The following is a 115,343-nucleotide window of genomic DNA, read 5'->3' on the forward strand; positions in this document are numbered from 1 at the left end:
ATCGCGACGTTCGGCAAATCGGTTTGAAACGATTCCCTTACGTTGTCAGTTTTATTGTTCGCGACGATTCGCTCTTCGTGATCGCAATCCTTCACGGACGACGGGATGAGACGACATGGCAAGACCGCATTGATTAGGCGATGGCCTTTCGTGAACACGGCATGATTCAACATCCACATAGGATAACCTCACCGTTGTGTCGCTTCACGCCGCGTTGCGATTGCAGCCATGCTTCGCAGTTCCCCGCGTAGCGAGCGTTCAATTTGTGACATTTCCGACAGATACGATTGCCCGGACCTTGGCTGTCGAATTTCTTGTCACACTTCAGACAAACCCTATTTGCGGGGCGATAGTTGTGGGCAAAGGCGACCATCGGTTTCCTCAATTCGGACGATTGCTTTGCCGCCCTTAATCGGACAGCGTTTGTGGATGGAGAGATCGACGATTTGGTTGTCGTCTTCGTACGCACCGCCGTGTTGGAGTGCATCGAGCAGTGCTTTGAGCACGTTGTCGATGTCACGCCGGCGACGATCGGGCGGGTGAATCAACACATCGACCGACAGCGAGCCGGTGATGGGGCGGACCTCCATGTCACGAAGCAAACGGCAAACGTCACGACGAAAATCGCGACCACCTTTGCTGATCAACGTCCGCGGCCCCACCCGCCGCCAGTAATGATTGATACTGGGAGGGTGCTGTCGTCCAGGTCGATGTGGTAGCCTCGTTCTTCCATGTCGGCAATCAGATTATCGGCACCAAAAATCGTGTAAGGATTCTGACTTCCACCACTTTGCAAACGAACCTCCGTTAGCGTGATATCTTCGATCGCATCGAGGTCGCCAGGTGTAATCATTTCGTAGCCATGTTCAACGAAGGCGTCGAAGCTGTATCGAGGCAACTCGACGAAGTGATCCGGAGAACCAAACATCAGATCGCCAAAACACCGCCGATAGACTTCACGAGCACTCTTCAACTGCGAGTTGATCTGAAAAATGTTCTCTCGACGACAAAGCGTCATCGTGTCTTTCGCTGCCGGGCGAAGATGCACCGCGTGAATGCCGCGACTGTCGATCGTTTCGACTCGTTTGAACGGGTCGCCACGACGAACGGTCGCGATTATCGTGTCGGTCGATTCTCGCAACGAAAGCTGAGCGGCCGAACTTCGGTTGTGGTCGTCCATCCAGTCACCAATGTTGACACGGCACGTTTCGATTCAATTGCTGGTCAGCTTCAATAGTGGCGAATGATTGTCGACTGCTAGTGAAAAGCACTCCATTCGGCGGGGCATCTTGAAGGTGTGCCAAGTGTGTTGGGCTTCTAGCATCGCGGGATTGGCAAGCCAAACTTGAACCGCGACGTCGGCTGGCGAAGTTTCGCCAGACAATCGCAGACCGATGTTCACTTGGCGGGCAGCAGATAGCAGGGCATCCATTCCCTGCTCCGTGGCCATATCGTTGATCATGCCCAGGGCATTCAGCAAATCTTGTGGCGTGTCCATCGACGGTGTGGCGAGAATGTGAATGAGTTTTTCGTAGTCGAGTTTGGATGCGGAGGGTCTGGCCGGCAGCTTGAACCCTCGCGTGGTCAGATACTTTTGGTACGGTGACAGCAATTCCAGCAGATGGGGTGGGTCGATGGTACGGACGACTTCGGGGTTCGTAAGGTGCTTTAGAAGGCGAGACATTTCGGGCGTAACTTTCCGCTTGTTAGGTTCGGCGTCCTTGACCTCTTTGGCAACCGCTGTCAAAGATCGGAATCGCTGGCCTTCGTATTCAAAACCTTCTTGCAATACGACCACGCGGATCATCTTGCAAGTTGTATTGCCGAGCCATGTTTATTGCTGGGACATTTGGCCGGGCGGCGGCAACCGAGGATCCCAATCGACAAATGCATTGGGTGGGTTCGTCGTCACCAGAACATTGCGAATGTCCCGCGGCGCGGTCACTCGGGTTTGCGCATCGGCCGCCAATCCCTCAGCTTTGCCGATCGTCTCAGGCGACAATCCGCCTTCGTCATTCGCTTGCAGCTTCCAAGCGATGCGTCGAATCAGATACTGCTTGTTCCGGCTTCGACATTCTTCGCGATGAACCTGCTCGTATCGCTCAATCAAATCGTTCACGGTCATGTCCGGCAGCCGAGCGACTTCAGCGGCAATCTTTGGCGTCATCGTTCACCTCCGGTGATCTCGGTGGTATCGGATGCCTCGGCTCGCGTTGTATCACCCGGCCGCTCTCGGTCAGGCGTCTCGTTATCGGGATTCTCCGCCGATCGAGACTGCCGCCGCAGCGAATTGGCCAGCAGCGTGGCGATCATTTGGTATCGAATTTCGTTTTTCAATGTGTCTCTCCATGTTCCGGGGATTCGGGACTCGACTCTCGACCGGCGTGGTCGGAGAGGTCGTGAGACACAGAGAGCGATGGTTCGCGAGCGATCTCAAGGGGCTTGGGTAGAGAGTCCGCCAGAATTGCGGAAACAGGCTGTTCGCTGGCCGACACATCCGACGATTGCCGGACACGTCCTACGCCACGGGCCAGAATGGCGGCGATCCCACGAAACCGAACCGTCGCCGGATCGGCGTGTGTCGCCAGTGAAGAAACCAAATCAGAAATAGCGTCACCTCTCGAATCGAAGCTCGAAATGGAGCCGCCAACACCAGCGGACTCCCTTTCTTAGCTATGCGATTCGGATCGACGGCAGCACATCACCCAAAAGCTGAATTTTCTAAAACCATGTCTCTCCACCGGGCCGGAACAGGTGAAAAAAAAGAAACCCGAGTGAGTCGGATAGCGAATAACCCCAGGCTCAAAACCCGGCCAAGCCCATCACCCAGAGAGTGGCGAGAGTCTCGGCCGATATTCTCGCCCAAATCGCTCCAAAACCGCCCATCCCCGGCGAGAACGAATCCGACCAGAGAGTCAGAGAAAGGACTAAATCACCGCAAAACCACGAAAAAAGCCGGCGTTTTGCGATCTGCAAAACGTCGGCCTTTGGAGTTTACCCCTGGAGGTCAGTTTCCTAACCAAACAGAGAAGTTGCGGGAGCCGGATTCGAACCGACGACCTCGAGGTTATGAGCCTCGCGAGCTACCGGGCTGCTCCATCCCGCGGTATGATGATCTCCGGAATGCTTTCCGGCGACACAGAGACTATCGTAAACTCGTGCCAAACTGTCAACCTCGTTTGTGATCGCTTGATGATGTTTTCAGGCATTTTCGATGCTACGACCAGAACGATCGCATTAAATGCACCATTAAGGGTGACAGGAACACGCTAGCACTTTGTCACAACCAAGAATTGGGGGGTAAGAATGATAAGAATGATACGTGGCTGTGGCTTCCAGTCGCAGCTTACTGGGGCAAGATGCCCCAGCCACTCTTTGGCCGATTCGAAAAATCAAGATGTGACGCAGTGCTCGTGACTTATCTAAACACATAGACCTGGGGGCAGGTTGCACCTGCAGAGACTGGGTTGGCGAAATGCATGCCGCCCAAAGTCGGGCGGCTTCGGCAATGGCCAACCATAAAAGCAAGTATTGACAGAGCACTCCGTTGTGTTGCGTTCGCATTTTTCTGACGAAAAACTAGAAAAGCTGCTGGTTTCGCTGCCTCCATTCGCCCTTTCTTTAGTTTTAAGGTAAAGTTACGTTAGGATTGCCGTCCATTTGATTTTTGAGCGCTAGCGAATATGCCACACGCGGATTCTCATTCTGATTCAGCCGCCACCGATGCGGGAAGTGAATCCGTGCCAAGTCGCCCTGCCCCGCCGCCGGTATCTCGTCCGGCTGTCGTCAAATCGGCTGCCGTTCGTCCAGACGCGTCCGCAGCGGTGCCTCCGCCCCCCCCACCTCGGCCGACCTTGCCTCCGGTTCGGCGACCAGCCGATTCGACGAATTCCGAATTGAGCGGATCGGCGATTGCCGTTCCCTCTGGGGTTGGATCCGCCAAAATGGATCGTTGGCGAGACGAATTGCCGAACGATCTTAGTGGTTCTGCGGCGAAGCAGCGCGGGGCGAAGCAGGCAGTGGGATCCCCAGCCACCCTATCTCGCAAGCCAGCCCCGACTTCGAATACCGATGCGGATCACGAGCCGACCACGGAAGAACGAATCAAGCGTTCGGCGCCGCCGTGGTTAGTCAGTACCGTATTCCATCTGATTCTGCTACTCGTGCTGGCCCTGATTTCGACCCCTACGGGTGGCCGACTCGGACGCTTGATATTCGAGATTGGTAGCAGCGAAGGGACCGACGATACAGCGTTTGACGATTTTGCGATCGACGTCAGCGAGATGCCGTTTGACGATTCGAAAGATCTGACCGACTCAGAGAGCGAAGTCGATGTGATGTCCGCGTTCGAAGCACTCAATGACGCCAGTGCGGAACAGATGGTGCCGGTTGAGATTGGTTCGGCAGCGATGGCCGAGATCGCTAAGCCGATGTTCAACGGTCGTAGCGGGGCGATGAAGAAAGCTCTGCTGACGATATTCGGTGGGACTCAGCAAACGCAAGACGCGGTAGAACTCGGACTCGACTGGCTCCGGCGAAACCAATTGCCTGACGGTTCCTGGAGTATGCAGGGGCCGTACGAAGATGCTTCGACATTGGAAAACAAGACGGCAGCAACGGCAATGGCGTTATTGGCTTTCTTAGGCGACGGGAATACGCATCGAGAGGGTCCCTATGCGGCGCAGGTCGATCGGGGAGTCAAGTATCTGATCAAGCGCCAATCACGCAACGGTTTGATGGCCGAGAAGGTTGGCGGCCATAATCAACAAACGTACGCTCAAGCTCAGGCGACGATTGTATTGTGTGAGCTTTACGGAATGAGCCAAGACTCACGGCTTCGTGATAACGCACAGTTGGCGGTCGAGTACGCACAAGAATCGCAAAGCCCTCAAGGCGGTTGGCGTTACTTTCCCAAAACCGATTCCGATACTTCAGTAACGGGTTGGTATGTCATGGCTTTGCAAAGTGCAATATCGGCTGGCTTGAGCGTCGATCGAAATGTTTTTTACAGCGTCGAAAGATACCTGGATTCGGCTCAAAGTTTCGAGGGGGCCGCCTACGGTTATCTGCCGCGCAGCCGTCCTTCGGCACCGATGACAGCCGAAGGATTGTTATGCCGACAATATATCGGTTGGCCTCAGAGCCATCCAAAGTTGATCGAGGGAATCGATCGTCTTTGGGAAACGGATCCGTTCGAAATCAGGGACAAAGACGTTTATTATTGGTATTATGCCACGCAAGTGCTGCACCACTTTGGCGGTGAACCGTGGCAGCGGTGGAATCGGCGGATGCGAGTCGATTTGCCGAATGCACAAGTCAAGAGTGGTCACGAACGAGGCAGTTGGCGACCTCAAGGCGATGCGAATCGCGCCTCGGGTAGGCTGTTTACGACCTGTCTATCGATCTATTGTTTGGAAGTCTATTATCGGCACATGCCGTTATATAAGCATTGATGGGCTGCGGGACAACGAAGTAGCCAGCAAGGAAAGATGCCCCCAGATGCCCAGCCAAAGAACTCATGCGCGCGGGAAACCCCATTGAGTGTCTTCTGAAGGTAGGAAGCATCGAGATGACGTCCCCTGGTTGCTGGTACGAGTCTGACAAAATCTCTTCGGATGATTCTTCTTGGCTCCGTCTTCGAGTTCTCCTTGACGCAGTTTGTGACAGTTCCTCCCCAATCGAGCGCATTTGAGAGCGCATCGTCGAATGTACTCTGGTAGCATTAGTACATTGCAGCCGAGAAGAATGAGTGTCTTCGGTTACCTGAGTAGGTTCCTGGGGAACAAAATCGCCAAGAGAGTCATTAAACAATGGTATAGGTTGTCACGACGTGAGTAGCTCATCAAACGAACCGTTCGACTTCCACTCCATACGAAAAAGTTTGCAGGAAGGCGAGTCAGTTGCCGCTAGGAAACTCTTTGACGAATACTCATGCAAGCTGATTCACTTGGCGAGTCAGAATATTCACCCCGCGTTGCTGAAGCGATTCGATGGAGAGGATGTGGTCCAATCGGTTTTTCGCACGTTCTTTCGACGACAAGAAGAAGGCAGTTTCCAAATCGAGCACTCACAGCAGCTGTGGCAGCTGTTGGTAACATTAACTTTGTGCAAGACACGATCCCACGCGCGGAAACACACGGCCGAAAAACGCAACGCGGCAACCGAGCAGCTGCTGTCAGCCAGTGATCAAATACAGAGTAATCAGGCGTCGCCTGAGGATGCCTTGGCGCTATGGGAGGAAATCGATATCGTCTTGACTGGATTGCCCACTCGCACGGCTGAGATCATTTCGATGCGTCTGGAAGGCCGGAATCGATCAGAAATTGCCAAGCGACTTAGCCTCTCGCGGCAAACCGTCCATCGAATCCTTAAACTTGTGCAGGATCGTTTGGAGCAACGTTTCGGCGAGCTATTCTGAACGGCACCAACAGAATCTTGAATTTTCACGAAATCTGGTTGACACTTTTTGCTGCCACCGCGATTTATCAAATAGAGCGAAATCAATCCTTCTCAACCACGCACCAAAATCAGGACTGGAACAGCAATGTCATCAGCCGACCCAAATGCGATTCTGGAGGTTGCTGAGCGTAACGAGCTAGAAGCAATTTTGATGGAATTCGATGCGACATGGGAGCCCAAGTCGTTACCTAGTTTGTGGCAACGTTTAGCATCGTATCCCAACCCAACGTTTCGTCATCTTGCCCTGCGTGAATTGATCAAAGTCGATTTCCAACGCAGCTGGTCTGCGGGAAACGGTCGTCTTTTAAACGAATATCTGACAAGTTTTCCCGAGCTGGGCAATAACGAATCGGTTGCCCCTGACTTGATCCTTGCTGAGTACGAAGCGAGAAAATCGGTCGACCCAACACTCGATCTGGCAAGCTACGAATCCAGATTCCCCGTCCAATTTGCAGCGGTCAAAGACCGGGTTGGAAAACTGCTGGACTCCGCAGTGGATGACTCATCGAATCCCAAGCGTACCGAGCAGGAGGTGGGGCAAGCGTCAATTGACACCAGTCGCGTCGATCAACTACGCGACACTCCATCTATTTCATTTTACTTCACCTTGTCGTCGTGCTGCCAATCTCGATTGTCGTCGTCGCAGTACTTGGGTGGCGGATGCGCAGAACAGCGCAAAATTTCTCGATGATCGTATCGAGTGCCGATGATTGAAACGCTGATTACGGGGCGACCGAAATTACAATGAGACAGAATACCGAAAGCGAGGCGAGTACAAGAACGAGTACACTCGCACAACCGACCGTCGATTGTGTCGAGAATCGCTCCGGCGAGGCGGCTTTCAATTCCTCGGTCAATGCTTCGATAAAGTTCTTCGCGTCAAGGAGCGAGGTGCCACGGAGCTCTTTATAGCGTTTGACTGCCTCAAGTTTGCGTCCCTGATAGATTGACTCGCTAATTTCATCCATCAACTCGGGAGGTATTTCTTTCATGTTCAAACCGTTCAATCTCTGCAATCCCTTCGATACCTTCTTGTTCAAGAGTGCGGCACTCTAGCACACGGAGGCTCTTGTCGGTAGGGAAGACCGTGTCATCGGCGGACGCTTAAGATGCTGTTTGGGCATGATCAAAAAGTAAGCTTTGCGATTAGTCCAGCTACAATAACCTGCCAGAATGTGCTGCGACGCCCTTCGGGGTCGGCTGCCCTACTATATTTCCAACCCCGGATGCGCTCGCGCGATCCGGGGCTAATCGCTTCAATGCCTTCGGCATGAGTGACGACACCGATCACGCAGTAATTAATGCGACGTCCCTCAGGATCAGGGCGATTGCTGGCAAATCTGCGTAGATCACTCGCCCGGATGATTCATTAGCCGTTTTGGCGATAGCGGCCTGCTGATTTAGTCGTTTAACGCTTAGCCGAAGGCGTCAGCTTTTCCGTAAGCGGTCGCCTATGGCTTGGCGTTAAACAATCAGTCGAGTCAAACCGATTAAATTGACAGGCCGCTAACGCCAAAACGGCTAATACGCAGACTGTTTTTCGAGCAATGAACGTAAACGCTTGAAGGCGTAGACGTTAGCAAAACAATTTCCAAGCCCATGAATCATCCGGGCTAGGGCTAAAGTCTGGACTCCAACTCAGTTCAAGCTCTTGATGAGTGGCCGTGCCAGCGCAGGGAACATCGTTAGCGTGCGGGCCGCGAAAGTTCTGGCTAATGGACTTCGTAGGGCAGACGTGACCCAGCGGCAATTGCGTTTTTTGCGGGCTAATAGTGTCGCTTGCTTTTCGTTCCAGCGGTCGCCTATCGATTGCAGATCGCCGGGCGCGTCGGCGATCAAATCCGCAGCCGCGATCGAGGTTTGCATGGCCCAGGTCATCCCTTCGCCCGTAAACGGTTCGACGTAGCCTGCGGCATCACCAACCGCCAACAATCGTCCGCAACCCGCTTTGCGAGTCCGCCGTAGTGGTGGCGTCGTCAACGCAGGCGAGAGGTTGACCAGATCAAGCCGTGCGAATTGGCTGCGGCTCAAGATCGCTTTGACGCGAGTCAATGGATCGCCTTTTGACGCCGATGTTCCACCACTTTGCAGCGCCGCGGCGACATCGACCCGGCCATCACCGAGTCTTACTAGACCCACGTAGCCATCATCATCGCACGCCATGTAGATCCGCTGAGGTTGGATAGCTTCCGAGTCGGCGGTAAATGAAATACCAAACGGTCCATGCGGCGTTTCGGTCCAAGGCAAGGTTTCTTGAATACCGCCCGATCGAAGTCCTGACGCCACGATGACGCAGTCGTATTCGGCCCTGCGAGCTTTGCCATCACGAACCATTTTTACTTCAACTTGATCTTGCCGTACGGACGTTACGGTTGCAGCGCAAGGGGTGAAAATGTTTGTGCCGCCCACCTGCGCTGCACTCAGGAGTAGCGGATCGAGCACTTCGCGGCTGATCGCGATGCCGTCGGGTAGATCGATTTCGAGCAAACGGTTGCCGATCGAAGCACACCACTGATTGGTTGCCATCGAAACTGACCGCGCCGCATCGAGAACGCCCAAACTCCGCAGCGACGCGAGCCCCGCAACACCGATACAGCAACCGCAAACCTTCGGCCTCGGAAAGACCTCCTTTTCCGCCAAGTCGACATCGATACCAAGTTGTCGAAGACGGATTGCCAAACTACATCCGGCAACACCGCCGCCAATAATCAGGATTGTCATTGGTTATTCATTGCTATGAACCGGCAGGGGAAAGCGGATTGTAACTTCATAGGGGATCCAAGGGCATGTTGGGCGAGGCTGGCAAATTCTGACTTGGTGTAGGCTGCTCGGACACTTTGCGGCCCATCAAAGTGGACGACTTTGGATCGTGTAACAAGATGTGAACCGATTGTCACGATGGCTAGATTGAATCGTGATCTTTCCAAGTCGCAAATCAGTATTTTGTCGTTCGTCGCTTTCCGCATCGATCGAAGGACATGAATCACCTGATCGTCATCAAGGTGGTGCATGAACAAGGAACTCGTCACGACATCGTAGCCCGTTGGCAAATCCGAATGGAGGCAATCACACTGAATGGATTCAAGTTCCACGTTGGCTGCTGTTGCCCGTCTTTGCTGCTCGGCAATCGCTGTGGGACTAATATCGAGAGTGGTGATATCAAGCGCGAGCCCATCGCGTTTTGCACGTTTCGCCCAGTTGATCGGAACATCCCCTGCGCCACTCGCAACGTCTAATACATTCAGCGACCTCGATCGATCCGATATCGCATATTGGTACAAATACCTGTACATCGCGTCTGCCACACCACTAATGCGGTTTAAGCGGGTGAGCCCACGAAGTGCCCGGCGGTGCTCGGCAGGCGTCAAGTTGGGATCGTCCATCTGTTCGGGGCGTAAGGATCGTCGCAATTGTCAAGGTCCAATCGAAGTAGTGGGGCTCTGTGCCCCTTGCGTCGGAGATCGCTACAAGCGTTTTGTCACCGCTTGATTATAGTCTTGGCACAAGAGTAGCTGGGGGGGGGGGGAATCTTGCTGCAGTAACTTGCTGCGGTAAGCTGTGGCTAGAAGCCACAGACACGAAAGATGCTAACTTGCTGCGGTAAGCTGTGGCTAGAAGCCACAGACACGAAAGATGCTTACTTGCTGCAGTAACTTGCTGCAGTAAGCTGTGGCTGGAAGCCACAGACACGAAAGATGCTTACCTTCATTCTTCGTTGTGACGAAGCAGGAGCACGACTCATTCGCGGAGTGTTTTTCAACGATTCACACGTACGGTTAAGCTCGAACGAGTTCCTGAAAATGTGCCCAATCACACAAAGATTCGGAATCAACCGCGTGCCCAGACCACCACAAGTGCTGCAACGACAAGTCCGGCTTGAGCGATCGCGCGGAAGCGGACCGACCAGGGTTGTCGAACCTTGATCCAATTCGCCGGGAATGCCAAGATCATGAGATCGGTGTTCGGTGATCGAGATCCGTTCTCAGATAAGCGACTTGGCTCGGTCACTTGCGGTATTCGATCGAGCTTGATCTTCGGGGACATCCACGCCCAGACGAGGAAGACAAACGCGGTAAACAGGCCACTTGAAACGGCAATGATGTAATGCGAAAAAGGCGGAGCCATCCTGTGCGGCGAGGGGGATGTGGGAACCGAACTCAGCTGGTCTGCGGCTCCCTTATTTCCAACCGATGCGTCTTCCAGCGAGGACTCGAAGGAAACCGGTTTGACCGACGCATCCGATCGTGAGGAGTTGACGTAGAGCAAATGGGTCTCGTTTTGCCAACGACGAAATAACTCATCATGGCTTGGCATCGGTTCGTTCGTTCTTATCAAACCGGTCGCACCGTTGTCAATTTTGTGCCGAGTGGCCGAGATTTTTTCGAGATTCGTTTGTTGCGGTAGAACGCCAAACAAGACAACCACGGTCATCGCCAAAGCAACGAGCGTCAGATCGGACAACGCAATTCGCGACTTAACACAGTTTCTCATTCGTTTTTTTCGACTCGAGAACCGATGGGGGTTGGTAAAAAGTGGTTGACTTTCCGCACACGACGCCTTCTGTTTATCGGTTTGCGATCACGTTAAAGTTTACCGATTATTCCGTTTACGGCTATTTGATTCAAGCGGTTTCGGAAGATCAGAGTCGCCTTTCGCGGAAAGGCAGTGAATCGAAACAAGTAGCCGCGTCTCTCCGAGACGCGAAATTCCCTATCTTGGTCTCTCCGAGATGCGAAATTCTGTATTTTGGAGAGACACGGCTACCTGTACTGGTAAGAAAATTTATTCACACCTTTTCCATCCCTATTGAAGGTTCGTTGACCGTGTTTCGAGTGAAGATTTGTGGCATTAAACTTAAGTCGGACGTCGACTGCGTTCGAGCGGCAGGCGGCGACGCGGTCGGTTTGAATTTTTTTTCAAAAAGTGTCCGCTATGTTGATCCCGAATCCGTCTCGACGATGGAATTGTCGATCCACGCTCAAAATTCGGGTCTAAAACGGGTCGGCGTGTTTGCGAACGCGTCGGCCGAAGCAATCGAAAAAGCCATCCGACCGACTTCGGGGCACCCCAATTTGATTGATATCATCCAATTGCATGGTGACGAAACGCTCGCCGAAGCCCGTCAAGTCGAGTCGATTGGGCTACCGATTTTGCGAGCCATCAAGCTACCGACTTCGCCAATGGATATCGGTAAAATCGAGCGATCGGTACGTCCTTGGATCGATGCGGGGTATGCCGTTTTACTCGATGCCGACGGGGGAGCGATGCATGGCGGCAGCGGCAAAACGTTGGACTGGGCATCCATTCGAACTTGGGCCGAATCGGATCAGCAACGATCGACATGGATTCTAGCGGGCGGTTTGCATCCCGAAAACGTCAGCGAAGCGATCCGTTTGTCGGGGGCGGCTCGCGTCGATGTGGCCAGCGGCGTCGAAGAGATCCGGGGACAAAAGTCGTACGCAAAGATCCAGGCTTTCTGCCAAGCCGCGCTCAAATAGCGGAGTCCAGGGCTCTACAGGGCGGCCAGATGGTTTGCTGGGCCGATGGTTGGATGGGCCGATGGTTGGATGGGCACGCGGATCAACAAGAAAATCTCTCACAACGGTTTCACGACAGCGTCGGTGGGCGAATTGGTTCAAACGTACGCCGCGGAACGCGGGACGCGACCATCGTTCCCCCTTAGACCGCCCTTATGCTTTCAAAATAAACGTCAAGAATTGCCCCCATGCAAAAATAGTCCTGAGCGTTTATCATGCTGTGACAAATGTGGCCACTCCTACGGTGGGGTGTTGTACAACGCCGCATTTGTCCATTGAAAGCAAGCACGTTTGTGGGGTTGCGAACCAGCGGGAGTCCCTGTGTTGGGTCCGTGCCCCCTCTGGCGTGACTTGCTCCATTCATTCCCTTTCTCCTTTGGAGTACCCAACCGAATGTCACAAGTTCAAACCGAGCGAGTTCCCTACAAAGTCAAAGACATCAATCTAGCGGAATATGGCCGCAAAGAGATTGGAATTGCTGAAAACGAGATGCCAGGATTGATGGCACTTCGTGAGAAATACGGTGATTCGAAACCACTAGCGGGTGCTCGGATCGCGGGCTGCTTGCACATGACGATCCAAACAGCCGTCTTGATCGAAACCCTCGTCGCGCTCGGCGCGGAAGTCACCTGGAGCAGCTGTAACATCTTCAGCACACAGGATCACGCCGCGGCAGCCATCGCTGCGACAGGCGTCCCCGTTTATGCCTGGAAAGGCATGAACGAGCAGGAATTTGATTGGTGTATCGAGCAAACATTGAATTTTCCATCGGGCAAACCACTCAACATGATTTTGGACGATGGCGGTGACTTGACCGCAATGGTTCACGATAAATTCCCAGAACTATTGAAAGATATTAAGGGTATCAGCGAAGAGACCACAGCCGGTATCCATCGCTTGGAAGTCTTGAACCGAACCGGCCGATTGCAGGTGCCTGCATTCAACGTGAACGATTCCGCGACCAAGAGTAAGTTTGACAACTTGTACGGATGCCGCGAATCGCTAGCCGACGGTGTCAAGCGCGCTACCGACGTCATGCTTGCTGGTAAAGTCGCCGTCGTCTGCGGCTACGGCGATGTGGGCAAGGGCTGTGCTCACAGCCTGCAACGGTATGGTTGCCGCGTCATCGTTACGGAAATTGATCCGATCAATGCACTGCAAGCGGCGATGGAAGGCTTCGAAGTGACGACGATGGAAGAGGCTGCGAAAGAGGGCCGCTTGTTCGTTACCACGACGGGCAACAAGGACATCATCTTGGGAAGTCATATGGTCGAGATGGCTGACGACGCAATCCTTTGCAACATCGGTCACTTTGATACCGAAATCGATATCGCTTGGTTGGAATCCGAAGTCGAAGCGGGACGCGTGACCAAGGTCGAAATCAAGCCCTCCGATGTCGGCGCCGTCGATCGTTACACATTCAAGGAAACCGGACGCAGTATTCTGATTTTGGCAAAGGGACGTTTGGTCAATTTGGGTTGTGCGACGGGCCATCCAAGCTTTGTCATGAGCACCTCGTTCACCAACCAAGTGTTGGCTCAGATGGAACTTTGGAACAACGATGGCCAATACGAAACCAAGGTCTACATGTTGCCGAAGCGATTGGATGAAGAAGTGGCCCGTTTGCACCTCGGCAAGCTTGGGGTGAAGTTGACGAAGTTGACCGAAGATCAAGCGAAATACATTGGTGTGCCTATCGACGGACCTTACAAGTCCGATCATTACCGCTACTAGAGAAGCGGTAGGTAGAGCATCTTTCATACGTATCCCAGGCCTGACCTGGGATACGTATGCTTTTTCGATTTTTCGTAGCCTAGGCTACGTCGCTTTTCATTTCCCAATCCCACATTGACCGATACAAAATGCCTCAAATCGCTCCTTTTGCTGCTGTCCGCTACAACCTAGACCATGTCGGATCGATTTCAGATGTGATCGCGCCCCCCTACGACGTGATCGATCCAGAACTGCAAGACCAACTTTACAAGCGTCATGCAGCGAACGTGATTCGAATCATTCTAAACCGTCAAGAGCCTGGCGATTCGGGCGACGAGAAATATGAGCGGGCGGCAAAGTTTGTCGAGCAATGGAAGAGTGAGGGGGTGCTTAAACGGGACCCCTCGCCCGCCTACTATGTCTATCACCAAGAGTTCACAATTGACGGACAAACCTTCAATCGCCGTGGTTTCATGGGTCGCGTGCGCATTCAACCGTTTGGCGAAGGCAACGTCTATCCGCACGAAGAAACGCATCCGAAGGCGAAAGTCGACCGTCTGAAACTAACCAAAGCGACGAAGCAGAACAACAGTCAAATCTTTGGTCTCTACCCTGACCCTGAAAACGAAATCATCACACTTCTCGATACTGCGACGGCGGGAGCCGAATGTATCGAGGCGACCGATCATTTGGGGGTCATCCATAAACTGTGGCCTGTTACCGACGAATCGGTGATTTCGAAAGTGAGTGCATTGATGGCCGACAAGCCAATGTTTGTTGCCGATGGTCATCATCGCTACGAGACCGCTGCGAATTACCGCGATTATCAAACCGAAATGCTCGGAACGCTTCCTGAGGACCATCCCGCCAACTTTGTCATGACGATGCTTGTTGGGATGAGTGACCCTGGGATGATTGTTTTGCCTACGCATCGGCTGGTCCGTGGAACGAAGGCGTTTTCCTCTGCGAATCTTGTCGCTCGGCTAACGGGTCCCTTCGATTGCGAAGTCGTTGGCGGCGGCATCGATGCGGCTTCCGCCGTATGGTCGAACATGGAATCGGCCGACGACCAAGGTTGGATCGGTCTATACGCCGCGGAAGATCAGACATGGGTATTGTGCAAAGCGACCGATGCTGCTCACGAAAAGATGAAAGAGATTGCACCAGAACGAAGTGACGATTGGCAGCATTTGGGAGTTAGTTTGCTACATCGACTTGTTATTGATAACCTGTTGGAATCGGCGGGTCATCCAAAGCCGACTTATGTTCACGACGTCAGCGAATTGATTGAAGGGATCAAGGGCGAAGGCAGCCAGGCGGAAAGCGATTCAGACGAACCGTACACATTGGCTGCGTTGGTGATGCCAGCGAAATTGGCTCATGTGGAGGCGATCAGTTTGCACAAGGAACGGATGCCAGCGAAGAGTACTTATTTCTATCCTAAACTACTGAGTGGGCTGACCTTCAATCCACTCGATTGAGTGGCTCGAAAATGGCCGACATTGAACAATTCGACGGCGCGAGTGATGATGAGCAGGCCAACAAGCAAATGGTGGGCGATGTTGACAAACGCCCCTTGCTGACCGATTTGCACGGCGCAAAACTGCCCATCCATTCGACGATCGAAGAGTTGGAGTTTTTGCAACGTGGTGGTCTTGGGGCGGTCTATGTCGGCGAGGACATGCTGGTTCATCGTCGTGTCGCCGTCAAGTTTCTGCATCAACATTTAGCGTCCGAGCCAATGTGTCTCGAACGCTTCGCCCTGGAAGCCGAGGTCACTGCGAGACTCGAACACCCAGGTGTGATCCCACTTTATGGTGTCGGTCAGACCGATGAGGGCACTCCATTCTATGCGATGCGTTTCATCGACGGCCAGTCGATGGACGACTTGGTGATGACGCTGCACAATCCAGTGCCGGAGAATCCCGCCAAGCATGGCTCGGCAACGGGACGGTCTGGCGGAGCGATTGAAAACGATCCTCGTTACCGTCTTTTACTCAATCACTTTGTTTCGGTTTGCAAGACGATCGCGTATGCACACAATCGTGGGATTGTGCATCGCGATATTAAACCTGCGAACGTTATGCTGGGAAAATATGGCGAAACAATCGTTGTCGATTGGGGATTGGCGATCCCCGTTGTGCGTGATGAACCGTTCCGGCAAAGTGGCGAAAACACGTTGATGCCAGTGCCGGCGGGCGAAAGCAGCACATCGGGGCACGGAGCGGGGACTCCGCTTTACATGAGTCCCGAGCAAGCATCGATGTTGGCCCCAACACCGGCGAGCGATATCTATAGTCTTGGGGCGACCCTCTACAAAATTCTTTGTGGACGCGCCCCCGTGGATGGCTCCTCGCTCGTCGAAGTCAAACAACGGGTGATTGACGGCCAAATCACTCCGCTACGTGACATTCGCACGCATGTCCCCCCCGCCTTGGCATCGATCGCCTACAAGGCGCTATCCTTGAAGCCGTCTCATCGCTATTCGACCGCGTTGAAGATGGCGGAGGATGTCGAAGCCTTTTTGGCTGACCAGCCAGTCGCCGCACACAAAGAATCGTGGCTGGCTCGATCGATGCGTGTCGCCCGACACAATCGTTCAGCAACACAGACGGCGTTGGTGGCATTGGCTATCGGATCTATCTTGACCGTGTTTGCCTTGCTAACGCTCGGTGCCTATGCAACCCGCGAAAGGTACTTGCGAAAGGATGCACAAGCCGCTCAAACGGAAGCCGCTGAGGCGCAACAGCGAGCCGAACGACTTCGTAGCGAGTCGATGGCGATGTCGGCAAAGTTCCTAGCCAACTCAATTGCCAATGAGATTGATCTGAGATGGCGGATCTTGGAAGCGGAAGCATCGTCGCCCGTTCTCCGGCAATTGATTGTCGAACTGAACAAGAAAGTACCAACGGCATCGGTTGACCCCGACCGCGATGACGGCGGTCTGGTACTCGAGCAATTGGAGCCTGCAAGAAGTCAGCTGCAGAATTGGCTACAAGCTCGTTACATCGACAATCAACGCGCGGTGAAGTCCGTATCGTGGTTCGTGCAAGGAGTCGATGGTACCCAATTGGCTCGCGTTCGCCCTTCGGAAAGTATTGGACGCAACTACCGTCACCGTGATTATTTCCATGGTCTTGGACGCGACTTCGACCTAGCGGAAATGCTGGCTGCCAATGAGCAACCCAAACCATTGGTGGGCAAACTCGTCTATATGTCGGTTGCGTACCAAAGCACCAACACCCATGCGCTTCAAGTTTCCTTTTCGGTGCCGATCTACGACGCAGAAGTGGAACAATATGCCCGAAAGAAGATCGGTGTCATGGCGATGTCGGTTGAGTTGGGGGATTTTGCGATGGACCCAAATACGTGGTTGATCGACACCCGACCCGACCAATTCGCAGGCCAGCGAGGCATGTTGCTCCAGCATCCCAAACTAGGACAGCGTAGCGAAACCGACGAACCGCCTCATCTCGATGAAGCTTGGGTTGGTCAGATGCTTGAACGGCGTCGCCAACGGATGCGTCGCAGTGACCCAATAGGCAGCGAGGACACCGCTGAAAACGTGTCGATGATCCAAGATCCGATCGAGCAAACAATGACGATGGCAGCCACCGAACCGATCATTGTCCACGGGCGCCCCGCGGAGATTGCCGATACCGGTTGGATCGTCGTTGTCACCGAAACGGATTAAAAAGGGATTAAGATTAAAAGGGGGCACCCTAACCGAAGGCGCTTTCCGCTCGGGGGAGGGCAGAGCGACAATCGCTAGCCAATCTCTCAAACGGCTGACTATCGACCACGCGGATACGACCCAAGGATCTCAAGCTGCTGAGTTTGCTTGTACAGTTCTGCGAACGCCGCCGCAACGTTTTTCTCGTCACGGTGTCCTGTCAATTCGATGAAAAAGTGATACTCGTTCGGCGTTTCTGATGACGGAAACGATTCGATCCATGTCAAGTTCAGTTCGTGATGCTTAAAGATAGTCATCACATCGGCCAAGGCGCCCGGTTGATGATTGACTTGGAACAAGAGCGATGTTTTGTCATCACCCGTAGGTGCAGGTAGGTCTTTCCCGAGCACCGCAAAGCGGGTCACATTATTTGGATTGTCTTCGATATTTGCTGCAATCACGTCAAGTTTGTACTGGCGTCCTGCCTCAAGACTGGCAACCGCCGCGATTCCACATTCGCTTGCCGCCAACTCTGCGGCTGCGGTGGTACTGCCGCTCTCCACAATACTTACCGAGGGGAAGTGGATCGACAACCATTGACGGCATTGCGACAACGCTTGCGGTTTACTATGGATTTCGGTGATCGCTTCGCGCGGTGATCGTGAAAGCAAGTTGTGATGAATGGGGAGCACCACTTCGCCACATATCGGTAATTTTTGTCGGACGAACATGCCGAGCGTATCGACGACCCTCCCATCGGTACTATTTTCGATCGGCACCAAACCGGCGGCAACATCGCCCCGGAGGACAGCTTCGAAGACGCCTGCGATCGAGCCAACGGGAGCAAAGTCGGCACCTTCCCCAAAATACTTGAGTGACGCCAAATGACTATAACTGTACTTTGGCCCTAAGAAGGCGACGCGAAGTTCCTGCACGGACGCCAAACAAACGCTTGCGACATGTTGCAGAACCTCTCGGCGAGACGCATCGTCGATCGATGAATTTTGATCATCGTATTTAGAGATAACCCGCTCAATCTGCTTCGCTGCCGACGCAATGCCTCCGCACACGGATTGCGAATCCGCGTTTGACAACATCCATTCGACCATCAGCGCCCGTCGGTCGAGAAGTTTAAGAAGCTGGGCGTCGAGCCGATTGATTTCGTCTTGAGAGGTATGCATGTTGACCTGCTTTATTGAGGGAGACGGCCTGCAACTGTCATATTGACATGCTGCCATCTCGAGGGAATCAGCGATTTTTCCGGACTGCCAAAAAAGCATTTCCGAACGCAAAATAAATTTACTGTGATTGCTTTGAGTATAGGAAAAACTGTGTTTTTCTGCGACTGCCACAAAAAATACGGACTTGACAAGCGATTCGGCACGGGCTTTGCCAATATCCACCTTCGCTGCTAAGAAACTGACGATTCGACACGCCGGTAAGAACTTAGCTGGCATCAAACGAAAGACGAAAACCGAAACGGTTTTGACAAACGTTGCAGGTTAGAACAAACGGATGTTTTATTCTAGCCAGCATTCACAGCGAACGATTCGAAACAGAGATTTGGAGAACCAAAATGGCTCAAGGCGAAAAAATTATCGGGATTGACCTCGGCACGACCAACAGCGTCGTGGCGGTAATGGAAGGCAGTGAGCCTAAGGTTATCCCCAACCCGGAAGGCAACCGTTTGACCCCGAGTGTGGTTGCGTTCACGGACAAAGAAGACACGATCGTCGGCGAACCAGCCCGGCGTCAAGCGGTCACCAACCCGACACGCACCGTTTACTCGGTCAAGCGTTTCATGGGTCGTCGGCACAACGAGGTTGAATCCGAAGAAAAGATGGTTCCCTATGGTGTCACCGGGGCTGCGGATGAGTACGTCAAGATCAAGGTCGGTGATAAAGAGTATTCGCCAGAAGAGATTTCAGCCAAGGTTCTGCGCAAGTTGAAGGAAGCGGCTGAGTCGTACTTGGGCCATAAAGTCAGCAAAGCGGTTATCACCGTCCCGGCATACTTTAACGATGCTCAACGACAAGCGACGAAGAACGCGGGCCAAATCGCGGGCTTGGAAGTCGCTCGGATCATCAACGAACCAACGGCTGCTGCACTCGCTTACGGCCTCGACAAGAAGAAAGACGAGAAGATCATCGTCTTTGACCTTGGTGGTGGTACGTTCGACGTTTCGGTATTGGAAGTTGCCGACAGCGGGGATGAAGATCAGGAAAGTCGAGTGTTCCAAGTTATCAGTACCGCAGGGAACACACACCTCGGTGGTGACGACTTTGACGAAGCTCTGATTCATTATGTCGCAAGCGATTTCAAGAAGGAAAGTGGAATCGATCTTCGAAACGACGCAATGGCGTTACAGCGATTGCAGGAAGCTTGCGAAAAGGCCAAGAAAGAACTCAGTACCCTGCCTGAAACCGACATCAATTTGCCGTTTATCACGATGGATCAATCAGGTCCGAAGCACCTGACGATGAAAATCACCCGAAGCAAATTCGAAGAGTTGATCGATTCGCTCGTCGAAAAGGTCCGTGAACCTGTGTTGCAAGCGTTGAAGGACGCAGGAATGAAGCCTAGCGACATCGATGAGGTCGTCTTGGTTGGTGGTAGCACGCGGGTCCCCAAGGTTCGCGAAACGGTCAAGGCAATTTTCGGCGGCAAAGAACCTCATCAAGGGGTCAACCCCGATGAAGTGGTTGCCATCGGTGCTGCGATTCAAGGTAGCGTTTTGGCGGGTGAACGAACCGACGTTCTCCTGCTCGACGTAGCGCCACTGACCTTGGGAATTGAAACCGAAGGCGGCGTGATGACTTCCCTTGTCGAACGCAACACGACGATCCCCGTCGAAAAGAAGAATGTCTTCAGTACGGCTGCCGATAACCAATCGGCGGTAACGGTGCGAGTCTTCCAAGGCGAACGCAAAATAGCCGCACACAACCGGTTGCTGGGCGAATTCAATCTCGAGGGCATTCCACCGCAGCCACGAGGCGTCCCGCAAATCGAAGTCAAGTTCGACATCGACCAAAACGGTATCCTCAGCGTTTCGGCCAAGGAACTCAAAACGGGGAAAGAAGCTTCGGTAACGATCAAGGAAGCGGGTGGTTTGAGCGAGGACGAGATCGAACAAATGCGGAAAGACGCTGAAGTCAATGCGGATGAAGATAAACGTCAATTCGAACTGGTCGAAGCTCGCAACAAGGCCAGCCAACAGGTTTATCAACTCGAAAAGTTGATGACGGATAACAAGGACAAGCTTTCCGATTCGGATACCGAGCCGATGAACAAGGCGATTGAAAAGGTCAAAACGGCTGCCGAGGGAGAAGATGTTGCTGCGATCAAGCAAGCGACGGACGAGCTCGATGCCGCCTCTCAGGCCTTTAGCAAGGTACTTTACGAAAAGACCGAGGCAGCCGGAGATAGCACAGCCGGTGGTGGAGCGTCCGAAGCAGCCGCCGCCGCCAGCCAAGATGACGACGCAATCGACGCCGATTTCGAAGTCAAAGACTAACGCCTGAGCAAACGGTTGTCAGTCATCAAGTCCTGCGGCGTCGTCGCAGGACTTTTTTGTTGGAATCCAGGCACATCACAATAGGAACCTTATCATGGCATTTCGATTTGACAAATTAACGACAAAGGCTCAATCGCTCGTTGCCGAATCGCAGGCTCGAGCCGCCTCGGCTGGGAATCCAGAGATCACTCCGCTGCAATTACTTGCCGCCATGTTGGACGAATCTGATGGAATCACTCGCCCGCTGATGAAGAAGATGAACGCGGACGCGGAAGAGCTAAAAGCACTCGTCGACAGTGAGCTAAAGAAATTGCCGTCGGTCTCAGGAGGACGCCAGCCGCAAATTGCACCTACACTTCAAAAGACCTTCGATGCAGCGGCTGACGCGGCAGAACAGCTAAAGGATGAATTCGTTAGCACCGAGCATTTGCTCCTGGGACTTGCCCGCGCCGAAAGCAAAGCGAAGAACCTGCTCAAACTGGTTGGAATCGACGACGGTGACGTACTCAAAGCGATGAGCGAAGTTCGCGGATCGGCTCGTGTGACCGATCAAAACGCCGAAGACACGTATCAAGCTTTGGAAAAGTATGGCATCGATTTGACCCAGCTTGCTGAGCAGGGCAAACTTGATCCGGTCATCGGTCGTGACAACGAAATCCGTCGGGTGATCCAAGTTTTGTCGAGGAGAACCAAAAACAACCCTGTCTTGATCGGGCAACCTGGCGTTGGAAAAACGGCGATCGCCGAAGGGTTGGCATTGCGGATTTTCGAAGGCGATGTGCCGCAAAGTCTCAAGAACAAACGAGTCGTCTCGCTCGACATGGGGGCTCTCGTTGCCGGTGCTAAGTTCCGAGGTGATTTCGAAGAACGACTGAAGGCCGTTTTGCGTGAAGTCAAAGATTCAGGTGGTCGCGTCGTATTGTTTATCGATGAGCTGCACCTTGTCGTCGGGGCCGGAAAAGCAGAGGGTAGCGCCGATGCAGCGAACCTGCTGAAACCCGAATTGGCTCGTGGTTCGCTTCGCTGTATCGGAGCGACGACACTCGACGAGTATCGGCAAAACATTGAAAAAGATGCGGCGCTCGAACGACGGTTCCAACCTGTCTATGTCGGCGAACCCAATGTGGAAGACACGATCGCAATACTGCGTGGACTAAAGTCTCGCTACGAATCGCATCACGGAGTGCGCATTACCGATAGCGCTATCGTCGCGGCAGCCACGCTGTCGAATCGCTATATCGCTGACCGCTTCTTGCCCGACAAGGCAATCGATTTGATCGATGAAGCGGCTAGCCGATTGGCAATGGAAAAGGAAAGTGTTCCTGAGCCAATCGACCGCTTACAACGCAGACTACGGCAATTGGAATTGGCTCATCGCCAACTCGTTGATGAACAAGAAGAATCGGCAGTCGAAAAGCGAGAAGAGATTGAAACCGAAATGGATTCGATCAATCAAGAACTCGCTAGTCTGCGTGAACAATGGGAAGCGGAAAAGCTTGGACTCGATGACGTACAATCCGTTCGCAAAGAAATCGAGCAATTGGAACACCGCTTCGCAACGCTCGACACGGAAGCGAAACAGAAACAGCTCCGTGGCGAAAGCCCCGAGGATGTCTATCGAGAAATGCTTGATGTGCGCAGCCAATTGACGAAGTTGCAAGAGCGTTTGGATGACGTCGAACAACGTGAAGCAGCCAGCAAACGGGACGAAGACGACAAGCACGAAGAAAAGCGGCGACTGCTAAGGCATGACGTTACCGAAGACGAAATCGCGGAGGTCGTCAGCTCGTGGACCGGGGTTCCACTGAGCCGGATGTTGGAAACTGAGCGTGCCAAATTGTTGGTGATGGAGGAGCGATTGCACCTGCGGGTGATTGGCCAAGACGAAGCGGTCACCGCCGTTTCTAACGCGGTCCGCCGTAGCCGCAGTGGTCTTCAAGATCCGCAGCGTCCGATTGGTTCGTTCTTGTTTCTCGGACCAACGGGCGTTGGAAAAACCGAACTCTGCAAGGCCTTGGCGGAAGTGATGTTCGACGACGAACATGCGATGCTAAGAATCGACATGAGCGAGTTTATGGAACGGCATAGTGTCGCTCGGCTAATCGGTGCCCCTCCTGGATATGTCGGTTACGAAGAAGGTGGCAAGTTGACCGAAGCGGTGCGGAGACGCCCCTATTCCGTGCTGTTACTCGATGAGATAGAGAAAGCGCATTCGGACGTTTTCAATATTTTGTTGCAGGTGCTCGACGATGGACGATTGACTGACGGACATGGACGAACCGTCGACTTTACCAATACAGTCATCGTCATGACCAGTAACGCGGGCAGCCAAGCGATTCAGCGGGTCACTGAAGAGGGCGGTAGCGAAGACGAGATGCGTGAAGCCGTTCAAGAGTCACTCAAGGCAAGGTTCTTGCCTGAGTTTTTGAACCGCATTGACGACATTGTTATCTTCCATCCGCTCAACCGGAAAGAGATTCGGCAAATTGTGATGATCCAGTTGCAAACATTATCCACTCGGTTGCAACAAAATGGCTTGCGACTGGATGTGACCGATCGAGCCGTGGATGAGATTGCCTCGGTTGGCTACGACCCGACGTATGGGGCAAGGCCGCTCAAACGAGTGATACAGAGCGAAATTCAAAATCCGTTGGCTGCTTCACTATTGAAAAATTCATATAGTGAAGGCACGTCGGTCGAAGTCGACTACGACGGAAACGAATTTACGTTTGCAGGCCGCTAAGGTTACCTTCAGTAGCCGAGTCTCTCCGAGACACGTGATTCACCCGTGGCATAGGCTTCCAGCCTGTGATGACCCGAGTTCAAATTCAAGTAACCGTTCATGACTGAAGGCCGTGAACGATTACGAATTCGATAGTCAACTCGTGCTCGGACATAGAAAGCACGGTGAGCGGTCGCGATGTCGTGGAAGGCTCCGTCGTTCTCAGTCCAACCATGTTTTTTGATTTTATGGTTTCGTGGTTTCGTGGTTGCAGCGCCGTTTACAGCTCCGACCTCTCTGCTACGCTACCCGATGACCGTCTCCAAAGCGAGACAATCTCGCTCGTCAAGCTTTTGGCGATCGTTTGATGATAGATCGAGTCGGGCGGAAGTCCTGCGACCAAACGCCGATGCGCTTTGCCTAGATTGTGGTAAGGTAATCGCGGGAATAGATGGTGCAGGGCATGATAGCGGGTTCCGATTGGTCCCCAGAGCTCGGTGATCCAGGGACGGTATGGATAATTGAGGGTATCGAGAAACTGTTCCTCGAACGACATCTCACCCCCTTCATTCGTCCATCGGTGAGCCCCTAAAGTGCGCAGTTCGTTTAGGATCAACAGTCCTACCGCGACGGCATAGGCAATCAACCAAATCGGATCGAGCGACTCGCCGCGCATAATGCCGCCACGGACGAAAAACCACAATAACCATACAAAGCAAAAGAACTCTTGGATCACAACGGTTCGCATCAACTTAGGTGAACGATCCGTTCGCTCATAGAACGGATCGACCAGCATGGTGGACGCGTGGCGGTGAACCCAATGGCGAGCGCCGGGAAGGAACCAGCAGATCGGGCTAATAATCAGAAACCGAGCGACGGCCAAAAAGGGGATCAACAATGCTTGGACAATGAATCCCACGATCAACCAGGGACTACGATGACTTAGCGATAGGTACTCACCGTCATGCTCCGTCCCGTAATGTTTTCGTCGATGATGGTCCACATGAGGATAATACAAAAACGACGGAACAAGAAAGAAGATCCCACAAAGGGCGTTCCACACAAACCGAAACCCGAGGTACTTTCCCTTCGGCAAATGCACCAGTTCATGAATGAACATTAGCGCCCGCATGTACGCAGTGACCGTAATGACATAGCATAGGGAAACGGCAAGTATCATCCCCGTAGAAGTAGCATACCACTTTGGCAAATAGTACATCAAATGAAATGTAATGTGGCCGATGATGATAGAGACAAGAAAGTCGGACCAGTAGATCCACGGGTTAGGCTGATTCAAATCGCCGATCAATGTGCGGGCTTCACGAAAGCCGAAAGGTTTTGTTGACGCTTGTTGGGTTTCCATATTGAGCATCACTTCGTGTTAGAGTTCTTGACTCACTAAACTTTAACGTCTCCTTTTCGTTTTTCAAGAATCAAATCGCAGGTCCGTTTTGACACAAACACGAATCGTCATCATCGGGGCTGGTGCCGCTGGTTTGATCGCTGCTGCGGAAGCGGCTCAACGGGCAGCAAACGTCGTTCTACTTGAAAAGAACACAAAAACCGGCGTCAAGATTTTGATGTCTGGTGGCACTCGGTGTAACATGACCCACGATACCGATGCCAAGGGAATCTTACCTGGGTATGGTCACGCAAGCCGCTTTCTTCGCCATAGTGTGGGGGCATTTTCACCCCAAGATGTCGTGCATATGTTCAACCGTCTAGGCGTCGCAACAAAAGTCGAATCGACCGGAAAAGTCTTTCCGCAAAGCGACCGTGCGATTCAAGTGCGTGATGCGTTGCAAGCCCAAGCGGTGGAGGCCGGAGTCAAGATCCAGCGAACGCAGCCAGTGATTGGTTTATCGCGCGACGATCATGGTTGGCAAGTCAAAACAGAGCACGAAATCTTCGAAGCGGACCGCGTGATTGTGGCTGCAGGCGGACGTAGCTGGCCTGGCTGCGGTACGACGGGTGACGCCTACCGGTGGCTAGAGACACTTGGGCACACGATCGTCGAAACACGGCCTGCATTGGTGCCACTAACGGGCGGCTACGGTTGGATGAACGAACTATCAGGCGTCACGCTTGAGGATTGCGTCATCACGGCAACGAACCGGACGTCCGATGGTCAAGTGACAACCAAACATAAAATGATACGGCGATCGTCGTGTTTGTTCACCCACTTTGGTTTCTCGGGGCCTGCGGCGATGGATGTTAGCCGCATCGTGACACTCGATGAGCACCGCAAGGATTTAAGGGTGACACTCGATTTGGTTCCGGATCGATCCGCGGAGGAGATTGAATTGCGATTGCTCAACACGGCTGCCAAAAATGGCCGCCGACGCGTTTCCGCGGTCCTATCCGACTGGCTTCCCAATCGTTTGGCATCTTCGATCGCAATGGAAATGTGTAACGACACGACGATTGCCGAACTATCAAAATCAGCTCGGCAGAAAATATTGGTGGGATTGAAATCGCTGGGATTACCGATCCATGGGACGCGCGGTTTCAACAAGGCAGAGGTTACGGCGGGCGGCGTCTCCCTCGACGAAGTGGATCCACGCACGATGGAAAGCCGAATCGCCCAGGGACTCTTCATCGCTGGTGAAGTGTTGGACGTGGACGGATGGATCGGCGGCTATAACTTTCAAGCGGCCTTCAGTACCGGTCGTGCGGCCGGAATCGCCGCAGCCCGTGCTGAAGATTAGGCTATTTCCCCGTCGCTTTGCCGACGAGAGCCATGAAGCTGGGGACGAGAATCGTGCGAACGTAGAACGTGTCGATCAGGACGCCGAGACCGAGGGCGAACCCAAGTTCAACGATTCCACGCAGTGCGACGCCGCTTTCGGATGCAAATCCAAACGTCCGAGCAATCGGCGGGAACCAAACCACGGCGGTCATACTGAAGAAGGTTGCAGCCATGACCAAACCGCATGCTGTGATGATTCCTCCGGTGCGTGAGACGGCACGCCGTAGGGCCGCGATTGCCCCGAGATGCCGCTGTTCTTCCAAGACTCGCGTAACCAAATAAACGTTGTAGTCTTGTCCGACCGCTACCAAGATGACAAACAGGAACAGAGGCAGTTTCCAATCCAAGCCGACATAATCGTTTCCGTACGCGAGCTTGAAAAACCATACCGTCAAACCGAGTGTGGCATAGTAACTAAGGAGGACGGTCAAGATTAAGTACAACGACAAAAAGAAGCGTCGGAGAACCAAAATCAAGATGAGCAGTACCGCAACGACAACCGCTACTTTGATTCTGCGGTTATCGGAAAGGGTGACGCTTCGCAAATCGATGATGGATGGCGTCGTCCCAGCGAGCAAGACTTTTGTGTCGATTCCAGAGGTTTTCCAATTGGAACCTTCGGAATTCAGATGTTGTTTGAGGAACTGTTCTAGCTTTATGACGCGATTAGCGGTCTCGACCGAAAACGGGTCACCATCAAGCATCACGTCGAGCCGCACCAAACGGTTTTCATATTTCGGCACATCACTGAAAAAGTAGCGTTGTGCAACACGGTGGTTCTGTAGGATGCGGCGTCGCGCAGCATCACTACCAAACAGACTCATGTCTCGGCTCGGTGGAAAATCACCGAGTGGGTCGTCGGCGGTTCGGACGGTGGTTACGCCTTCTTGTTGATAGAGCTCGGCAGCCAATTTCCGAACGTCTTTTTTTAAATCCGCTCGAGCGGAATCCTCGGCGCGACAGATAAGGACGGTAACCGGGTTGATCTCTCCGATGTTGAAGTGCTGGGCGAACAAGCGGAGCCCCCGCCGGCTTTCCGCTTGATGGTTGAGTTGGCTGCTAAGATCATAGGTGACCGAACCTTCGTTCTTGAACCCATAGGTGGCAGGCAAGATCAATAGAGCACCGCCGATCAGCATTGCTGTGGCTGGATAGCGAGTCAACAGGATAGCGATCCGTCCCCAAAATCCACTGTGCTCTTGGCTGGCCAATTGGCTACCGGATGGACCGAGCAGCGACCTTGGTTTCCGCTTTTGCTGCTGGACTTTCGACGGCCAGAAAACAGCGGGTCCACACACTCGCAGTAGTGCTGGCGTGAGCGTCGTGCAGACAAGCAAGCCGACGAGTAAACAGATCGCGATAACAGGACCGGTGTAATGAAACTTTCCAAATGCCGCAATCCATAGCATCCCTAGTCCGACCACCGTGGTCATCGCGCTACCGATCAAAGCCCCCAGAACCCCTGAGATCGCTCGGCGGCATGCGGCGGGCCAAGCCGATACCCTTGCCTCTTCTCGCAAACGGGAAATCAGAAATAAGCAGTAGTCCGTTCCGGCGCCAAACAGAATCACAATCACAAAGATGCGACTGGTCGTAAAAACGCGAATATCCAATCCGGGAACAATTCCCTGCATCGACCATCGAGTCAATAACGCCACCAAACTCATCGAGACGACGACCGCAAAACCGATGGAGATCATCGGGATTGCAACCAGTAGCGGTGCTCGGTAAACCGCCGTCAGGATGAATAAGATCATTCCGACGGTGAATAACTCCGTATAGCGAATGGCATCTCGCGCCCCCATCAACGTTTCACCACCGATAGCGGCGGACCCCGTCATTCGCAGCTCCAACCCAGGCTCGGTAAATGGCATGCTGTAACGAGTCACCTGATCGATCAACTCGTTCACCGCATCGATTGTTTTGATGTTGCCGGTGGCGGCTAATTCACTGGAAAGTTTGAGGACGGCTAAACGAACACCATCTTTTCGTAACCGCGGTCCGACGACAGGATCTTCCCAAGCCAAAACGTCCAGCAAACTATCCCAACCACTTAGATCTCGCTCGGTGATAGGAATGACTTGCGACGGCAAATCGGGAATCAAGAGGAGCGCAGCCTCGTAATCCCCCTCCACCATCTCGTCTTCTCCCCCCCACGCCTCGAGCAGTCGTCCACGGTCCCAGTAGGCGATTGCCATGCGTGGTTCGGTGTGCGTCGACTTCACATCGGGCAATTGCTCAGCTACCCGCTCATAGAACCGCTGATCCAACCGAATCGATTGGTCCAGCGCTTCGCGCGATAAAGTTATCCACGAAGCCCATGCCGCATTGGGCGTATCCTCAGGATTGCCGCTGGTGTATCCATGTTCCAATCCTCGCCGCCAACTGACGACACCAAGCCGGTGGTAAAGTCGGCGAAGCAGATCAAGGCCGACAATGTCGTCCGTTTTCAACAACTCGACCTTTGAACTCCGACTTGCTTTCTCGCGTCCGAGAACCAAGACGATTTGACTTCGACTTTGGATACCCGGAAAAGCGTCATCTAAAAGTCGGTCCCCTTGAACACTCGTCATTTCCGACGGCAGATACTCAAAGTCCCCATCGTAAGCAATGTCATTCCAAGAGGGTGCTGCGGTGCGAAGCACGATCGCCAACACGACCCAAACGGATAAAATCCACCAAGAACGCCGCGTCACAAACTCTGCAAAGCGATACGAAAGTGGTCGGTTCATGAAGCAGAAAAACGGCAAAGTTTTGAAGCAAGGAAAGAAGCGATAAGTACGCTCATTCAAATGGCTTAGAGTTCAGCGATAACATACCGTGTAATCGCTAAGATGTCGACAAGCCACGATCGCCTAAGGCATTGCCGATAGCCAGCGACTGGTTCCCCATCAGAAGCAAGCAATGAACATCACCTTTTTTTGCTCAAAAATTGGGAACCCAGGTAAATTAGCAATTATAGAATCTTTCTATGCTGGCCAAAGACGTATTTTCGCAAATGCCATGCCATCTAGAAGAGAGGATTGCCGACGGTTTTCAATCCTGCGTAAGCCGTTAAGCTTTGTTTTCTAACAACCTAAAAAGTTTGGAACACGCTACTCCATTCCACCCAAGGAAGCCCATGCAACGTGAAAACAACTCAACCGTTCAACACACTCGAATGTCTCCCGAAAGACAAGGTTTCGGTGCCAATCCCGTCAAACAGCGTGAAACCGGAAACTATGCACAAGAGTATATCAAAGGATTTGTGGACAAGTGGGATGAGTTGATCGATTGGGATAGTCGCGCGGACGCGGAAGGCGACTTTTTCATCCAATCGCTCCGGCAACATGGCGTCAAGAATGTGCTCGATGTCGCGACGGGAACCGGTTTTCATAGCGTTCGACTTCTCGAGGCTGGGTTTGACGTCGTTAGTGCCGATGGCAGCCCTGAAATGCTAGTCAAAGCTTTTGAAAACGGGCGCAAACGGGGGCACATTCTTAGGACCGTGCAAGCGGATTGGCGTTGGCTCAATCGCGACGTGCATGGCGAATATGATGCAATTATCTGTCTCGGCAATTCCTTCACTCATATGTTCGAAGAACGAGACCGCCGAAAAGCGCTCGCGGAATACTATGCGATGCTGAAGCATGATGGCATCTTGGTGCTCGACCAACGGAACTACGATAACATTCTCGACAACGGCTTTTCAACGAAACACACCTACTACTACTGCGGCGACAACGTTCGCGCCGAGCCAGAGCATATCGATGACGGGTTGGCAAGGTTCCGCTACGACTTCCCCGACGACTCTTCCTACCATTTGAATATGTTTCCACTACGCAAAGAGTACATGCGTCGCTTGCTGCGAGAGGTCGGTTTTCAAAACATTGAAACCTTTGGCGACTTTCAGGAAACCTATCACGATGAAGAACCGGACTTCTTTATTCATGTGGCTGAAAAATCCTACGATTCAATAAGCAGTTAAACCGCGTGCCCAACAGGCCTCGCGTCATCCACATGCTTGGTCAAACGACCCTTTTTAATCCACCAAACGTTGACACCCTCCATGCAAAACTATTCCACCGCTGTTGAGACGGCACGGGACTACTACAACAGCGAAGATGCCGACAATTTCTACTCCTTGATTTGGGGTGGCGAAGACATTCATATCGGTTGGTACAAATCCGAATGCGAAGCGATTGAAGTCGCCAGCCGGCGGACGGTCCATCAGATGGCCAATCGAATCGACCATCGAATTGACAAGAACTCGCGAGTCGTGGATCTCGGTTCCGGCTACGGCGGAGCGGCGCGTTATTTGGCGAAAACATACGGTTGCCATGTTACCGCGTTGAACTTGAGCGAAACCGAAAACGCACGAAATCGCTCGCTCAACTCAGAACAATCGCTCGACCATTTGATCGATGTCGTCGACGGCAGCTTCGAGGACATCCCGCTTGGTGACAACTCGTACGATGCCGTTTGGAGCCAAGATGCTATTCTTCATAGCGGGAACCGGACCAAAGTCATTCAAGAGGTCTCGCGAGTCCTCAAGTCATCAGGGGATTTCGTTTTTACGGATCCGATGCAAGCCGTTGACTGTCCTGATGGGGTGCTAGATGACATCCTCAGCCGAATCCATTTGTCGACACTTGCTTCACCCGATTTCTATAAGGCTGAGTGCGATGCCGTTGGGCTCAAGTTTGTCGAATTTGACGAAGCCACCGAGCATCTGATACGCCATTACGAACGAGTCCTTCAAGAGACCGAACTTCGAGAGGAAGAAATACGCGACTCCATCTCAGTGGACTACCTGCGGCGGATGAAGACAGGTCTCGGCTATTGGGTCGAAGGTGGCAAACAGGGGCATTTGGCGTGGGGGATCTTCCATTTCTCTAAAACGTAAATCGGCGAGATCGCGAAAGCAACAGGACCAACAATTGCCGTGAAACCCCCCATCCCATACCGAATGTCCCAAATGACGATTCGACGACGCATTTTCGGTGTCGAAATCGAAGCTCACCCCGTCGTGTTTCCTGCTTCGGCGATTTTAGTGATTGCATTCGTCGCCATTGCTGCGTCTGCGCCTCGGCGAGCACTCATGTTTTTCGATTACCTGCAATCGACGATCACTCATTATTTTGGCTGGTTGTACTTGGCGTCGATGACCGGATTCTTGCTGTTCGCATTGTATCTCTGCTTTAGCCGCTACGGAGATATCAAGCTGGGCCGGGACGAGGACAAGCCCGAGTTCTCGACCGTGACTTGGTTCGCGATGTTGTTTAGCGCAGGGATGGGGATCGGGATGCTGTTCTTTGGTGTTGCCGAGCCGATGTTCCACTTTCTGGCTCCACCGAATACTCGTGGAACATTTATTACCAGCAGCGAAAGTCTACAAGCAGCACGCAGTGCGATGGGGATGACGTTTTTCCATTGGTGCTTGCACCCCTGGGCACTCTATTCGATTGTCGGTGCGTCAATCGCTTTTTTCGGGTTCCGGCGTGGACTACCGCTCAGTTTTCGCTCCTTGTTCGAGCCGCTACTCGGTGACCGGATCCATGGTCGAATTGGCGACAGTATCGATGTTTTGGCGGTCGTTGCGACGCTGTTTGGTTTGGCGACTTCGCTTGGATTTGGGGCAAAGCAGGTCAATGCCGGATTGGCCTACGTGTTCGGTCTGCCGCAAACCACGGGCACTCAAATCGTATTGATCATTTGCATTACGGGGTTAGCCGTTGCCTCACTATTGTCCGGTTTGCATGTCGGAGTTCGCCGGCTCAGTGAAATCAACATGATGTTGGCGGGATTGCTGCTATTGTTTCTCTTTGTTGCAGGCCCAACCGTTTATTTGCTGGGGGCACTCGTCGAGAATGTCGGTGCCTATGCCGAACGTTTGCCGCACGCCTCGTTTTGGACCGCCAGTTACTCCGACTCCTCTCGGTCACAGTGGCTTGGCAATTGGACATTGTTCTATTGGGGTTGGTGGATATCGTGGTCGCCTTTTGTCGGGATGTTTATCGCGAGAGTCTCGAAGGGTCGGACACTCCGCGAGTTTATCTCTGGTGTGCTACTCGTTCCATCAACCGTCGCGATGGTTTGGTTAACCGGTTTTGGCAATACAGCAATCCACCAAGAAATCTACAAGGAATTGCATGCCGAAGCGCCGCAGGTCAGTGGCTACTACGACTACACCCCCCAATCATACCGAGTGATGGACTTGGATGCCGAGTCAGGCTTACCGCAGTCGGAAACGGGCGATTGGTTGGTCGGGCCGACCGCGAAAGGCATTGCCAATCCTCAAGGCGTGCTGATGCAACAGACTGATGATGGACTGATAACAAAGTCAGGAAACGCCGTCCGCTATCACCGTGGCATTTTGGTTCACGAAAACGGGACAATCCCCTACTATCCAAGCACAGAGGAACATTTCGATGGGAGATATAAGGCCAAGGACGCATCGCTATCGCTTAGCGGCTATCTATCCGAACCCGTCTTAACCGGTTCGGAGAAAGCTCAAGTCGACACCACATCGACGGCCATGTTTGTGATGCTAAGGGCCTACCCTTTGCCGACCGTCACAGCACTGATAGGGACGTTGTGCGTGGTTTTGTTTTTCGTCACGTCCTCCGATTCCGCGTCGCTTGTCGCTGACATGATCGCGTCAGGCGGCAATCAAAACCCCTCCAAAGGCACACGTTTGTTTTGGGGAATATTGGAGGGGGTCTTAGCATCGGTCCTGTTGGTTGCGGGCGGCTTGAAGGCACTCCAAACGGCCGCAATCGCGATCGGTCTGCCTTTTTGCATCCTGATCATTCTGATGTGCGTGAGTCTTATGAAAGCCCTTCGCGAGGAACGAAGACTGTCCGCTGCAACGTCTCGAAAATAGTTAGAATCATCGCTATCAATGATGGATGATTGCGCTATTGTAAATTAGAAACGTCGAGAAACCAAAATCAATGGTGTCGGTTTCTCCGCCCTAGGTTGATAGCTACCTTCGAGCAATTTGAATTTTGATGTGGCTGGGGGGTTTTCAGTTCTGGTTGAAAAGAACGCTGCGGCTGGAAGCCCCAGCCACGCAACACGCGGCCAGCCCACGGCATTCTGCCAAATGCTCTAGCAATGCTAGATAAGCGGTTCACCGGCACTGCGACGGTTGATCACCGAATCATTTAACTCTTGAAGCACGACCACGGTTTCATCCCATCCAATGCAAGCGTCGGTAACACTTTTGCCATGCACCAATTCTTTGCTGTCCAAATCTTGGCGGCCTGCGACAAGATTGCTTTCGACCATCACGCCCATGATTCGGTGATCACCATCACTCACTTGGCTGCAAATATCACGACAAACGTAGTGTTGGCGGGTGTGCTTTTTGCGGCTATTCGCATGGCTGGTGTCGATCATGATTCGAGGCGACAAATTCGCCTTCTCAAGAAGCGCCGAGGCCTCGTCCATACTGGCCGCATCGTAATTGGTATGCGCTCCGCCTCGCAGGATAATATGACAATCTGCGTTCCCCTTGGTCGCAAAAATTGCCGATCGTCCTTCCTTGGTAACGGATAGAAAACGATGTGGGTTTTTGGCACTGCAGATTGCGTCAACCGCGATTTGGACATTACCGCTCGTACCATTCTTAAACCCAACGGGGCACGATAGCCCCGACGCCAACTCGCGGTGACCTTGGCTTTCGGTCGTCCGTGCACCAATCGCTCCCCAACCGACGAGATCGGCAACATATTGAGGACTAATCAAGTCAAGGAACTCGGTACCAGTCGGTAACCCAAGTGAGTTGATGTCTCGCAATAATCCTCGAGCGGTGCGAAGACCACGGTTGATTTCAAAACTACCATCAAGCCCAGGATCATTGATAAGTCCTTTCCAACCCACCGTGGTACGTGGCTTTTCGAAATAGACTCGCATCACGATTAACAATTGATCGCGATATTTTTGCTGTTGTTCGACCAATAACCGAGCGTACTCCATCGCTGCTTCGGGGTCATGGATGGAGCATGGACCGACGACGACCACCAACCGATCGTCCTCCTCTTCCAAAATTCGTTTAATTCCATCGCGAGCGTTGGCAACGATCGCGGCGACTTCCCTTTCAACTGGAAACTCCTTCATCAATTCGTTGGGCGGCATTAACGTCATCATCGCCGCGATCCGCAAATCGTCGGTCGCAGGCATTTGATTGTTGGCCATTTCGTTGTGAGGGGAAGCGGTATCTTCGGGCATCAGTTTTTCAGGCATGTATTTTTGTTTTGATTCGTTTATCCACGAGCAATGCGGGAGCGACATTGACTATCGTTTATGAGTAAAAAATATCAACCGGGGTTCTGCCATTTGAGGAAAATGGACCATGATTTGCAAAGAATGATCCTCATAAAACGAATAGACAAATTGTCATAGCGATCCAACAACCGGAATTTTTCCAATCATCAGCAGGGGCCAGCAACGATGCAATCAACCAGTTTCTCCGATTCAAGCTCTTCGCCATCACAACGAGGGGAAGACTACCTAAATCGCACCGCTAGCGCCTATAACGCTGAAATTTCGCACCCTGCATTGGTGGGATACCTGTTTTGGATTCTCGGATTCGTCGGAGCTCACCGATTTTACTTTGGTAAACCCTTGACTGGAATCCTGTGGTTTTTCACTGGCGGGTTGTTTCTGGTGGGCTGGATTATTGACCTGTTCCTAATTCCCAACATGGCGGACGAGGCGAATGCCCGATACCGAAACGGATCGATCGATTACACCGTCGCCTGGATTTTGCTCACGTTTTTAGGCCTTTTTGGTGTTCACCGACTCTACATGGGAAAAATTGTGACCGGTGTTATTTATTTGTTGACTGGCGGACTACTAGGAATTGGGTTCATATATGACACATGTACACTCAACGAGCAAGTCGAAGAAATTAATCTCCGACGCATGTAACCGCGTCATTGTCCGATGCGACACGACCCGTTGTCGCAGGATTTCCCAGCCAATTGGTAGCGGCGTTTAGCCACCTGGCGATACAGCCATCGCCAAAGACCCGCGGTTCCCGGCGTATGTAACAACGGAGCGACGACCCAAAGCAGCGGCAGCCGACGCGATAGATAACGAACAGCATCCGCTCCACCATGCGGCGTCCCACGACTGTCAATCACGTACATTTGCCGCATCAGATCCACTTTTGATAATTCGGGATACCGCTTGGCGACGCGTTCGTCGTGCAGCGACAGAAAGCTCAAGCGAGGCCCTATTCGATCCAATCGACGTAGATTCTTGACCTGCGAGCGGCAAAAATTGCATTCTCCGTCATAGATAACAACGTCCGAACCGGTCGCCGAATCGGGATCCGGCAGGTCTGCGGAGATGGAAGGCATACAGTAATTTCTTTTTGTTCGTTTGAAAATTGTCGGTTTGAGTACGATTGCCGGTCGCTGGCAATTGCTATACTAACAATAGGTGTGCGAACATTGTGCCGCACAGGGATCGATAACACGATCCATTATCTCCACCCTCAGCTACCCGGTGGCGTGCCAAAACAACGGATTCGGAAAAACGATTATGAACCAAATTGAATCTCGCGTCCGCAGCGCTCGTCGAAGACTCGTTTTCGCCCAATTTGGCCGCACTTTGTGTTGGACGTTTTTCGCAGCTGCAATTCTCAGTATTATCGCAATTGCGATTCCAGCAATCCGTCCGCTCGATATCGATTTTCAATCGTGGATCGTCGGCTGGCTTGCCGGTACCGCAATCACAGCCCTGTTGGTCGCGATTGGGCATGCCTTTTGGACGGCCCCCTCGATTGCCTCGGTCGCTGCCGAGGTCGATCGCCGCTACGGACTTCGCGAGCGGCTGAGCAGTTCACTGAGTCTTTCATCGTCGTCTCGACAAAGTGATTTCGGAATCGCGTTGCTCAATGATGCGGAAACACGCGCAGCGAAGCTAGAGGTTGCCGAAAAATTTGCCCTTCGTCCGAGCAGGTTGGGTTGGCTACCGGTCACGATGATCCCCATCGTCGCAATCTTTTTGATGCTGGTCGAACCATCGGAAAAATCGAATGCCGAAAGTACAACCCAAGCGGACATCGTGGAGCTGAAGCAGGTAAAAACCGCTGCGTCGCAGCTAAAGAAACGAATCGATCAGCAAAAGCGTAAAGCGGAAGCAGCTGGCTTAAAGGACGCCGAAGCCCTTTTCGAAAAAATCGGAGCCGACCTCGATAAGATCAGTAAACGGGAGGACATGGACCGAAAACAGGCGATGCTCGCACTCAATGATCTAAAGAAGGAACTTGAAGAACGCCGCAAGGAACTCGGGTCGCCCGATAGCATGAAACGAGCGATGTCACAAATGAAAGGACTCGAGTCGGGACCAGCGGAAAAAGTGGCCAAGTCAATCGAAAGGGGAGATTTCGGAAAAGCAGAGGAAATGGTCAAAGAGTTGGCTGATAAAATTCGCGACGGCAAACTGTCGGATCAAGAGAAAGAACAGCTGAAGAAACAAGTCGAGCAGATGAAAAGACAACTCGATAAAGCGGTCAAAGAACACGAAGAAAAAAAGAAAGAACTCGAGCAAAAAATCGAACAAGCACGCAAGGAAGGCCGTGGCGAAGAAGCAGCAAAAATGCAGCAGCAGCTGAATGAGATGGGGCAAAAGGATGCTCAGATGCAAAAGATGAAACAAATGGCCGAAGCAATGGGCGATTGCCAAAATGCGATGCAGCAAGGGGATGCATCGGCAGCAGCCGATGCACTCGAACAAATGGCCGACGAACTCGGCGAGATGCAGCAGGAGATGTCGCAACTCGAAGACCTGCAATCAGCACTCGATGATCTCTCCCAATCCAAGAACCAGATGCGCTGCGAGAAGTGTGGCGGGGCAGGATGTGAAAGCTGCCAAGGTAACGGTTTGGGTAGCGGGAATGGATTCGGACAAGGGGATGGACTCGGCCAAGGATCTGGAAAAGGTGATCGGCCCGAATCAGAAACAGATACGAATTCCTATGACACCCAAGTCCGCGGCCAAGTGAAGAAGGGCAAAGCAATCATTGCAGGATTTGCAGATGGACCTAACCGAAAAGGGATCACGCAAGAAGACGTGAAGCAGTCGATCGAATCGGCATTGAACGAACAAAGTGACCCAACCGAAAACCAAACCTTGCCGCGGACCGAACGCGAGCATGCACAACAGTATTTTGATCGATTGCGAGAAGGAACGAATGATTGACCCGCCTACAAGTGCCCCGCCCCAAAGTGAATCGCTTGAACTGCTTTCGGCCGAGGTTAGCGATCGATTTCGATGGCAATGGGACGATTTGTCGATTGCAAATCAGCCATTCAGGTTAGCGGTTGCGTCGGATCCCGAAGGAATGTTGATCGAAGCCTGCGAACGCCAAGATGCAGGCGAAAAGGGCGTGATCGATCCGTTTTGGGCAACGACATGGCGAGCCGCAGCAGGTTTGGATCGCTACATGGACCAGATCGATCTCGGCGGCGTTCCCGTGCTCGAACTCGGATGTGGAACAGGGCATGCTGGTATCGCGGCAATGCTGCGCGGAGCCGATGTCACGCTAACCGACGGTGTCGATGATCCGCTTATGTTGGTGCGAATGAGCGTGTGGGAACTCCGCGATCGATGCACGGTCCAGCGGCTGCGTTTCGGGCTCGATAGGATTGACGCAAAGTTTCCAGTCGTCCTCGGTAGCGATGTTACCTACCTGCGATCACTATGGCCCGAGCTTGATAAATGCCTTCGAGACCATTTGGCCGATGGGGGACAAGCACTACTAAGTGACCCGTACCGGATCATCGCCAACGAGTTTCGCGGCTGGATCCAAGAACATGGCTGGAACTACACCGAGCACAAAATCGACCTCGCCGATGCCCCAGAACATCCCATCCGAGTGATGTGCCTGAAACTCCCGTAGCCGCGTCTCTCCGAGATGCGAAATCGTTCCTAGCGGAACTCGCCAAGACGTTCCTCTTGCAACGATCACGTTTACTCTCGACGCTTTTTCGGTATTTTTAATACTCAAATCGAGTCTCGGGGAGACTCGGCTGCTGGGTTACGAGTCTCGGAGAGACTCGGCTACTGGGTTGCGAGGCTCGGGGAGACTCGGCGCTGGGTTACGAGTCTCGGAGAGACTCGGCTACTGGGTTACGAGTCTCGGAGAGACTCGGCTGCTGGGTTGCGAGGCTCGGGGAGACTCGGCGCTGGGTTGCGAGGCTCGGGGAGACTCGGCTGCTGGATTACGAGTCTCGGAGAGACTCGGCTACTGGGTTGCGAGTCTCGGGGAGACTCGGCGCTGGATTACGAGTCTCGGAGAGACTCGGCTACTGGGTTGCGAGTCTCGGGGAGACTCGGCTACTGGGTTGCGAGTCTCGGGGAGACTCGGCGCTGGGTTACGAGTCTCGGGGAGACTCGGCGCTGGGTTACGAGTCTCGGAGAGACTCGGCTACTGGGTTGCGAGTCTCGGGGAGACTCGGCGCTGGGTTACGAGTCTCGGAGAGACTCGGCTACTGGGTTGAGCAAATTCTTTGGACGTTTTCCTGCACAGGCGGCCAAGCAGTTTTCGACAACCATGCTGCCCATCATCGTTCGGGTTGCGACCGTTCCACTACCCAAATGCGGTGTCAAGACGACGTTATCCATTCCAAGTAGCTCCGGTTCAATATTCGGTTCCTTTTCGAACACATCTAAACCGGCTCCCGCGATTTCGTTGTTTTGTAGAGCCTTTACTAACGCTTTTTCGTCAATAATTAATCCACGAGCTGTATTGATCAGATAGGCGGAAGATCTCATCTTGGCAATTTTCTCGGCATCGATCAAGTGCTCCGTCTCGGGGCTGAGTGCCAAATGCAAGGAAACGAAATCGCTGTTTGATAGTACCTCATCGATTTCGGCATACTTGACCCCCAGCATTTCTTCGGTCCCCGCATCGAGCCGAGTTCGGTTCCAATAGACGACTTCCATTCGAAACGCTTTCGCACGTTCTGCAACCGCGCGTCCGATTCGCCCCATACCGATAATCCCAAGTGTAGCGCCGGTAATATCAAGACCAAGCAACTGCAGCGGAGCCCAGCCTTTCCACTGGCCTGACCTCACCAACCGATCTCCTTCCGCAATACGTCTCGAAATGGCAAACATCAATGCCCAAGCTAAATCCGCAGTCGTATCGGTCAAAACGTCAGGCGTATTGGTCACGGCAATCCCTAGCCGAGATGCAGCGTCGATATCGATATTGTTGTAACCAACCGCATAATTGGCAACGATTTTCAGGTCAGGATTGGCCGCTAAAACGTCGGCATCGATGGTATCGCTTAGAAAGCAAATCAGCCCATCGGCATTGCTGACGGCATCAACCAACTCCGTTTTGCTCAAATCGCGTCCGAGTGTATTGACAACCAAATTAGACTCGCTCTCCAAACGCAGCATGCATTCCGAGGGCAACGGACCTGTCAAATAGACATTGGGTTTTCGCATCGTAGGTCTCTTCAAAGGTTTTTCAGGCTGGGGATGCCCCCAACCTCGATCGTGTTCACGTGAAAGTAGGATTGATTGTAGCTCAGAACCGGTTGCCAATGCGGGTTGAGGGAAGTCTCGTCCTCCTGTTTCGTCCCGATGGACCTCGATCCACATGCTAACCACCACTCTTGGAAGCTAGCCCGGATTATTCATTAGCCGTTTTGGCGATAGCGGCCTGCTGATTTAGTCGGTTTGACTCGACTTATTGTTTAACGCCAAGCCATAGGCGACCGCTTACGGAAAAGCTGACGCCTTCGGCTAAGCGTTAAACGATTAAATCAGCAGGCCGATAGCCACGGCTGCGTGATTTGTCGTGTGAACCGTGGCTAACGGGCTGTCGATTTAATCGGTTTGACTCGACTTATTGTTTAACGCCAAGCCATAGGCGACCGCTTATGGAAAAGCTGACGCCTTCGGCTAAGCGTTAAACGATTAAATCGACAGCCCGATAACGCCAAAACGGCTAATGCGCAGACTGTTTTTCGACCAATGAACGTAAACGCTTGAAGGCGTAGACGTTAGCAAAACAATTTGCAAGCCCATGAATCATCCGGGCTAGGCGGCATGGCGGGCGAAGCGACGCAGAACGACGTAGAAGACGGGTGTTAGAAACAATCCGAAAAGAGTCACTCCAATCATTCCTGTAAAGACCGCTGTTCCCAAGGCGCGGCGCATTTCCGATCCGGCACCGGTCGCGATGACCAGCGGGAGGACGCCAAGGATAAACGCGATGGAAGTCATCAAAATAGGACGCAGCCGAAGTTTTGCAGCTGCGACAGCTGCGTCAAAACGATTCTTCCCTTGATCCTCTTCCGATTTGGCAAATTCAACAATCAGAATCGCATTCTTGCACGCCAATGCAACGAGCACCACAAAGCCGATCTGCGTCAAAATATTGTTGTCCATTCCCATCAACCATACACCGCCGATCGCAAACAGCAGCCCCATTGGTACGATCATGATCACGGCCATAGGCAAAAGCCAACTTTCGTATTGGGCCGACAACGCTAGAAAGACGAACAACACGCACAAGGGGAAAATAAACAAGGCCGTATTGCCTGCCTTCTTCTCTTGGTAAGACAGATCGGTCCACTCATAACCAAAACCATCGGGCAACTGTTCCGACATGATTTGCTCCATCGTCTTCATCGCTTGGCCTGTTGTGTAGCCAGGCAACAATGCTCCGCTGATGTCCGCAGCGGGGTACAAGTTGTACCGTACGACCCGATCGGGAGCCGTGATGCGTTTCATTTGCAAGATCGATCCAAGCGGCACGCTTTTTCCGGAAGTACTGCGTGTACGAAGCTGTAGAACGTCTTCAGGATTGTTGCGGTACTGTGCATCGGCTTGGGCAGTAACACGATAGGTACGCCCTAAATAATTGAAGTCATTGACATAGACGCTGCCGAGTGCTGTTTGAAGCGTATCAAACACGCTGCTCAAGGGAACACCGAGTTTTTGGGATCGCGTTCGATCGACATCGGCAAACAATTGAGGCGTATTGTTACGGAACATCGAATAGACCATCGCCATCCCTGGCTGAGTCATCGCCTTACCCGTAATTTGGTTTGCCACCGCTTGCAACTGATCGAGTCCCGCACCACTGCGGTCTTGGACCTGCATTTTGAAACCGCCGCCAGTTCCAATCCCTGGTACCGGAGGTGGCGGAATCACCAAGACACTTGCCTCTTTGATCGCAGCAGACTTTTTCCGTAGTTCCGCCAAAATCCAATCGGAAGATTGCCCCTTTTCGGCGCGCTGACGTGAATCAGCAAGGGTCGCAAATACAGCGGCGGCATTGGAACTACTCGCGCGAGTGGCACCACTAAAACCAACCACCGATACCGCATGCGCAACCCCTGGTGTGTCAAGTGCAATCTCCTTGAGTTTGCTGGCCACCGCGTTACTGCGGTCTAACGATGCACCGGGAGGCAACTCGACACTAATGACCACATAGCCTTGATCCTGCATCGGAATAAAACCCGTCGGCACGTTTGAGAACCCAAACCATGTCAATACGAGAAGCCCCATGTAGGCGATCATGCCGATAAAACCGACTCGAACCAAACGACCGACCATGCTCGTGTAAACATTGCGACTGGCTTCGAAGGCGGCATTGAAGCTGGCAAAAAACCATCGTCTTGGTGTGGCGAGGATGTAGTGAATTTTCCCGAACCACGACCGTTCTTTCAACGGGACGAACTGCTTCGGATCATTTTTCGGACGTAGAAAGATGGCACACATCGCTGGGCTGAGTGTCAGTGAAACGATCAACGACAACGTTGTCGAAACGGCAATCGTTATCGCAAATTGGCGATAGAATTGACCGCTAATTCCTGGCAAGAACGCGGTCGGAACGAAGACGGCGATCAACACCAACGTCGCGGCGACCAATGCCGAGCCAACCTCTTCCATCGTCTTGCGTGCCGCGTCGCGAGGTGAGAGGCCTTGTTCCATCCAATGTTCGACACTCTCTACGACCACGATCGCATCGTCGACAACGATACCGATCGCCAATACCAAACCGAAAAGCGACAAGTTGTTGAGGCTAAAACCGAGTGCATACATGGCCGCTAAGCTGCCGATGAGGGAGACGGGAATCGCCACGACGGGAACGATCGTCGCTCGCCAAGATTGCAGAAAGAGATAGACCGACAAGACTACCAAGATCGTCGCTTCGAGTAACGTGCGGAATACCGCCGCGATCGATTCTTCGACAAACTCGGTCGGATTGTAGGCAATTGCATGAACCATCCCTTTGGGAAAATCCTCGCTGAGTTCATCCATCAAATTGACCAAGTTGGCAGCAGTATCGACGGCATTGGAACCAGGTCTCTGAAACACGGCGATCCCTATCGCTTCGCGGCCATCGAGATAGCTGCCCGACGAATAGCTTTGCGCCCCCAGCTCAATTCGGGCTACATCTCTCAATCGCACCAATCGACCTTCACTGTCTGATTTCACAATGATCTCAGCGAATTCTTCCGGCGTTTCCAATCTGCCTTGCGTACTGATGTTGAGTTGAAAAGCAGTTTGCAGACCCCTGTTGGGCGGTTGGCCGACCACTCCCGCAGCCACTTGCACGTTCTGTTCACGCAGCGCCGATGTCACGTCGCCCGTCGTCATGTTGAGCGTGGCCAGGCGATCGGTGTCGAGCCAAATACGCATACTGTATTCGCGAGCACCGAAAATTTGTACGTTGCCCACGCCGTCTTGCCGAGCCAACACGTCTTTGATACGCAGCAACACGTAGTTGCTGATGTAGAGTGCATCCCGAGAATCATCAGGTGAAAACAGATGGATGACCATCAGAATATCGGGTGAACTCTTTTGAGTCGTCACACCGACTTGGCGAACTTCGGCGGGCAATCGTGGTTCCGCCAAAGCAACGCGGTTTTGCACGAGGACTTGAGCCTCATCGAGATCGGTTCCCTGCTCGAACGTGATCGTCAACTGCATCGCACCATCCGACGTCGATGATGATTCCATGTACAACATGTCATCCACGCCATTGATCTCTTGTTCGAGTGGCGTAGCAACGGTCTCGGCGATCGTTTCCGCCGTCGCACCGCTATAGGTAGCACGGACGACCACCGTCGGCAACGTGATATCGGGATACTGGGAAACGGGCAAATTGAAATAGGAAAGCACACCGACGATCACAATCACCAGTGAAATAACGGTCGCAAAAATGGGGCGGTCGATGAAATACTTCATGGTGCGACGTCGCCTCCGGTGAATGGATCTTCCTCGGCTTCGATTGTTACTGGTTCAGGATCCAACGGCATGCCAAGACGAACGCGTTGAAGCCCGACGACGACGACACGATCGGTGGGCTCAATACCATTACGTATCACTCGCAGTCCTAGAGCCAATGGCCCGGTTTCGACCACTTTTCGAATCGCTTGGTTGTCTTCACTCAGCACATAAACGAACTGTTCGGTTTGGTCGGTGCCGATTGCCGAGTCCGGAACCAATAGCGTTTTGAATGGTTTGGTCTTCGCAATTTGGAGTTTGCCGAACATACCGGGAGTCAAGAAGTGATCCTTGTTGGAAAACTCGGCGCGAGCGGTCATCGTCGCAGTTCCTTCGTCAAAGCGGTTGTCAACAAAGTCAATGTAGCCGCGACGGGAAAAGGAGTCTTCGTCGGCCAGTGATAGAAACACGGGATAACGAGCATCGCGAGCACTAACGCGGACACCCCCTTGGCTAAGTCGCTGGAGCCTCAGCACCTGTTGCTCACTGGCGTCGAAAACAAAGTAGATGGGATCGAGCGATACAATGGTGGTCAACAGCGTCGATTGTTGAGACCCACCGCTAATCAGGTTTCCTTCGGTAACATAGCGACGACTAATTCGTCCTGAAATTGGAGCTTTGATATTGGTGTATTCCAAATTCAACGCCGCTTCGTTCTTAGCTGCCTTGGAAGTTGCGATCGACGCGGCCGCGGTTGCGATCGACGCATTGGCCAAGGCGATCGAGGCATCCGCTGATTCTACACCCGCTTGAGCTTTCAAGAACACGCTGCGAGCTTGCTCGAGATCGGATTCCGAAGCAGCATTACGAGCGTTCAACTCTTTGTAACGATTGTACTGAGTCCTAGCATATTCGATTTCTGCCAACATGCTTTCCTTCGACGCTCTCGCTTGAGCGAGCTGCGCTTTGGATTGTTCGAACCGAGCCTCGGCTTCTTCAATCGCCGCTTCGGCCATCCTCACCTCAGCTTCAAAAGGTCTTGGATCGACGATAAAAAGCAGGTCCTCTTCATTAACGAATTGACCTTCCTCGAAGTGAACCGAATCGAGATAGCCGCCGACGCGCGAGCGGACTTCGACCAGGTTCACCGCTTCTAGTCGCCCTGTAAAAGTGTCCCATTCAACGATCTCTTTTTCGACGGGCAGAGCAACGGAGACCGATGGCGGCGGCGGAGTGGGAGGCGGTCCGGTTTGCTTGGCTTGACAGCCGCCAATGAAGCAAATGCATAGTCCAATGCACAGAACGATGCACCTTCCAGGGCATTTCCCAGTGCATTTCCCAGGGCATTTCCCAGGGCACCGCAAACGCGTCACCGCCAAGCGAGCGAGAATATCGTCGTACGTGAATCGTTTTTTCATAAAGGTCGCATGGAGTTAAAATCATGTGGGTGATGATACGACTACTGGAGCAGCCGTCTGGACAAGCAAAGCGCGGTTTCGAATGATGTTCCATCTTGGCGAAGTTTTTCAAGCAAGCTAGCTCCAAGCCAAACTTCATAAAGGCACTCGGCCAACTGTGTAGAAGATTGGTCACTCGTGATCGAACCGTCGGTGAACCCTTTGTCAATAATCGCTGCCAACCGCGAAATCAATTCGCTCGTTCCCCGATGCAAGGCTTCCCGCATTTCAACCGACAAATCCGCGATTTCAGCGCTCAATTTGACCACCAAACAGCGTGCTTCGGGCGGTGCGTCGGCGCTAACAATATCGCCGCTTTGCGTTTCAATCCAATCGGTGAAATAGTCTAGCAATTGCTGGGCCACTGTCCCCTTGGAAGAATCGAGTAACGCATCAAGCGTTTGAGCATACTCCTCAATGTACTCGGTGATCACGATGCAGCCGAAATGCTCTTTTGACTTAAAGTAGTGATAGAACGAGCCTTTCGGGACATCCGCGACCCGCAACAATTCGGCGAGGCCGAGCGCGGTGAAGCCCTTTTGGGCGATCGCGATGCGTCCCGTGCGAAGAATATGGTTGCGGGTTTCGGAGTGTTTGGCGTTCATGTCCATAGAGTATCACCAAATTAGCGACTGAGTAGACCAGTCGTCTCCTTGAAGACATTGAAAGGTTCTAACTGCGACAATCCCCCCATGCTGTAATCGGATCGCTCACCCGAAGTGATGCCAACGTGCGAAAAAGATGACTTTTTGTGTGGTGGAAACGGCCTCTCCGATCTTTGTGACGTAGGTTTGAATTGCCAACAGGTCCATGCGTCAAATTGTCATGTAAATCCACATTCCTTTGCCCACCATGAAATATCGAACTCAGTCTCGCGGTGTTGCAGTGCTGGAGCTAGCGATATGCCTACCCATTCTGCTGACGTTAACGTTTGCAACGATTGAGGTATGCACCATGCTGCATCTGCGTCAAAAGATCAAAGTTGCTGCCTACGAAGGTGCTCGCGTTGGCATCACTCCCGAGTCGACCTCCTCGAAGGTTAGTTATCACTGTGAAACATTGCTCGACAGTCAATCGGTCTATGGTTACACGATATCGATGCAGCCATCGAATCCCAAAGACTTGCAAGAAGGGGACTATTTTCGGGTGACCGTGGATGCTGCCTTTGCACCAAATTCATTGGTTGGGGATTGGATCTATAGCAGTAAAACATTATCCGAAACGGTTTCATTAAAAGCGGAATAGATATGTCCCATCGCAACAATCGCGTCTGGAAAGGCGTCGAAGGCCAACCCCATGGATCCGTCAACCGATGCGGGTCGACGATGGTTTTGATCGCCGTGTTGTTACCCGTTCTTTTTGGGTTGGCAGCTTTCGCGATCAATATCGCTTACATGGAATCGCTCAATACAGACGTCCAAGTAACGATCGACGCAGCGGCTCGTGCGGCGGGACGTGAGTATGTCTTGACAGGGTCTGAGGCGAAGGCACTTTTAGCAGCTCAAGAAGCGGCGACGGAGAATCCTGTTGCAGGTCAAGTGTTGACGCTCAAGGCCAGTGACTTGCAGTTCGGAAAAAGCACAAGAAGCTCGGTCGACCAGCCGTACGCGTTCACGCCCGCAGAAAAAGGGAACGCCGTTCGAATTACGAGCGAAAGCCTAGCCGATGGAACAGGCAACACCATACCGGCATTGTTTCCAATTTTCGGCAACACGTTCAATGTGCGCGTCCGGCAAAGCGCAACAAGCACGCAGTCGACGTTTGACATCGCACTGGTCATCGACCGAAGTGGCTCGATGGCTTTCGCAGCGGACGAGGTTTCGGATCCTGATGTTCCTCCCGCCACGGCACCCGTTGGATGGGATTTCGGAGATCCGGTTCCCACCAATGCGCGTTGGCTCGACTTAATTGCTGCCGTCAAGACATTCAACCAAATGCTCGAAGACTCTCCACAAGACGAATTGCTCGCCCTGGCAACTTATAGCACCTATGCAAACGTCGATCTTGAACTAACCGACGACTACAACCAAATCACAGACATTCTCAGTCAAGCATCGATCAACGGAGTCCAAGGGGGCACCAACATTGGTGATGGAATTTATGCGGGACGCTGGGCAGCGACGAAATCAGACAACTGTCGTTCCTACGCATCGAAAGTGATCGTCTTGATGACCGATGGAAATCACAACTATGGATCGAATCCGTATTGGGCCGCCAAGATGGCTGCGAAATCGGGCGTCACCGTATTCACAATCACGTTCAGCGACGAAGCCAATCAGTCGGCGATGCAAACGGTCGCCGAAAACGCAGCCGGAAAGCACTTTCACGCGTCCGATGCATTGCAATTGAAGGAAGCGTTCCGCGATATCGCCCGCAATTTACCCTCGCTTATTACAGAGTAAGTGACCCCTCGTATCCTTATCATCCATTGCTATTCCATGCCGATCATCCGTAGGGATCTAATGACAAGAACACATCTATCCTGCATCCCTTCCCTTCGTGCGGATGGTCGTCGCGGCGTCGCAGCCGTTGAATTCGCGATTACAGCGGTCGTGTTGTTGATGTTGATATTCGCCAGTATCGAAATGACTCGAGCGGTGATGCTCCGACATAGCGCTGACCGAGCTGCCTATGCAGCGGCGCGTCATGGCATCATCCCAGGCGTATCCGCCGAGCAAGTGGAGCAAACCGCGCTGGACCACTTGGAGATTGTCGGCGTCAAAATGGCGACCATCGAAGTGATCCCTGCGACGATTACGGAAGAATCCGAAACGGTCGAAGTGATCGTTCGATTCCCCGTCGCAGAAAATGCTTGGGCGGTTCCCAATTTCATTAAGGGAGACATGAAAGGACAAGCCAAGATGATCTGTGAACGGTCAAAAATGGTGATGGCCAACTCGCTACCCCTGCCTCCCCCCGACCCCGAACCGGAACCCGAACCCGAACCCGAACCAGAGCCCGAACCGGAACCAGCTCCAGAGCCCGAACCCGAGCCGGAACCGGAACCCGAACCGGAGCCCGAACCAGCTCCTGAACCAGAGCCGGAGCCGGAACCGGAGCCACCGCCTCGGATATAGGTTGGTCACGGGACGTTTGATGAAATGAATTTTGGGAAGCAGGCCGCTTAAGGAGCAGGCTGTTTAGGGAGTTAGCTGTTTAGGGAGTTAGCTGTTTGGGGATCGCCTTGCTCGGGATTGACGATTGCACGTGATCGACAGCTATGGAGGAAATACCATTGGCGGCAGGGCGTCCGCGTCCCTATTGCAACTACCGCGAATTGGCACGTTGTGCGGTCAGCAGTAGCAGGCGGTTTTCGTCGAAAAACTCGGTCACTTTCGCGGTGATCGTCCACGTATGATCGTTGCTGTCGGCTCGAATGGCGTTGATCATTCGCTGTAGAACCAGGTTTTCGACAAGGATGACTGCATGACTTGGATCAACGGCTTGCGTTTCGACTGCATCGCTACGGCTAATGGGCCGCGTGCTCGCACTTGAAGATTCAATATCGTTCCGATTCGCCGTTTGATTTGGGATAAACACCCAGTGGCGACCGAGCATCAAGAGGCGACCCGTTGTTGGCAAGACGGTCGTTCCTTCACGCATGTGCTGGTTGGCCGAAAGTTGCGGCTCATCTTGTAGGGAGTCTGCTCCGCGGCTAATGTCAGAGTCGTCGGACCGGTTTATCGACACGATGGCGCGGTCATCCGCAGAGGTATTGGCAGAGTCGATTGCCACGAGTGGCACCACAATCGCCACCATCACGACGATGGGAACAAGAAACGACAATAAGACGCGCGAGAAGTACATTGGCTTTCGCGCCCAAAATATCAAAAGTGGCAACAGTAGCATCGAATGACTCGTCTATATGAGGGCATCGTTTCCTTCGAAACGATTTCTTCCACCGACGGCTTCCATGCTTTGGTTTTTGAAAATGTTGACGCAATGATTGGTTCTAGATTCTGAGCGGCTGTCAATGATTTTGACTTGGTACTGCGACAGCATGCAGCGAAATGACCGCTCCAAGTGCGATCATCGATAATCCAATCCACCGTGGCGGCTGGACACGCTTCATCGGCTTGGGATGGACTTGCAGGAAAATCGAATCGACCATCGACCCGCTCGAAGCCGTGCTCGTCTCTTTGAATCGAGCCAATGTGCGAGTTGTGGATTCGTTTAAGACAAACGTGTCAATCATCCTGAATTGGACTCCAAAGAGAACCAACAGTAAGCCAAACAGAAAATATCGGTGACGGTACTTTGTGTTCATTGATTGATGCCATCATGGCAAGAATGGGTGGGAGAAAAAACGCTGAGGTCGCACCGAGAGATGTCCCGGTGAAAAAGATAATCGTCGATCGGTTTGAGTTTGCACCAACAAAACACTTCTCGATTGGCTCGTATGGCGTACACCGAAGAATTGCAATCCAGCAATCATTCGTTTCTTGGCGGATCGCCGGCTGCAGGTCGAAAAAATGCAGCGAACTCTGATGAATTCTCTTGCAACGCATCAAAACGTGTGCTGCGATTGTTGCTCGGTTGTCCGAGCGAAAAGCGTCTTTGGACAGGGTCCAGCAAGTCCCCAATTGCAGAAGGAATATTGCCCAGCGGTCAAGCCTGGATTCCCTTTTCGCATTTTGCAAATTGCGATCATTCTGATTATCACCATTCTGTCAGCAAACGGTGGTGGTCTGGCGTTCACACCCTTTGCAAGGGGCGTCGTCAAAATCGTTAAAGTTGACAATCTCGGAACCGTCGTCGCAATAGGTCAGCACAAACGGAATCTTTTACCTTGGCAAACCGGTTTACGTATTCAATTCTTCGGACGTAGACGATGTAGTCTGTGCATCAAGGAATATTTGCCTTGCTATCCGAGTCGGTGCAGTTGATCCATCCTTCCAACACGACGAATAACATCTGAGTGTGTTGGCCAGTCGGATGAACTGCTTAAGCTCCTTCGCAAATGGTTTGAAGCTTCCTTTGAGATGTAAAGCCGAGGGGCGGGTGCTCCGGTGGCTTAGTTAGCTGCGTCCTAGCAACACCCGTATTTTGATTCTAGTGGAGAATGTAAAGATGAAGAGATTTTTGTTACCCACAATGACGATCCTGTCGATCGTTTTTGGGGTTAATTCCGCCAGCGCTGCTTGTTGTGGCGCTGTCAGCTATGAAGGTTGTGGCGGTTCGGTTGTCGATGATGGCTCCATTGTCGACGGCAGCGCGGTTGCCGGTGGTACTTACACCGTCATGCGTAACGTTCAAGAAACCGTTTACGAACAAGTACAAGAAACTCGTTATCGTACGCGAAACGAAGTTTACTACGAAGACAAAGAAGTGACGGGAACCCGCATGGTTCCTGAAACGGTTACTCGTGAAGTTCAATACACGGTGAACGTTCCTACGTACGAAACTCGTACCAAAACGATCAACTACACCGTCATGAAGCCCGTTCATGAAACTCACGAAAAAGTAATCAACTACACCGTGCGTAAACCTGTTTACCAAACGCACACCAAGACGATCAACTACACGGTTTGCAAGCCGGTATACGAGACTCACCAAAAGGTGATCAACTACACCGTCAAGAAGCCTGTTTGGGAAACTCGTACCAAGACGATCAACTACACGGTCATGAATCCTGTGCGTGAAAACCACAGCAAGACTGTAAACTACACCGTCATGGTTCCTGTTCGCGAACAGAAATCGCGTACGATCAACTACACGGTTTACAACACCGTGCGAGAGCAAAAGGTTCGTACCGAGAACTACAGCGTGATGGTTCCCCAGCAGTACACCAAGACGATTCAAGTCAAGGGTGGACATTGGGACACGATCACGACGGAAATTCCTGGTAAGATGATGAAGCGAACCGTTCGCGAACCAGGCACTTGGACATACGATCCTTGCACATGCAAGTGCGTTTACACTCCCGGCATCTGCCGCACCGAGTGCGTTCAAGGTTGCCCAACGACTTGCACGAAGAAGGTTTGGGTTCCAACTTGCGAAACCAAAGAAGTCACCTGCACGAAGTACGTTCGTGAATGCCGAACTCGCGAAGTACCTTACACGGTATGCCGCAAAGTTCCAGAATGCAAAACCAAGGTTTGCAACTACACCGTGTGCCGCATGGTTCCTGAGTGCCGTAGCAAGGTTGTCAACTGGACAACTTGCAAGATGGTCCCAGAATGCCGCACCAAGGAAGTTTCCTACAAGGTTTGCAACATGGTTTGCGAACAACGCAGCAAGACCGTGAACTACACGACTTGCCGTATGGTTAAGGAATGCCGTAGCAAAGACGTGAACTACACAACTTGCACAATGGTTTGCGAACCACGCAGCAAGACTTGCACGTACACGACTTGCAAGATGGTTCCAGAATGCCGCACCAAGGAAGTTTCCTACAAGGTATGCAAAATGGTTCCTGAGTGCCGCACCAAGACCGTTTGCGAAACAACTTGCCGTAAAGAATGCTTCACAAAGATCGTCAAGGTTGCTAAGTGCCGTAAAGTTTGCGAGCCTTACACAGTAACCAAGTGCGTTCCACGAGTGGTTTGCAAGCAAGTCCCCGTTGAAGTATGTGCTCCAGCTCCTTGCTGTGGCGGTTCGGTTGCTTCGGCTTCGGACATGGGTTGTGGTTGCGGATGCAACGAAGCTCCTGTTTGCTGCCCACCAAGCGAAGGCCCAATCCGCGGTCTTCTTCGCAAGCTATTCAGCTGTGGCAACAACTGTGGCAGCAGCTGTGGCTGCGACGCAGCACCAGCTTGTGGCTGCGAAGTTGCTGCACCAGCATGCGGATGCTAAATACGATACCGATTCAGGATCACAAGTCGATTGTGATTGAATCAAAATCGTAGGACGCAAGGGAAAAGAATCGAGGCGGGGTGAGACTCTTTCAAGAGACTCACCCCGCTTTTTTCGTTGGATGAGCCGTGGGAGTCCGGACATTCGCCGATGTGCGTGCCTTATGGAATTCGCCTAAAGGCTACACTCAACCCCCCTAGGGCTGGCGGCGAGCAACCGCCGGAATTCGCTCCGCTTCGTAAACGCTGAACTCGGCCCACAACGGCAAATGGTCGCTGATCAGTTTGGACTGCGCTTCGGTCAACCCCAGATCTTGCCGGAAATCGATCACTCCTGTCCGACCCGTGAACTCGGTCGTCATCGCGCGATCTAGCAGAATATGATCCAAGGTTGAACGCCTCAACACATCGGTCTTGATATCGCCTGCGACCGACTCGACGTTGGGGATTCGAGACAACTCTTCTAGCTGGCTTGGCCCCGCATTCAAATCCCCCAACAGAATGCAATCCTCTTCGCCTGTTCGTTGGAACTCGAAATCGCGAACGCGAACAAAGACGTCATCCAGTACGTTCAATTCGAGGTTGGTCCGATCGGCTGCGAATGAGGTGACTGGGCCACGCGGATCATTTTGCACATTGATGATGGTAAACGAAAACGGTTCCCGGTTCGGAACATCGTGGATCGAAGGATCCAGAATCGTTCGAAAGGTCCCCACCATCGGCTCGCGGTGCATTCGATCTGCCGTATCTTGTACGACATAGGGCTCCGACATCATCTGCACTCGAGTGGAGTCCCAAACGAATGCATAGGATTGAAGATCTCCGCTGCGAGCATCACCAACAGGTGCACTGACGCTGGCGGTATAGCTGCCGCCATCTGCATTAACCAGATCCACAAGCCGTCGGACGACGGTCATGTTGTCGTCGCGAACTTCTTGAATGGCAATGAGATCGAAACGGCCGACAATCGAGGAAATCGTGCCCATCACGTCGACACCGGGGACCTCCGCAATGGTCCGCGTCGACGATTTACGATCGCCAAACATTTGGATATTGAATGTCGCAATCCGAATCGAGTCCATTGACCGGGGTGCAGTCGTTAGGGGACCTTCGCCCCTGTCGCCTGAACGGCTAACCAATTCGGTCGATTCCTCCTGGTCGTCAGCGCTCGTATCAAAGACGGTCAAGTCGATTCGACCGGTCAACGCAGCCAAGCAACTGACCACGATCACACCAATACTGAAAAGCGGTCCAATCCAGCGGATCAATGGGATGTAGCTGAAGACGGACCGTGAGCTTCGCCCGCGGCTCGATCTCGATAGCAATCCCATGGTGTAGCTCCTTGTTATTTCTGGCAGCGTTGAATCCCCCTATCGCCTCTCTCGGGGGACCGGTGGATCATGTTCGCACCGCTCGTAGGTCATCAGCGGCGGGGCCAGCTAAATGTTGCTAGCACATCCGTGCTAGCAATCCGAAGGCTGCTGTGGCCCCATGAATCAGTGGGCCCATGAATCAGTGGCCCATGAATCAGTGGCCCCATGAATCAGTGGCCCCATGAATCAACCCGCAACCCTCAACTTCGGCCGACCTGCCTCGGAAAGGATTTCTCGCAGTCGTTCGAACTCGTCAGGATCGGTAAAGTGGATAGTGATTTTCCCGCGTCCTCGAGCCGAACTTTTGATCTCGACTTTGGTACCCAGAATCATCCGCATCTCCTGCTGCATCGATTCGACTTGTGGTGAGACGGACCGCCGTTTTTGCCGCGTCGCGTTGACAACTTTTTTTCCCGTCTCCTCGTCCTCTTCGGCCTTCAATAGTTGAGCCACATGTGCTTCGGTCGCTCGAACGCTCCAGGAATCCTCTTTGATTTTATCAGCGGTTCGCAGCTGGATTTCCTCGTCACCGATCGGTAGCAGAGCTCGAGCGTGCCCGGCGGTCAGCTCACCGGCTTGGAGCGAATCCAGAATCGTGTCGGGCAGTTCCAGCAATCGCATCAGGTTGGCGATCGTGCTGCGATCGATTCCAAGCCGTCGAGCCAGGTCATCTTGCTTGCACTGGTGCTCGTCAATGTAGCGTTTGAACGATAGCGCTTTTTCGATCGGATTAAGATCTTTGCGTTGTAGGTTTTCAATGATCGCAAGCTCGGCGACCAAGCGGTCGTCCGCTTCACGGACCTCCGCCCGGATCGTCGGAAGTCCCGCATGGATCGTTGCTCGCAAACGCCGCTCGCCGCTAATGAGTTGGTATTTCCCATCGACGACACGCACCAGAATGGGCTGTAGTTGCTGGTGGCTTTTCAGGCTCTCGGCGAGCGATGCGATCTCATCGGGATTGAATTCGCGTCGAGGTTGAAAGGGGTTGTTTTGAACCTCTTCAACAGGAAGCTCCAAAGCCTGGATTTTGGCGGTGGTGGGATCGCTGGTCTGTTCACGTATGATGTCATCGTTTTCGTCGAGTGGCGTTCCTAGCAGAGCGGCCAGCCCTTTTCCTAAACGTCGATCCTTATTGTTTGTTGCACTAGTCACGCTCGAGCACCTCCATGCACAATTGAGTATAAGCGAACGCGCCACGGGATCGCGGTGCGTACTGGAACACGGTTTGGCCATGACTCGGAGCTTCGCATAGCGAAACGTCCCGAGGCACGACACTGTCAAAAACGATATCGCCAAAGAAGTCACGGACTTCCTCGTCGACTTCACGGGTCAATTCTAAGTAGGGATCATACATTGTCAGTAGGATTCCCCCAAAGGTCAGTCTGCCGTCGGTGGCGACAATTACCTTTTTTATTATTTGAATGAGTTGAGTCAGTCCCTCCATCGCGAAGTACTCGCATTGGATCGGCATTAGCACCTCCGTGCTGGCGGACAAAGCTGTTTGAGTCAGCGGTCCAACGCTTGGCGGGCAATCAATCAGGATGTATTCGAACTTGTCGATGATCGAATCAAGGTGCTTGCGGACTTGGCCGGTCTCGCTTTCGCCAGCTGCCGCCAAACGATCAACGTCCTGCAGCGTCCGACTGCCGCGGATCATCGAGAGGTTTTCAACCTTGGTTTCAAGAATTTTCTCTTCGATCGACTCCAAACTAATCATGGCATGTCCGTCACTCGGGTCAAATCCGAGTGATCCGGTGGCATTGCATTGGGGGTCCATGTCAAGCAGCAGAGAACGTTTGCCTGAAATCGCTAGCGCAGCGGAAAGGTTGACGGCAGTGGTCGTTTTACCCACGCCTCCTTTCTGATTCACAACGCAAAGAATTCTACCCACCGGTCTATTCCTAAAAGCAGGCCACCTGAAGAATCTGGCCTAGGTGGTTGAGTCATACGAAAAATGACCGTGGTGAAACAAGACTGGTTTCACAAGAAACTGGGGTTGACACCAGAGAATCGCAGGCTGTCATCCCGTCGCGGTGGCGACGATGACGAGGCTGGGTTTGGGGTGCTCAAAAACTGCGGTGTCTACAGAATTTGGTTTACGCAGTTTTTATTCCAGATATTCTTCTCTATGCTAACGGCGTTGGCAGAGAGAACATAAACGATGCAAGGTACGGTTTTCGTACCCGCGACTTTTGAGCACCCCGGCTCAACCGGTACGCCTATCGCCGTTCGCTTTGCGAAATGCCTTGTGCACTTTGTGGCGGTGGATCGACGACGGGGCTGAACTTCTCGCGGTGAACCGTCCAATCGGATGGTGGCCGGTCACTTATGAAATTCTGCATGAAGTTAGAGATCGCATTGCCCATTCCATTGCGCTTCATGTCCACAAATTCGTATTGGTCCCATTTCGCTGCATTGACCGGGTGGAAGTTGGGCGCATACATAATTAGCGCTTTTGGCAAAAACGATTCCTTGTCAAGCGCGATTTGCACCATCTTATACTGAGCACGATCCTCTTGACGCTTTGGCCAAGCTTCAATTAGGACGAGGCTTTCCATGGGAGCGGCAACTTGTCGAACCCAGTATCGCTTCTGGATCTCAACCGCATCTAGGTTGAACACGAACGGTAACGGACTGTTGAAGATATGCTGCCCCTGCATCTCAGGTGGAAGGTCCTGAATCTTACATTGCTTCTCACTGCGATCAAACTCAATAAGCTGTTTACCATTGCAAACCCAATGCTCACCATACATTCCCTCTTGAGGCTCAAACTTCGGTTTGCCCGCTTCCATGCCTCGGTAATAGACCAGAGAATCAACCCGAAAAAGGCCCTTATCGGGCGAAGCATATTTTATCACGCCATCCGCTCGAGTCGCATGAACTCCAGCAGGAGCCGCTTGGTTGTCGAAATGCCAGCGTTGAAACTTGCTGTCTAGCGTTGTTGTGGCCCGGCTCTGTTGTTGCCAAGCTAACAAGAGTTGATTGAGTTGGTTTTGCTGGGCAGCCGTTAATGGTGCAAACGGCGGTTGTGGCTCCTGCTGCGGCGTCCCGGTAGATGTCTGCTGGGATGCGATTCTGGCATTGGGCGCAGCCGGTTGTTGGGCCGCGTTGGCTTGACGAGCATAAGACGGCACCGTCGCTCCACCATTTTGCTGGGCGGATAGTTCGCCCGTCAGCAGCAACACAGAAGTGGAAAGCATAAAGGTGGAAAGATACGTTAAGGTCCAGGGGAATCGGATCATCCGTGACGCCTGCATAAAACGGGATCGGAAATGCGTTTTAGCCATGTCCGTATAGCCAAACTCGCCCCGATACTAGCAGCATTCATTGGCAGAGCGGAAGAGAGATTTCGTAGAAAAGTGGGTGGGCTGTACACGGAGTCGACGGCCAACAGATCCATTCCCATCAAGTGATGCAATTGCGTCGACTTCACGTCTTAACAAACGAAGTTCGGGCATCCTTGCACGCTGCTTCGAACGCGATGCGTCACTGGAAGCCCTCTCCTCGGCCCACTCAACAAAGGCCCACTCTCCCACCCTCCCTGGCTACGAGGTCGTGCCGCTTTTCAGTGCAACATGGCTAACAACATACAACCTCTCTCAAGCGAAGCTTGGGGGGAGGTCGAACGGGCGTAAGCCTCGTTCGGGAGCGGGGGCTTACGCGATCTGCTTCGTGCAAGTGCCGTACCGGCCCCCTCCCTCGCGAACGCCTTAAGGGCGTCACTTGACCTCCTACGCAGGGAGGAGAAAGAACGATTCCGGCTAAACGGAAGATTGAACTTAGCTGGCATGGGGTCGGCGGGGGCAGTCCCCGCATCCACGGCGTCCCCATCATCGGATCGGTCCTGCCTGCTTGCCGGGTCTGCGCCGCTTCCGCGACTCGGCCCAGCCTACAGTCCTACCGAATCAATCTTGATTGGCTCGCCACCAAGGACCAGCTTTGTCATAAACCTCATCGTCATCTGAATGCTTGTCGGTATTTGGATCGGACGCTACCGTCCATTCGCGGCGTGCAATCGCAGCCATGGTTTCTTCTTTGGCTACCCCGTGCTGCTCCGCGTCACGTTCAAACCAAGCCCAACCGATCGACGGTTCAGGCTCGTCTTCGTAAACCTCTTCCTCTTCAACGTAAGTGACCTTTGGCCGTGGCAAGCGGATCGAAACCGGTCTGGGATCTGGCCGCGTTGGTTCGGGCTCGGTGGGTTCGGGCTCGGTCGGATCCGGCTCAATCGCTTCGGGCTCGGGCGCTTCGGGCTCGGGCGCTTCGGGCTCGGGCGCTTCGGGCTCGGGCGCTTCGGGTTTTGGCTGCAGTGCTTCCGCCTCGATCACGATCACCTTCGGTTCAGGCCGTTTCAGTTGTTTTTCAACATAGACGATCTTTGGCTTTGGCTTCGCTTTTGGCTCTTCCAACATCGGTTCTGGCTCTGGCGTTGGTTCTGGCTCTTCAGCCTCGGCTTCCGTTACCGGCTCATCTTCGACTTCTTCCTCTTCGTAGGCATCCTCTTCCTCATACGCTTCTTCAACAATCTCCTCGGGCTGCAGAATCTCGGCACGGCCGGGATGTCCTTGTGGTGGCATCAAACGCACCTCGACATCGATTTCATGGAAGATTTCGACGATGTGTTCGTGACAGGTAAACATCAGCACTTGATGCCCGAGCTCGGCAAATGTTTTGAGCGTTCGGGCCGCAGCAATTGCACGGTCGCCATCAAAGTTGACAAGCACATCGTCGAGAACGAGAGGCAGCATGACTCCGCGTCGAGCATAGGCGGCAGCCAAGGAAAGGCGTAGGGCGATAAAGACCGCTTCACGGGTCCCTCGACTCAGCACTTCGATCGGCAGTGATTTATCGTTCGCATCATCTATCTTTAACTGATTGGTACCAAGCGGAGTCCAAATGCGGTTGTACTTCCCATCGGTCAACTGAGTCAAAAATGACGATGCTTCGCGAAGTGTCTCCGGTTGCCGCTCTCGTTCGAACGTACCACAAACATCTTCCAACAACGAACTCGCCATCGACAAGGTTTGCCAACGGCGAACCGCCGCCGCGATTTTTCGTTCGACGCATCCCAATTCAAGTTGAGCCGATGTTAAACGGCTATCCTCGCCAAGCTGCTTCATCTCTTGCGCGATCTCACCTTGCTGAATACGCAACTGGGCGACCCGTGCTTCGGTTTCGGTCATGCGTGTCGTCAACGCATCCCAGCGTTTTTCGATATCGCTCATCTTAGCGCCCTCGATCTCACGAGCGACCGCATCGTAATCGACGTGAGTCCCGATGATCGACCGAACCTGCTTCTCCAACTCCCCGTGCTCCTTACGCATGTCGACCAAACTCGCTTTGCTATCAACTAAAGCATAGAACTGTTCAGGCGTTGCGACACCGCACTTAGCCCACAGAGCGCGGCGTTGCGTTTCGCCTCGTTGGATAGCACGAAAATAGGAGCTTTGCTGTTTTTTCAACTTCTGATCTTGTTCTTTTAATTCGCGGCGTCGTTTGATCCAATGCTGTTGCCGTGACAATTCTTCGTGCAAATGGTTCAACTGATCGAGCGGGTTGGATCGGGCATGCACACGACGAGTGGCCCCATCCTTTTCACGGCCATCGCGACGCTCATCTCGGCGACGGTCGACTTGGTGCGGCTCATCACGGCGCGGCTCATTTCGGCGTTGGTGTTTCGCCCGATTGTCGATCGAATCGTCATGATCGCCTCGCGAACCGCTCAACGAACTTGCTTGTTCCTGTGACAAATCGAGAGCTTCGAAGTAGAGTGATTCGATTCGGCGTGCGATCGTTTGCCGCTCTCGTCTGCGTTGGTCCTTCTCTTGTTGCAACTCATCGAGCCGACGGCGGCTCTGTTGCAACATTTCATAGCCATCCCCGAGTTTACGGACGCTCGACGGAGACATCGACTCACTTAGGCCCAAACGTTCCAGCGTTTCCGCCCATTCATGGCGAGCATCCTTGAGTCCTTCGGCCGCTTTCGTAGCACGCATGCGGGAAGACTTGTAAGACTGCATCGCCGCTTCATGATTGTGGTAGGTTGGCAGCGACGATTCGAGTTCAGCAAGCAATTGCTCACTTTCGCGGATGCGTAGCTCCAATGATTCACTGCTGGTCGGAAGCGACGAATCGACGTCACTTCGTTCCGCCTCAAGCTCACGGATCTGTTTTCGAAGCGTATCAATCTGCCTTTCGCAGTCGTCCAAGTCACGCGACGTTGACCGCATTCCATTTTCGCGACCGAAGTAGTACGTCAACATACTCATCAATCCGACCATCAAGCATAACATACCCCAAGTCGGATCCGGATCGGCTGTGAACCAATCGAGTTGCAGCAGATTCGTGACGCCATAAACGAGCGCAATGCCACCAAATATAAAGGGGACAGACAACAAAATTAAGCGGTCGATAGGAAGCGCTTCATCGGTCGTCAAGTTGACCGATTCCTTTTCCAGGTCACGGTAGTGACGTTTTAGTTTCTCTAAGTGCTCACCGAGTTGGATACGGTTTCGAAGCGCCGAAATCAGATCGGTTTGCTCGCGAATCGCTTGCTGTAAATTTGTCGCATGCGCCCGCGATAAGACGTCCTGAAGTTGGACAGCCAGTTTTTCTGCTTTCGCCTTATGCTCCGCGGCTTCACCGCGAGCTTGATTGAGCTGAAAGACTTCTTCCTTCACTCGTTTGGCGGGAACCGAAAGCGCTGCGAGTGTTTGCCGCGACATGTCGGGAAGTTTGGACATATCTCCTTCGAGGATAGCGGCCCGGTCCGACTCGTCCATCCCCAAGCGATCTGCATCCGCTTCAAGCGTTTTCCGAGCCTTCTCGATCTGTCCATCGAGCCGTTCCATTTGTTCTTCGAGCGCTTCGATCCAAGTCGCTTGTTCGGAGGCTGCTTCGATCCGGCCTTGTAGATCAAACAGCCGCTTGCTAACAGGAGATTGCTCGGCTTTGACGCGGATTTCGCGGCGTTTGGCTTTGACCTCTTCGATCTTTGCCTTGCTATCTTCGACCATCGCCTCGATTTGCACCAATTGACCAGGCGCTTCGTCGGGGAGTTGCGACAGCTTCTCGGTTTCGGCAATCTGCTTGGCCAGATCATCGCGTTGTTTCCAAGTGTCAAAAACACTTGTCGCAATCTCGACACATCGTGATTCTCGCTCCCAAACGCCCATTCGCTCGGTGGATTGTTCGATCTCCTGCTGCTGAGCACGGCGGAGGCTCGCCAGCTCACTCCAACGGCGTCCATGGCGAGTTAGCTGTTCGACTTCGTCTCGCAACTTTTCTCGTTTTCGGATCATGCCAGCGATCTTAGACGTTTCTTCGGTATCAGCCGTTTTCTCGTTTCCGATCATCGACTTACGACCATCGCGTAAACTTCGCAAAACATCGACGAGCGAAACTCGGTCGAGTCCGCTCGAGAGTTTGTACAGTTCGTCGGCCGCCGATGTGTCATCGAGAGTGCTCAATTCCTGCAATTCTCGAATGCCGATCGCGAACACGTTCGTAAAGATCGGTTCGTCGATTTGACCAAGCAGACTCGTCAATCGATGCTGACCCTGCGCCAATCCATCTTGGCCGGTAACCGTCAATTGGCCCGTCACGCCCGAATCGGTCAATTGGCTAGTACGACGAATTTGGTAGCCGCCGCCTGGACCGGTGACGCGAATTGCTCCGCCTGGGGTTCCGCCGTAAACGGGCGGCAGATAGCGTTCGCGCCGATCGGATGTAAATCCGTAAAGCTGGGCACGCAAAAATTGCATCAGCGTCGTTTTCCCTGCCTCGTTCGGCCCGTAGAATAACGTCATTCCATCGGAAAGTGAGTCGACCGAAAGGCCGGTCCAGACACCGAAACCGTCGATTTGTATGTCTTTGATTCTCATGATAAATCCATTTTCCTAAGACACGAGATTCGGTTTGCCGCCACGCAGTAGCTCGACGCCAAGCAAAGTGGCTTGGTCGAGTAATTCTTCGCGTGCGGATGGCGAGACGTCGGTAAGAAGTGCCGCCGTCGTACGGTTAATCATTTCATGCTCTTCGCTAAACGGCAACAGATCTAAATCGCGACCATCCGCCTTACCATGCTTCTCGGCTGCACGCAAAAAATCGCCTAAGATCGTGTCTTCATCGTTCCATGATTTGGGGTACTGCTTGGGCGGTCGAACGACTAGCGAGGCCGTCCATGCTGCAGGAGTCCCAGCACCAAAATCACGGCGCAGACTGTTCAGTAACTCTTCGGTGTCACCAATCGCTTGTAGGTTATCACCGCTGGAGATCGAAATGTCCCAGCCGATCAAAAGGTGGCGGCCACCATTTTCGTGTTGGAGTCGAGAAATCCGTTCGCCGAGCAGATTGCGGACGCTGCCAACTGCGGCAATTTCCGTTGCATCGATCTCTTCGTAGCAGTATCGAAATGCATCACATTCGACCGCACGAACACGGGTCGTTTGCTCTGCATCGACATCGACGACTGAATAGCCATGTGGCCCGGGCTCGGACAACGATCGCCCCTGGGGTGAACCACAATAAACCGCAGCCCCTTCGCCGCCGCCATCGAGCTGCACGCGGTTGTGTCTGCCACCAAGTGCCCAGTAATCAAAACGTCCTTCGGCAAGCGCATCCGCATCGGAAGCACCATAGCCAATCGCCACGGTGTACTCATCGGTCGGTTCGACTCGATAGCTCGGAACGTGCAGCGTCGAGCGACCTTCGCTACTGCGACCGACAACCATGCAAATCGTCCGCCCCGCACGCTCCACCGGCACTGCAATCGCACGGTTTTTGGGGAACAGCGTCACATTGGGGGGGAGGGGAGCCGCCTCAGGCCACCTTTGCGGGTCGTCCGCGACTCCGGCAGCCCAGAAAACGGGCGTTTTCTTCGCATTGAGCTTCTCAAAGTAGTCGAGTAACAACGACATACCGTGAGGTCCCGCCGAGGCTGGGCTCAAAAGATCACCGCTAAGGACCAAAAAATCAATATTGTCAACCAACGCAGCTTCGAAAACGGCCGTCGCCGCCCGACGCGGCGCATCAGCCATCGACTCACGAAGTGCGCTCGGAATCGAATCAAGATCCCCGAGTGGTGCTTCAAGGTGAAAATCACTGGCATGAATAAATCGAAACGATTCGCCTGGCATGGGTTCCCTCCTGTGCGGGCCTTGCCGCTCGCAAAAACGGCACTTTCGTTGTGAAAACTCCTACGTGAGCCTTCTGGTGCAGACCGTTCGTGATGCCACAACACCGACTCGATCACCTCTTGTGAACGGACTCGGTTGCGATCCTGGGCATTGCCGCTCGGCTACACAAGCTTGGCAGTTTAACGAAAGTTGCGAAAAAGTACCAAGTCGTATTTGGCAAGTTTCACGAAAAGATTTGCAATTGCTTTGCTAGCAAATGGAGAGAAGCTTCGTTTTCCAGCAATAAGGCAGCAAACATGTACCAAACGGAACTTATGGAACTTATACGGGATGCGTCGTCAGGGTATCCCACTGGGTTGCTAGCCCGGATTTTTCATGGGCTTGCAAATTGTTTTGCTAACGTCTACGCCTTAAAGCGTTTACGTTCATTGCTCGAAAAACAGTCTGCTATCGCCAAAACGGCTAATGAATCATCCGGGCTAGCCTTTTCTTCTTTCGTCACCGACGCGTGCATGGAGGACCACGGCGTTCTCGAAGCGAGTGAATAACGGCAACAAGCGGCTTGAAACGTTGGTCCAGCAATGTCGTCTCACCACCATCGACGGGGTGAACATCGCGATCGACCGCATTACATTTCCGTTGATCCAACGATAATTTGATACCGCTAGTGCTTTCCCAATGGGTTCGCTCTTCGGGTTGATTCGCGTGTACTAGCGGTTAGCGATTTTCCTACCAAGCCCTTCTTTGATATCCATAAAAATGCGGAATAGCGTGGGGACAAACACCAACGTGAAGAAGGTCGATACGACCAGACCGCCCAACAGGACGCTCCCCAAACCTCGGTACAGTTCGCTACCGGATCCAGGAAACAACACGAGCGGAAGCAAACCCAACACGGTGGTAGCGGTTGTCATCAAAATCGGGCGCACTCGCGTTCTAACGCTTTCCAGAATAGCGTCTTTTGACTGGTAGTGCCCTTCGTTCATAAGGTTGAGCGCTTGATGGACAATCAGAATCGCGTTGTTGACCACGGTTCCAATCAGGATAACAAAGCCTAACATCGTCAACACATCAAGTGGTTGAGGAAGCATGCCTTGCCATTTCAAGTACACGCCCAGTAGCCGTAAGCCTAGAATTCCTCCGACGGCACCGAGCGGGACACTCAGGATGATGACCAACGGATAGATCCAACTTTCAAACAAAGCCGCCATCAACAGGTACGTAATCAATAGTGCCAACAGCACATTCCAGCGCAGCGCCAACCAGGTATCGCGTAGTTTATCGGCGGTCCCTGAAAGTTGGATCTGATAACCTCCCGCCAATTGGCCAGATTCACGAATCGGTTTCACGATTTGATCTTCGATCCGCCCGAGTGCGTCTTCCAGAGCCATTTCGGGTGGCGGAGAAACCTCAATCGTGATTGCCCGCTGGCGTTCACGATGGTTGATCTGTTCGGGGCCACTCGATGGTTCGATTTCGGCAAGCGATTCAAGCGGAACGAGTTGGCCGCCTGGAGTGGCGATTGGAAGCGATTTGAGAGCTTGCGACGAATTCGCTTGCGAGGTTGTGCCGATGATCGTCAGGTCGATTTTGTCACCACCGATGTAATAGTCCGCTGCAAACGCTCCGTCGACCAACGCGTTGACCGCATAGCCAAGACCTGTCGCGTTGACTCCCATCTGTTCGGTTTGCATTAGCCTCGGGCGCACATGGACTTCGGGGTTCGACAAATCCAAACTGGGAACGGGACGTGCTTGTGCGTTCGGCACGACCGGTTCACCTCGGGCACCAACGACTTGTCCTAAGACTTGGCCGCCGAGTGCGACGAGTTTTTCCAAATTGGGGCCAGTGATTTCGACATCGATCGTTCGTCCGCCCGTCAGTCCCTGCTCGAACAAACTCGACTGCTTTGCGATCACGAACGCACCTGGCAACTTGGGTGCAACACTTTGAATCAGAGGCACGAGTTCGCCGCTGCGTTGCGGATCGACCGAGCGAACACCGACGAACACTTGACGCCCTCGGGCCACGTAAAAGAAGTCATAGATCGCGGGGTATTCCAATTCGGCCTGGTCTGGATCGTCAAGGTTGATGTCCCAGTATGGCTTCAAGTGGTCTTCGACGATCTCACCGAGTCGGGTCAATTCATCCAAGTTGTAGCCTGGCGGAGGCAGGATAATGCCAAAGACGAGGTTTCGGTTTCCCGAAGGGAGGTATTCGACTTTTGGCCAAAGCAGATAACTTACCGTCGCGGTCAATGCGAGCAGCAAAACGACAAACGACAAACGCCTCAGCAAGCTAGCTTGGATAAAGCGGTTGGTCCCGACGGTCGCCGAAACAAACAGTGAAGAAACCCAGACCAACGGTGCAACCATTCGGTGCGTGAATCGTACATGGGCACCAGAAAACCTGCTCGGCTTTTTCGGTTTACCCTTCTCGGCACCCGTTTCTGAACGTTGTTTCAAGAGCCGCGCGGTAGCGGTCGGGATCAGCGTAATACTAACGATCAAAGACAAGCCGACCGCAGCACTAATCGCCAAGGCGATATCACGAAAGAGTTGGCCTGCTTCCTCTTCAACAAACAAGACAGGCAAAAACACCGCGAGCGTTGTTAACGTGGAAGCCAAAACGGCCCCCCATACTTCTTTCGTGCCACGAATCGCTGCTTCAAACGGACCATCGCCGTCTTGATAGTGTCGAAAGATATTTTCCAGCACCACGACAGCGTTGTCGACCAACATACCAACCGCGAACGCCATCCCGGCCAAACTGATCACATTCAGGGAGCGTCCCCACAAATTGAGCATTAAGAACGTACCGATGATACTGATCGGAATCGCCAGCCCCACGACCAACGCACCTCGAGCGAACCAGAACCCAGCGACCAAAATCAGCGTCAGCGTCAGCGCCGCGAACCAAGGGTTTAAAGTTAACGCAGCAATCGTTGCCGCAGCGATCACCGGCACAAAAATCAACGTACGAACTTGCAAATGCAGAAACAGCATTAGCACCAACATCGTCAGCGTACCACCGACCACAATGTTCTGGTTCACCAGTTGGACCGAGGATTCGATATACTCGGTTTCGTCATAGACCTGCAGCAATTGCAAACCTCGTTCCGGCAACAAGTCGCTGTTGAGTTCGTCCACACACTGCTTGATGCCTTCCATCACATCTAGCACGTTCGCCCCCGTTTCCCGAAGGGCATTGATCGCGATCGAGGACTCGCCAAACCGGCGGACCAAGCCATCCGGCTTCTTGTATCCGAGTCGCACTTCAGCCACATCGCTGATAAAGACCGGCATTCCATCACGGACCGCTAAGACCTGCTCCTCGACCTGCTCGGGGCTCCGAAATTGATTAAGGGTCCGCACAACGTAACGGCGTTTTCCTTCCCAATAATCACCTGCCGATGTGTCTTGGTTCTGATTTCTTAGAACTCGGCGAACATCATCAATCGTCAAACTGCGGGCGGCAAGTTTTTGAGGATCGATAATGACTTGCATCTCATCGATCAATCCGCCGAGTACGTTTGCATTGGAAACCCCGTTTACTCGTTCCAGTCGCGCTTCGATAAAATCCTCTGCAAACCGCCGCATCTTCGGAACGTCTAAATCGGGCGGAAGCAGCGGGGCAACTTCAGGATGCTCTTTCGCTGCAGCTCGAAGGCGAAGTAACCGCACGCCCGCATTGCTCGCACTGAGAATCGGGGCGAGGATCTGCTGGGTCTCGGGATGCTCCTTTGCAAACGCTTGGATCTCTTCGAGCGTTGCGTGCTTAGAGCTAAGGATCAACCAAGCGATTGGACGGTCGGAAGAATTGCTGGTGGAAATCACCGGCTCGTCGGACTCTTCGGGGTACTCCGAAACCTGCTGCAAGCGGCTGTTTACCTTCAAAAGGGCTTCTTCCATGTTGGTCCCGACGAGGAATTCCATGGCGATCGTACCGCTACTGTCCATCGACTCACTGGTCATCTTTGTGACCCCTTCGACGCTTTTGAGCTGTTCCTCCTGCTCTTGTATGATCTCGCGTTCGACCTCCTGCGGGCTCGCTCCAGGCCAACTGGTGGTAATCGTCAATGTTGGAATTTGCACCTCTGGCGTCAACTGCATCGGCATTCGGAAAAGGGCAATCGATCCGAACAAAATCAGCAGCAGCGCCCCGACGGCGACTTTCACAGGGTTACGGACGCAAGCTTCGATGGGGTGCATAGATGAATGAAGGTTTGGTGCGGTTCGGCGTAGGCTGGGTCACCCAACGGGAGACCCGGCAAGAAACGATAATGACGGTCGGATAAAGACCAGCTGCGGATGCCGGGTCTGCCGTTGGTCGACCCAGCCTAACTCTACGGCATTTCCGGTTGGATTTCATTGATGATGACGTCTTGGCCGGGACGAAGCCGCTCGTTGCCTCGCGTGATCACCAAATCACCTTCCTGTAGTTGCTTTGGCCCAAGCGTCGTGACCGCAACCCATTGACCACTCGATGGCCCCATTTGAACTGGAACCATCGCCGCCTTGTTTTCGACAACGACATAGACAATCGGATTCTCGCCACCAAACTGTAGCGCATCTTTGGGTACCAACAAACGCGGCTGAAGTGATCCAGCGGGTAAACTGACTCGCGCTAACATGCCAGGAAGCAAAGCATGCCGACCGTTCGTTTTTGGATTGGGAACCCGGACGCGGACCGGGAACGTTCTCGCTCGATTGTCCGCCAGCGGCACGATTCGCTCAATCGTACCTTCGAAAACCTGATCGGGTAACGCTTCGACAACGACGTTCACGCTGCCACCAAGTTTCACAAAACGAATACCTGTTTCAGGAACGTAAACCTCGATTTCCACCGGATCGATCTCGACCACTTCGGCCACCGGGTCCCCCTGTTTCACCCAAGCTCCCGTTTCAGTCAGCTCGGCCGAAACGAATCCTGCAAATGGAGCTCGAATCGTGTATTTGTTCTTGCGATCATTCAAGCCTGCAAGAACTTGTTTTTGAACCTCGACACGAGCGGCCGCTTGATCGATCGTCTCTTGACGCGGTCCTTCTTTGACAAGTCGCAGAGAACTTTCTGCCTCCGCAACTCTCGCGACACCGACCAACGATTCGGCACGGGCCGCTTCGTATTCATCTTGCGACATCCCCGTTGCCTCTCGGTACAGACGCTGAGCCCGCTGAAGTTTCGCTTTCGCGTACTCGTTGTTCGCCTTCGCGACATCGGCGAGCGCTTCGGCAAGAGCGATCTCATCGGCTCGAGATCCGTTCTTGAGCTCTTGAAGTTCCGCTTCTCGAAGTTGCACCTCCGCCTCGGCAGCGGCAATTTCAATCTCGATCGTTTTGGTACGGAGTTGAGCAAGCGGCTGAGATTTTTCTACTGCCTCGCCACCCTTGACGAGGTATTCCAACACTCGACCGTCGACCGCACTACCGATCGTCACATGCCGCCACGGTTTGACGTTTGCCACAAAAGCACGATGGGCCGACAAATCCCGTTTAGAGACCGGTGCAACCACCACATTGGCTGGTCCACCTTGGCCCATACTGGCGTTTGGTAAAGCAACCGATGCGAGCAGGAGAGCGAGCAGGAGAGCGAGAAGTCGTGTTCTTAACATAAAGCAGTATGGTTGAGCGGGAAGGGTGCCAGCGCACCTCGATGTGAGTTCTATAAAGATGTGAGTTCAGCAAAGATGTTCGTTCAGCAAACCCCCGAATCGAGGCAAACATCCAGAGTTTAACTGGAAAAGAAGAGTAAACTAGGAGGCGAAAATGACTTTGCCCCAGAATTCCGTGGGCGGAGCCCCCCTCTCTAGGGGAAAGCCGCTGCATGGGCTGGATTGCCGTTATCGGCGTGAATAGAAGCCCAGCCTCGGGGAGATTCGAATTCGCATCTGAACATTGCGGCCGATATCGCGGCCGATATTGCGGCCGATATTGCGGCCCGATGGAGGAGCGATTCAAGGGTTTCAATACGAGTCTTGGAGAGACTCGGCTACGAAAAAAGCGGCCGTGGGTTACCCGAGGATATCTCACGACCGCTTATTATTTAACCCGCGAGAGAAAACACTTGCCCAGAATCTCGACAACAAACCCACATAAGTTGTTTTGACTGACAAGGTGCCGCTCGTTTACTAGCGTCGGGTCGTCCACTTGGTTGACCCTTGCCGGCACTATTAGGAATCGACCGGATTGGGTAAATACTTAGGGTCGTTCCGATTCTTTGTAGAGGAAACATTGCGGGAGGCTTAAACGGTAACGATTATGCCGATTAAACCCCATATCGCCTATTTAGGCATTGACGATGAGCGGCAGCCAGCCGCGAACGTCCGACCTGGCCTGCGTCCGCGGCCACCGCCTCGATTTTCTCTAAAATCGGCCCGTAATCCGCAATCTGTTCCGCCCCTAAGTCCCAGCCTGCTCGCATCAAACTGTCCAACGTTGCCTTCAAGTTGCCGTGATGTTGGTAGTCATCGGCAACCCTCATCCAATACTCGCAAACCTTACGAAGCGGCAGTGGTTCTTCGGCAGAACGACTTTCTTGAAGCAATTGAAAGTAATCGTTGTTTGCGATAACGGTTCGGTCGATTTCATGGAGACGAGCGATCGAGAACTTTGCCGCTGTACTTTGCGTGAAGTGCATATGCAAGCGAACCGATTGATCGGTAAACGTTGACTGCATCGCACCTTGCCCATAAGCTGCAACCGCTTGACTTCGTTTTCCAAGCCGTTCGTTGTAATAGCCAATCAAATCCCACGGCCACGACAAATCAGGCGCCAGTGATTGACATGCCCGAGCGTGCATCGCAGCGGTATCCCAATCTTGGTCACGACAATCGTCATCGAGCTTTCGATGATTCAGCTTACCTTCAATTTGTTGCCATGCCGACTCAGGCATTTGGTCCGCATCGAAAATCCAATTGACAACCTGGTTCCAATCCAGTTCCAGTGATTCGGCGACAAGTTCGGAAACATGGCTCGACCAATCTTGGAACAATGCCGCTTGGATCAATTCGAACCTTACCGCAACTTCAGCGATCGAATGGCGGAGGAGTCGGTCAGCAACGGCAGCGGGCGTGACGCTTTGATCCAACAGATCAGCGATTTCACTGGGGTATTTCGCAAATGCCCAACGGACAATCGCATCGTTCTTGGGCGATGATTGCCGCTCGAAGTTCTCAGCCGGCAGGGCAGCGGCACGCCGTGGACCGGGTAATTGGTCGACCAGCGTTTCAAACACGATCGCTTCACTAAGCCGATTGCCCCAAGGAATCCAATCGCCGCCGCCGTGAAACCAATGCACAATTTGGCTGGCTTTGTTCTCGCAATCAATTCGTACGCCAAGCCAATTCCCCATCGAATCACCTAGTATCGGCAACAGATTCGCTGGCATCAGCCCTGGCCAAATCACGTCGGGAGCATCTGACAAAAGTGTTTCAGGATGTACCGATTCGCAGTACTCGCCGCTCCCGCAACCCTTCCAAATTTCAGCATCAAACCAATCCGCCAAATCATCGGAAAGGACGCACGAATACCTCTCGGCAATCTGAGCGGACCATTGATGCGGCGAGCGTTTTGGAGCAGACAAGGCAAGCTGGGAAGTGGGAGAGGCTGGATGATTTGGGCTTAGATTAATAAATTCTTGCTCGATCCCACAAGAGGAACTGACACCCCCAGCCAAAAACCCAAAAACCCGAAAACGCCAAAAACCCGAAAACGCCCAAAACCCGGAAAGGGGAAACGATTAGCGAAGCTCTAAAGGATTCAGTTTTACATCGGGACGCGATTGCCGAAATCGCTCGATTCGGTCGCTCGATAAGCTGGTACGCTGGACATCGAGCGACTTTAGGCGAGGTAACCGCTCGACCACATCAAGCACCGAGTCGGTGACATTCGTTCCGGTCAACCACAATGTTTCGAGTGAATGCATGTTCGACAGCGGTACGTCGATTTGGCTATCCACTCTAGTGAAACTCAAATCAAGTTCTTCCAAATTCCCTGCCTTTAACAACCAACGAGCCAAATCGCGATCGATCGCGGTTGCTTCAAGATTGAGTTGCCGCAGCGAACTCGGGTCGGGCACCAGACGTGCTACCGCTTCGGTCGTTATAGGCAATCTCGACAAATCCAACCACTCGAGTGACTTTTGTTCGGGGATCGCACGTAAACCTGCGTCGGTGACTTCACCGTGGGCCAAACAGAGACGTTGCAATTGCCGACGAGCAGGATTCGCCATTAGATCCTGATCCGAAACCGTTAAAAAAGCCTGCAATTCCGACATCGATGGCTCGGGCAAATGATCGCTGCGACCAGCATCGCTGTGCATTTTCATGTCGACATCATAAAGTTCCGCCAAACGTTCGTAGAGCCAGCATCGATTTGCATCGAGTTCACCATCGAGTAGATAATGGGTGTAGTTGATGCTATGAGCGTACCAACGTGCGATATCGTGACGTTGTTGGACAGCAATTCGGCCTTGCGACTCCAACTCCGACAGCGGCAAGAAATCTCCGCCAACGAGAATCCGATATCTCGAATACGCCATCCGGGAGGCATCCCAACCGCCCAATGTCGCGTTCCGGCCTTCACAGACCATTGACTCGAAGTAGCCCGCAATTCCCTCGACCAACCAGAACCGAGATGCGTCCCCTGGCATACCGGCATTGCCTGATCGCCCTGAACGCGTTTTTGCTCGGGTCGCTTCGCGAAACAATTGGTGCGTCAATTCATGTCGACGTGTTGCCACCATTTCACCCAAATTGGAATTGGCCGGCTCGTTACCACCAGCGAACAAAAAGGTGGTCCGGCTTGCGTCGCTATAAAAACCGGTCGATCGTTCGACGCCTGGTACATGGCCCGCCAACGCAGCGACATATTGACCGGCATCGCGGAATAGAACCACATTCATTTTCTGCCGAGTCGACAATCGATTGGGATGTTTTTCCAAAAAATCGGCAGCCGATTGGTTAGGCTTCCAATCTCGCAGCGAAATTGCGACTTGAGCGCTACCGTCCCAAAGTGGAAAAAATACTTGAGTCCAAATCCAATAACACCGCTCGAGGTCTTCAGCCACCTCGGTTGTCGCCAGCTTGCTCGCTTGACTATGGATCACAAAATGCGGCGAATCAAAGCGTTGATACGTGCCCCGCTTCCACCCCAGGATGCGGGGTGCCGCGCGGCCAGGCGCCGATTTGATCTCTATCTCACCGTCAAGTGGAAGTGAAAAGTAACGACGAATCGATGGGGTGTCCGGATGCTCTGCATGAGAGTGCCAAAGCCGTAAATAAGCGTTCCACGCGGTTCGAGTGTCCGCATCAAAGCAGGAATCGCCGAAACGGTCCTCAATGCGTGATGGCGGAAAGAGCTCATCCGACACATCGCTAGCCTTACCCGATCGGACGATCGCATAGGTGGATCGGTCGGCTGCATCGCAAACGAAAAGAGGACTCACGATCGCCGGGAAAGCAATGAATGCTACAAGAAAACGCATTTTAATCTTTCTCGTTTAACCGCGGGCTCCGCGTCGATTGGTCGTCTCTCCGAGACCGACGCTGCGACGAACTTCGTGGTATTTGCGAGTCTCTGAGTGGCATGCCTACGTGAAAGCCACCCGCTTGGTGTCGATTCGATTCGGCGACTTGCGTCTAGCCCCAATTCTTCGAAACATCATCCGCCAGCAAACTGAGCAGGGCATCATCCGCATCCGCATTCGCTTCCGTTTCTGCATTCGCTGAACCAACAACCTGCGAACGAGCCACTTGGCCATCCGAGGCCGGCACACCGCTTGTGTTACCGTTCGACGTGGTGGTCGGAGCGGCCAATTCTGCAAACACATCATCGAATGCGTTCTCTTCGGCTTGGTCATCACTCGAACCAGCGATCAATGCTGGAATTTGCACAGCGACTTGCTCTCCGCTCACCGCCTCCGATTGGCCACTCGCTCGCTCGGTCAACAAATTGATAACTTGAAGAGCATCCATCGGCGTGATTTTGCGGTCACCGTTAACATCGACATAGTAGCGACTTGCCAACGTCGATCCGCTGAGTTGTTCGCCCTCCGCCACGTCACCGCCGTCCAAATCACTCATCGTATTGAGAATGATCAACGCATCGATCGGGCTGATTTTCCCATCATTGTTGACATCCCAACGCAAGCTAGGATTCTGTAGCGGTGCTTCACCTTGGGCACCATTGCTAGGCGTGAAGCTCAGCGATTCATAGCGAATCAGCGAATAATCGACTGGCTCACTCTGCTGGAACAAAAGCGTATCTTGGAATGGACGCGAATCCGCAGGCGAACTCTGGATCTCAATTGGCCCCTCGGCGACAACGTCAAAGAAGATCGTTGCCAGCGTTGCTGGGTTCAATCCATTGAACGGTGTGCTGGCATTCGAGTTATTCGAGATCGTTCCGAATTCGTCGATGATACCGAGTCGATTCGCCGTTCCGACCGCGGCATCGCGGTTGTACTCGGCTCCGATCGTCACATCAAAATCGAAGTCATCAAACGCCACCGTATCGGCGGGGCGAATGGTAGCGGAGGAATAGAGCAAATCGGTGAAACCGCCGTAGACGAACGTGCTTTGACCGGTTGCTCGCAGGTCTTCCAAGTCGATTTGGACACCGAACCGGTCCCCAACCGCCAATTGGCTCGGCTGGATCGGATTGCCGCCTGCATTGACCAACGACAAGCCGATTCGAACCTCGTCATCGGCATCCGCGTCACCGTAGGCCAGCGTAACATTCGCAGTCGTGGCAATACCATCCGACGTGACGACAAGATAGCTGAACGAGTCGTAACCGCCAGCAGACGAATTGGTGTTTGGACGATAGACGAAATAGTCATCGTTCAAGTTGTCTGGGGTACCGTTATTGGCGACCGTCAGCGTACCGTTTCGAGGCTCTGTCGATTGGCTAAATTCCTGGATCTCACCACCAGGAAGGACGTCATTGTCGAGCACTCTCAATATGGCAGACGAAGTAGGCTGGATCGGTTGATTATCCGAATCAAGTCCATCCATAAAGGCATCATCAATCGCCGTCGTGAACACTCCACCCGCTGGGCTTGGCAAAATTCGGAACTGTGCCGAGTCGAGCCCGATCTGGTTCACCAACAACTCGTTTTCGTCGTCCTTGATCAGTAGCGTTTCGCTTTGAGGATCTTCGGCTGGGTCCGTGGAGAATACTGCGATACCATCAGCGAGGGCCTCGAACGTGATCGTAAACAACTCTTCACTGCCAGCAAACGGAACCGGTGTGAAACTTGACTGAGTCGCCCCGATTTCGTCGATCAGTCCTGGTGTTTGCGAAACCCCTTGGTTGAACCCGCCGCCAGCGAACAATTGTCCAAAGGTTATCTCGAACGGATACCCGTTGTTGGTCGTCGCAGGAATCGTCGTGACCAATTCATAATCATAAAGCAAATCGATGAACGCCGACGCAACACCTTGAGGATTGTTCACGTCGACCAAACTGATGTCATCAACGGATACGCGAACGGCAAAACGATTCAAGCTGGCATCATTCGGGTTGTATTCCAGGTTCGTAATCGGCAAACCGTTTAGCGGGTCAATGAAGTCGATCGTATACTGGATCAAGTTATCTGCATACGAACCTGGGTTTGTGTTTATCGTCACGGTCGCCGTGTCGGGATTACCCGCCGCATCTTGGATGCTATAGGTGAACTGCTCGGTGCCCGTAAAGCCGCTTCGAGGTGTGTAGAGCAGCGATTGACCGCCACCGCCAATCGTCACGGTACCACCGGCGGATCCAGGAGTGGCACTAATAATAAAATTGCCACCGGCTAAACTTGGAACGTCGTTGCCTAGAACAAACAACGATTGTCGACCGGAGCCGTCGTTGATCAAGTAATTGTCGTCGACAGCTGTCGGTGAATCCGATTGGAAGGTCACCAAGACCTCAACGGAAGCCGAACTACGATTACCGAACGCATCCTCCACCGTGTAGCCAAACACATCGCGGCCAACAAAATTGTTTAACGGCGTGTAGAAGATACTGCGGGCGCCGTCGACGCCTGAACCTGAAATACGTACCGAACCGCGAGTTCCATTGGTGTTGAGCGAGACGATGCTAAGTGGATTCTCGGCCGTTTCAAAGTCATTCACCAGAGGGAACAATTGATTGGCTTGGCTGTTGCGTGAAACGCTTTCTTGATCGTTATTGGCAACTTTCGCTTCCGGCAAAATCGAGATCACATAATCTTCCACTTCGCCTGTATCGACAAAACCACCAGCCCCAAGCCCCGATGTTTGGCTGAGCCGGAAGCGAGCGTACGTTTGACCGACGACGGCACCGACGGGCACATCGACGTTGATCGTCACCGGTTCGTTGGTCAAGCCCGAGCTAATGACTTGCTCGGTTAAACGCTCGGTCGAATCGAAGACACCGTTTCCATTGAAGTCGACGAAGGTTTGCAGGTAAGCAGGCGAGCCGGTCGTATTGGTCACGGTCGCTTCAAATTGCCCACTGGAACCGGGGCCGAATGGCGAGACTTGGCGAACACCGTCTTCGTCGTTCACGGTGCCGTTTAAATCATCACCATCGGCATTGACCGACGGCAGTCCATCGATTTCACGGTCGGGAAGGCTGCCTAAACTAAGCCCTGTCGTAATCCCGTGACTCGGGCCGCCGGACGCTTCCGTTGTTAGGTAGGTGTCGGGAGCATCGCCGTAATCTTGGCTTGGCAGGTTACCGAAATCATAATTGTCGGTGAGTGCTAACCCACTAAAGACGACCGTATGCTCGTTCCCAGCGGCTTCACCGGGGAAGGTTTGGATAAATCCAGGCTGAACGACTTCGCGAATCGTGTACGTTCCCGGCCCAGGGAAATTTAGGGAGTAGGCTCCGTTGGCGTTGGTCGTTGCGCTGGGCTCACCCAGGTCAGGGCGGTTGTCACCATCAAGGTCCAAGTAGACGTAAACGCCGCCAATTCCAGGTTCGCCCGTATCACGAACTCCGTCACCATCGGCATCGACAAACTTCGTACCGGTAATGTCGGCTTGGACTTTATTGAATCCGAACGACAAACCGCTGCCTTGACCATTGACGGTTAGCGACGTGGCCGTGGTGGCGACATATTGCGTTGGCGTGATCGCGCGGACAACGACCGTACCCGAGGCGGCGGCCAAACTGAAACTACCGCTTGAACTGGAAACCGTTCGCGTTTCGTTTTGATCGAGCAAACCGTTGTTGTTTGCATCCACATAAACGGTCACACCCGCCAATCCCGAATCGTTAATATCGCGTCCATCGCGGTTGGCGTCGCTGAAGACCTTGCCCGAAATCGCCGTGCCGCCGCTGGTTCCCGTTGACAAAACGAAGGGAAGCTGTTCTTGGATTCGTGAATAACCAAGCAAACCTTCCTCTTCATCGCGTGAGAAGCGGTCGTTTAGGAACTGTGGCTCCACATCGTCGACCGTTCCAAAGATGAGGTCATCACCAAGACCGAGCACGTATGCATCGCTGCCTTCTTCTCCCTCTTCGTCGGCCAACGTATCGACAAAGTTCGTCCCATCGGTCACTCGCATCCCAAACATGTGGGCCGCCTGCTGAGCTGCAACAGACGAGATCGCTCTAGCGACTACGTCGAGAGTGCTTGATGTTGGAGCGACTTCCGCGCCCTCGGCTAAGCCGGCAATCCCCTCGGTTTGCACAATCGCGACTTCGCTAAGATCAAAGTTCCCAATGTCGCCCGAAATCGCTAGTCCCAGCGCGGCGAAACCGTAATCCGCTTCCGTCCCGCCCACAATGATGCGGCTGACGAGCGGATGATTGCTGCCTGGATCCGGATGATCTTCACTATTGAGAATCGTTATCCCGTAATCACCAGGATTCCCGGTCGTCGCGTAATCGCCGTTGGTGCCGTTGGTGGCAACGCTACGGAAGATTTCTTCGAACTGCGCGATCACGGTTCGCACAAGCTCCTGGTACGCCGCATCATCATCGACCTCGACCCCAAAATCGATCAGCGATTCTTGCAACGTCGGAATGATCACCCGACCACCGATCGGTACCCCCGCGCCACCTAGCTCGATATTAAAGGTGTCAGGCCGAAAGGATCCACCATCAAAATCGAGGTAAATTGCTTGATTCGCGCCAACCGGCAACTGTTCAGTCGCGGGACGATAAGTCCGCAAACCAACCGTATAGGCCTGCTCATTATTGGTTGCGACAACCTCCATGTAATAGCGTCCCGTTTCGGGGACCACTTGAGCAAAGACGGCATTCCCGATCGTTTGCAGAGGTGAATCGAGCGGGTAACTAATCTGGAGATCATCGACGCCATACCAGACCTGGCCCGTTTCGTAAAACATCGTATACGACGCGGCGGCACCGTGAGTGGCGATATCCAAGATATCCCCCGCCTGCAAGTCAAACGCGTACACATCCGCATCCGCTGGGAACCCCACGCCGCCCGGAGCGATCGTTCCAAAACTGAGCGAACCGCTTAAGTCAATCGTAGCACTTTGCCCCGCCTGATTGCCCAGCCGTACGAATTGAGCACTGAGAAAATCGTCGTTCATCCCCATCGCAGTCGCCGTTTCCTGCTCCTGGACGTTTGTCGCCTGGACCGTTCCAACGTCCCGCGGACCGTCATAGCTGGGAACCTGGCTCAACGACAGGGATGGCAGGTCACCCGCTAGCAATTGTCGTTGCTCCAGCCCCTCCATCATCAGTCGTCGGTTTCGCTTGACGCGAGATTGACGCTTACGAGCGGAATTAGATGAACGAGTCGGTTCACTTCGTCTGATCATCGAGTGTCTCTTACCATACGGCTGCCTGAGGGGACTTTGATTTCCAATACCTTGATTGTCATCAAAACCACACCAGGGCGTCAATTGAATGACGCGGATAGGGATTAAAAATACGTCAAATGTGTTTCGCTGGGCCTTCGCATTACCTTTGCGGTGCCTTCGCAGTGAACCCACCGACTTGCTTTTGGCAATTACCTAGTGCCTCCATCGACCTAAAGGCTTAGGAGGCATTTGCCAATCAGTCCGCGCTTGACCATTCCGTAGCAAAGGAAAAATAGGAAAATTGCAACGAATAGGAAAAGTACAGGGGCCTGCTGCGAGGTCTGATTCTAGTTCCCGACATAGTCGTGTCAACGAAAGGCTTTCATTGAGACGCCAACTTATTCGGGAAGTTCCCGCTAGCACCCCAAAATCGCTCAAATCGGAACCTGTATCGATTCTGACGATTGAGCCGATTCTGTCTATTCTCCGAGTTTTTCCTTTAATTCCGGCATGGATCTGGTCGATTCACACTACGTAGTCTCCGGCTTTCCGTCTGGGGTTTTGATGGGGCCTCAGGCCAGCAGCCTAGGCCATGTTTTCCCCCAAAAAATTCTCACTCCGTATTCACGTTCAGGTTTGACATGCCCCACGCTGAGCTCGATCCGACCGATTCGAATTTCACTATGAAACCCTCGCAAACCGCTCCCTTGCGTTCGCGCCGCGATCTACTGCTGCTAGGTTCTGCTCTCACCGCTGGCGGGATTTTCTCGGTTGTCGCGCCCCTCGGGCTTAGCTATGCCGACGATCTCCGCCCACAAAGGTTGACGGTCGACGGAACCCGGACGATGTTCCGAATTCGGCTGGAAACCGATGCCACCGGAAACGTGAATCTACCTGACAATCCGCTGGTTTCTAGCAAAAGTACGAAAATGCTGCCGTTAAAAAGTGCAGCGGTTTTTGACTACGAAGAACGCCTGCGGCGTCCGGAGCGAGCCGACACCGATTCGATTGTACCGGCAGCCGAACGGTACTTCCACGAGGCCCAAAGCGAAAGTGAAGTCAACCGGGCGACCATAAAATGTCAGCTTCGCCAAGCCGTGCGCAGCACCATCGTCCGCCGCGAAACGCTGCCCGAGACGACCTATTGCAGCGAGGGATTTTTGTCGCATGAGGAACTCGATTTACTGCGGATGCCCGTTTCGAGTATCGCGATCGAGCAGTTACTGCCAACCGATCCGGTTGTCCAGGGTGACCAATACGTTATCGAATCGGAGTCGCTTGAGTCGCTATTGAATTTGACAGCGGTCGACGCCAGTGAAATGAAGGGTGAAATCGTGTCGCTATCGGCAAAAGAGGCGAAACTACAACTACGCGGTGATCTCGATGGCAGCGTCGACGGGGTGCCAACAAAAATCCGAGTCGTGGGGAAGATGACGTTCGACCGCACCCTGGGTGTAACGACTTGGTTGGCGATGGCGATTCACGAAACTCGCGAGATCAGTAAAGCGGAGCCTGGATTCGATGTCGCAACCACTGTCAAAATGCTCCGCAAACCGATCGATCAACCCAATGCGATGGCGAAGCAACCGGCATTGATTCAGTTCACGTCACCGCCTCCGGTTGAGCAACTCTATGTTGAAATCCGTAGCGATGTCCTGGGATTTGAAGCATTGATGGATCGTCGTTGGCGGATGATGAGTGATCGGCCTGGTCACGTGATGATGCGGAAAATCGATCATGACCGCAGTATCGCGCAGTGCGATTTCCGGCAATTATCCGCGTTACCCGCAGGCCGACAATGGACGATCGATTCGTTACAACAAGACGTCCGAAAAACGCTCGGCGAGCAATGGCGTGAATTTGTCTCAAGCAACCAGCGGGTCAGCGATACAGGGTTAAACGTCATGACCTTGGTCGCCCGTGGGGCTGTTCAGGAGGTCCCGATTCACTGGGTCATTCAACATTACCAAGACGATTCCGGCCGCCGACTCTTGGCGACCTTCACAATGGACGGCGACTCGGTAAACACATTTAGCGGTTCAGACGACCAATTGGCGAGCACGCTGACTATGTTAGAGAGGACGTCCACAGCAGGCCGAACGGAAGAACTCGCCAAAAAAGAGACGCTTGGTGATCGGACATCCGATGAATTGGGGCGAATTAGCAAGAAACCGATTCAATCGGCCAGTGACACGAAATAGCGACAAGTCGATACAATAGAAGGCAAACGAGAATTCGTTTACCAATAACCGCCTTACTTGATAGGTTTACGATGTTTTTTAGCCGTACTCATTACTCTGCATGCTTGCCGCTGTTGATCGCAGTTGTGGTTAGCGGGTTTTCCTCGTCGGGTCCACTATGGGGGCAAGAAGCAGAGGCACCGAAGACGGAAGCACCGAGCGAGTCGAAGGCTGACCCATCGCGAACCGAGCAGACGGAGTTTGCAGCGGGGGTCGTGACCGTGATCCCGCCGGCACCCGATCCGAAAGAGACCTTCGATGGCCCCTTAACGCTACAAACGATGCTCGATCGACATCCCGAGATCCTAACTCACTCAGACGACATTCCCCACTACGATCCTCGCAGCCGATTATTGTCCGAGATGGCCCAGCAGGTCTTTTTGCGGCGAGAAATCTATTGTTTCGAATTCGCTTTCAAACCGCTTCGCCAGATCTATATTGACATTCCTAGGGCAGATGGACGGCTGCAGCGGAAGCTGATTTGGTACATGGTTTACCGCGTCCGCTATCGGGGTGGCGACTTACGGCCTGCACCCGACGAAATAGGTGGCAAAGAGGTGTACGAACGGATCGAAGCGGTTTCGTACGATTCGCGACGAATCTTTCCGCTATTGAAGCTCACCAACCGCATTACGGGAAAGGAATACGTCGACCAAATTCTGCCAACGGCGAGAGAAAAGATTGCCATTCGTGAACAAATCACCGCCCCCCTTTACAATACCGTCGATATCTCGCGAGTTCCTGTGCCGTTGTCGAGTGACCCAGCAGCACCGGGCGTTTGGGGTGTCGCGACTTGGCAGGACGTTGATCCCGACTTGGACTTTTTGTCTGTCAACGTGTTCGGGCTGACCAATGCGTTTGAACAAGACGGGGAGGGACCCGAGGCTCCCTATCGCAAGAAGGCACTCCAGCTCAACTTTTACAGACCTGGCGATAGGGTGCAGCAAACCGAGGATAAAATTCGTTTCGGGGTACCTGCCTACGAGGACAAGCGAGAACAGAAGTACGTCCTGGAGCAATATGGTCTTGATAAGCGACTCGACTACCGTTGGATCTTTCGCTAAGCTGTGGAGAGGCTAAGTGGCTGGGGCTCCCGGCCCCAGTGTTTTGCCTTGCACGCTGGGGTTGGAAGCCCCAGCCACGGAAATTATCTCCTCACCACAATATCTCTATGTTTGTCGATCGCGTTCGTGTGGAATTTCAAGCCGGTAAAGGTGGCGATGGCTGCATGAGTTTTCGTCGCGAAAAGTTTGTCCCACGAGGTGGGCCAGACGGTGGCGATGGTGGCGACGGCGGCAGTTTGATCTTACAAGCCCAAGATGGCGTCAATAGCCTCGCTCAATTCGCCACTCGCCGTTTCTTTCGAGCCCCCAAAGGAACCGCTGGACAGGGCTCGATGCGGTACGGGCGCAACGGGCAGGACCAGATCTTGTTGGTGCCTACCGGAACGACTGTGATTGATGCCGAAAACGGCTTTGTCATCAAAGACTTAACCGTCGAGGGCGAGCAGTTCGTCGCGGCTCGCGGAGGCAAGGGGGGGCGAGGCAACGCGTCGTTCAAATCGTCAACCAACCGCGCTCCGCGTGAAAAGACAATGGGTGCGTTGGGCGAAATTCGCGATGTCATTTTAGAACTCAAATCGATCGCAGATGTCGGGCTGGTGGGACTACCCAATGCGGGCAAAAGCACGCTATTGAGCCAATTGTCGGCGGCACGCCCCGAGATCGCTGACTATCCTTTTACAACCAAGCATCCCAACCTTGGCATCGTCGAGGTTGGTTTAGAACGCTCGTTTGTCTTGGCCGATATCCCTGGGTTGATCGAAGGCGCGAGCGAAGGCGTCGGACTCGGACATGAGTTTTTACGACATATCGAACGGGCCGGGCTGCTGGTTCATCTTGTCGAACCCGCCCCCGTCGACGCGACCGATCCCGTTGCCAATTACCACTCCATCCGCAGTGAATTGACTCAATACGATACTTCACTCGGGGAGCGAGAAGAGATTATCGTCGTCACGAAATGCGAAATGCCAGGCGCGGAAGAAATTTGCCAAACTTTGGCGGAGCAAACCGGCAAAGAAGTGTTCATGATTAGCGCCATGACTCGCGAAGGCTTGGAACCGCTCGTGCAAGAAATCATGAACCGCGTCGAGCAAAGGCGAGCCCAAAACTCGGAAATCAAGCCTGCCCCGGCAACGATCACCCCCTCGAATCGAGACAACATCGCAAAGCCAGACGAGACCGCGAAACCGCCCAAGCGTTTACCGCCACATCGAACGGGAGCGACCGCTGAATTGTCGAGCGGCCACCAAGCGAAAGACTTTGATGATGACGCTTTCTACCAACAAAATGTATCGGAGCCCGATTCGTGAACGAGCGGTCGGGACTCGTTTGCATCGACATCGGAAATTCCGCCGCGAAAGTTCTGATCCGGACCGATTCAAACCAAATCGCTGCAGAAGTCCAGCCCAATGCGAAGCCTTGGCCAAGAAACGCTTTTCCGATTTCAAAGCAAAACTGGGCCGAATCCGTTCTGGATTGGGTGTCGAGCGTCTGCGCAGAGGTCTCTTCAAAGCCGCCTACCGGACCCTCCACAGGACCGCGCGATGAATGGCAGTGGCGAATTGCCAGTGTTCAACGCCAAGCGGCTCAGCAGCTAAAAGCGGTTATTGAGCGATCTTTTCGGAAGCGGTCGATTCGTTTGATTAGCTGTCGCGACGTACCAATGGTTCTAAACGTTGATTATCCTGAGCGAGTTGGAATCGACCGATTGTTGTCGGCATACGCAGCCCTGCAGCGTCATCCAAAGCCGGTCATTGTGGTCGATGCAGGGTCCGCCGTCACGGTCGATTATATCGATGAAAAAGATTGCTATTGTGGCGGTGCCATCTTTCCAGGGCTTCAGCTACAAACCAATGCCCTAACGCTCGGCACCGATGCGTTGCCACCGGTAGACTGGAGCGTCGTTCACTCAGGTCGTATCCCGGCAAAAGAGACGAGTGAAGCCATTGCTTTGGGTGTTTTCACGGGAGTCACTGCCGCGATTGATCGGTTGATCGATCGGTATCAGCAGACAAACCGATCAGGCCGAAGGATCAAAATCGTGCTCTGTGGTGGCGATGCCGATTCCATCTCAAAGTGGATAGAGCATGAGCACTTCGTCGTCCCCGATCTCGTCCTAGAAGGGATTGCGGATCTTACCGTCTAGCGTTTCGTTACGACGAAGTTCGTGGCGGTGGCTTCTAGCCGCAGCTTACTAGCCCGGATGATTCATGGGCTTGCAAATTGTTTTGCAAACGTCTACGCCTTCAAGCGTTTACGTTCATTGCTCGAAAAACAGTCTGCGTATTAGCCGTTTTGGCGTTAGCGGGCTGTCGATTTAATCGTTTAACGCTTAGCCGAAGGCGTCAGCTTTTCCATAAGCGGTCGCCTATGGCTTGGCGTTAAACGATAAGTCGAGTCAAACCGATTAAATCGACAGCCCGTTAGCGGCCTGCTGATTTAATCGTTTAACGCTTAGCCGAAGGCGTCAGCTTTTCCATAAGCGGTCGCCTACGGCTTGGCGTTAAACGATAAGTCGAGTCAAACCGATTAAATCGACAGCCCGTTAGCGGCCTGCTGATTTAATCGTTTAACGCTTAGCCGAAGGCGTCAGCTTTTCCATAAGCGGTCGCCTACGGCTTGTCGTTAAACAATAAGTCGAGTCAAACCGATTAAATCGACAGCCCACTAGCCGTTTTCGGCAACTCCAAAAGTCTGTATGGGAGAGTTCCAAGCCACTCGATGTCATTTCGGGTATGACTTGGCTCCACGCGGTTGGATATCTTCAAATTGACGAATCGCCCCTCAGAATCGCTATGGCCTGAACGGCTTCCGCCATGCTATATGGGTTCTTGAATGCTGTTTCAACCAACTTCGATCTCATTCATCATGTCCCGCCTGCAAAGCCATCTCTCCATTCGTCGAATTTTGCTCAACATTGTCTGGGTGATTGGGGGCGTTCTATTGAGTGGCTGTGGAACAACCCGTGAGCGAGATGCGACCGAGCAGTTAGTCTTGAGCAATGCGGTTGATCGCAGCATTTCAGCCATCGACTTTCGGCCGATGACAGGTCGTAAAGTGTACTTGGACACCAGCTATTTGAAAGAAGTCAAAGGATCGAGCTTTGTAAATGCCGCATACATTACCAGCGCCCTTCGTCAACAAATTGCGGGTGCGGGTTGTTTGCTACAAGACAGTAGCGAACAGGCTGATTTGATCATTGAGCCACGCGTCGGGACACTTGGATCGGATGACCACCGGGTCACGTTTGGAATCCCAGAAAACAATTCGCTTTCATCCGCGGCATCGCTATTGCCGAACGCACCTTCGATTCCTTCGATTCCAGAAATTGCCGTCGCACGCCGTGATGCTCGCGAAGCCGCTGCGAAGATCGCAGCATTTGCGTACGATCGTGAAACCCGTAAAGCGGTTTGGCAATCGGGCGTGCGTCAATCCATCGCTAGCGCGAAAGACACTTATGTTCTGGGTGTTGGCCCCTTTCAAGCGGGAACCATTCGTGAAGGAACCAAATTGGCTGGCAGCCAAATCGTGCACTTTGGTGATACGGATCCGAAACAATCTCCAAATGACTCTTTCCGAAGGCCTCCGGTTGACTATACTGCCGAAGTTCGGTTCCAAGATGGCTGGCCCATCTATGACAAAAAGTCGGTCGCAGACCAATTGCTCGACGAAGCACCCGAACAAAAGGCACTGGGGCAAGAAGCCCCTACTGCAATCGCGTCGCTGCCCGAGCACGCGTCAACCCGATCAACGGATGCCGACGTGCCTGCCGACTCCCCAAAAGCGGATACGCAAAAGCGGATCCCCAAAAGCGACAATGCTTCGTCAAACCGAAAAATGAGGTAGTGGATCTTATCGAGTTCCCAACGCACGAGATCTTGGGCCATCAATCGGCTCGACTACCCATGTCCCTCCATTTACGAACTTGATGAACCGCTCGTGTATCAACTGATTGACTTTGGTGACGGATTAAAACTCGAATCCTTGTCGGGGCACACAATCGTGCGTCCTTCGCCTGCCGCGGAGCTTTCTCGTCGTGCCTTAAGAGATCGGTGGTCAACTTACCGATCGATCTATGAATTGCCCCGTAAGGCGTGGACCCACAATCGACCTTGGCCGGCCGATTTGATGATTGACTGCGGGAATTTTCGCATGCCCGTACACCCGACGCCCTTTGGCCATATTGGCGTCTTTCCTGAACAGTTCGAGAATTGGAAGTGGCTACAGCAAAGAAGGCCAACGCCGCCGGTCGGAAACGCTCGACCGCTTGCCCTAAACTTGTTTGCTTACACGGGTGCAAGCACAATCGCATTGGCGCTTGCTGGCTATGACGTGGTCCATGTTGATGCCGCCAAGCCGAATGTGGCCGCAGCCAAGCAATCGGTCGATGCGAATGGACTGGCCGGTGTCAGCATTCGCTACATGGTCGATGACGCGGCGAAATTTACGGCTCGCGAAGTCCGCCGCGAGCGGAAATATGGAACCATTGTGCTCGACCCGCCTGCCTACGGGCATACCCCCAAAGGGAAAACGTGGAGGATCGAAAGAGACCTTTGGCCACTATTGGAAAATTGTCTTCGGCTTGTCGATCCAGCGGGCTTTCGCTTGTTGGTAACCGGTCATTCACCGCAAGTCGTTGCCGGGGACGTGATCAAATATTTTCAGCAAGCATCGCTTACCAAACGGTTTTCGGTCGCGTTCGATTCCGGCCGATCGGTATTAAAGGATTTGTCCGGTCGCTCCCTCGATGCTGGCTTCTTCGTTCGGGTGGAGGCCCCAGGGTCGATTCAAGCACAAGCATAAGCATAAGCACCTTTCCAGCAATTTATGGACGGGGTAAACTACGTCCCATGATGAATAAACAACTTTTTGAACTGAACGATGATGTCGCGGTTGTCATTGGTGGAACCGGCGAACTAGGTGGGATGATGGCAGAGGCTTTGGGCACGTTTGGGGCCAAAGTAGCCGTCGTGGGCCGAAATGCGGAGCGTGGCGAAGCACGGGCAATGCGGATCACGGACGCGGGTGGCGAGGCAAAGTTTTTCGCGGCCGATGGCCTCGATTCTGACTCCTTGGCCGTGATGCGTGATGCGGTAAAAGCATGGGCTGGATCGCCAACCACAATCCTGGTCAATGCGGCGGGCGGTAATCGCCCTGAGGCGACCATTCCGCCTGGAGGAGATTTTTGCAAGTTGCCTGTTGATGCGTGGCGAGACGTTTTTGATCTGAATCTCGTTGGCGGGGCACTTTTGCCGTGCCAAGTGTTTGCACCCGATATGATCGACGCAGGTGTCGGCAGTATTATCAACATCGCTTCGATGTCAGGAATGATCCCACTGTCACGAGTCGTCGCTTATTCCGCTGCCAAGGCGGCCGTGATTAACTTGACACTTTGGCTCTCACGTGAATGGGCGACGACCGGTGTCCGGGTCAACGCCATCAGCCCCGGTTTTTTCCCAGCGGAACAGAACCGAAAACTTCTATTGAATGATGATGGCAGTTATACCGAGCGAGGGGGACAAATTATCGGGCATACGCCGATGGCCCGTTTTGGGAAAGCAGAGGAATTAGCGGGTGCCGTTGTCTGGTTAGCCAATCGCAATGCATCTTCGTTTGTAACAGGCCAAAATATAGCAATCGATGGCGGATTCGCGTCCGTTACGATTTAACCCGTAGCAGCGTATCGCCGAGACGCTAACTCGTAGCAGCGTATCGCCGAGACGCTAAACCGTAGCAGCGTATCTCCGAGACGCTAAACCGTAGCAGCGTATCGCCGAGACGCTAAACCGTAGCAGCGTCTCGCCGAGACGCTAAACCGTAGCAGCGTATCGCCGAGACGCTAAACCGTAGCAGCGTCTCGCCGAGACGCTAACTCGTAGCAGCGTATCGCCGAGACGCTAAACCGTAGCAGCGTATCGCCGAGACGCTAAACCATAGCAGCGTCTCGCCGAGACGCTAAACCATAGCAGCGTATCGCCGAGACGCCAAACCGTAGCAGCGTCTCGCCGAGACGCTAAACCGTAGCAGCGTATCGCCGAGACGCTAACTCGTAGCAGCGTATCGCCGAGACGCCAAACCGTAGCAGCGTCTCGCCGAGACGCTAAACCGTAGCAGCGTCTCGCCGAGACGCTAAACCGTAGCAGCGTATCGCCGAGACGCCAAACCGTAGCAGCGTAGCAGCGTATCTCCGAGACGCTAAACCGTAGCAGCGTATCGCCGAGACGCCAAACCGTAGCAGCGTATCTCCGAGACGCTAAACCGTAGCAGCGTATCGCCGAGACGCTAACTCGTAGCAGCGTATCGCCGAGACGCTAACTCGTAGCAGCGTATCGCCGAGACGCTGTTTTCCGAGTCTCGGAGAGACTCGGCTACTATGAACATCATCTAACCAACACAGACAAGGAACTTTACTGATGGCAGCCATTTCGATTCCCGCGGCGAACGCCGATCTCGATTTTCTTTCTCTCGGGGCACTCGTTCACCGGCTCGATCCAGGTGTAACTCCATTTCGTACCGCAACCTCTTTCGACATTCACGTTTCGGGTGGTGAGTACAATTGTGCGGCCAACTTGGCATCCTGCTTCGGGTTGAAAACGGGCATTGCATCCGCGATGGTTAACAACGGAATCGGCGAATTGATAAGTCGTCAAGTTCGTGCGATGGGCGTCAAACCGTTCTACAAACAATTCAAACATGATGGTGTTCGCGGCCCAAATATGGCAACCGTTTATAGTGATCGCGGCCAAGGCGTTCGTCCTCCGGTCGTATTCTATAACCGAGCCAACGAGGCTGGCGCGATGTTAAAGCCGGGCGACTTTGATTGGAAAGAAATTTTTGCTGGAGGATGCCGGTGGTTTCATAGCGGTGGTATTTTTGCCGCTTTGTCGGAAACCACTGCGGAAGTGGTGATCGAAGGACTCAAAGCGGCTGGTGAAGCGGGTGCGATTCGATCCTTCGATTTGAACTATCGTGCCAAGCTATGGGATTCGATCGGTGGACTCGAGCAAGGTCAGAAAATGATCGCTGAAATCGCCAAACATGTTGACCTGCTTGTCGGCAATGAAGAGGATTTGCAAATGGGACTTGGGGTCAAGGGGCCAGATGTTGAGAAGAAGGACACTAGCAAACTCGATCCACAAAACTTCTTCAAAATGATCGATGAAGCGGTTGAAAAGTTCCCGAACATCAAAGCGGTTGCGACCACATTGCGAGAAGTCCACAGCACCAATCGTCACTCGTGGTCCGCCGTCCTTTGGCACGACGGCCAACAATACGTTGCACCGACCGCTGAATTGGATGTGATCGATCGCATCGGCGGCGGTGATGGATTTGCATCGGGTTTGATTTACGGATTGCTCGATGGACGATCCTCCGAGGAAAGCCTGAAGCTCGGTTGGGCACATGGTGCGTTACTGACCACGTTCCCTGGCGATGTGTCGCGTGCCACGCTGAGTGAAGTCGAGGCATTCGCTAAAGGCGGCAGTGCGAGGGTTCAGCGTTAGCGAGGGTTCAGCGTTAGCCTGGCTCATTCACAGAGTGTTTCTCCGAGGATTCACAGAAACGCTTTGGCTCTAAGCCTCTTTCGCTCCAACGCGTTACTCAAATGACGACCAATCACATACACAATCCGGGTTAGGCAAATAGGAGTCTGCGAAGCAGTTCGTGTGCTGTCGGGTCAGGGACCAGGCGAAGGACGGCTTCAAGCAGACTCTAGCCTCGTTTTTTTCCTAGCCCCGGATAAATTGGATGCAGCGTTTGGGTGTCAAACGCCCGAAGATTAGGGCGTCAAGTGGTCGAGCATTTCAGCCGGTGGTAACAGATCAAGGACCTCGCGTTGCTCGGGGTCATCGATTTGTTCGTAGCGATCGAGCAGAGACCGATGATCCTTTTCGCGAGACGGAAAGTTCCGAATCACGGTCTCTTCGGCCCAAATGCGTAAGGTTTCGGTGACCATCACTGGGTTGCGTGGAACCCCCGCAATGGTATCGAGCATTTGTTGATCTTCTTCACTCAAGACGTACTCGATCATCGCCAATTCATCGCGGGTCAATGGTTCTAAACGGTCACGTGAGTTGCGTAAGAATCCAAGTCGCGGTGGACGTGGTTCTGAGTTTGAGCCACCTCGCGAATCGTTCGCCCCAAGACGATTGCCAAAAACGATTGCTGCAATGGTAATCCGATCAACCTGGTCAGGATCGACAGATCGCCTCATTCGAGATCGGAATCGAGATAGCTCGGGTTGATCGAGAGCGATTCGCTGGTTCAAAATCAGATTCAATGCGAACTGAATCTGTTCGACGGTTTCGTCCGACAAAACTTTTCCGGACTGCTTGGATGCTTGGATTTGCGTTTCTTCGATGGCCCGCCTGAGAGCTTCGCGTCGCTCGTCCATTTTATCCGACTTAATACCATCGCGAAGATTGCTAGGTAGTGATTCATGCCAAATGGTGTAAGCTTGCATCGTTTCGAGTAGACGCTGAGGGTCGGGCGCTTTTGAGACCGCATCAGCCGTCTTACGAATCTGTTCCTGCTGGGTCTCGTCGAGTCGTGTAAAGCGTTTCCAGCGAGCATCCAAAGCCGCGCGATCGGCAAGCGGCAACTCTCGAAGAGTCGCTTCTCGTTCAGCGATCGGTTTGTCGGCAACCAACGGCGTCGGCAATGTCAAACTTCCGACCTCCTTCAGCGTCGCAATCATGTTCGTCCACGAATCATTGAGCGACAGATCTCGCATCAGTTGCAGGTCTCGACCGTCATAATACGCATCGAGGTTCTCTGCCAAGCCTAAATCGATAAGTTCTCGGTTGTAGCGAGAGTGCTGAATCGAAAAGATAGCTGCGGCGGTGATGATCATCGCACAAAAAGTAATGGACGCAGTGCCAATCGCCCAGCGGTTTCGTCCCATGGCCGATGTGGGTTTCGGTTTCGTCTTCACCAAATCGGCGACCACCAACTCCATCGTCGACTCGACCAATTGTTCGCTTGGGTTTGACGGCGAAAAATTATCGAGCAGATCCCACCCTTGCTGTAACGCCTGCAACCGTAGACGCAACGCTTCATCGTTCAAAAGCCGTTGCTCGAGCGCATCGCGATCGGGAATGGAAAGTTCGCCATCGACATAGGCGACAAGTAACTCATCATCGGGGTCGATGGGGGAATCGTCCGACAACAAACGCTCGCTATCGCTCATCATCGTGAACCTCCCTTGGAATCATGCCCGTTTCGATGTAGGGCTGCAAAATTTCTTTTAGATTGACACGTGCACGACTTAATAGCGACTTGACCGCTTTGGGGGTCAAATCCATCGTTTCAGCGATCTCCGCATAACTTAGGTTTTCGAATCGTGACAACATCAGCGCCATTCGTTGTCGATCACTTAATGACGAGACAGCGACTCGCACAATCTCGGCTCGTTCGTCTCCTTCGACCAGCCGCGTTGGCATCAGGCCGCTTGCTTCGAGGGCAGTGGACGCCAGCATTTGCGCATCGCTCGCCGCATTCTCCGTTCGCGGTGCGTCGACCTCACTGACCTCGCGGCGGCGTGAAACGGAGCGTTTTGCATTCCGAGCGACATTGCCGGCAATCGTAAACAACCACGTCGAAAATTTTGCGCCCGGTTCATAACGTTTCCTCGATCGATAGACCCGCAGAAAGGTTTCCTGAGCTAAATCTTCGGCCAAATCATGCCGCGGGCCTAATGCATGCATCAATCGCACCAACCGAGCCTCGTAGCGGCGGACCAATTCTTCAAACGCCCCCGCGTCATCCTCTTTGACGCGCAACATCAAACGGACATCCGGATCGGATTGTTGGTAGCGGACCGAGGTGGAATCGCTGACAGCCAAGCGTGTCTACTCAAAAGGAGGATTGATCGGATAACGGATTTTCAGACGCTTGGTTTCAATTTTGTTTCAATTTTGCGGTTTGGGTAGTGGGACTCGCAAGAGTTTCGGGCGAAAATCTTGGCGACTCTCGCTACGCTCTGCCGCGAAAGTCAAATTGAAACAAAGCGACTATTCTATCAGTTTAATGCAGGATAGCCGAATTCACACGCCCTGTCGTGCTGCAATTCAATTTCTGCAGAACAAAATACGCATCCCCCGCATTTTCCGTGCAATCCAAAAAATCCGTCTGATTCACCTAATTGGATTGAACGGACACCAAAGGATTTGCCGATTCAGGCCGTACGGGGGGGTGCCATTCCTCCTTTGATTCGCTTCGAAAGGGCCCGATTGGGCGGGCGTAGCGATGCGAAACGAATGGAATCGGGTTGTGGTCAGGAGGACCATCGGTATGTCACTGCGACTTTATTTTCGGGTGTTCGTTTTCATCGGTGTCCTCGTGTCTTCGTTATCCCAAACGGACCGTTCCTCCCAATCCATAGCGGATGAGCCTGAGTATTATCTGCTCAAAAAGGCCCAGTACTATTTCGGCGATGGGGCTGAAGAAATTCGCTTGGTGCAGGCGGAGTCGACGCCAGCGGAGATTACTCAGCCTGCCGACTTTGGAGTCGATCAGAGTCAATTCACGGGACTAGGAAATACGGCCAATGAACTCGGGGGACGCTTGGATCTCTCCGAACTTCTCGAACCTGAATTGCCAAGTTCGGCTGGCACCAGCCTCAATTCACCTGCCGAAGTGGCAAACTTCGAAGAGCTTACCGGCCAGGTTCAAACGGCTGCTGCTACGACTGCGCCGCTTGATATCGTTCCCGCGAGCACCTTCAATCTGGTAACGCTTCCCGATGTTGCCCAAACGCTCATTGATGTCGCGACGACACAGACGGTCAAGGCTCGTCGCCGCAGTCCGATCGGCTTTGACCCTCGCGTCCGAGGATACTATGAGGGCCAGATTCAAACAACACTTGACGGTGGTTTTCAAACCCCCGTTCGTGGCGACCTCGATGCGGCACTTGCCAAGTTTGATAGTGGTTTGATCGGTAGCACGGAGGTCATCAGCGGCCCCTACGGGTTGCGGTACGGTAGCGGATTTTCGTTCATCAATGTCACCTCGCTTCCAACGCCCCGCTACGAAGGTGGCAAGGAAAAACATCTCCGGCTCGGATCCCATGTGCGAGCAAATGGTGGCCAAACCTTTAACACCGCTACGTTTCTTGGTGGCAGTCGCCGATCGGGCTATTACGCAAACGTTAGCTATCGAAAAGGGAGCGACTACGATGCGGGTAACGGATTGGATATCCCTAGTAGCTACGGTGCGTTGAGCGTCCTTTCCGGCTACGGCTTTGACATTGATGACGAGACCCACTCGGAAACAAAGTTTTCTTTTCTAAACCAAGGAGAAACCGAATACGCAGCCCAGTTTTTTGATGTCGATGATTTGAAGCATTACGGTATCACGCAAAATCTAATCCATCGAAACGAATGCACGGGTCTCGGGTACCGGATGACCGCTTGGTTATCCAACACGGAGTTCGACGGTGACACGACGATGGACTCAAAACGAAAGAACAACTTTCCCGTCTTGCAAAGGGTCGACGACGCGCTGCGAACGGCCTCCTTGTCAGAAGACCCAAATCGCGCGATCCCGTCATCCGCCGAGTTCCTTGGCCAGGTCGATGGCGACCTAACCACCGCTGGCATCCGTGCGGGCGTGACCCGCGAAATAAATGAAGAATCATCGATCGGTGCGGGCATGGATTTCCGCTATGTGCAACAGAGAATCCGAGAACGCTATGACCTATCACAGTTCCAAATAGATGATCCAATTTTTGGAACCGGATTGCCTACCGCCGAGGTATTCGACCCTGGCGTCTACACCGAATTAGCCGAAGGTCTCACCGAGGATTGGCGAATCGCGATGGGAGCCCGCTTGGCCTTTGCATCCACGCAAGCCGATGCAGCGGAATTGGGGGAAAATTCCAATTTCAAAGATGTCAATGGAAACGTGAATCGCGATTTAGATGTATCGGATATCCTAGGCTCATTCTACCTCATGAATGACATCGACTTGGCGAAGCATTGGCGTACAAAGTTCGGTTTCGGCTATGCGGAACGATTGCCGAATCTAACCGATCGCTACAGTGACGGATTGTTTCTAGCGATTATCCAGAGTGGCTTTAGTCGAGTGAACGGCAACCCTGAATTGTCAAAAGAACGCAACTGGCAAGTCGATGCTCGCTTGGATGCCGACTACGAAAATGTTCGCGGACACATCAGTGTTTTTCATAGTTGGATCTTGGACTACGTTACTTACGCAGCCAACCCGATCAACGACCCGCTCGGTGCTCGGCTATTGACCGCCCTCAACACCGACTACGCTACGATGATGGGTTTCGAAATGTATGGTGAAGCGGATCTCTTGGAAGGAGTGCAAACCTTTGCAGGTTTGTCGTACCTAGAAGGCCGCGACCAAGTGATTCACCAGCCGTTGTCGGGCATCACGCCGCTCGAAGGCCGCATCGGAATTCGGCTTTCGGACGTCAGCGGCGATGCTGCGTGGGGTTTGGAATGGGGGTTACGCATGGCCGCACGTCAAGACCGACTCGGGACCCTGCGTTCGGTGCAAGACGGCTTGCCACCGGTCACGCTCGAGACGGAAACCCCTGGATTCGGCGTTTCCTACCTTCGTGGATATCTCCGCCCAAGCGATCGGGTCAGCATCACGGGCGGTATCGATAATCTGTTTGACAAGAACTACTACGAGCATTTGAACCTGCGTTTGCCTGCCGATGATACTTACGGTCCAACGGTTGTCTTATCACCCGGTTTCACTCCTTACGTCGGCGTTGAAGTTGAGTATTGATCGCTGGGGACTCCAGTCAAATCGCGTGCCCATTATCGCGTGCCCATTGAAGCGGCACGACCTCGCGAAAACGGCATGATCTCGCGAAACGGAGAGAGAAAGAGGGGAGCAATAGGCGGAAATCCTTCGCTTGATCCGCACGAGCAAGTTTACCGCTTCTTACATCGAGGCCGCTTGCATCATCAACGCGCAAACATAGGCCATATAGGTACCGAGCGCATAACCCACCACCGCTAACAATACCCCAACCGGTGCGAGGGACGGATGGAACGCAGCTGCGACCACGGGCGCACTCGCGGCACCACCGATATTCGCTTTACTGCCTACCGCCAAAAAGAAGTAAGGTGCCCGAATCCACCAAGCGACAAGAAACAGCAACAAGACATGAATCAGCATCCACACGCCGCCCACCACAAAGTACTCGGGCGTTTCGAAAATTGCAGACACGTCCATCTTCAGCCCGATCGTAGCCACCAGAATGTAAATGAATACCGAACCGACGCGGGATGCACCGGCCCCTTCGAATTGTCGAGCCCGGGTGAACGACAAGATGACCCCGCCGCTCGTCGCTAAAATGATGAGCCAGAAAAACGATGAGTCCAAGCTAAACCGGTCCAGTTTGGGTGCGTTTTCATGAATCCATGGCGCGATCCAATCCGCTGCGAAATGACTCGCGGCCGTCACCCCAAACGCAAAACCGAGTATTGTAAAAAGATCGGTCGTCGTGGGGACTCGGGTGGTTTCACGAGAAAACGTTTCCATTTTGTTCGTCAAGTGCTCGATCGCCGACGCATCCGCTTTCAGCAAGCGGTCGATCGCTTTCGACTTGCCGACTCCCAAAAGCAGAAACGCCATCCAAACTTCGGCAACGATCACATCGACCGTGACCATGACACTGAACAACTCATCGGAAGGATTAAAAATCTCCTTCATTGCCGCCTGGTTCGCTCCACCACCAATCCAACTTCCGGCGACCGTCGAAAGCCCGCGCCAAACGGCAGACGAATCGCTGCCGCCAACCCACTCGGGTGCAAACGTTCCGACAATTAGAACTGCCAAGGGACCACCGAGAACGACGCCGACGGTTCCCGTCAAGAACATGATGACCGCCTTGTTTCCCAGCTTTATGATTTCGCGAAGATCAATGCTCAAGGTCAATAGGACGAGCGAAGCAGGCAATAGATACCGCGTCGCGACGAAGTACAGATTAGATGTCTCCGGATCGACCAACCCCGACAACGATAGCAGTGATGGCACGAAGTAACAAAGCAGCAACATTGGAAAGAGGGAGTAAAACCTTCTGAAAAACCAATGGTCACAGCTGCTGGTCCAAAAGATCAGTCCCAGGATGACCATCAATAGTCCAAACACAACGGCATCATTATCAATCATCGAATACACTTTGTTTTGGCGTCCCCGCTCCCATTTTTGCTAACATCCAGGGGCGAGTTTCGGCGGCTAGGAAGAACGAACCGCACACGACCAATACGCCGCCATCGACCGTCAAGGACAAGGCTTTGTCGCACGCAGCGGTAGGCTCGTCAATCACGATCGTTTTAATGCGAATGGTCTGCGGTAGCAACGCAAAGAGTTCATGGGGGTCACGGTAGCGAGGGTTACCTTGATAGCGTGTCAGAACCAGAGCATCGGCGATCGGTGAGAGTAGCCCCAGCATCACCTCCGCCTTCTTGTCGCGACTGGCACCGAAAACGATCGTGAGCGGCTGGCTCGCAAAACGACTCTTCGAGGCAGCGACCAACGCGGCAATCGAATCTTCGTTGTGAGCAGCATCGACGATCCCCGTTATCGATCGCGGCAAATCAAAGCGTTCGATCCGGGCCGCAGAGGTCACGTCGGCAAGGCCCCGGCGAATCGCTTCCTCCGATACCATCAATGGCGGTGAATCGACCCGGTCGATCGCTGCGATCGCCGCGGCGGCGTTCCCCGGTTGATGGGCTCCCTCGAGAGCCAACCGGGCGCGAAGATCGATGCGATTTGGCTGGCGTTGGAACCCGGCTTTGAACTTAAAAACAACTTCACTTCCCCAATCATTCTCCATCGTTGCTTCGACATCGAAGTCACGACCAAGCTGATAGAGGGTCGAGCGATCGACGGCCGCCTTTTGAGCAATCACTTCGGCGGCGGCTGGCCGCAGGACTGCCGAAACAACGGGAATCCCACCTTTGATAATGCCCGCCTTCTCCGCCGCAATCTCCTCGAGGGTATCGCCTAGCACGTTTTGATGGTCCAGGCCAATGCTCGTGATGACCGCTACGGAGGATGCAAACACATTCGTACTGTCGAGCCGACCGCCAAGACCAACTTCAAGCACGATTGCCTGGCACGCTCGCTTATCAAAATAGAGCATCCCGAGTGCCGTGGTTAACTCAAAAAACGTCGGCTGCAATCCCTCTTGTTTGTCCATCGACGCAACGACAGGGCGAATTTCGTCGACAAGTTCGACAAACGTCGATTTGGGACAGGGGACCGAATCGATGCGAAACCGTTCTTCAAGTTCATTCAAATGGGGCGAAGTATACAGACCTGTTCGATAACCTGCTGCCGTCAAAATCGACGCGGCGATCGCAGCGGTCGACCCTTTACCCTTTGTGCCTGCGATATGGATCAGTGGCTTCGGCGGACAGCTGCGAATGCTCTGCGTCCGGTCGAACAAGTAGTGCCCCAACCCGATCCGCTCAACAAGTTCGGCCATACGTCCGAGCCGAAATGGATACTTCGAACTGGTCGCTGCAGCCCCTTCGTAATTGATTCGATCGTAAAGGAAAGAAATCGATTGCTGGTACGCGGCATCCCTGCCGGCGTCTGCCGAGGCATTTGCATCGTTGTGAAGCGGGTCTCTCTTGAATTGAGTCACAGGCAGTCGCTGCGGAGAAGTAGCGTGGAGGTGTTTTAGGTGGCCTAGGCTTCCAGCCTGGGGGGGCGGTTCCCGGGCTTCCAGCCTGGGAGGCGGTTCCCGGGCTTCCCGCCTGGGGGGGCAGGTCCCGGGCCTGGTAAACCTAGGCGATGTTTTTGCGGCGATGCCGTTGTAAGGTTGTAAGCTTTTTGTAGGCGGATTTGCAATCCGTTGAGAACACGTAGGCCAGGCTGGAAGCCTAGGCCACACTCGGCCCCCAAAATAAGTTTCGAACCCTTTGCTCGAAGCGGGCGTAGACGTTGAAGAAATCGTTTTCTTCCTTGATTTATTCCACTTTTCGATAACGGAAGCGTTTGCTCGTGGATACCGATGCACCTGTAGCAGCCTCAACTGAGGGAAAAGCCCAAGATCCCATTCCCGCAACGGACTCGGCCGGAACGACCGATGCGGGCGTGGTAATTGAAACACGCAATCTGAGCAAGATATTTCGCGATTTTTGGGGCCGAAAGAAAGTCAGTGCCCTTAAATCCCTCGATATCGAGGTTCGCCGAGGCGAAATTTTCGGGCTACTCGGGCCCAACGGCTCTGGCAAATCAACGACCATCAAACTGATTCTCGGTTTGCTGTTCCCCTCTAGTGGACGGGTGCTGGTGTTCGACAAGGATGCTTCAGAAACCAGCAAAAACGAACGAATTGGTTATCTGCCTGAAGAATCCTACCTCTACAAGTTCCTGACCGCCGAGGAAACACTCGATTTTTACGGTCGTTTGTTCAACATGTCGGGCAAGGACCGCAAACGCCGAGTCGACGAGTTGATCAAGTTGGTCGGGCTGCAAGGTGCCAAACATCGCCAACTTCGGGAGTACAGCAAGGGGATGACTCGCCGAGTCGGGTTGGCGCAAGCTTTGATTAACGACCCCGACCTGATCCTGCTCGACGAGCCGACCACAGGACTCGACCCGATTGGGACTCGCGAGATGAAGGATTTGATCTTGGCCCTTCGCGACCAAGGAAAGACAGTCTTGCTTTGCAGCCACCAATTGGCGGACGTCCAGGACGTTTGCGATCGGGTTGCAATTCTGCACCAGGGAGAATTGAAGGAGCTCGGGCGGGTTTCGGACCTTTTGAAAGTTCAAGATGTCACCGAAGTTCACGCTCGCGGGTTGTCCGACGTGGCCAAGACCGAAATCGCCGATTTGATCCGTAAACATGGTGGCACCGTCGAATCGATCGATAATCCAACCGCGACGATGGAGGATTTGTTCCTCAACATCGTGCGTGAAAGCGAGGCCCGTCCAGGAGCACGGCGAGTGTCCGCGGACGGAGCCAAGAGTGGCAGCCAAGCGAGTGGCAGCCAAGCGGACAGCGATTCATCGGAGGACGCTGGTTCATGACGCTTCAACCAGAAGATTTTTGGTCATTCTATGAATGGCTGTTCCGCCCCAATGCGTTCTTGGAAAGTGCGTTATTACAGGGCATCGTTTTGTTCGCCTTGGCAATCGTGCTCGGCTTGATGGTCGGCTACGTGATTTCGGCAGCCCGCTATGGGCCGAGCGAGGGCTTTTATGCCGTCGCCCGCGTCGTTCGTGATTTAATCCGCTTTGATCTTCCCGGCACCTCCCCACGCCGCGTTTTCGCTTTGGCACGTTTGGCCTTCAAGGAAGCGATCCGCCGCAAAGTGTTGTTCGTCGTCGGCTTGTTCGTCGTCGGCTTGTTATTGGCCGGATGGTACTTGAATCCTGAAAGCGATGATCCAGCACGGCTTTACATCAGCTTCGTTTTGACGGCGACCAATTATTTGATTTTGGCTCTCGCCTTGTTCATCAGTGCGTTCTCGTTGCCAGCGGACATCAAGAGCAAAACGATTTACACGATCGTGACCAAGCCTGTTCGTGCAACCGAAATCGTACTTGGTCGAATGCTTGGGTTTGTCGCTGTTGGAACGATGATGCTAATCCCGATGGGATTTGCCAGCTACTTGTTCGTGACGCGTGGTATTCGACACAACCACTTGGAAGTGACGGAAGTTCAAGAGTTGAGTAACGGTCGACTTGAGGGTGAAACCGACTATGTCGCTGGCCATAGACACACCTTTTCGATCGACCCTGATTCAAACGGTCGCGGCTTAACCGACATGGTTCGCGGACACCGTCATTATGTCATTCGCGACGAGGAAGGCGATTTCGAGATCGGTCCCGTTGCCGATGCATTGAAAGCCAGAATCCCTTCCTACGGCGATATTCAATTCTACGATCGCCAAGGGAATCCGCAGGATGCGGGAATCGACGTCGGGAATGAGAAGATTGCCGAAGGTTACGGCAATGCGGGTATTTCACGTTTAGTCGGTGTGGCAAAAGGTCCGCGACGCATCGAGCACGGGTACGTCGAAGGTGGCACACTTGGAATGGCCGAGTTCACGTTTCACAATGTCGACGCGAACCAGTATCCCATTCGAATACCGCTCGACATGTCGATCCGTGCTTACCGTTCTTACAAAGGTGATATCGAAACGGGGATTCGCGGCTCGATTACCTTAAAGCACCCAACCAAACCAATTCGCAGCGTTCCGATTACCTTCTATGTTGACGAGTACACCGTTGACGAGCAAACCATCCCCCTTCGAATTGAACCCGATGTCAGCGATGCGGCGTCGGAAGAATTGCTAGCCGGTTTAGTCGATGACGAAGACGACACGGTAAACGTGTTCGACGCATTTGTCGACGAACAGGGCGATATGATCGTGCAAATCCGATGCTTGGACAGCAGTCAATATCTGGGCGTTACCAAGAGCGGCGTGTACTTGCGAGCAGGCGAAAACAGTTTTGCTTGGAACCTCACGAAAGCCTATATTTCGATTTGGCTGCAAATGACGATGGTGATCGCGTTTGGCGTCATGTTTAGCACGTTCTTGAGCGGTCCTGTTGCGATGGTCGCCACGTTTGTCTGTGTCCTGCTGGGGTTTTCTGCCGAGCAAGTCTACGACACGCGGTACTACATCGATGCCGGGATTGAACGCGGCGGTGGGCCGATCGAATCGATGATCCGGATTTTGAAGCAAGACGCGATGACGACTCAGTTTGACGTCGACGAGGTTGCTGGCAAAGTAATCAAAACGGTCGACGCAGGAATCGTTTATTCGCTCGACGCGATTGCAACCGCTCTACCGAACCTGCCAAAAATGGTCGGCACGGCTGAGTACGCAGCAAGCGGTTTTGATATTTTCGGAGCCTTACTCGGGCGGCATGCGGCCGCCACCCTGGGCTACTGTATTTTGGCATTCCTTGTCAGTTATTTTTTCCTGAAATCGCGTGAGATCGCTGCATGAGAACTACAGCACTTCGTCGAAAACTTATTTACTTGGTCGCCATGTTGGCGATGCTCGTTCCGCTTTTCTTGCTCGGACAGCCAAGCGGCGGCTCAGGTGATTCGGGCGGCCAACTAACCGAGATGCGTAACCGTTTCAATATCGCCGAAAGCGATCTGGGCGAAATCAGCCCAGCGAGCGAGACGATGAAATTGGCGTCACTCGGAATGCGTGGCGTTGCCGCAACCTTGTTGTGGAACAAAGCTCATCACTACAAGGTCGCCCACGAATGGGATCGCTACAAGGCAACCCTAAACAATATCTCGCTACTGCAACCGCACTTTGATAAAGTCTGGGAGCACCAAGCGCATAATTTGGCCTACAACGTTTCGACCGAATTCGATGACTATCGTCAACGCTATGAAATGGTGCGTGAAGGTACCGAATTCCTGAGCAAAGGTGTTCGCCAAAATCGCAATGCACCCCGTTTGGTCTGGTACACCGGATGGTTCTACGGCTCAAAAATGGGTATGTCGGACGAGAAGGTTCAATTCCGTAAACTCTTTTCTGATGACGAAGTGTTGCATGGGAAATTGCTCGAGGAAGGGATCGCCGTCGACAGCCCCGAGGCACGCGGGCCATACTTCAAACCCGATAATTGGCTGGTGGGACGATTGTGGCTACGACATGGTTACGATATTGTCGACTCCGGCGTTAAAATTCGCCGGCAAACGCCGCTCAACTTTTACGAAACCGGACCCAAATGGCGAATCAAACATTCCGAGGCGATTGAGGACGAAGGAGTTCTTGACGAACGGGCGCAGAATGCGTGGCAGATGGCAGCACAGGATTGGCAAGAATTTGGCCAGCGAAGTGTCCCGACAACCGCTGCGTTTACAATCAAACTGGGGCAACTCGACGAACTGGTCCGGCTGAAGGCGCTGCGACTCGAAGAATTCCGCAAATTGACGGGTGAAGAGTTGCCAGGAATTGAAAATCAATGGCAGCCCAACCTGATGCCCTATGCTAAAAAAGCGGCTCCCGAAGACCGCATGAGAGCGATGGAGTTGGCAGATGAGATCGAGGATATCGAAGAACGCCGAGTGAAAACAGACGGCTATCGAAAACAGATCAACTACCCCTACTGGGATACGCTTACACAAGCCGAACAGGAAGAACGGACCGTCGAAGCAAGACGCCTGATCTACGAAGCCGAAAAGGCGAACGAAGAGGCTGAACTCGATAAGGCGATCGACCTTTACGAACAAGCATTTGCCGTTTGGGCAGAAATTTTCGACGATTACCCGATCCTTACCGTCGATGATTCAGCCGAAGATTTATTGCGATCGATTCGCCGCTATTCCGTCGCAATCGATAGCGAAGAGATGGCTGACGATTTCCCACTCGCTGCGTTCGTCGAAATGATGGGCACCTACGAGCAAGTCAGTTCAGAAGTTTACGAAGAAGTCCGCAAAACGCAGAAAGAACGGGCCGAAAAACGTAAACAAGAACTGGCTCAGCTTGAACTCGAACGCGAACGCCAAGCTGCCGAGGAGATGGAACGAGAGCGTGAAGCGATGCAGAAAATGAAGGAGAAGTCGGAAGCAAAGAAGGCAGAGCAGGCTGCCAAGGCGGAAACGAACGCCGATGACCTCCAAGCGGGCGAGTCGATGGATAATGATGCCGATGCCGACGCCGATGTCGATGCCGACGAGGCGACCTCGGATGAGGCGACCGCGGATGAGGCGATCAAGGATGACTCCGATCCAGACGAACCCGTGGCCGAAGAGAACTCGGAAAACAAGGATGATCAACCAGTCGTCGAAGAAGTCACTGACGACGCAGAAGCGGATTCCGATGGTGATGCGTCCGACGAATAGGGCGTCCACCTTGCGTGATCTTCGTGGTGGCACGGTGGCTTAAAGTCTCTACCGCCCCTACCGGGGAAGCTCTGCTCTCCAACCCCGTTGGCGTATCGATTTTAGCTCCGATTATTCATGAGCCGTTTTGGCCCTGGCCATGGCTCCGTGATGGGTTGTGCAAACCATGGCTAACGGCAAACCGGCTCACCCGTTGAGTGTTTCTCCAAGGATTCACACAAACGCTTGGGCTCTAACAAGTTACTCAGAATGACGACGAATCACATGCATCATCCTACTTAGCCCATCCAAGCGTCACATCGATACCGCCTCAAGGCTTTCCTCCAACCATCCACTAACCAAGCCTGCCTTATGAACCACTTGGCTGATTCATTAAGCCCCTACCTACTCCAGCATAAAAATAATCCTGTCGAGTGGTATCCCTGGGGCAACGCGGCTTTCGAGAAAGCTCGGGAAACCGACCGACCGATCTTTTTGTCGGTCGGCTACGCAGCTTGTCACTGGTGCCATGTGATGGAGCACGAAAGCTTTGAGAACGAGTCGATCGCGAAGTATCTCAACGAGCATTTCATTTCGATAAAAGTCGATCGCGAAGAACGTCCCGATATCGATCAGATCTACATGAATGCGGTCCAACTGATGACGGGCCGTGGCGGGTGGCCGATGAGTGTCTTTTTAGATCACCAAATGCGACCGTTTTATGCTGGAACGTACTGGCCACCGACTCAGCGAAGTGGGATGCCTGGCTTTGTCGATGTCATTAGTGCACTGGCGGAGGCGTGGAAGAATCGCCGCAGTGATGTCGAAGAGCATTCCGCAAAGATTACCGAATCGCTTCAAGTGTTAGCACTCGGGACCGAGATGGAACCAGAGTCGATTGCCGATGAAGCGGTGATCACCAACTCCACCTCTCGTCTGCTGCAAGTTCTCGATCGTCAAGATGGCGGATTCGGCGCAGCCCCGAAATTCCCACACGCAACCGACATCAATCTACTGCTCACGCGCGCCGTCACGACGGGTGAGAAAGAACTTGCCGATGCCGCGGAATTGACGCTCGACAGAATGGCGGGCGGCGGAATCCGAGACCATATCGGGGGCGGCTTCGCGCGCTACAGCGTTGACAGCAAATGGCTGGTTCCTCACTTCGAAAAAATGCTCTATGACAATGCACTGCTGGCCGTTCAATACGTCAGAGCTTTCCAGGTAACCGGAAACAGACGCCATGCCGATGTCGCCTGCGAGATTCTCGATTATCTCGACCGCGAAATGACGGATCCGGCTGGTGGGTTTCACTGTAGCGAAGACGCCGATAGCGAAGGGGTCGAAGGCAAGTACTATGTCTGGACGCCAGATGAGGTGAAGAAGATCCTCGGAGAGGAAGCAGGCGAACGGTTTTGTAAGGTCTACGACATTTCCGAAGAAGGAAATTTCGAAGGTAACAATATCGCCAACTTACCGCGCTCGTTCGAAAGCTATGCAGAAGAATTCGCGATGCCCGATCTGGATATTCAGTTGGCGAGAAATCGCGAGAAGCTTCGTATCGAGCGTGACAAACGAGTGCATCCGGGGCGAGACGACAAGATTCTGACGGCCTGGAACTCTCTGGCAATCTCCGCGTTCGCAGTCGCTGGCGGCGTTCTCGATCGGCCTGATTATATTGAAATTGCAACGCGGGCTACAAAGTTCACCTTCGATCAAATGGTCACGGACGACGGTAATTTGTTGCACGCATTTCGTCAAGGTAAATCGCACCTTGCCGCGTTTTTGGATGATTACGCATTCACAATCGAGGCGCTCGTGTCGCTCTTCGAAGCGAACGGGCAAGCTCGATACATCGATCGGGCGGTTCAGTTGGCCGATACAATGATCAAACGATTCAAAGACGAAGAGCTGGGCGGCTTTTTCTATACGTCCAACGATTCCGAAACGCTAATCACACGGACGAAGGATTGGCACGATGGTAGCCTGGTGAGCGGCAATGCCTCCGCAGTGATGGCACTGCTGAAATTGTCTCGACTGTGCAATCGAGAAGATTATCGAATTGCCGCAGAGCAGACGCTGAGACTAGCGAACGATATTTTGCAAACTCAATCGGCTGCCTGCGCGGCCCTGGTAGTGGCCCTCGATCGCTACCGAAACGATGCAGAGCAAATCGTGGTGGCCGTTCCTGACCAAGAAGCGATGAAAAACGTTCGAGCGGATCTTTTAAAGAACTTCCATCCGCATGCGACACTCTCCTGGGTGATTGGCGATGCGTTTGATTCAGAACCAGTCGTGGCATTGAATGAGGATCGCAGCGTGATCGATGCGGCTCCGACGGTGTACCGCTGCAAGCATTTCACCTGCGACGCGCCTGTGACCGGCAAAGCGGCCATACAATGGCTCGGAGAGTTCTAAGTAGGCGAGTCTCTCCGAGACTCGCACCCCTCAGCGTCTAAGTAGGCGAGTCTCTCCGAGACTCGCACCCCTCAGCGTCTTGTGCGGTTCAGCGTCTTGTGTGGTTCAGCGTCTTGTGTGATTCAGCGTCTTGTGCGGTTCAGCGTCTTGTGCGGTTCAGCGTCTTGTGCGGTTCAGCGTCTCGGAGAGACGCTGCTACTGCGCCTCGGTGAAACGGCTTGTTTTGCCGAGGTTTATTTTTGAACGTCAGATTGTCGATGTACCTAAAAACATTCTTTTTGCTCTGCGATCCCTGAATAACCTTCCTTGCTGTACTTGGGATTGATGAATCCACCCAGGGATTCTTCGGTGGAGCCACGAAAAAAGGGAAGCCAGTAAAACCGGCTTCCCTTTCTTCATATGTACGTCAAACCGCTAGCAGTTTGCAGCGTTGTGAAGTCAACCTGTGACTCGGCTTAGTAGCGATCACCACGACCGCCGCCGCCACCACCACCGTAGCCGCCGCGACCACCGCCGCCGCCACCACCGTAGCCGCCACGACCACCGCCACCGCCGCCGCCGTAGCCACCGCCACGTCCGCCACGACCACCGCCGCCGCCGCCACCACGATCTTCGCGGGGGCGGGCTTCGTTGACCGTCAAATTACGACCCTCGTGCTCGACTTCATTTAAACCAGTGATCGCGGCCTGTGCCTCCGCGTCGCTGCCCATCTCGACAAAGCCAAAGCCTTTGCTTCGACCACTATCACGATCCGAAATCACTTGCGCACTTTCAACCGTGCCAAACTGAGCAAATAGTTGCTCCAAATCCGAACTTGAAACGCTAAAGCTCAAGTTTCCACAATACAGTTTCCTGCCCAACGCATAACTCCTGTGCAAGGATGGACGACCCGCGTTCTTTCGTTGCGGGCAAAAATTGATGATGCCCCAGATGGATACTTACCAAATGGGGAGGGAGGGAAGCGGCGCGAGCCGGCCAGAAACCCCAGCGACGGATGCACAATCGACCAACCAAGCCCGTAAGTTAACCGAAAAAATGCTCGCTGAATAGGCACTCCCACAGAATTGCGGGGAAAGATTTCACCTGGAAAAGTGTTTTCTTGTTCACTGCGAGGATTCGTTCGGCCACGCTTAGCTCGACTTCAAACAGCAGAGGGACCAAGAGTGCACTTTCACCCACCAACTGAAGTTTATCACCCTCGGTACGAGGACGCACTCGCTACGATCCGCGACAACCAGGCTATCGCCCAAACGGCTCACCCTGTCGAAACAGCGGATTCAGGCGATAGGTGTGATCGTCCGGCTAACAAACGCGATAACGAAGTCCGGTTCTTATCTCATCCCCCTAATCTTACAATCGATGAGAGCGGAATCGCCGCAGTGTCGCCGCCCGACAAAGCAAAGGAAACTCATTCATTGACAAACGACGATTTTTTTCAATGCCCCCATTGTGGCGGCGACGTACAAGAATACGCCAAGGCGTGTCCTCACTGTGGAAGCAGCGATTCGGACGGCTGGGCTGACGAAACGGACTCCTTCAGCGACGATGATGACGATTTCGACTACGATCAGTTTATCCAAGATGAGTTTGCCGACGACTCGGTTGTCACTTCGAAGTTAAAAACTTGGCAAATTGCCGTGATCGTGCTCGTCCTGCTATCGTTCGTACTATTGGTTTTTTGAAATTCGTTGGAACAGGGTTTTCTCATGCTCGATACGGTTGGAAAAGTTGACGCGTCTGTCTTGGCGGTTATCGAAGAACTGATCGACCAATGCGTTTTAGGGTCCGCTTTGGCATGCGAGACCTCGCTATCGACCAACTCGGATGCATTGTCGCAGCTCCGTGAGCAGAAATTTGGTGACGGAATGTTGCCCCGGCTCTATTTCGCAGACGTGCAAACGGGCGGACGCGGTCGCCAAGGAAACCATTGGGTTAGCCCAAACGATGCGCTAACGTTCTCGCTCGTCCTCGCTCAAGATTCGATCAACGAGCCGACGGCGAGGCTGCTATCGCTTGCGGTCGGCGTGGCAACGGCTCGTGCGATCGAGTTCGTTTACGCTCCCGTCAAATGCCGATTAAAATGGCCAAACGACGTCTACGTGGCGGGTGGGAAAGTGGCTGGGATACTCATTGAAACCAGTCAAGCGTTTACCGATCGCATCGTGATTGGCATTGGTGTGAATGTGATCGAATCACCAACGCTCGAATCACCCGACACGACCGCCATGCCGCAATCGTTGTTCGCAGCCACAGGCCGTCGACTATCACGTCACGAAGTTCTCGAGGTGATCATCCGAGAGCTCGTTGCGGTATGCGAAGAACGACTGGAGGCCCCTCAAAGTATCCTGCACCAATTCCGCGAACGCTGCATGTTGACCGGAAACCAGATCTCTTTCTTAGAGTCTGGACGCGAAAGCCAGGGCCTATGCCGAGGCATTTCCGATAATGGTTCGCTCATGATCCAAACCCCAGCCGGACTGCGGTACTGCGACAGTGGGGCGATCCGGCTGGTACGGCTTCGCGGCTAAGGGAGAGACGCCTAAAGTCGAAACGTAACTTTTGCGTTTCGCTTTGCGGTGCAGAGGCACGAGACGACAGAAGTTTCGACCGATCACCTGCCGTCCCTTCAAAAGACCGTTTCGAAACGTACCCTTCGGGTTATGAAAAGCAGGCGGCACATCACGCCGATGGCTGGTTGGACGACAAGCGAACGGCTATCCCAGCTTCTTGCATGACGCGTTTTGTTTCTTCGATGGTGTATTGACCGAAATGGAAAATGCTGGCCGCTAGAACCGCGTCGGCTTTCCCTATTTTGATGGCATCGACCAAGTGTTTCGGGCCACCCGCTCCACCACTGGCGACGACCGGAATCGATACCGCATCACTTACCGCCGCCGTGATCGGCAAGTCATAACCGTCGCAGGTACCATCGGCGTCCATACTTGTTAAAACGATTTCGCCGGCACCTAAATCCTCGACTCGCCGAGCCCACTCAACAGCCTCGAGTCCCGTTGGCGTCCTTCCACCATTGATATGGACCTCCCAAAATTCTTTGCCGTCGCGATCGACTCGCTTGGGATCGATATTGACGACGATACATTGACTGCCGAATCGGTCTGCGGCCTTTCGAATAAACTGGGGATCCTTGCAAGCGGTCGAATTGATAGAAACTTTGTCGCAGCCCGCTGACAACAATGCGCGGACATCGTCGATGCCTCGGATGCCTCCGCCGACCGTTAGCGGCATGAACACCTCCTCGGCAGTCCGTCGGACAACATCGAGAATAATATCGCGATCTTCGTGGCTGGCGGTAATATCCAAAAAGACAAGTTCATCCGCTCCCTCCGACTCGTATCGCTTGGCGACTTCGACCGGATCGCCCGCATCGCGCAGATTGATAAAATTTGTGCCTTTGACAACACGTCCATTGTGGACATCTAAACAGGGTATCACTCGAGCTGCGAGCATGGGAAAACCTTTCTTATGACGGAAGGCGAAGAACACTTTATAAAACGCCAGCTAACTCCGATGCTAGACGGCGACATTGACCGGCGTAACCACGACCAAACATGTTCATGTGGTTGAGCAAGTGATACAAAACATAGACGTTTGTTCGTCGTTGCCAACCATCGGACATCCAATCATCACTCGGCCAGGTTTGCTGATAAGCGATATAGAACGATTCTGGACACGATCCGAACAGCTTGATCATGCCGAATTCCGCTTCGTGACAACCGTGGTAAACCGCCGGATCAATGAAAACAACCTCGCCATCTCGACCACAAAGGTAGTTGCCGCTCCATAAATCGCCATGCAAAAGCGAGGTCTCACCCCGCCGCCCTTCCAGCAGCCGATCGAGACCGCGCAGAATCGTTTCACAATCTTGTTTCAAGCTCGCATCCGCCAAGTTTTGATCGACGGCCCAGCGAAGTTGGAAACCGATTCGATTTTCAGCAACAAAGTCGATCCAATTTTCGGTATTTCGCGTATTGATCTGCCTGGTCGTACCAAGAAAGTTGTCTTCCGAGAAACCAATTCGCGTACCCGCGGTCGCACGGTGCATTTTCGCTAACGATGCACCAAAGCGAGAATAGAACTCGTTCGCCGACAAGCCATCCGACGTGAAATCGCTTGAACAAACCCATTCGGTAACCAGCCAGGAGGACTGCTGCGAAACGCCGATCGCAATCGGTTGTGGTATTTTGATCCAATCAGAATGGGCCAAAGCGATCAAGCCGTTGTGTTCGCATTGGAAATTGGGCAAAAATCCAGGCTTGTTTCTCTTTAGGAAAACCGTTGCTGGGATCGACTTTTTGCCAGACGTTTTATTGCCAGACATCGAACAGGAATGTGGGTCGATTTCGACCCGCATTGCCTGGCTAATACAACCACCTCCAAGCGACGCAGTGCGTACGACGACAAGCGAGGGATCAAGAAGCTCTCGGAGTGCTAATTGGACCGTTTGTTTCATCTGCCTTAGGAAGTCGATGGTGAACGTTGTTGGTGGGGACGCAGCCTGAGGTGGCCAAACGCTTGGTGAATAGGACAACCGTCGCTTGCACGGATCATGCATGTCTTTCGGCGCCGCCCACCAATGCATAAAAAAAGCCGCATCAGAGAAGACTCTGATACAGCTTTTTCGACATTTTGATTTTAAATCGTTGGTAAAACGATCTTTGAGATTAACGACGCTTCTTAGCGGCTTTTTTCTTGGTTGCCTTTTTCTTAGTCGCTTTTTTCTTGGTCGCTTGCTTTTTGGTCGCTTTCTTAGCAACCTTTTTCTTGGTTGCTTTCTTGGTTGCTTTCTTGGCAGCCTTCTTCTTAACTACCTTCTTAGCAGCCTTCTTCTTCGTTACCTTCTTTGCAGCCTTCTTCTTTACTGCTGCCTTCTTCGTAACCTTCTTCTTCGTTGCTTTCTTCTTGGCCATGTTATTCCTCCGCTAAAACGGAAACGATGGCGAGTCATTGTGACTTTCAAAATTCAAATTGAAGTTCCAAAGTCACCGGCCACGGCTCACCAAATCGTTACAATGGAAGTTGAATCTCAAAGCTTGTTGATATCCTTCAACATGGCTTTTGCTTTCAACCGTTAGAAACTTTGGGTAACTTTACGCGCTTCTCAGAATTTCGCAACATGTTTTCGCATAAAAAGTGCTTGCATTTCAAATTTTTTTTCGTTATGCCCCCTCGGTTCTCGTCTTTGATTGGGACCTCATCCATCATCGAAGCCCCATCTCAAGCCTTGAAATTTCATGCTTGATGTCGCGAGTGTTTATCTCGTTTCAAGTCGATGACATTCAACATTTTTCATCCATCAAACAACTTGCAGTTCACGGTCGTGGACGATCACTTCGTGTAACTCAACTTGCGATTTCGCAAGCCAATCCAACGTTGCATCAATGGACAACGGATGAAGAAAAACACGGGAAATTACGAAACAAATGAATGCAAACACGGGACCGTCGCTGACTCAATAACGCCAATTCGCGTTCTGTTGAATCATTTGGTAACTCGAAAATGCTAACGACAAAAACAAGATACCAAGGAACACTTGTCCGTTCCTAAAACCGTATAGAGCAAGGAGGCCAGCCGTGATGACACTGACCCACAAAGCTTGCTCGCGACGACCACCACCCATGACCACAAGTGAGTTCATGATGCGGCCACCATCAAGAGGCCAAACAGGAACTAAATTTAATAGACTCCACAGGACACTTGGGAAAATATAAAACAAAACCAGGGCAAACAAACCCGGACTTCGAATCGATTCACCATCCATCACGCCGGGGATATTTGTAAAGCCGAGTGGCACCATCGCATCCAAATAACCAAGTGCAATGACTTGAAGGCCCATTAATTTTAAAGCTAGGATTAACAAACCTGCGGATGCGAATTGCGCAAGGGGGCCGGCAAGCGCAATCCAAAGGTCTTCTTTTTCACGAAGCTGTGCAAACGATTTTCCTGGCCTGAAAGAACTTGTCGGTATCGCTAAACCACCGAAGTGATAGAGCACGATCGAAGCTTGAATTCGGTGTTGCCGAAACGCAAATGCATGCCCCAGTTCGTGTATTAGAATTGACACAAACATACATGCCATCCAAAGGATCAAAAGAGGCAGTCGACCAGGCGTACCTGCACGAAACATCTCACCGGGGTTTTGGATAAAGAGAAGATCAAGCCCATTGACGAGCGACCAACCAAAAATGACGGCGCCTAGCCAAAAAGTCCACGCCACGCGGACGGGAAAGCCAAAGATATTGAAACGAAGGTCGTATTGGGTCTCAGGAGGTTCTTGAAGCATCGTTTTTCAAAAGACTTGGTAAGTGTAAGGGTTAGATCGCTCGTCATCAGGCGGCAGGGCCGCAACCGAAATCATCAAACGCCGCGATTACGGATACAGTTTACCAAGCGATCACGTTTTCGCAGCCATTTGCTGTACCATTAATCGCTGTTCAAGACGAATCCGGTTTGAGCGAGTTTTTCAACGTGACTTTGCCAGTCGATTTTGTAGGGGTCGCCGATCGGTCGTTCTCCATCGTTTAGTCCGATCGAGATTTGGCGAATTCGATCGTGTCGAACCTGCTTATCGACCAACGGCATGTCCCGATCACGTGACGACAATGCCTCCTCTTCGGCCATCTTCCGTTCCGCTTTCCATACCAATGCGATTCGGTGCAGAGCGACAATGCGGAACCAATGCCATGGTTTTTCAACTTGAACATGGTTTAGGCAAAAATCCCAATCGCCAAATCGCTGCAAATCGTCAGGGCGAACGAGGAAACAACGGATACACTTTTTTCGTACCACTTGACGATCTTCGCAGGTCATCACGAACAGCCACGTTTCGCGTTTGAACGGTGTCGTCGAAACCAATCCGGCGATATGCCCCATCGCATCATTGAGAACCTCGAAACCGAGCGTTCCTTCCGTATTGAGAATCGGATTGTCGAGCGATGTCGCGTCCGCAGTTGCTTTTAAGTACTCGCGAACCGCGATGTTGTCGTAGAGGTCATGTAGTGTCGTTTTCGGAGCGATATTGCGAAACAACAACATGCAATCACCCGCTTGCTCGGGCAATTCCCACAAGCGATGCATTTGAAAAATAAAATCGTCCGAATCTCCCGATTGAGCCTTGGCAATCGCATTGAGTCGGCGACGAAACACCAAGAACCAACTGGCCGCAAACCCAGCCAGAAACCCCAAAGCTTTGCCGATCAATTCAGGCAGCAAACGATCCCACTGTAAATTCGACAGCCATTCAATTGGGTTCATCATGTTGGTACTTTCATAAGGACGTTTCGCATGGGAACGGGCATTTCTTTCCCGGCATCAATGAGTGTTTCGGCCAGAACCGTTCCGTATAGTAGATTATCCCATGCTGGAACTTTACTTCCTACGCGTTGCTGGCGTTCCCTACGCAACTTTCTTGCCACCTGGTGCTCGCAAATCGAACAACCCAAAAATTTCTTCGCGACTCAATCCAGTCTTACTGACCGGGGTCGTTTGATCGCAAAACAATGCGTCGAAGATCTCGCGTTTGTGCTCCAAGACATCTGCGATCCGTTGTTCGATCGTGTTGGTTGCCAACATGCGTGTGACCGTCACAGCGCCTGCTGCACCAATTCGATGAGCTCGATTGATTGCTTGATCTTCAATTGCCGGATTCCACCAGCGATCAAACAAGAACACGTACTCGCAGAACTGTAAATTCAAACCGACACTGCCAGCACCGTAGCTCATTAAGATAACATGACTGTCGGGATCATTCTTGAATTTTTCGATTACCCCTTCGCGCTTTTTATGTGGAATGCGACCGTGGTATTCGGTCGGTCCAAAACGCTCGAGCGCAGGACGCATTTGGTCGATACTGTTGACCCATTGGCTAAACACGATCGCTTTTTTACCGCTCGCGGCGACCTCTTCCATGTCAGCGACCAATCGCTCTAATTTCGAACTGCTTCCAGTAACGGGATCAAAGTTGCAAATCTGCTTCAACCGCAACACCAACTCAAAGACGTGTTGGATCGTCAACATCTCATCAAGCTCCTTGAGCTGGATGACGCCTTCGGATTCCGCCGATTCGTAGGTGGCCCATTGATCGGGTGTCAAATCGAGTTCAGCATCGCGATACAACTTGGGCGGCATATCGTCGAGTACCATGTCTTTGGTGCGCCGCAAGATGTACTCGCGTGCGGCAGCAGCCATTTGTGGCATCGGCATCCCAATTTGCAGATAACCGGGTGACAAGAAGTCGAAAATACCGACCAAATCATCGGGCGAGTTCTCGACAGGCGTTCCGGTCAATGCCCAAGACCTAGTACGCGGAATCGCTCGTACAATTTCGCTCGTCGTACTGTTTCGATTCTTGATCCGCTGGGCTTCATCGAGCGTGACCAAATCGAAATGCAAACCGCTGTCGAGCACAATATCCTTGTCGCGCATCAGCAGTTCATAGTTCGCGATTTTGACGGGCACATTGGGTGACTTCCACTCGAATTCGCGTTTCGATGCGTTGCCTTCGATCGCAGCGACAGGAATTTCGGGTGCCCAAACTTGAAATTCGCGAATCCAGTTTGAAACAAGCGGTTTGGGACAAACCAATAGTACGCTTCGTACTTCGCCGCTACAAAGCAGCAACCGAATCGTACTGATCGCCTGCATCGTTTTGCCCAGTCCCATCTCGTCGGCTAAAACGCAAGCGTAGCGTGGGAACATGAACGCAATTCCGTCAAGCTGATACGCAAACGGCTCAAACGGGAAATTCAATTGGCCGCTACCAACAAGCAAATCAAGCGGCGGCTGCAATAGGTAATAAAGCCGGTCCTGGAGCTTAACGACGTCACTCGGCGGTTTGATACGATGCCGGTTTTTCGGCCGCCGGTTTTTTGGTGGTTGGCTTTTAGGGCAGGTTTCTTCCGCAATTTTGATCGCCGCGTCTTCGTCAGACGTTTCGGCAGCTGGCAGCGCCGGAGGCGTCCAACACGCCGCTTCAGGAAACAAGAAGCCGGTAACACGAGTTTTCAGCGGAGAAACGCGGATCGGCAACGAACGTAATTCGATCGAGTCCAGTTTGATCTCGTAGGTGTCGGCGGGAATCAAGTCATTTCGTTGCCATGACGCGGACTCATCGATCTGAACGTTAAACATTGCGTTAGCTGGCCCGTGCGATTTGTGATTGTGCTTCCTTGATCGCTTCCTTAATCCTCTCGAACGGCTCAATGGCATCGACCAAATCGACAAATCGGCTGGCGACGTCCTCAACCACCGAAGCATGTTCGAGCGGTACATGCAATGTCGCATTGACGAGTTTCACGACCGATGCACCGACCAACATGTCACCCGTAATCGGCCCCTCTTCCATCTCGGCCGCTTCACTGACCAAAGCGACCGGAACCCCGCCCGCGGTGCTGCTTAAGGTCAACGATTCGGGTTGGTCGCAGCACACCAATGCGATCGGTGTCCGGCATTTCTTGATCAGCATCGGGCCGATCACCTCACCAATCAAATGATCCCGTAGCGTGGTGCCATATAGAATCTCATGAGCACGCGATGGGCGTACCGGCAGCGTGCATTGAAACTCGACAGGGCGTCCGCCCCGATTGAGCACCAATAATCCTCCAGTCCACCCGGTTCGCTCGTCATAGACGACAGTGAAGTAGGCAATTGTCAATTCGGTCGTTTGGGCCATTCAGCGTGCAGTCACGGGAAGGTTGCGAAATGATGGCAAAATTAAAAAACGCCCGCAAATGTGGCGACTTTCAACTATTAAGACTCTTCGGCATTCCGGTTATGACGACTTTAGCAATCAATCCGGCTAATAGGAGAGTGCTGTTTTGAGAGTTTGTTTCACAAGCGTTTACGCTTGTTGCACCTCTCCTCCCCTCCAAACTTCGCTTGGGGGAGGTGCTTAAGTTGTTGACTAATAAGTTGTTGACGAAACGGGATGTGAATAGTGCGTTTCCCTCCAATGCCCTGGGAACGAAACAATGCCGATCGTCAGGCCTATGCACGCTATTCTCCCAATGCAACCACCGACGACTGTTCCTGGTCATCCGCCGCGACTCGCGCCGGGACACTGACACGGCGATAACTGAACTCGCGGACCAACAAGAACAGATTCAACACAAACAGCCCTCCGCCTATCACGGCGATCAAGAATGCTGACATTTCAACGCCAAACGCAAAGCGACTGCCGCTACTTTCTGACAACGTCCACATCCAATTCGTGAACTCCTGTGCTCCATACTGCGACGAGGGGGCTCCGGTCGTGATCGCCATAAAAATCGATGGCGTGACCACACCTAGCACCAACAAGATCACCATCACGCTCACCGGCAATAGGAACGAATTGCCAATTCGCCGCGACAACGGCAAAACGATCAAACGGGTCGCTCCTAAATACATCATCAAATAGCCCACAACAATGCCTGAGGTCATAACCGGATTGCTGGAGCCCGCAATCTTACCAAACACGATCACCACGCTACTAAGCGTCGCAATCCCCGCAATAGCACTCAGAATTGCGAACATGAATCCCGTCCCAGGCCCCGGGCATAGCCACAATAGCATCATTCGTCCGAAAGTCGTTTGCGGCATCGTACGAAGCACGCGAGGACTAAGCTCGGCGGATTCGCCTAGCATGAGCGTCCCCATCAACGTCCAATAGGCCCCAAGCATCACGATCCCAAAAAAGAGGATCTCGGCATCATTGTCATAGAATGCGGCACCTGCCATTGCGGCCACCCACAAGAGTTGCTGGATAAACATGATCCATCTCAGCCGAGTCGAGCGGTTTTCAGTTACCGGTGCGATTCGTGCCGCCGCAGCCTGTACAAACAAAACCATGAAAGAGATGGCAACAGCTCCGAACAACAACAAGAAATTGAACGAACCAACTTCCCATGTCAATTGCTGAGCCATCACCACACCAATCGCAAAAGACCCACAGAATACCTCTGCCATCAAGATACAGAATAGCAAAAACAACAACGCAAAAATTTGCCCAGCTTTGTTCTGAACCGCTGTTGCCAGCAGCAGTCCAAACGTTGTTAATAATAACGAAGCCATGAAGACCAAGCCGAGTGTCAACGAGATCATGACCAAGTCGATGCCTCGGAGCAGATAACAAAATCCGAACGCAGGAACCAAGGCTGCGAAGTAGACCAGCATTTGCAAGACGGCGCTGCCCAATTTCCCAGTTACAATTCGCAGCGCCGATAACTTCGTAATCGCCAATAATTCGAATGTCCCCTCGTCCAATTCAGCCGCTAGCGACCGATGAGCTGCTAAGGGCACCATCGCGATCATCGGCACCGACAAGAGCAAAAAATACCCCGTCATCAAATAGACGCCCGAGGGTACATAGTAGATGTCGGGTGACGCCATCACGACGCCGATGACCATCCAAAACCAGGACGCTAGCAGCAACAGAAAAAAAGTGACGCCGAACTGCTTGCTTTTGAGTGCTTGCCGAGCTTCCTTGATCAATATCGGATTCAAAAACCGCGTTCCCCGCTCGGTGTTGCGGTCGATCCATCCCCACCATCCCGGCTGGTCCGCATCGTCGAGTAACGGATGAGAGACATTGCTCATTGCACGAACCCTTGCGTGATTTCCAAAAAGACGTCTTCGAGAGAGTTTTGCTGTCCCGAGTATTCAAGCACTTCAACACGTGCATCACAGAGATGATGAAGGACCGCGATCTGCTCCGCTTCAGTCCCGTCCAATTTGAAGCTGATCGTATGCTCGATCACAGATACC

At 53.0% G+C, this 115,343-nt stretch carries 82 protein-coding genes and 1 tRNA gene (1 of these 83 cut by a window edge); 36 read left to right on the forward strand and 47 right to left on the reverse strand.

Annotated features, from left to right (window positions below; genetic code table 11):
* Positions 1-335 precede the first annotated feature (335 nt).
* The 7 genes from Q31b_RS07350 to Q31b_RS07375 form a co-directional block, all read right to left on the reverse strand.
* Positions 336-647, reverse strand: coding sequence for a RusA family crossover junction endodeoxyribonuclease (locus Q31b_RS07350; RefSeq protein ID WP_231617374.1), 312 nt, complete (start codon positions 645-647; stop codon positions 336-338).
* Positions 644-1,180 carry a hypothetical protein gene (locus Q31b_RS07355; protein ID WP_146599036.1) on the reverse strand — a complete coding sequence of 179 codons (537 nt, stop codon included), beginning with the start codon at positions 1,178-1,180 and terminating at the stop codon, positions 644-646. Before Q31b_RS07355 ends, Q31b_RS07350 begins: the two co-directional genes overlap by 4 nt.
* Positions 1,181-1,213: 33 nt before the next feature.
* Positions 1,214-1,807 carry a DUF2924 domain-containing protein gene (locus Q31b_RS07360; protein ID WP_146599037.1) on the reverse strand — a complete coding sequence of 198 codons (594 nt, stop codon included), beginning with the start codon at positions 1,805-1,807 and terminating at the stop codon, positions 1,214-1,216.
* A gap of 27 nt (positions 1,808-1,834) precedes the next feature.
* Positions 1,835-2,167, reverse strand: a complete 333-nt coding sequence (locus Q31b_RS07365; protein ID WP_146599038.1) for a DUF2924 domain-containing protein — start codon at positions 2,165-2,167, stop codon at positions 1,835-1,837.
* Positions 2,164-2,337 carry a hypothetical protein gene (locus Q31b_RS28000; RefSeq protein WP_197171112.1) on the reverse strand — a complete coding sequence of 58 codons (174 nt, stop codon included), beginning with the start codon at positions 2,335-2,337 and terminating at the stop codon, positions 2,164-2,166. Before Q31b_RS28000 ends, Q31b_RS07365 begins: the two co-directional genes overlap by 4 nt.
* A 695-nt stretch (positions 2,338-3,032) precedes the next feature.
* Positions 3,033-3,106 (reverse strand) — tRNA-Met (locus tag Q31b_RS07370).
* Positions 3,107-3,700: 594 nt separating this feature from the next.
* The gene (locus Q31b_RS07375) at positions 3,701-3,943 is read right to left on the reverse strand and encodes a hypothetical protein (protein ID WP_146599039.1); all 243 of its coding nucleotides are present in this window, start codon (positions 3,941-3,943) and stop codon (positions 3,701-3,703) included.
* A gap of 1 nt (position 3,944) precedes the next feature.
* Here Q31b_RS07375 and Q31b_RS07380 point away from each other — a divergent pair, with 1 nt between their 5' ends.
* The 3 genes from Q31b_RS07380 (at position 3,945) to Q31b_RS07390 (ending at position 7,150) form a co-directional block, all read left to right on the forward strand.
* Positions 3,945-5,453, forward strand: a complete 1,509-nt coding sequence (locus Q31b_RS07380; protein WP_146599040.1) for a prenyltransferase/squalene oxidase repeat-containing protein — start codon at positions 3,945-3,947, stop codon at positions 5,451-5,453.
* A gap of 377 nt (positions 5,454-5,830) precedes the next feature.
* A complete protein-coding gene (locus tag Q31b_RS07385) occupies positions 5,831-6,418 on the forward strand; it encodes an RNA polymerase sigma factor (RefSeq protein ID WP_197171114.1) in 588 nt (195 codons plus the stop codon).
* 126 nt (positions 6,419-6,544) lie between these two features.
* Positions 6,545-7,150, forward strand: a complete 606-nt coding sequence (locus tag Q31b_RS07390) for a hypothetical protein (RefSeq protein ID WP_146599042.1) — start codon at positions 6,545-6,547, stop codon at positions 7,148-7,150.
* A 31-nt stretch (positions 7,151-7,181) separates the two neighbouring features.
* Here the strand turns inward: Q31b_RS07390 and Q31b_RS07395 are convergent, their stop codons facing one another.
* The 4 genes from Q31b_RS07395 to Q31b_RS07410 all read right to left on the reverse strand — a co-directional run bounded on the left by Q31b_RS07395 (position 7,182) and on the right by Q31b_RS07410 (position 10,950).
* Positions 7,182-7,451: a hypothetical protein gene (locus tag Q31b_RS07395; RefSeq protein WP_146599043.1), complete on the reverse strand. Its 270-nt coding sequence runs from the start codon at positions 7,449-7,451 to the stop codon at positions 7,182-7,184.
* Positions 7,452-8,097: 646 nt separating this feature from the next.
* Positions 8,098-9,180 carry an NAD(P)/FAD-dependent oxidoreductase gene (locus Q31b_RS07400; protein WP_146599044.1) on the reverse strand — a complete coding sequence of 361 codons (1,083 nt, stop codon included), beginning with the start codon at positions 9,178-9,180 and terminating at the stop codon, positions 8,098-8,100.
* Positions 9,177-9,869, reverse strand: coding sequence for a methyltransferase domain-containing protein (locus Q31b_RS07405; protein ID WP_231617375.1), 693 nt, complete (start codon positions 9,867-9,869; stop codon positions 9,177-9,179). Before Q31b_RS07405 ends, Q31b_RS07400 begins: the two co-directional genes overlap by 4 nt.
* Positions 9,870-10,287: 418 nt before the next feature.
* Positions 10,288-10,950 carry a hypothetical protein gene (locus Q31b_RS07410; RefSeq protein WP_146599045.1) on the reverse strand — a complete coding sequence of 221 codons (663 nt, stop codon included), beginning with the start codon at positions 10,948-10,950 and terminating at the stop codon, positions 10,288-10,290.
* Between the two features lie 41 nt (positions 10,951-10,991).
* Here Q31b_RS07410 and Q31b_RS07415 point away from each other — a divergent pair, with 41 nt between their 5' ends.
* From Q31b_RS07415 to Q31b_RS07430, 4 genes are all read left to right on the forward strand, one after another.
* Positions 10,992-11,957 (forward strand): phosphoribosylanthranilate isomerase, encoded by a 966-nt coding sequence (locus Q31b_RS07415; protein WP_146599046.1) that lies wholly within the window; start codon positions 10,992-10,994, stop codon positions 11,955-11,957.
* A 432-nt stretch (positions 11,958-12,389) separates the two neighbouring features.
* Positions 12,390-13,730 (forward strand): adenosylhomocysteinase, encoded by a 1,341-nt coding sequence (ahcY, locus tag Q31b_RS07420; RefSeq protein WP_146599047.1) that lies wholly within the window; start codon positions 12,390-12,392, stop codon positions 13,728-13,730.
* Positions 13,731-13,858: 128 nt separating this feature from the next.
* Complete coding sequence (locus Q31b_RS07425) at positions 13,859-15,190, forward strand: DUF1015 domain-containing protein (RefSeq protein ID WP_146599048.1); 1,332 nt, start codon at positions 13,859-13,861, stop codon at positions 15,188-15,190.
* Between the two features lie 11 nt (positions 15,191-15,201).
* Complete coding sequence (locus tag Q31b_RS07430) at positions 15,202-17,403, forward strand: protein kinase domain-containing protein (RefSeq protein ID WP_146599049.1); 2,202 nt, start codon at positions 15,202-15,204, stop codon at positions 17,401-17,403.
* Positions 17,404-17,501: 98 nt separating this feature from the next.
* Here Q31b_RS07430 and pheA read toward each other — a convergent pair whose 3' ends face one another.
* Entirely contained in the window at positions 17,502-18,563 is a 1,062-nt protein-coding gene (gene pheA / locus Q31b_RS07435; RefSeq protein WP_146599050.1) for a prephenate dehydratase, read from the reverse strand.
* A 395-nt stretch (positions 18,564-18,958) separates the two neighbouring features.
* Between pheA and dnaK the strand changes: the two genes are divergently transcribed.
* The gene (dnaK, locus tag Q31b_RS07440) at positions 18,959-20,896 is read left to right on the forward strand and encodes a molecular chaperone DnaK (protein ID WP_146599051.1); all 1,938 of its coding nucleotides are present in this window, start codon (positions 18,959-18,961) and stop codon (positions 20,894-20,896) included.
* Between the two features lie 94 nt (positions 20,897-20,990).
* Positions 20,991-23,639: an ATP-dependent chaperone ClpB gene (clpB, locus tag Q31b_RS07445; protein WP_146599052.1), complete on the forward strand. Its 2,649-nt coding sequence runs from the start codon at positions 20,991-20,993 to the stop codon at positions 23,637-23,639.
* A gap of 259 nt (positions 23,640-23,898) precedes the next feature.
* Here the strand turns inward: clpB and Q31b_RS07450 are convergent, their stop codons facing one another.
* Positions 23,899-24,981 carry a fatty acid desaturase family protein gene (locus Q31b_RS07450; RefSeq protein WP_146599053.1) on the reverse strand — a complete coding sequence of 361 codons (1,083 nt, stop codon included), beginning with the start codon at positions 24,979-24,981 and terminating at the stop codon, positions 23,899-23,901.
* 88 nt (positions 24,982-25,069) lie between these two features.
* Between Q31b_RS07450 and Q31b_RS07455 the strand changes: the two genes are divergently transcribed.
* The gene (locus Q31b_RS07455) at positions 25,070-26,326 is read left to right on the forward strand and encodes a BaiN/RdsA family NAD(P)/FAD-dependent oxidoreductase (protein WP_146599054.1); all 1,257 of its coding nucleotides are present in this window, start codon (positions 25,070-25,072) and stop codon (positions 26,324-26,326) included.
* Between the two features lies 1 nt (position 26,327).
* Here Q31b_RS07455 and Q31b_RS07460 read toward each other — a convergent pair whose 3' ends face one another.
* A complete protein-coding gene (locus Q31b_RS07460; RefSeq protein ID WP_146599055.1) occupies positions 26,328-29,099 on the reverse strand; it encodes an MMPL family transporter in 2,772 nt (923 codons plus the stop codon).
* A gap of 389 nt (positions 29,100-29,488) precedes the next feature.
* On the opposite strand from Q31b_RS07460, the gene Q31b_RS07465 reads away from it, so the two are divergent.
* The 3 genes from Q31b_RS07465 (at position 29,489) to Q31b_RS07475 (ending at position 33,232) form a co-directional block, all read left to right on the forward strand.
* The gene (locus Q31b_RS07465) at positions 29,489-30,334 is read left to right on the forward strand and encodes a glycine/sarcosine N-methyltransferase (protein ID WP_197171116.1); all 846 of its coding nucleotides are present in this window, start codon (positions 29,489-29,491) and stop codon (positions 30,332-30,334) included.
* An 81-nt stretch (positions 30,335-30,415) separates the two neighbouring features.
* Positions 30,416-31,252: an SAM-dependent methyltransferase gene (locus tag Q31b_RS07470; protein ID WP_146599056.1), complete on the forward strand. Its 837-nt coding sequence runs from the start codon at positions 30,416-30,418 to the stop codon at positions 31,250-31,252.
* A 72-nt stretch (positions 31,253-31,324) separates the two neighbouring features.
* Positions 31,325-33,232, forward strand: a complete 1,908-nt coding sequence (locus Q31b_RS07475; RefSeq protein ID WP_197171118.1) for a BCCT family transporter — start codon at positions 31,325-31,327, stop codon at positions 33,230-33,232.
* A 236-nt stretch (positions 33,233-33,468) separates the two neighbouring features.
* Here the strand turns inward: Q31b_RS07475 and Q31b_RS07480 are convergent, their stop codons facing one another.
* The gene (locus Q31b_RS07480) at positions 33,469-34,596 is read right to left on the reverse strand and encodes a 3-deoxy-7-phosphoheptulonate synthase (protein WP_390622311.1); all 1,128 of its coding nucleotides are present in this window, start codon (positions 34,594-34,596) and stop codon (positions 33,469-33,471) included.
* 207 nt (positions 34,597-34,803) lie between these two features.
* On the opposite strand from Q31b_RS07480, the gene Q31b_RS07485 reads away from it, so the two are divergent.
* The gene (locus tag Q31b_RS07485; protein ID WP_146599058.1) at positions 34,804-35,283 is read left to right on the forward strand and encodes an NINE protein; all 480 of its coding nucleotides are present in this window, start codon (positions 34,804-34,806) and stop codon (positions 35,281-35,283) included.
* Positions 35,284-35,288: 5 nt separating this feature from the next.
* Here the strand turns inward: Q31b_RS07485 and Q31b_RS07490 are convergent, their stop codons facing one another.
* Positions 35,289-35,717, reverse strand: coding sequence for a thiol-disulfide oxidoreductase DCC family protein (locus tag Q31b_RS07490; protein ID WP_146599059.1), 429 nt, complete (start codon positions 35,715-35,717; stop codon positions 35,289-35,291).
* Positions 35,718-35,901: 184 nt separating this feature from the next.
* Between Q31b_RS07490 and Q31b_RS07495 the strand changes: the two genes are divergently transcribed.
* Both Q31b_RS07495 and Q31b_RS07500 read left to right on the forward strand, forming a co-directional pair.
* Positions 35,902-37,563, forward strand: coding sequence for a hypothetical protein (locus Q31b_RS07495; protein ID WP_146599060.1), 1,662 nt, complete (start codon positions 35,902-35,904; stop codon positions 37,561-37,563).
* Positions 37,517-38,263, forward strand: a complete 747-nt coding sequence (locus Q31b_RS07500) for a class I SAM-dependent methyltransferase (RefSeq protein ID WP_231617376.1) — start codon at positions 37,517-37,519, stop codon at positions 38,261-38,263. The genes Q31b_RS07495 and Q31b_RS07500 overlap by 47 nt, the downstream gene beginning before the upstream one ends.
* 566 nt (positions 38,264-38,829) lie before the next feature.
* Here the strand turns inward: Q31b_RS07500 and Q31b_RS07505 are convergent.
* The 4 genes from Q31b_RS07505 to Q31b_RS07520 form a co-directional block, all read right to left on the reverse strand.
* Positions 38,830-39,819 (reverse strand): 2-hydroxyacid dehydrogenase, encoded by a 990-nt coding sequence (locus Q31b_RS07505; RefSeq protein WP_146599061.1) that lies wholly within the window; start codon positions 39,817-39,819, stop codon positions 38,830-38,832.
* 597 nt (positions 39,820-40,416) lie between these two features.
* Entirely contained in the window at positions 40,417-43,578 is a 3,162-nt protein-coding gene (locus Q31b_RS07510; protein WP_146599062.1) for an efflux RND transporter permease subunit, read from the reverse strand.
* Positions 43,575-44,975: an efflux RND transporter periplasmic adaptor subunit gene (locus Q31b_RS07515; protein ID WP_146599063.1), complete on the reverse strand. Its 1,401-nt coding sequence runs from the start codon at positions 44,973-44,975 to the stop codon at positions 43,575-43,577. The genes Q31b_RS07510 and Q31b_RS07515 overlap by 4 nt, the downstream gene beginning before the upstream one ends.
* Positions 44,976-45,016: 41 nt before the next feature.
* Complete coding sequence (locus Q31b_RS07520; RefSeq protein ID WP_146599064.1) at positions 45,017-45,619, reverse strand: TetR/AcrR family transcriptional regulator; 603 nt, start codon at positions 45,617-45,619, stop codon at positions 45,017-45,019.
* 247 nt (positions 45,620-45,866) lie between these two features.
* Between Q31b_RS07520 and Q31b_RS07525 the strand changes: the two genes are divergently transcribed.
* From Q31b_RS07525 to Q31b_RS07535, 3 genes are read left to right on the forward strand one after another with little or no spacing between them, the layout of a single operon-like run.
* Positions 45,867-46,259, forward strand: a complete 393-nt coding sequence (locus Q31b_RS07525) for a TadE family protein (RefSeq protein WP_146599065.1) — start codon at positions 45,867-45,869, stop codon at positions 46,257-46,259.
* Between the two features lie 2 nt (positions 46,260-46,261).
* Positions 46,262-47,416 carry a vWA domain-containing protein gene (locus Q31b_RS07530; protein ID WP_146599066.1) on the forward strand — a complete coding sequence of 385 codons (1,155 nt, stop codon included), beginning with the start codon at positions 46,262-46,264 and terminating at the stop codon, positions 47,414-47,416.
* 60 nt (positions 47,417-47,476) lie between these two features.
* Positions 47,477-48,091 (forward strand): TadE/TadG family type IV pilus assembly protein, encoded by a 615-nt coding sequence (locus Q31b_RS07535; RefSeq protein ID WP_146599067.1) that lies wholly within the window; start codon positions 47,477-47,479, stop codon positions 48,089-48,091.
* 190 nt (positions 48,092-48,281) lie between these two features.
* On the opposite strand, the gene Q31b_RS07540 is transcribed toward Q31b_RS07535, so the two are convergent.
* Together Q31b_RS07540 and Q31b_RS07545 are read right to left on the reverse strand one after the other, a co-directional pair.
* The gene (locus Q31b_RS07540; protein WP_197171120.1) at positions 48,282-48,821 is read right to left on the reverse strand and encodes a hypothetical protein; all 540 of its coding nucleotides are present in this window, start codon (positions 48,819-48,821) and stop codon (positions 48,282-48,284) included.
* A 163-nt stretch (positions 48,822-48,984) separates the two neighbouring features.
* A complete protein-coding gene (locus tag Q31b_RS07545; protein ID WP_146599069.1) occupies positions 48,985-49,281 on the reverse strand; it encodes a hypothetical protein in 297 nt (98 codons plus the stop codon).
* Positions 49,282-49,501: 220 nt separating this feature from the next.
* On the opposite strand from Q31b_RS07545, the gene Q31b_RS07550 reads away from it, so the two are divergent.
* Entirely contained in the window at positions 49,502-49,900 is a 399-nt protein-coding gene (locus Q31b_RS07550; RefSeq protein ID WP_146599070.1) for a hypothetical protein, read from the forward strand.
* 184 nt (positions 49,901-50,084) lie between these two features.
* Positions 50,085-51,809, forward strand: a complete 1,725-nt coding sequence (locus Q31b_RS07555; protein ID WP_146599071.1) for a hypothetical protein — start codon at positions 50,085-50,087, stop codon at positions 51,807-51,809.
* Between the two features lie 196 nt (positions 51,810-52,005).
* On the opposite strand, the gene Q31b_RS07560 is transcribed toward Q31b_RS07555, so the two are convergent.
* The 11 genes from Q31b_RS07560 to Q31b_RS07610 all read right to left on the reverse strand — a co-directional run bounded on the left by Q31b_RS07560 (position 52,006) and on the right by Q31b_RS07610 (position 77,085).
* Positions 52,006-53,139 (reverse strand): endonuclease/exonuclease/phosphatase family protein, encoded by a 1,134-nt coding sequence (locus Q31b_RS07560; RefSeq protein WP_146599072.1) that lies wholly within the window; start codon positions 53,137-53,139, stop codon positions 52,006-52,008.
* A 228-nt stretch (positions 53,140-53,367) separates the two neighbouring features.
* Positions 53,368-54,333, reverse strand: coding sequence for a ParB/RepB/Spo0J family partition protein (locus Q31b_RS07565; protein WP_231617377.1), 966 nt, complete (start codon positions 54,331-54,333; stop codon positions 53,368-53,370).
* Positions 54,326-55,051 carry a ParA family protein gene (locus Q31b_RS07570; RefSeq protein ID WP_231617378.1) on the reverse strand — a complete coding sequence of 242 codons (726 nt, stop codon included), beginning with the start codon at positions 55,049-55,051 and terminating at the stop codon, positions 54,326-54,328. Before Q31b_RS07570 ends, Q31b_RS07565 begins: the two co-directional genes overlap by 8 nt.
* Before the next feature lie 349 nt (positions 55,052-55,400).
* Entirely contained in the window at positions 55,401-56,381 is a 981-nt protein-coding gene (locus Q31b_RS07575; protein WP_146599075.1) for a TIGR03009 domain-containing protein, read from the reverse strand.
* A gap of 705 nt (positions 56,382-57,086) precedes the next feature.
* On the reverse strand, positions 57,087-61,064 hold the full coding sequence (locus Q31b_RS07580; RefSeq protein ID WP_146599076.1) for an AAA family ATPase: 3,978 nt from the start codon (positions 61,062-61,064) through the stop codon (positions 57,087-57,089).
* Positions 61,065-61,079: 15 nt separating this feature from the next.
* Complete coding sequence (locus tag Q31b_RS07585) at positions 61,080-62,318, reverse strand: metallophosphoesterase family protein (RefSeq protein ID WP_146599077.1); 1,239 nt, start codon at positions 62,316-62,318, stop codon at positions 61,080-61,082.
* 710 nt (positions 62,319-63,028) lie between these two features.
* Positions 63,029-66,529: an efflux RND transporter permease subunit gene (locus Q31b_RS07590; RefSeq protein ID WP_146599078.1), complete on the reverse strand. Its 3,501-nt coding sequence runs from the start codon at positions 66,527-66,529 to the stop codon at positions 63,029-63,031.
* Between the two features lie 134 nt (positions 66,530-66,663).
* Positions 66,664-67,929, reverse strand: coding sequence for an efflux RND transporter periplasmic adaptor subunit (locus Q31b_RS07595; protein WP_146599079.1), 1,266 nt, complete (start codon positions 67,927-67,929; stop codon positions 66,664-66,666).
* A 653-nt stretch (positions 67,930-68,582) separates the two neighbouring features.
* A complete protein-coding gene (locus Q31b_RS07600; RefSeq protein ID WP_146599080.1) occupies positions 68,583-69,899 on the reverse strand; it encodes an SMI1/KNR4 family protein in 1,317 nt (438 codons plus the stop codon).
* Between the two features lie 156 nt (positions 69,900-70,055).
* Complete coding sequence (locus Q31b_RS07605; protein ID WP_146599081.1) at positions 70,056-71,801, reverse strand: leucine-rich repeat domain-containing protein; 1,746 nt, start codon at positions 71,799-71,801, stop codon at positions 70,056-70,058.
* 154 nt (positions 71,802-71,955) lie between these two features.
* Positions 71,956-77,085, reverse strand: a complete 5,130-nt coding sequence (locus Q31b_RS07610; protein ID WP_146599082.1) for an Ig-like domain-containing protein — start codon at positions 77,083-77,085, stop codon at positions 71,956-71,958.
* Positions 77,086-77,750: 665 nt separating this feature from the next.
* On the opposite strand from Q31b_RS07610, the gene Q31b_RS07615 reads away from it, so the two are divergent.
* The 8 genes from Q31b_RS07615 to Q31b_RS07650 all read left to right on the forward strand — a co-directional run bounded on the left by Q31b_RS07615 (position 77,751) and on the right by Q31b_RS07650 (position 87,870).
* Complete coding sequence (locus tag Q31b_RS07615; protein ID WP_146599083.1) at positions 77,751-79,268, forward strand: hypothetical protein; 1,518 nt, start codon at positions 77,751-77,753, stop codon at positions 79,266-79,268.
* Positions 79,269-79,339: 71 nt separating this feature from the next.
* Entirely contained in the window at positions 79,340-80,371 is a 1,032-nt protein-coding gene (locus Q31b_RS07620; protein WP_231617379.1) for a hypothetical protein, read from the forward strand.
* Positions 80,372-80,478: 107 nt separating this feature from the next.
* On the forward strand, positions 80,479-81,678 hold the full coding sequence (gene obgE / locus Q31b_RS07625) for a GTPase ObgE (RefSeq protein ID WP_146599084.1): 1,200 nt from the start codon (positions 80,479-80,481) through the stop codon (positions 81,676-81,678).
* Positions 81,675-82,514: a type III pantothenate kinase gene (locus Q31b_RS07630; RefSeq protein WP_197171122.1), complete on the forward strand. Its 840-nt coding sequence runs from the start codon at positions 81,675-81,677 to the stop codon at positions 82,512-82,514. Before obgE ends, Q31b_RS07630 begins: the two co-directional genes overlap by 4 nt.
* Positions 82,515-83,236: 722 nt before the next feature.
* Positions 83,237-84,214 carry a DUF6655 family protein gene (locus tag Q31b_RS07635; RefSeq protein ID WP_146599086.1) on the forward strand — a complete coding sequence of 326 codons (978 nt, stop codon included), beginning with the start codon at positions 83,237-83,239 and terminating at the stop codon, positions 84,212-84,214.
* 93 nt (positions 84,215-84,307) lie between these two features.
* On the forward strand, positions 84,308-85,171 hold the full coding sequence (locus tag Q31b_RS07640) for a class I SAM-dependent methyltransferase (protein ID WP_231617380.1): 864 nt from the start codon (positions 84,308-84,310) through the stop codon (positions 85,169-85,171).
* A gap of 47 nt (positions 85,172-85,218) precedes the next feature.
* Positions 85,219-86,037, forward strand: a complete 819-nt coding sequence (locus Q31b_RS07645) for an SDR family oxidoreductase (RefSeq protein WP_231617381.1) — start codon at positions 85,219-85,221, stop codon at positions 86,035-86,037.
* Positions 86,038-86,781: 744 nt separating this feature from the next.
* Positions 86,782-87,870: a sugar kinase gene (locus tag Q31b_RS07650; RefSeq protein ID WP_231617382.1), complete on the forward strand. Its 1,089-nt coding sequence runs from the start codon at positions 86,782-86,784 to the stop codon at positions 87,868-87,870.
* A gap of 275 nt (positions 87,871-88,145) precedes the next feature.
* Here Q31b_RS07650 and Q31b_RS07655 read toward each other — a convergent pair whose 3' ends face one another.
* Together Q31b_RS07655 and Q31b_RS07660 are read right to left on the reverse strand one after the other, a co-directional pair.
* Positions 88,146-89,558, reverse strand: a complete 1,413-nt coding sequence (locus tag Q31b_RS07655) for an anti-sigma factor family protein (RefSeq protein ID WP_146599088.1) — start codon at positions 89,556-89,558, stop codon at positions 88,146-88,148.
* Positions 89,545-90,150, reverse strand: coding sequence for an RNA polymerase sigma factor (locus Q31b_RS07660; RefSeq protein WP_146599412.1), 606 nt, complete (start codon positions 90,148-90,150; stop codon positions 89,545-89,547). The genes Q31b_RS07655 and Q31b_RS07660 overlap by 14 nt, the downstream gene beginning before the upstream one ends.
* A gap of 508 nt (positions 90,151-90,658) precedes the next feature.
* Here Q31b_RS07660 and Q31b_RS07665 point away from each other — a divergent pair.
* Positions 90,659-93,127: a TonB-dependent receptor domain-containing protein gene (locus Q31b_RS07665; protein WP_146599089.1), complete on the forward strand. Its 2,469-nt coding sequence runs from the start codon at positions 90,659-90,661 to the stop codon at positions 93,125-93,127.
* A 159-nt stretch (positions 93,128-93,286) separates the two neighbouring features.
* On the opposite strand, the gene Q31b_RS07670 is transcribed toward Q31b_RS07665, so the two are convergent.
* Both Q31b_RS07670 and Q31b_RS07675 read right to left on the reverse strand, forming a co-directional pair.
* Entirely contained in the window at positions 93,287-94,519 is a 1,233-nt protein-coding gene (locus Q31b_RS07670) for a DUF819 family protein (protein ID WP_146599090.1), read from the reverse strand.
* Complete coding sequence (locus Q31b_RS07675; protein WP_146599091.1) at positions 94,512-96,002, reverse strand: bifunctional folylpolyglutamate synthase/dihydrofolate synthase; 1,491 nt, start codon at positions 96,000-96,002, stop codon at positions 94,512-94,514. Before Q31b_RS07675 ends, Q31b_RS07670 begins: the two co-directional genes overlap by 8 nt.
* A 359-nt stretch (positions 96,003-96,361) precedes the next feature.
* Between Q31b_RS07675 and Q31b_RS07680 the strand changes: the two genes are divergently transcribed.
* From Q31b_RS07680 to Q31b_RS07695, 4 genes are all read left to right on the forward strand, one after another.
* On the forward strand, positions 96,362-97,396 hold the full coding sequence (locus Q31b_RS07680) for an ABC transporter ATP-binding protein (RefSeq protein WP_146599092.1): 1,035 nt from the start codon (positions 96,362-96,364) through the stop codon (positions 97,394-97,396).
* A complete protein-coding gene (locus tag Q31b_RS07685; protein ID WP_146599093.1) occupies positions 97,393-99,327 on the forward strand; it encodes an ABC transporter permease in 1,935 nt (644 codons plus the stop codon). The genes Q31b_RS07680 and Q31b_RS07685 overlap by 4 nt, the downstream gene beginning before the upstream one ends.
* Positions 99,324-101,186 carry an IRE (iron responsive element) gene (locus Q31b_RS07690; protein WP_197171125.1) on the forward strand — a complete coding sequence of 621 codons (1,863 nt, stop codon included), beginning with the start codon at positions 99,324-99,326 and terminating at the stop codon, positions 101,184-101,186. Before Q31b_RS07685 ends, Q31b_RS07690 begins: the two co-directional genes overlap by 4 nt.
* Positions 101,187-101,537: 351 nt before the next feature.
* Positions 101,538-103,583 (forward strand): thioredoxin domain-containing protein, encoded by a 2,046-nt coding sequence (locus tag Q31b_RS07695; RefSeq protein ID WP_146599094.1) that lies wholly within the window; start codon positions 101,538-101,540, stop codon positions 103,581-103,583.
* A 455-nt stretch (positions 103,584-104,038) separates the two neighbouring features.
* Here Q31b_RS07695 and Q31b_RS07700 read toward each other — a convergent pair whose 3' ends face one another.
* Positions 104,039-104,443 carry an RNA recognition motif domain-containing protein gene (locus tag Q31b_RS07700; protein WP_146599095.1) on the reverse strand — a complete coding sequence of 135 codons (405 nt, stop codon included), beginning with the start codon at positions 104,441-104,443 and terminating at the stop codon, positions 104,039-104,041.
* 303 nt (positions 104,444-104,746) lie between these two features.
* Between Q31b_RS07700 and Q31b_RS07705 the strand changes: the two genes are divergently transcribed.
* Together Q31b_RS07705 and Q31b_RS07710 are read left to right on the forward strand one after the other, a co-directional pair.
* Positions 104,747-105,265, forward strand: a complete 519-nt coding sequence (locus Q31b_RS07705; protein ID WP_146599096.1) for a zinc ribbon domain-containing protein — start codon at positions 104,747-104,749, stop codon at positions 105,263-105,265.
* A gap of 24 nt (positions 105,266-105,289) precedes the next feature.
* A complete protein-coding gene (locus tag Q31b_RS07710) occupies positions 105,290-106,111 on the forward strand; it encodes a biotin--[acetyl-CoA-carboxylase] ligase (protein ID WP_146599097.1) in 822 nt (273 codons plus the stop codon).
* Positions 106,112-106,262: 151 nt separating this feature from the next.
* On the opposite strand, the gene hisF is transcribed toward Q31b_RS07710, so the two are convergent.
* From hisF to Q31b_RS07755, 9 genes are all read right to left on the reverse strand, one after another.
* Entirely contained in the window at positions 106,263-107,051 is a 789-nt protein-coding gene (gene hisF / locus Q31b_RS07715) for an imidazole glycerol phosphate synthase subunit HisF (RefSeq protein ID WP_146599098.1), read from the reverse strand.
* Positions 107,052-107,088: 37 nt separating this feature from the next.
* Complete coding sequence (locus tag Q31b_RS07720) at positions 107,089-108,156, reverse strand: fructosamine kinase family protein (protein ID WP_197171127.1); 1,068 nt, start codon at positions 108,154-108,156, stop codon at positions 107,089-107,091.
* Positions 108,157-108,265: 109 nt separating this feature from the next.
* Positions 108,266-108,511 (reverse strand): hypothetical protein, encoded by a 246-nt coding sequence (locus tag Q31b_RS07725; RefSeq protein WP_146599100.1) that lies wholly within the window; start codon positions 108,509-108,511, stop codon positions 108,266-108,268.
* 542 nt (positions 108,512-109,053) lie between these two features.
* Positions 109,054-109,884: a site-2 protease family protein gene (locus tag Q31b_RS07730; RefSeq protein ID WP_146599101.1), complete on the reverse strand. Its 831-nt coding sequence runs from the start codon at positions 109,882-109,884 to the stop codon at positions 109,054-109,056.
* Between the two features lie 140 nt (positions 109,885-110,024).
* Positions 110,025-110,858, reverse strand: a complete 834-nt coding sequence (locus Q31b_RS07735) for a hypothetical protein (protein ID WP_146599102.1) — start codon at positions 110,856-110,858, stop codon at positions 110,025-110,027.
* Positions 110,859-110,996: 138 nt separating this feature from the next.
* Complete coding sequence (locus Q31b_RS07740; protein WP_146599103.1) at positions 110,997-112,730, reverse strand: DEAD/DEAH box helicase; 1,734 nt, start codon at positions 112,728-112,730, stop codon at positions 110,997-110,999.
* A 4-nt stretch (positions 112,731-112,734) separates the two neighbouring features.
* Positions 112,735-113,271: a hypothetical protein gene (locus Q31b_RS07745; RefSeq protein WP_146599104.1), complete on the reverse strand. Its 537-nt coding sequence runs from the start codon at positions 113,269-113,271 to the stop codon at positions 112,735-112,737.
* 323 nt (positions 113,272-113,594) lie between these two features.
* Positions 113,595-115,175 carry a hypothetical protein gene (locus tag Q31b_RS07750; protein ID WP_146599105.1) on the reverse strand — a complete coding sequence of 527 codons (1,581 nt, stop codon included), beginning with the start codon at positions 115,173-115,175 and terminating at the stop codon, positions 113,595-113,597.
* Positions 115,172-115,343 carry the 3' portion of an ABC transporter ATP-binding protein gene (locus Q31b_RS07755; RefSeq protein WP_231617385.1) on the reverse strand. It continues 782 nt past the right edge of the window, so only the last 172 of its 954 coding nucleotides appear in the window; its start codon lies beyond the right edge, outside the window; it ends in the stop codon at positions 115,172-115,174. The genes Q31b_RS07750 and Q31b_RS07755 overlap by 4 nt, the downstream gene beginning before the upstream one ends.

Source organism: Novipirellula aureliae (genome assembly GCF_007860185.1).
Lineage (GTDB): Bacteria > Planctomycetota > Planctomycetia > Pirellulales > Pirellulaceae > Novipirellula_A > Novipirellula_A aureliae.

Coding starts and splice junctions, on each gene's coding strand:
- Q31b_RS07355 (WP_146599036.1), bottom strand. CDS start 1,180: ATGGACGACCACAACCGAAGTTCGGCCGCTCAGCTTTCGTTGCGAGAA.
- Q31b_RS07360 (WP_146599037.1), bottom strand. CDS start 1,807: ATGATCCGCGTGGTCGTATTGCAAGAAGGTTTTGAATACGAAGGCCAG.
- Q31b_RS07365 (WP_146599038.1), bottom strand. CDS start 2,167: ATGACGCCAAAGATTGCCGCTGAAGTCGCTCGGCTGCCGGACATGACC.
- Q31b_RS07380 (WP_146599040.1), top strand. CDS start 3,945: ATGGATCGTTGGCGAGACGAATTGCCGAACGATCTTAGTGGTTCTGCG.
- Q31b_RS07390 (WP_146599042.1), top strand. CDS start 6,545: ATGTCATCAGCCGACCCAAATGCGATTCTGGAGGTTGCTGAGCGTAAC.
- Q31b_RS07395 (WP_146599043.1), bottom strand. CDS start 7,451: ATGAAAGAAATACCTCCCGAGTTGATGGATGAAATTAGCGAGTCAATC.
- Q31b_RS07400 (WP_146599044.1), bottom strand. CDS start 9,180: ATGACAATCCTGATTATTGGCGGCGGTGTTGCCGGATGTAGTTTGGCA.
- Q31b_RS07410 (WP_146599045.1), bottom strand. CDS start 10,950: ATGAGAAACTGTGTTAAGTCGCGAATTGCGTTGTCCGATCTGACGCTC.
- ahcY (WP_146599047.1), top strand. CDS start 12,390: ATGTCACAAGTTCAAACCGAGCGAGTTCCCTACAAAGTCAAAGACATC.
- Q31b_RS07425 (WP_146599048.1), top strand. CDS start 13,859: ATGCCTCAAATCGCTCCTTTTGCTGCTGTCCGCTACAACCTAGACCAT.
- Q31b_RS07430 (WP_146599049.1), top strand. CDS start 15,202: ATGGCCGACATTGAACAATTCGACGGCGCGAGTGATGATGAGCAGGCC.
- pheA (WP_146599050.1), bottom strand. CDS start 18,563: ATGCATACCTCTCAAGACGAAATCAATCGGCTCGACGCCCAGCTTCTT.
- dnaK (WP_146599051.1), top strand. CDS start 18,959: ATGGCTCAAGGCGAAAAAATTATCGGGATTGACCTCGGCACGACCAAC.
- clpB (WP_146599052.1), top strand. CDS start 20,991: ATGGCATTTCGATTTGACAAATTAACGACAAAGGCTCAATCGCTCGTT.
- Q31b_RS07450 (WP_146599053.1), bottom strand. CDS start 24,981: ATGGAAACCCAACAAGCGTCAACAAAACCTTTCGGCTTTCGTGAAGCC.
- Q31b_RS07460 (WP_146599055.1), bottom strand. CDS start 29,099: ATGAACCGACCACTTTCGTATCGCTTTGCAGAGTTTGTGACGCGGCGT.
- Q31b_RS07465 (WP_197171116.1), top strand. CDS start 29,489: ATGCAACGTGAAAACAACTCAACCGTTCAACACACTCGAATGTCTCCC.
- Q31b_RS07470 (WP_146599056.1), top strand. CDS start 30,416: ATGCAAAACTATTCCACCGCTGTTGAGACGGCACGGGACTACTACAAC.
- Q31b_RS07475 (WP_197171118.1), top strand. CDS start 31,325: ATGACGATTCGACGACGCATTTTCGGTGTCGAAATCGAAGCTCACCCC.
- Q31b_RS07480 (WP_390622311.1), bottom strand. CDS start 34,596: ATGCCTGAAAAACTGATGCCCGAAGATACCGCTTCCCCTCACAACGAA.
- Q31b_RS07485 (WP_146599058.1), top strand. CDS start 34,804: ATGCAATCAACCAGTTTCTCCGATTCAAGCTCTTCGCCATCACAACGA.
- Q31b_RS07490 (WP_146599059.1), bottom strand. CDS start 35,717: ATGCCTTCCATCTCCGCAGACCTGCCGGATCCCGATTCGGCGACCGGT.
- Q31b_RS07495 (WP_146599060.1), top strand. CDS start 35,902: ATGAACCAAATTGAATCTCGCGTCCGCAGCGCTCGTCGAAGACTCGTT.
- Q31b_RS07500 (WP_231617376.1), top strand. CDS start 37,517: ATGCACAACAGTATTTTGATCGATTGCGAGAAGGAACGAATGATTGAC.
- Q31b_RS07505 (WP_146599061.1), bottom strand. CDS start 39,819: ATGCGAAAACCCAATGTCTATTTGACAGGTCCGTTGCCCTCGGAATGC.
- Q31b_RS07510 (WP_146599062.1), bottom strand. CDS start 43,578: ATGAAGTATTTCATCGACCGCCCCATTTTTGCGACCGTTATTTCACTG.
- Q31b_RS07515 (WP_146599063.1), bottom strand. CDS start 44,975: ATGAAAAAACGATTCACGTACGACGATATTCTCGCTCGCTTGGCGGTG.
- Q31b_RS07520 (WP_146599064.1), bottom strand. CDS start 45,619: ATGAACGCCAAACACTCCGAAACCCGCAACCATATTCTTCGCACGGGA.
- Q31b_RS07525 (WP_146599065.1), top strand. CDS start 45,867: ATGAAATATCGAACTCAGTCTCGCGGTGTTGCAGTGCTGGAGCTAGCG.
- Q31b_RS07530 (WP_146599066.1), top strand. CDS start 46,262: ATGTCCCATCGCAACAATCGCGTCTGGAAAGGCGTCGAAGGCCAACCC.
- Q31b_RS07535 (WP_146599067.1), top strand. CDS start 47,477: ATGACAAGAACACATCTATCCTGCATCCCTTCCCTTCGTGCGGATGGT.
- Q31b_RS07540 (WP_197171120.1), bottom strand. CDS start 48,821: ATGTACTTCTCGCGCGTCTTATTGTCGTTTCTTGTTCCCATCGTCGTG.
- Q31b_RS07545 (WP_146599069.1), bottom strand. CDS start 49,281: ATGAACACAAAGTACCGTCACCGATATTTTCTGTTTGGCTTACTGTTG.
- Q31b_RS07550 (WP_146599070.1), top strand. CDS start 49,502: ATGAATTCTCTTGCAACGCATCAAAACGTGTGCTGCGATTGTTGCTCG.
- Q31b_RS07555 (WP_146599071.1), top strand. CDS start 50,085: ATGAAGAGATTTTTGTTACCCACAATGACGATCCTGTCGATCGTTTTT.
- Q31b_RS07560 (WP_146599072.1), bottom strand. CDS start 53,139: ATGGGATTGCTATCGAGATCGAGCCGCGGGCGAAGCTCACGGTCCGTC.
- Q31b_RS07575 (WP_146599075.1), bottom strand. CDS start 56,381: ATGCTTTCCACTTCTGTGTTGCTGCTGACGGGCGAACTATCCGCCCAG.
- Q31b_RS07580 (WP_146599076.1), bottom strand. CDS start 61,064: ATGAGAATCAAAGACATACAAATCGACGGTTTCGGTGTCTGGACCGGC.
- Q31b_RS07585 (WP_146599077.1), bottom strand. CDS start 62,318: ATGCCAGGCGAATCGTTTCGATTTATTCATGCCAGTGATTTTCACCTT.
- Q31b_RS07590 (WP_146599078.1), bottom strand. CDS start 66,529: ATGCACCCCATCGAAGCTTGCGTCCGTAACCCTGTGAAAGTCGCCGTC.
- Q31b_RS07595 (WP_146599079.1), bottom strand. CDS start 67,929: ATGTTAAGAACACGACTTCTCGCTCTCCTGCTCGCTCTCCTGCTCGCA.
- Q31b_RS07605 (WP_146599081.1), bottom strand. CDS start 71,801: ATGCGTTTTCTTGTAGCATTCATTGCTTTCCCGGCGATCGTGAGTCCT.
- Q31b_RS07610 (WP_146599082.1), bottom strand. CDS start 77,085: ATGATCAGACGAAGTGAACCGACTCGTTCATCTAATTCCGCTCGTAAG.
- Q31b_RS07615 (WP_146599083.1), top strand. CDS start 77,751: ATGAAACCCTCGCAAACCGCTCCCTTGCGTTCGCGCCGCGATCTACTG.
- Q31b_RS07620 (WP_231617379.1), top strand. CDS start 79,340: ATGTTTTTTAGCCGTACTCATTACTCTGCATGCTTGCCGCTGTTGATC.
- obgE (WP_146599084.1), top strand. CDS start 80,479: ATGTTTGTCGATCGCGTTCGTGTGGAATTTCAAGCCGGTAAAGGTGGC.
- Q31b_RS07635 (WP_146599086.1), top strand. CDS start 83,237: ATGTCCCGCCTGCAAAGCCATCTCTCCATTCGTCGAATTTTGCTCAAC.
- Q31b_RS07645 (WP_231617381.1), top strand. CDS start 85,219: ATGATGAATAAACAACTTTTTGAACTGAACGATGATGTCGCGGTTGTC.
- Q31b_RS07650 (WP_231617382.1), top strand. CDS start 86,782: ATGGCAGCCATTTCGATTCCCGCGGCGAACGCCGATCTCGATTTTCTT.
- Q31b_RS07655 (WP_146599088.1), bottom strand. CDS start 89,558: ATGATGAGCGATAGCGAGCGTTTGTTGTCGGACGATTCCCCCATCGAC.
- Q31b_RS07660 (WP_146599412.1), bottom strand. CDS start 90,150: ATGTTGCGCGTCAAAGAGGATGACGCGGGGGCGTTTGAAGAATTGGTC.
- Q31b_RS07665 (WP_146599089.1), top strand. CDS start 90,659: ATGTCACTGCGACTTTATTTTCGGGTGTTCGTTTTCATCGGTGTCCTC.
- Q31b_RS07670 (WP_146599090.1), bottom strand. CDS start 94,519: ATGATTGATAATGATGCCGTTGTGTTTGGACTATTGATGGTCATCCTG.
- Q31b_RS07685 (WP_146599093.1), top strand. CDS start 97,393: ATGACGCTTCAACCAGAAGATTTTTGGTCATTCTATGAATGGCTGTTC.
- Q31b_RS07690 (WP_197171125.1), top strand. CDS start 99,324: ATGAGAACTACAGCACTTCGTCGAAAACTTATTTACTTGGTCGCCATG.
- Q31b_RS07695 (WP_146599094.1), top strand. CDS start 101,538: ATGAACCACTTGGCTGATTCATTAAGCCCCTACCTACTCCAGCATAAA.
- Q31b_RS07710 (WP_146599097.1), top strand. CDS start 105,290: ATGCTCGATACGGTTGGAAAAGTTGACGCGTCTGTCTTGGCGGTTATC.
- hisF (WP_146599098.1), bottom strand. CDS start 107,051: ATGCTCGCAGCTCGAGTGATACCCTGTTTAGATGTCCACAATGGACGT.
- Q31b_RS07720 (WP_197171127.1), bottom strand. CDS start 108,156: ATGCATGATCCGTGCAAGCGACGGTTGTCCTATTCACCAAGCGTTTGG.
- Q31b_RS07725 (WP_146599100.1), bottom strand. CDS start 108,511: ATGGCCAAGAAGAAAGCAACGAAGAAGAAGGTTACGAAGAAGGCAGCA.
- Q31b_RS07730 (WP_146599101.1), bottom strand. CDS start 109,884: ATGCTTCAAGAACCTCCTGAGACCCAATACGACCTTCGTTTCAATATC.
- Q31b_RS07735 (WP_146599102.1), bottom strand. CDS start 110,858: ATGATGAACCCAATTGAATGGCTGTCGAATTTACAGTGGGATCGTTTG.
- Q31b_RS07740 (WP_146599103.1), bottom strand. CDS start 112,730: ATGTTTAACGTTCAGATCGATGAGTCCGCGTCATGGCAACGAAATGAC.
- Q31b_RS07745 (WP_146599104.1), bottom strand. CDS start 113,271: ATGGCCCAAACGACCGAATTGACAATTGCCTACTTCACTGTCGTCTAT.
- Q31b_RS07750 (WP_146599105.1), bottom strand. CDS start 115,175: ATGAGCAATGTCTCTCATCCGTTACTCGACGATGCGGACCAGCCGGGA.